General features: G+C 62.8%; 75 protein-coding genes, 2 rRNA genes and 2 pseudogenes (2 of these 79 cut by a window edge). 42 read left to right on the forward strand and 37 right to left on the reverse strand.

The window, feature by feature from the left end; all coding sequences use genetic code 11:
- The 4 genes in view from VVT58_RS17245 to VVT58_RS17260 are tightly spaced (at most 46 nt apart) and all read left to right on the forward strand, a layout consistent with a single transcriptional unit that may run on beyond the window.
- On the forward strand, positions 1–872 hold the 3' portion of the coding sequence (locus VVT58_RS17245) for an AMP-binding protein (RefSeq protein ID WP_327754880.1). 631 nt of this gene lie to the left of the window's left edge; only the last 872 of its 1,503 coding nucleotides appear in the window; the start codon falls outside the window, past its left edge; the stop codon is at positions 870–872.
- 46 nt (positions 873–918) lie between these two features.
- Positions 919–1,698 (forward strand): SDR family NAD(P)-dependent oxidoreductase, encoded by a 780-nt coding sequence (locus VVT58_RS17250; protein WP_327754879.1) that lies wholly within the window; start codon positions 919–921, stop codon positions 1,696–1,698.
- Positions 1,699–1,716: 18 nt separating this feature from the next.
- Positions 1,717–3,477 carry an enoyl-CoA hydratase-related protein gene (locus VVT58_RS17255; protein ID WP_327754878.1) on the forward strand — a complete coding sequence of 587 codons (1,761 nt, stop codon included), beginning with the start codon at positions 1,717–1,719 and terminating at the stop codon, positions 3,475–3,477.
- A 12-nt stretch (positions 3,478–3,489) separates the two neighbouring features.
- Complete coding sequence (locus VVT58_RS17260; RefSeq protein WP_327754877.1) at positions 3,490–4,743, forward strand: acetyl-CoA C-acetyltransferase; 1,254 nt, start codon at positions 3,490–3,492, stop codon at positions 4,741–4,743.
- 49 nt (positions 4,744–4,792) lie between these two features.
- On the opposite strand, the gene VVT58_RS17265 is transcribed toward VVT58_RS17260, so the two are convergent.
- The 5 genes from VVT58_RS17265 to VVT58_RS17285 form a co-directional block, all read right to left on the reverse strand.
- Complete coding sequence (locus tag VVT58_RS17265) at positions 4,793–5,194, reverse strand: cytochrome c (protein ID WP_327754876.1); 402 nt, start codon at positions 5,192–5,194, stop codon at positions 4,793–4,795.
- 1 nt (position 5,195) lies between these two features.
- Positions 5,196–6,782 carry a flavin monoamine oxidase family protein gene (locus tag VVT58_RS17270; protein ID WP_327754875.1) on the reverse strand — a complete coding sequence of 529 codons (1,587 nt, stop codon included), beginning with the start codon at positions 6,780–6,782 and terminating at the stop codon, positions 5,196–5,198.
- Between the two features lie 30 nt (positions 6,783–6,812).
- On the reverse strand, positions 6,813–7,316 hold the full coding sequence (locus VVT58_RS17275; RefSeq protein ID WP_327754874.1) for a RidA family protein: 504 nt from the start codon (positions 7,314–7,316) through the stop codon (positions 6,813–6,815).
- Between the two features lie 83 nt (positions 7,317–7,399).
- Complete coding sequence (locus VVT58_RS17280; RefSeq protein ID WP_327754873.1) at positions 7,400–10,348, reverse strand: amidohydrolase family protein; 2,949 nt, start codon at positions 10,346–10,348, stop codon at positions 7,400–7,402.
- A gap of 12 nt (positions 10,349–10,360) precedes the next feature.
- Positions 10,361–12,238 carry a gamma-glutamyltransferase gene (locus VVT58_RS17285; RefSeq protein ID WP_327754871.1) on the reverse strand — a complete coding sequence of 626 codons (1,878 nt, stop codon included), beginning with the start codon at positions 12,236–12,238 and terminating at the stop codon, positions 10,361–10,363.
- A gap of 456 nt (positions 12,239–12,694) precedes the next feature.
- Here VVT58_RS17285 and VVT58_RS17290 point away from each other — a divergent pair, with 456 nt between their 5' ends.
- Together VVT58_RS17290 and VVT58_RS17295 are read left to right on the forward strand one after the other, a co-directional pair.
- A complete protein-coding gene (locus VVT58_RS17290) occupies positions 12,695–15,820 on the forward strand; it encodes a TonB-dependent receptor domain-containing protein (RefSeq protein WP_327754870.1) in 3,126 nt (1,041 codons plus the stop codon).
- A gap of 74 nt (positions 15,821–15,894) precedes the next feature.
- Positions 15,895–17,772, forward strand: coding sequence for a gamma-glutamyltransferase (locus tag VVT58_RS17295; RefSeq protein ID WP_327754931.1), 1,878 nt, complete (start codon positions 15,895–15,897; stop codon positions 17,770–17,772).
- A 6-nt stretch (positions 17,773–17,778) separates the two neighbouring features.
- Here VVT58_RS17295 and VVT58_RS17300 read toward each other — a convergent pair whose 3' ends face one another.
- Positions 17,779–19,197: a M20/M25/M40 family metallo-hydrolase gene (locus VVT58_RS17300; RefSeq protein ID WP_327754869.1), complete on the reverse strand. Its 1,419-nt coding sequence runs from the start codon at positions 19,195–19,197 to the stop codon at positions 17,779–17,781.
- Between the two features lie 253 nt (positions 19,198–19,450).
- Here VVT58_RS17300 and VVT58_RS17305 point away from each other — a divergent pair, with 253 nt between their 5' ends.
- Genes VVT58_RS17305 through VVT58_RS17315 form a run of 3 tightly spaced genes read left to right on the forward strand, consistent with a single transcriptional unit; the run spans position 19,451 to position 24,942 of the window.
- On the forward strand, positions 19,451–22,342 hold the full coding sequence (locus VVT58_RS17305) for a TonB-dependent receptor domain-containing protein (RefSeq protein WP_327754868.1): 2,892 nt from the start codon (positions 19,451–19,453) through the stop codon (positions 22,340–22,342).
- Positions 22,343–22,402: 60 nt separating this feature from the next.
- The gene (locus VVT58_RS17310; RefSeq protein ID WP_327754867.1) at positions 22,403–23,944 is read left to right on the forward strand and encodes a carboxylesterase family protein; all 1,542 of its coding nucleotides are present in this window, start codon (positions 22,403–22,405) and stop codon (positions 23,942–23,944) included.
- A gap of 14 nt (positions 23,945–23,958) precedes the next feature.
- Positions 23,959–24,942 carry an alpha/beta hydrolase gene (locus VVT58_RS17315; protein WP_327754866.1) on the forward strand — a complete coding sequence of 328 codons (984 nt, stop codon included), beginning with the start codon at positions 23,959–23,961 and terminating at the stop codon, positions 24,940–24,942.
- 86 nt (positions 24,943–25,028) lie between these two features.
- Here VVT58_RS17315 and VVT58_RS17320 read toward each other — a convergent pair whose 3' ends face one another.
- Positions 25,029–25,508 carry a pyridoxamine 5'-phosphate oxidase family protein gene (locus tag VVT58_RS17320; protein ID WP_327754865.1) on the reverse strand — a complete coding sequence of 160 codons (480 nt, stop codon included), beginning with the start codon at positions 25,506–25,508 and terminating at the stop codon, positions 25,029–25,031.
- A gap of 136 nt (positions 25,509–25,644) precedes the next feature.
- Between VVT58_RS17320 and VVT58_RS17325 the strand changes: the two genes are divergently transcribed.
- The 14 genes from VVT58_RS17325 to VVT58_RS17390 all read left to right on the forward strand — a co-directional run bounded on the left by VVT58_RS17325 (position 25,645) and on the right by VVT58_RS17390 (position 42,186).
- Entirely contained in the window at positions 25,645–26,409 is a 765-nt protein-coding gene (locus VVT58_RS17325) for a histidine phosphatase family protein (protein ID WP_352000139.1), read from the forward strand.
- Positions 26,406–27,389, forward strand: coding sequence for an NAD(P)H-hydrate dehydratase (locus VVT58_RS17330; RefSeq protein ID WP_327754863.1), 984 nt, complete (start codon positions 26,406–26,408; stop codon positions 27,387–27,389). Before VVT58_RS17325 ends, VVT58_RS17330 begins: the two co-directional genes overlap by 4 nt.
- A gap of 37 nt (positions 27,390–27,426) precedes the next feature.
- Positions 27,427–28,137 (forward strand): Crp/Fnr family transcriptional regulator, encoded by a 711-nt coding sequence (locus VVT58_RS17335; protein ID WP_066562644.1) that lies wholly within the window; start codon positions 27,427–27,429, stop codon positions 28,135–28,137.
- A 230-nt stretch (positions 28,138–28,367) separates the two neighbouring features.
- A complete protein-coding gene (locus tag VVT58_RS17340; protein WP_066563846.1) occupies positions 28,368–29,858 on the forward strand; it encodes an ATPase domain-containing protein in 1,491 nt (496 codons plus the stop codon).
- The gene (locus VVT58_RS17345) at positions 29,855–31,867 is read left to right on the forward strand and encodes an ATP-binding protein (RefSeq protein ID WP_327754862.1); all 2,013 of its coding nucleotides are present in this window, start codon (positions 29,855–29,857) and stop codon (positions 31,865–31,867) included. The genes VVT58_RS17340 and VVT58_RS17345 overlap by 4 nt, the downstream gene beginning before the upstream one ends.
- A gap of 333 nt (positions 31,868–32,200) precedes the next feature.
- Positions 32,201–34,006, forward strand: coding sequence for a TonB-dependent receptor domain-containing protein (locus VVT58_RS17350; RefSeq protein ID WP_327754861.1), 1,806 nt, complete (start codon positions 32,201–32,203; stop codon positions 34,004–34,006).
- On the forward strand, positions 33,994–34,575 hold the full coding sequence (locus tag VVT58_RS17355; RefSeq protein ID WP_327754860.1) for a YfiR family protein: 582 nt from the start codon (positions 33,994–33,996) through the stop codon (positions 34,573–34,575). Before VVT58_RS17350 ends, VVT58_RS17355 begins: the two co-directional genes overlap by 13 nt.
- The gene (locus VVT58_RS17360; protein ID WP_327754859.1) at positions 34,572–36,299 is read left to right on the forward strand and encodes an ATP-binding protein; all 1,728 of its coding nucleotides are present in this window, start codon (positions 34,572–34,574) and stop codon (positions 36,297–36,299) included. Before VVT58_RS17355 ends, VVT58_RS17360 begins: the two co-directional genes overlap by 4 nt.
- Positions 36,300–36,818: 519 nt before the next feature.
- Positions 36,819–37,313, forward strand: coding sequence for an Hsp20/alpha crystallin family protein (locus VVT58_RS17365; RefSeq protein ID WP_327754858.1), 495 nt, complete (start codon positions 36,819–36,821; stop codon positions 37,311–37,313).
- Between the two features lie 47 nt (positions 37,314–37,360).
- Complete coding sequence (locus VVT58_RS17370) at positions 37,361–38,359, forward strand: efflux RND transporter periplasmic adaptor subunit (RefSeq protein ID WP_327754856.1); 999 nt, start codon at positions 37,361–37,363, stop codon at positions 38,357–38,359.
- Complete coding sequence (locus tag VVT58_RS17375; protein ID WP_327754855.1) at positions 38,356–39,606, forward strand: ABC transporter permease; 1,251 nt, start codon at positions 38,356–38,358, stop codon at positions 39,604–39,606. The genes VVT58_RS17370 and VVT58_RS17375 overlap by 4 nt, the downstream gene beginning before the upstream one ends.
- Positions 39,603–40,295: an ABC transporter ATP-binding protein gene (locus tag VVT58_RS17380; protein WP_327754854.1), complete on the forward strand. Its 693-nt coding sequence runs from the start codon at positions 39,603–39,605 to the stop codon at positions 40,293–40,295. Before VVT58_RS17375 ends, VVT58_RS17380 begins: the two co-directional genes overlap by 4 nt.
- Before the next feature lie 184 nt (positions 40,296–40,479).
- Positions 40,480–41,631 (forward strand): cupin domain-containing protein, encoded by a 1,152-nt coding sequence (locus tag VVT58_RS17385; RefSeq protein WP_327754853.1) that lies wholly within the window; start codon positions 40,480–40,482, stop codon positions 41,629–41,631.
- Between the two features lie 6 nt (positions 41,632–41,637).
- Complete coding sequence (locus VVT58_RS17390) at positions 41,638–42,186, forward strand: rRNA large subunit pseudouridine synthase E (RefSeq protein WP_327754852.1); 549 nt, start codon at positions 41,638–41,640, stop codon at positions 42,184–42,186.
- A gap of 7 nt (positions 42,187–42,193) precedes the next feature.
- On the opposite strand, the gene VVT58_RS17395 is transcribed toward VVT58_RS17390, so the two are convergent.
- Complete coding sequence (locus VVT58_RS17395; RefSeq protein ID WP_327754851.1) at positions 42,194–42,868, reverse strand: spermidine synthase; 675 nt, start codon at positions 42,866–42,868, stop codon at positions 42,194–42,196.
- A gap of 80 nt (positions 42,869–42,948) precedes the next feature.
- Between VVT58_RS17395 and VVT58_RS17400 the strand changes: the two genes are divergently transcribed.
- The 3 genes and pseudogenes from VVT58_RS17400 (at position 42,949) to dmpG (ending at position 44,975) form a co-directional block, all read left to right on the forward strand.
- Positions 42,949–43,401 carry a hypothetical protein gene (locus VVT58_RS17400; RefSeq protein WP_066562679.1) on the forward strand — a complete coding sequence of 151 codons (453 nt, stop codon included), beginning with the start codon at positions 42,949–42,951 and terminating at the stop codon, positions 43,399–43,401.
- Positions 43,402–43,518: 117 nt separating this feature from the next.
- Positions 43,519–43,956, forward strand: a pseudogene (locus tag VVT58_RS17405) (acetaldehyde dehydrogenase (acetylating)); the annotation flags it as partial.
- Complete coding sequence (dmpG, locus tag VVT58_RS17410) at positions 43,953–44,975, forward strand: 4-hydroxy-2-oxovalerate aldolase (protein ID WP_327754850.1); 1,023 nt, start codon at positions 43,953–43,955, stop codon at positions 44,973–44,975. The pseudogene VVT58_RS17405 and the gene dmpG, both read left to right, overlap by 4 nt.
- A gap of 107 nt (positions 44,976–45,082) precedes the next feature.
- Here the strand turns inward: dmpG and VVT58_RS17415 are convergent, their stop codons facing one another.
- The 6 genes from VVT58_RS17415 to VVT58_RS17440 form a co-directional block, all read right to left on the reverse strand.
- Entirely contained in the window at positions 45,083–46,261 is a 1,179-nt protein-coding gene (locus tag VVT58_RS17415) for an acetyl-CoA C-acyltransferase family protein (RefSeq protein WP_327754848.1), read from the reverse strand.
- Between the two features lie 14 nt (positions 46,262–46,275).
- A complete protein-coding gene (locus tag VVT58_RS17420; protein ID WP_327754847.1) occupies positions 46,276–48,351 on the reverse strand; it encodes a 3-hydroxyacyl-CoA dehydrogenase NAD-binding domain-containing protein in 2,076 nt (691 codons plus the stop codon).
- A 14-nt stretch (positions 48,352–48,365) separates the two neighbouring features.
- A complete protein-coding gene (locus tag VVT58_RS17425; RefSeq protein WP_327754846.1) occupies positions 48,366–50,099 on the reverse strand; it encodes an acyl-CoA dehydrogenase C-terminal domain-containing protein in 1,734 nt (577 codons plus the stop codon).
- Between the two features lie 102 nt (positions 50,100–50,201).
- Positions 50,202–51,275: a phosphotransferase gene (locus tag VVT58_RS17430; RefSeq protein WP_327754845.1), complete on the reverse strand. Its 1,074-nt coding sequence runs from the start codon at positions 51,273–51,275 to the stop codon at positions 50,202–50,204.
- Complete coding sequence (locus VVT58_RS17435; RefSeq protein WP_327754844.1) at positions 51,272–52,441, reverse strand: acyl-CoA dehydrogenase family protein; 1,170 nt, start codon at positions 52,439–52,441, stop codon at positions 51,272–51,274. The genes VVT58_RS17430 and VVT58_RS17435 overlap by 4 nt, the downstream gene beginning before the upstream one ends.
- Before the next feature lie 24 nt (positions 52,442–52,465).
- Positions 52,466–53,218: an SDR family NAD(P)-dependent oxidoreductase gene (locus VVT58_RS17440; protein ID WP_327754843.1), complete on the reverse strand. Its 753-nt coding sequence runs from the start codon at positions 53,216–53,218 to the stop codon at positions 52,466–52,468.
- Between the two features lie 90 nt (positions 53,219–53,308).
- On the opposite strand from VVT58_RS17440, the gene VVT58_RS17445 reads away from it, so the two are divergent.
- Both VVT58_RS17445 and VVT58_RS17450 read left to right on the forward strand, forming a co-directional pair.
- The gene (locus VVT58_RS17445; protein WP_327754842.1) at positions 53,309–53,974 is read left to right on the forward strand and encodes a GntR family transcriptional regulator; all 666 of its coding nucleotides are present in this window, start codon (positions 53,309–53,311) and stop codon (positions 53,972–53,974) included.
- 113 nt (positions 53,975–54,087) lie between these two features.
- The gene (locus VVT58_RS17450; protein ID WP_327754841.1) at positions 54,088–54,798 is read left to right on the forward strand and encodes a helix-turn-helix domain-containing protein; all 711 of its coding nucleotides are present in this window, start codon (positions 54,088–54,090) and stop codon (positions 54,796–54,798) included.
- A gap of 50 nt (positions 54,799–54,848) precedes the next feature.
- On the opposite strand, the gene VVT58_RS17455 is transcribed toward VVT58_RS17450, so the two are convergent.
- Positions 54,849–55,430: a TetR/AcrR family transcriptional regulator gene (locus tag VVT58_RS17455; protein WP_327754839.1), complete on the reverse strand. Its 582-nt coding sequence runs from the start codon at positions 55,428–55,430 to the stop codon at positions 54,849–54,851.
- A 166-nt stretch (positions 55,431–55,596) separates the two neighbouring features.
- Here VVT58_RS17455 and VVT58_RS17460 point away from each other — a divergent pair, with 166 nt between their 5' ends.
- From VVT58_RS17460 to VVT58_RS17470, 3 genes are all read left to right on the forward strand, one after another.
- Positions 55,597–56,142, forward strand: coding sequence for an RNA polymerase sigma factor (locus tag VVT58_RS17460; RefSeq protein WP_327754838.1), 546 nt, complete (start codon positions 55,597–55,599; stop codon positions 56,140–56,142).
- Positions 56,143–56,250: 108 nt separating this feature from the next.
- Entirely contained in the window at positions 56,251–57,951 is a 1,701-nt protein-coding gene (locus VVT58_RS17465; RefSeq protein ID WP_327754837.1) for a VWA domain-containing protein, read from the forward strand.
- Between the two features lie 136 nt (positions 57,952–58,087).
- A complete protein-coding gene (locus tag VVT58_RS17470) occupies positions 58,088–59,137 on the forward strand; it encodes a tetratricopeptide repeat protein (protein ID WP_327754836.1) in 1,050 nt (349 codons plus the stop codon).
- On the opposite strand, the gene fdhD is transcribed toward VVT58_RS17470, so the two are convergent.
- The 7 genes from fdhD to fabG form a co-directional block, all read right to left on the reverse strand.
- The gene (gene fdhD, locus VVT58_RS17475) at positions 59,122–59,922 is read right to left on the reverse strand and encodes a formate dehydrogenase accessory sulfurtransferase FdhD (protein ID WP_327754835.1); all 801 of its coding nucleotides are present in this window, start codon (positions 59,920–59,922) and stop codon (positions 59,122–59,124) included. The genes VVT58_RS17470 and fdhD overlap by 16 nt on opposite strands.
- Positions 59,919–60,155, reverse strand: coding sequence for a formate dehydrogenase subunit delta (locus tag VVT58_RS17480; protein ID WP_327754834.1), 237 nt, complete (start codon positions 60,153–60,155; stop codon positions 59,919–59,921). The genes fdhD and VVT58_RS17480 overlap by 4 nt, the downstream gene beginning before the upstream one ends.
- A 10-nt stretch (positions 60,156–60,165) precedes the next feature.
- On the reverse strand, positions 60,166–63,012 hold the full coding sequence (fdhF, locus tag VVT58_RS17485; protein ID WP_327754833.1) for a formate dehydrogenase subunit alpha: 2,847 nt from the start codon (positions 63,010–63,012) through the stop codon (positions 60,166–60,168).
- Positions 63,009–64,598 (reverse strand): NADH-ubiquinone oxidoreductase-F iron-sulfur binding region domain-containing protein, encoded by a 1,590-nt coding sequence (locus VVT58_RS17490; RefSeq protein WP_327754832.1) that lies wholly within the window; start codon positions 64,596–64,598, stop codon positions 63,009–63,011. Before VVT58_RS17490 ends, fdhF begins: the two co-directional genes overlap by 4 nt.
- Positions 64,595–65,074 carry a formate dehydrogenase subunit gamma gene (locus VVT58_RS17495; RefSeq protein WP_327754929.1) on the reverse strand — a complete coding sequence of 160 codons (480 nt, stop codon included), beginning with the start codon at positions 65,072–65,074 and terminating at the stop codon, positions 64,595–64,597. The genes VVT58_RS17490 and VVT58_RS17495 overlap by 4 nt, the downstream gene beginning before the upstream one ends.
- Before the next feature lie 150 nt (positions 65,075–65,224).
- Positions 65,225–66,196, reverse strand: a complete 972-nt coding sequence (locus VVT58_RS17500; protein WP_405053751.1) for a MaoC/PaaZ C-terminal domain-containing protein — start codon at positions 66,194–66,196, stop codon at positions 65,225–65,227.
- The gene (fabG, locus tag VVT58_RS17505; RefSeq protein ID WP_327754830.1) at positions 66,189–66,938 is read right to left on the reverse strand and encodes a 3-oxoacyl-ACP reductase FabG; all 750 of its coding nucleotides are present in this window, start codon (positions 66,936–66,938) and stop codon (positions 66,189–66,191) included. Before fabG ends, VVT58_RS17500 begins: the two co-directional genes overlap by 8 nt.
- A gap of 172 nt (positions 66,939–67,110) precedes the next feature.
- Between fabG and VVT58_RS17510 the strand changes: the two genes are divergently transcribed.
- The 4 genes and pseudogenes from VVT58_RS17510 (at position 67,111) to VVT58_RS17525 (ending at position 69,389) form a co-directional block, all read left to right on the forward strand.
- Entirely contained in the window at positions 67,111–67,293 is a 183-nt protein-coding gene (locus VVT58_RS17510; protein WP_350339864.1) for an aldehyde dehydrogenase family protein, read from the forward strand.
- Between the two features lie 190 nt (positions 67,294–67,483).
- Positions 67,484–68,323, forward strand: a complete 840-nt coding sequence (locus VVT58_RS17515) for an IclR family transcriptional regulator (protein ID WP_327754828.1) — start codon at positions 67,484–67,486, stop codon at positions 68,321–68,323.
- Between the two features lie 11 nt (positions 68,324–68,334).
- A pseudogene (locus VVT58_RS17520) lies at positions 68,335–68,643 on the forward strand (aldo/keto reductase); the annotation flags it as partial.
- 86 nt (positions 68,644–68,729) lie between these two features.
- On the forward strand, positions 68,730–69,389 hold the full coding sequence (locus tag VVT58_RS17525; protein WP_327754928.1) for a sigma-70 family RNA polymerase sigma factor: 660 nt from the start codon (positions 68,730–68,732) through the stop codon (positions 69,387–69,389).
- Between the two features lie 185 nt (positions 69,390–69,574).
- Here VVT58_RS17525 and VVT58_RS17530 read toward each other — a convergent pair whose 3' ends face one another.
- Positions 69,575–69,919: a hypothetical protein gene (locus tag VVT58_RS17530; protein WP_327754826.1), complete on the reverse strand. Its 345-nt coding sequence runs from the start codon at positions 69,917–69,919 to the stop codon at positions 69,575–69,577.
- A 30-nt stretch (positions 69,920–69,949) separates the two neighbouring features.
- The gene (locus VVT58_RS17535) at positions 69,950–70,123 is read right to left on the reverse strand and encodes a hypothetical protein (protein ID WP_327754825.1); all 174 of its coding nucleotides are present in this window, start codon (positions 70,121–70,123) and stop codon (positions 69,950–69,952) included.
- Positions 70,124–70,304: 181 nt separating this feature from the next.
- Between VVT58_RS17535 and VVT58_RS17540 the strand changes: the two genes are divergently transcribed.
- The 3 genes from VVT58_RS17540 to VVT58_RS17550 all read left to right on the forward strand — a co-directional run bounded on the left by VVT58_RS17540 (position 70,305) and on the right by VVT58_RS17550 (position 72,129).
- Positions 70,305–70,652: a glycine zipper 2TM domain-containing protein gene (locus VVT58_RS17540; RefSeq protein WP_066562773.1), complete on the forward strand. Its 348-nt coding sequence runs from the start codon at positions 70,305–70,307 to the stop codon at positions 70,650–70,652.
- Between the two features lie 146 nt (positions 70,653–70,798).
- Positions 70,799–71,029 carry a hypothetical protein gene (locus VVT58_RS17545; protein WP_327754824.1) on the forward strand — a complete coding sequence of 77 codons (231 nt, stop codon included), beginning with the start codon at positions 70,799–70,801 and terminating at the stop codon, positions 71,027–71,029.
- Positions 71,030–71,208: 179 nt separating this feature from the next.
- Positions 71,209–72,129, forward strand: a complete 921-nt coding sequence (locus VVT58_RS17550) for a MucR family transcriptional regulator (protein WP_327754823.1) — start codon at positions 71,209–71,211, stop codon at positions 72,127–72,129.
- Positions 72,130–72,309: 180 nt separating this feature from the next.
- On the opposite strand, the gene VVT58_RS17555 is transcribed toward VVT58_RS17550, so the two are convergent.
- From VVT58_RS17555 to VVT58_RS17565, 3 genes are all read right to left on the reverse strand, one after another.
- On the reverse strand, positions 72,310–73,119 hold the full coding sequence (locus tag VVT58_RS17555; RefSeq protein WP_327754822.1) for an arylamine N-acetyltransferase: 810 nt from the start codon (positions 73,117–73,119) through the stop codon (positions 72,310–72,312).
- A 598-nt stretch (positions 73,120–73,717) separates the two neighbouring features.
- On the reverse strand, positions 73,718–74,278 hold the full coding sequence (locus tag VVT58_RS17560) for a DnaJ domain-containing protein (RefSeq protein WP_087576345.1): 561 nt from the start codon (positions 74,276–74,278) through the stop codon (positions 73,718–73,720).
- 211 nt (positions 74,279–74,489) lie between these two features.
- The gene (locus VVT58_RS17565) at positions 74,490–74,615 is read right to left on the reverse strand and encodes a hypothetical protein (RefSeq protein ID WP_327754821.1); all 126 of its coding nucleotides are present in this window, start codon (positions 74,613–74,615) and stop codon (positions 74,490–74,492) included.
- A 256-nt stretch (positions 74,616–74,871) separates the two neighbouring features.
- Between VVT58_RS17565 and VVT58_RS17570 the strand changes: the two genes are divergently transcribed.
- From VVT58_RS17570 to VVT58_RS17580, 3 genes are all read left to right on the forward strand, one after another.
- Positions 74,872–75,279, forward strand: a complete 408-nt coding sequence (locus VVT58_RS17570) for a glycine zipper 2TM domain-containing protein (protein WP_405053752.1) — start codon at positions 74,872–74,874, stop codon at positions 75,277–75,279.
- A gap of 287 nt (positions 75,280–75,566) precedes the next feature.
- A complete protein-coding gene (locus VVT58_RS17575; RefSeq protein ID WP_327754820.1) occupies positions 75,567–75,923 on the forward strand; it encodes a hypothetical protein in 357 nt (118 codons plus the stop codon).
- Positions 75,924–76,120: 197 nt separating this feature from the next.
- Positions 76,121–77,809 carry a protein kinase domain-containing protein gene (locus tag VVT58_RS17580; RefSeq protein ID WP_327754819.1) on the forward strand — a complete coding sequence of 563 codons (1,689 nt, stop codon included), beginning with the start codon at positions 76,121–76,123 and terminating at the stop codon, positions 77,807–77,809.
- A gap of 89 nt (positions 77,810–77,898) precedes the next feature.
- On the opposite strand, the gene VVT58_RS17585 is transcribed toward VVT58_RS17580, so the two are convergent.
- From VVT58_RS17585 to tnpA, 8 genes are all read right to left on the reverse strand, one after another.
- Positions 77,899–78,393 (reverse strand): cupin domain-containing protein, encoded by a 495-nt coding sequence (locus VVT58_RS17585; RefSeq protein ID WP_327754818.1) that lies wholly within the window; start codon positions 78,391–78,393, stop codon positions 77,899–77,901.
- 396 nt (positions 78,394–78,789) lie between these two features.
- Entirely contained in the window at positions 78,790–80,085 is a 1,296-nt protein-coding gene (locus VVT58_RS17590; protein WP_327754817.1) for a DUF3422 domain-containing protein, read from the reverse strand.
- Positions 80,086–80,545: 460 nt separating this feature from the next.
- Positions 80,546–82,213: an IS66 family transposase gene (tnpC, locus tag VVT58_RS17595; protein ID WP_327754816.1), complete on the reverse strand. Its 1,668-nt coding sequence runs from the start codon at positions 82,211–82,213 to the stop codon at positions 80,546–80,548.
- A 106-nt stretch (positions 82,214–82,319) separates the two neighbouring features.
- Positions 82,320–82,601 (reverse strand): IS66 family insertion sequence element accessory protein TnpB, encoded by a 282-nt coding sequence (tnpB, locus tag VVT58_RS17600; RefSeq protein WP_327754815.1) that lies wholly within the window; start codon positions 82,599–82,601, stop codon positions 82,320–82,322.
- Positions 82,602–82,707: 106 nt separating this feature from the next.
- Entirely contained in the window at positions 82,708–83,718 is a 1,011-nt protein-coding gene (locus VVT58_RS17605) for a tyrosine-type recombinase/integrase (RefSeq protein ID WP_061940012.1), read from the reverse strand.
- Positions 83,715–84,629 carry a tyrosine-type recombinase/integrase gene (locus tag VVT58_RS17610; protein WP_061940011.1) on the reverse strand — a complete coding sequence of 305 codons (915 nt, stop codon included), beginning with the start codon at positions 84,627–84,629 and terminating at the stop codon, positions 83,715–83,717. The genes VVT58_RS17605 and VVT58_RS17610 overlap by 4 nt, the downstream gene beginning before the upstream one ends.
- Positions 84,623–85,867 carry a tyrosine-type recombinase/integrase gene (locus VVT58_RS17615; protein WP_327754307.1) on the reverse strand — a complete coding sequence of 415 codons (1,245 nt, stop codon included), beginning with the start codon at positions 85,865–85,867 and terminating at the stop codon, positions 84,623–84,625. Before VVT58_RS17615 ends, VVT58_RS17610 begins: the two co-directional genes overlap by 7 nt.
- A 204-nt stretch (positions 85,868–86,071) precedes the next feature.
- The gene (tnpA, locus tag VVT58_RS17620) at positions 86,072–86,440 is read right to left on the reverse strand and encodes an IS66-like element accessory protein TnpA (RefSeq protein ID WP_327754295.1); all 369 of its coding nucleotides are present in this window, start codon (positions 86,438–86,440) and stop codon (positions 86,072–86,074) included.
- A gap of 188 nt (positions 86,441–86,628) precedes the next feature.
- Here tnpA and VVT58_RS17625 point away from each other — a divergent pair, with 188 nt between their 5' ends.
- Positions 86,629–86,907, forward strand: a complete 279-nt coding sequence (locus VVT58_RS17625) for a hypothetical protein (RefSeq protein ID WP_327754296.1) — start codon at positions 86,629–86,631, stop codon at positions 86,905–86,907.
- A 152-nt stretch (positions 86,908–87,059) separates the two neighbouring features.
- On the opposite strand, the gene rrf is transcribed toward VVT58_RS17625, so the two are convergent.
- A 5S ribosomal RNA gene (gene rrf / locus VVT58_RS17630) occupies positions 87,060–87,174 on the reverse strand.
- A gap of 127 nt (positions 87,175–87,301) precedes the next feature.
- Positions 87,302–89,829 (reverse strand): 23S ribosomal RNA (locus VVT58_RS17635) (it continues 288 nt past the right edge of the window).

Here is an 89,829-nt window from a genome sequence, read left to right on the forward strand (position 1 = left end):
GCGGCGGCTGCATGATCGTCGTTCCCCAGTTCAAAGCGGAAGCGTTCATCGCCCTGGCCGTCGAGGAGCGAATGACCCACACGCTGATGGTGCCGGCGATGTACAATCTGCTGCTGGCGCGCACCGACTTGACCGCTCACGACCTTTCGGCCTGGCGGATCGGGGGATTTGGGGGCGCGCCCATGCCTGTACCCACCATTGAAGGCATTTCCTCGCGCCTTGGCGCGTTGAGGCTCATGAACTGCTATGGCGCCACCGAAACCTGCGGGGGCGTGACCGTCATGCCATCCGAAGAGTTGCTGGCAAATAGCGATTCCGTGGGCAGACCCGTGCGGGGGGCTAACGTCCGCATCGTCGGGCCAGACGGCGTGGATCTGCCAGTTGGCGCAGTGGGCGAATTGTGGATCAGCGGTCCGCAAGTCACGCCCGGTTACTGGCGCAATCCCGAAGCGACGAAGGCTAATTTGACTGACGGCTACTGGCGGTCAGGCGACCTTGGCAGCATCGACGAACGAGGCTTCGTAAGAGTGCTCGACCGGCTCAAGGACATGATCAACCGCGGCGGATACAAGATTTTCACTGCGGAAGTGGAGAGCATATTGATGGCCCATCCCGCCGTGCTGGAAGCAGCCGTGGTCGCCAAACCCTGCCCCATATTGGGTGAGCGGGTCCATGCCTTCATCAGCTTGCGCGAGGGCGCTGCTACCGGCGCGGAAGAATTGGGCGAATACTGCTCCACCCGCATGACGGACTATAAGCAGCCGGAAAGCTTTACCATCAGCCGCGACCCGCTGCCCCGCAACCTGAACGGCAAGATCGTCAAAACGGACCTGCGCGCACGGTTGAACCAGATGACCGGCGATACGGCGTAACCCAAGGTCTTTCTCCTCACATTCCTTTCCAAAATCGGAGCAACTCATGGATATTAGCGGCATCTCCGCAATCGTCACCGGCGGCGCATCAGGCTTGGGAGAGGCTGTCGCGCGCAGGCTAGCATCCGAAGGCGCTAAAGTCGCGCTATTCGACCTCAACGCCGACAAGGGCGAAGCGCTGGCCGCGGAGATTGGCGGGCTTTTCTGCCAGGTCGACGTCACCAGTGACGCCTCGGCCGATGCGGGTTTCGCCAAGGCCCGGGCCGCGCACGGGCAGGAGCGTGTTCTGGTCAACTGCGCCGGGACCGGCAATGCCTACAAGACCGCAAGCCGCGACAAGAATAGCGGCACACCCAAGCATTTCCCGCTCGATGCCTTCGAAAAGATCATCCAGATCAACCTGATCGGGACATTCCGTTGCACCGCAAAGAGCGCTGCAGGCATGCTGACGCTGAACCCGCTGGCCGATGGGGAGCGCGGGGCGATCGTCAATACCGCGAGCGCCGCCGCCGAAGACGGCCAGATGGGGCAGGCCGCCTATTCCGCGTCCAAGGCCGGTATTGTCGGAATGACCCTGCCCATCGCCCGCGACCTGTCGAACGAAGGCATCCGCATCAACAGCATTCTCCCCGGCATTTTCGACACGCCCTTGATGATGGGAGCCCCGGACAATGTGAAGGCCGCGCTCAGCGCCAATGTACCCTTCCCCAAACGCTTCGGCATGCCATCGGAATTTGCCAGCCTGGTTCTGGAAATGTGCCGCAACGGCTATTTCAACGGCGAAGACGTGCGGCTGGACGGTGGCATCCGCATGGGTCTGCGCTGACGACAGGGACCGATCATCATGAACCAACCCGTCAGTATCAGTGTCGAAGGCGATGTCGGGGTCGTCAGCGTCGATTCTCCCCCCGTCAATGCGCTTGGCGCAGCCGTACGCGCAGGCTTGGCCCAAGCGTTCGATGCATTGCTGACCGATGGCAATGTCAGGGCCATCGTGCTGATCTGCGACGGACGGACCTTTTTCGCTGGTGCCGACATCAGCGAATTCGGCAAACCGCCGCAGTCCCCGACATTGCATGAGGTCATGCGCCTTATCGAAAATGCGGCGAAACCCGTTGTCGCAGCGATCCACGGCAGTGCGCTGGGTGGTGGTCTGGAAACCGCGCTGGTCTGTCATTACCGGATCGCGGTGCCCTCCGCTCGGCTCGGCCTGCCCGAAGTCCATCTCGGCCTGTTGCCCGGCGGCGGAGGCACACAGCGCCTGCCTCGCGTCATTGGCGTGGAAGCCGCACTTGATCTCATGGTATCGGGACGCAGCATCGCTGCCCAGGAAGCGCGCGAACTGGGCCTTCTGGACCAGCTGGCCAGCGAAAACCGATTGCGGGAAGACGCCGTCGCATTCGCACGCGGCGTCGCGGCTGCGGGGAAGCCCTTGACCCGGATCAGGGACCGCGATGGGCCTATCACGCAGGCACGTGCCCGCCCCGGACTGTTCGACGATTTCCGTCGTCGCCATGCCGCGGTGATGCGCGGGTTCAGGGCGCCGGATCATATAGTGCGGGCCGTAGAAGCCGCGATCACCCTTCCGTTTGAAGAGGGCATGGCGCGCGAATGGGAACTGTTCCGGCAATTGGAAGACAGCAGCGAAAGCGCCGCGCAGCGATACCTCTTCTTCAGCGAGCGGGAAGCCGCGAGGCTTCCGGGCATCAGTGCTGATACACCTGTGATTCCGCTGCGTGTCGCGACGATCGTCGGCAAAGGCGAGTGCACGCCATGGGCCGACCTCCTGCATCGCGCGGGGCTGAAGGCGACATGCTTCGAAAGCTGGGCCGCCGTGTTGGCGAACGGGCAAGATAGTCTGGCGGCGAGCGATATCATTGTCGAGTGCCGCTCACTTCCCGAACCGCTGACGGACGCTATCCTGCAAAGACTCGACGCGGTCCGCTCGCCTCAATCGCTGCTGGTGCCCGCCGATATCGGTGCGCTGGACGAGATGGCGAGTGCCTATCCCGCAACATTGACACAATTGTCCCTGCCCGCCGCCCCTTTGTCGCGCCTGATGGAAATCTCGCCGGGGACGAACGCATCACCCACAACCCTTGCCTCGATCCTTGGCCTCGCCCGAAAGGCCGGGCGAGTGGCTGTCATCTGCCGCTCCGGGCATGGTCTGGTCTCGGACAGACTTATCCGGGCGCAGGAACAGGCGATAACCATGCTCCGCGTCGACGGCGCACCGGAGGCTGCACTGGTCGAGGCGTTGGACCTGTTCGGATTCGTCCGGGCCGAAGAAGCCGTTCCGACAGGTTGTTCGATGGAGGAACTGGAAACGCTGATCGCGCCAATGATGGCCATGATGGCGAACGAAGGCGCGCGGATGCTGGACGAATCCGTCGTCCTGCGAGCGTCGGATATCGACATGGTCGCGGTCCTGGCAATCGGATGGCCCGCCTATCGTGGCGGCCCGATGTTCTGGGCCGACAGGACCGGCCTTTCCGCCGTGGTGGAAAAACTGCACCAAATGGAGCAGCGCCATGGCCCCGCCTTCGCGCCTGCCACCGGACTGACGCGTCTGGCGGAAAGCGGTGGGCGCTTCGCACATAACTGAAAAGGAATAGTCATGGCTGATGCCTATATTATCGATGCCGTCCGGACCGCGCGGGGGATCGGCAAAGTCGGCAAGGGCGCTTTGGCCCATATGCATCCCCAGCATCTCGCCGCCACCGTGCTCGCCGCTCTAGCGGAACGGAACCGGATCGATACGGCCGATGTCGACGACATCATCTGGTCCACCAGTATGCAAAAGGCAGAGCAGGGAGGCGATCTTGCGCGCATGGCCGCGCTGGACGCCGGCTATGATGTGAAAGCCAGCGGCACGACGCTGGATCGTTTCTGTGGCGGCGGCATCACCGCCATCAGCTTCGCAGCGGCGCAAATCATGTCGGGGATGGAAGATCTGGTGATCGCGGGCGGCACCGAAATGATGTCCCTGACGGCGAAAATTACGCAGGCGGAAATTGCTGCGGGCATGATGCCGCTTATCATGGGATCGGGCAATCGCCGTTTGCAGGATCTGCACCCGCAGTCGCATCAGGGCGTATGCGCCGACGCGATCGCAACGCTCGAAGGCATCGGGCGGAAAGAACTGGACGCGCTAGCCCTGGAAAGCCAACGTCGCGCTGCCGCCGCGATCGAGGAAGGCCGGTTCGACCGCAGCATCGTTCCTGTCCGTGACGAGAGCGGCGCTGTCATACTCGACCGGGACGAATTTCCGCGGCCCGGCACCACCGCCGAAGGACTGGCCGAACTGCGCCCAAGCTTCGCGGCCGTCGCAGATATGCCCGCAGATCTCGACGGCAATACGGCACGCGCGCTCATAAACCGCAAATTTCCCGGCCTAACCATCGAGCACGTCCATCATGCCGGCAATTCTTCCGGCGTGGTCGACGGCGCCGCCGGGCTGCTTCTCGCCTCGCCGGCCTATGCGGAACGCCATGGACTAAAGCCACGGGCGCGGATCGTGGCGACGGCCAATATGGGCGGCGATCCTACCTTGATGCTCAATGCACCCGTTCCCGCCGCTCGAAAGGCCTTGGAAAAGGCGGGGCTTTCGGTTGAGGATATCGATCTGTGGGAAATCAATGAGGCCTTCGCAGTCGTAGCGGAAAAGTTCATCAGGGATCTCGGCCTCAACCGTGCCAAGGTCAATGTAAATGGTGGATCGATAGCATTGGGGCATCCGATCGGGGCGACAGGCGCCATACTTGTGGGGACTCTTCTGGATGAACTGGAGCGCCGGGATCTCAGATATGGACTGGCGACGATGTGCGCTGCCGGCGGGATGGCTCCAGCCATGATTATAGAACGCGTCTGAAAAACTTGCCAGGCGCCTCACTGAACGCGGGAGAGGGCGACGTCTTCCATCATTCCATGCTTCTGCCGGGCTTAGAGATGCGCTTGACGTCCGCTTCCGTAACGGGCTGGGGATAGCTGTTGCCGAAATGCGTCCGCACATAGGTGATGACTGCCGCCACCTGCGCTGTCGACAGAATCTCGCTCATCGGCGGCATTGCGCCCTTGCCCTTCATCACGATCGTGATCGGATAGGCGGGATCGGCCAGCTTCTTGTCCTTCGCCAAAGCCGGAATGGCGCCGCCGCCGCTGCCCATGGCATTGGGCATATGGCAGGCGGCGCAAATTTGCTTGTAGACCTTCTCGCCGTCGACGGCCTTGTTCTTCGCCTGCACGCCGCCGGGCGTATCGGCATGGCCCGGCGCCGCCAGAAGGGCCAGAAGCGGCGGAATCAGGATCAAGCTGCGCCGCATGTCATGCCGCCTGCGTGCGCTGGTGGATGCGCGTGATCGCATCGATGCCGGAAAGCAAAGATCCCTCCATCCAGCCACCATAATAGCTGGCATGCTCGCCCGCCAGCACCACGCGCCCGTCGATCGCGACGAGATTCTGATAATGCGCCGCCCGGTTCTCCTCGCTCCAGCGCGAGGTGCAACCCAATATCCAGGGCACGCGGCTCCACGGCACCGACACGCCGTTCATGAACTCCTTGCGATATTGCGGATGGAAAATCTCGCCCTGCGCCAGCGCCGCCTCGATCCGCTCCTGCGGGGTCATGCCGGTCAGCTCGAAGGCGCCTGCATCGCGGGCGAACGCGCCCAGCAGCACCGCCGGTCCGTTGGAGAAAAAGCGGTCATTGGGATAGGAAAGCTGCGCGATCGGCTGGTCGGTGAAGCTGTGACCGCCATAGATATTGTCATCCTCCTCCCAGAAGCGACGCTTGAACTCCAGCCCCATTTTGAGCTGGCCCGCATAGGGCACCGCCTTCATCGCCGCCGCCAGCTTCGGTCCCACCTGCATCTCGACCTGGCTGATGATCGACAGCGGGATGGTGCACACGCACCAGTCGGCGCTGACGCTGTTCATCTTGCCGCTCGGTACATCCTTGTAGCTGACGGTCACGCCCTTGCCGCTCTGGGCAACCTTTGTGACTTTTGCATTATAGGTGATGAGCTTGCCGACTTGGCCAGCGAAGGCCTTGCCGATCATGTCCATGCCGCCCACCGGCTGGAACATCGTCGTCTGCATCACATAGTTGAAATAGAAGCTCATGGCCGTCCAGACCTGCGGGTCGAGCACGTCACCAAGTTTCGCGATCTGCGATGGCGAGGGCGCGCCCTCCACGCCCCCGCCCGGCGGCCGATCGTACCCCCGCTGGGCGGAGACGGCCACGCTGCTGGTATAGGCCATATTGTCGTCCAGCACGCCCCAGTGGCGGAGCGCCTCCAGCAACTTCTCCTTGTCCTCCGCGCTCACGCTGCCATCCAGCGCCTTGGCGTTCGCCGCTTTCGCCAGCAATTCCGATGTGTGGCCCCGGAAGTCGGTTGCCACCGCCTTGTAGCGCTGCGGCTTGCCGCCGAACGCCTCGCTCGAATGGATGAAGCCATTGTGGTTGAGCTGGATGAACGGCTCCAGCGCCACGCCGAACTGCCTGCAATAATGAAGCAGGCAATTGTGGTGATGGGGGATGCGCCAGGGACCGGGATTGATATAGTTGCCCGGCGCGAACTGCACCTTCTGCACGGTGCCATCGCTTTCGGTGAAGGTATCGCCGCCGCGCAGCGTATAGTTGCGGCCGCCCGGACGATCCTGAAACTCCAGCAGTTTGACCTGATAGCCCGCCTTTTCCAGTTCATAGGCTGCAACCATCCCGGCAAGGCCAGCGCCCACCACAACGACCGATGCGCCCGGTTTCGCGCCGGACAGGACCGGCGGCCCGTCGAACTGGGTTTCGGCGGCATGGCCCAGCGCGGTCATCGCCTGATACATGGCCGCCGCGCCGCCCATCTTGCCGATCAGGCTCAGGAGCTGGCGGCGGCTCGGCTGCGTGCTATTCTCCATAAATACCCCCTGTGCACGGCGGCGGAAGGTTCAGTTGCCCTTGGCCGCGATCGCCTCGATCTCGATCAGTTGCTGCGGCCGGGCGAGGCCCGCGATCTGGAAGGCCGACCGCGTCGGCAGATTGGGCTGCTCGGCCGTGCCGAAATATTTCTTGTAGGCCCGCGTCATGCCGTCGCGGTCCATTTTCCCGCCCAATTTGGGGTCGCCGACCAAAAAGACGGTCAGCTTGACGACATCGCCCATGGTAAGGCCCATCTCCGCAAGCTGGGCCTTCATCTTGGTGAAGATCGACAAGGCCTGCGCCTCGGTATCGCCAAAGGCGTTCGGGCTTTCCATATCCTTGGGATCGATCGGCGCTCCCGTAGCCCCGGAAAGGAAATAGAGCGTGCTGCCGGGCGGGACCACAGCGGCGCTGGCGATCATCGCGCCGGGGGTCTGCTTATGTTCGACCGGTGCGGCATGGGCCGTTGACGACAAGGCAGTGGCCGCCGCAATGCCCATAAGAGAAAGCCTGAACGCTGACGGATTTGCCATGCACGCCCCCATTCCCATAGTGCTGATGCTGTATCCGGGAGAACGAGGCGCGGAGGAAAACCCGCCATGTTCATGTCGCCATCCTATTTTCCGCCGAAAACAAGGTCTCCGACATCATAATATTTCCCGTTGGCGATCACCTTCCGCACGTTGAAGGTGTTCGCGATATTCTCGCGCGGATCCCCCGCAAGAAGGGTAATGTCGGCCAGCTTGCCAGCCTCCAATGTTCCCGCATCCAGATTGAGCGACTTGGCCGAATTGACGGTCGCCGTCTGCAACGCCTGAAAGGGTGTCAGCCCCGCATCGACATAGGAGGAAATCTCCGCATGCAGATTGGTCGCGATCATCGTATCCGTGCCCGCCGTGACCAGCGCGCCGGCATCATAGATCTTCTTCAGGCTCTCCAGACTTCCCGCCATCATGGGCCGCAGCATCGCCGCCATGGGATCGCTCTCCGTCACCGTCTTGCGCGCCCAGATCGGATAGAGGTTAAGGCGCGGATCGTCGCGATAAGCCGGATTCTTCTCCAGATAGCCGGCCAGCGCGCCGAAATTGGTCGGCGTCAAGGTCCGGCCGCTGCGGCCGAAAAGCTGAATGACATCTTCATAGGCCATGCCCATCGGTCCCTGCTTGGGCGAATAGCCGCGGCGGCTGGTCGCGCCCAGATGCTCGGTCGCGTCGACGCCGGTATAGGCGGCAGGGAAGATTTCATGGCCGGTGACGGGAACGCCCATCTGATGCGCGGCCTCCACGATGCGCCGCTGGTAGATGTCGGGCATGCGGACATAGCTTTTCAATATGTCATATTTCAGGATGCGGGCGCGCTCCAGTTCCCGCTCCAGATGGGCCGGGCCGGAGACGGCCACGCCCATCTTGTAATAGACGCGCTGCCATTCGAACAGCGGGCCGTTGACATAGAGGCGGGGGGAGGGGCGGACGCCCGCTTCGGCGGCTTCCCGATCCTCAATCGCGTCATAGACCTGATTGCCCGGATCGCGAACGGTCGTGATGCCATAGGCCAGCCATGCCCGTTCCAGATTGGAGCCGAAATCCTTCTGAAGATGGGCGTGATGCTCGATCAGGCCGGGAATGGCGGTAAGGCCGGTGCCGTCGATAAAACGTTCCGCCCGATGCAAGGCCGGATCGTGATCGCGGATCGCCGCGATGCGGTTGCCCTCGATCACGATGTCCTTGTCATGCTGGGTCTCGTCGCGGACAGAGTCCACCAGATTGCTGACATGAATCACCGTCCGCCCGGTCGGATTGGCAAGACGGTAGGTGAGATCGACGGGAATCTCCCGGATCACGCCGGTTTCGGTGTCGATCGTCTTCAGCTTGTCCGACGACTGGTAGAGGATGGTGCGTGAATCGGCGGTCCAGGTGGGAAAATAGGAAATTTCGGATGTATAGCTGCGCGGCGGCCCCATAGGCTTGCCGTCCGCGCCCACCGGCCAGATTTTCAGCAGGCCTTCATAAATGGCCGCCATCTTCGTTCCGTCCGGCGACCAGGCAGGACCGCCGCCGCCCCGCGTGTCCGTTCCCGCATTGGCCTGCGGCAACTGCCAGAAGGGTTCGCCCTTGCCATCGGCGGGAATCACATAGACCTGATTGGTGCCTTCGCGGAAACTGTTCGAATATTTATAGGATAGCGCAATCGCGACATATTTGCCGTCCGCCGACCAGCTTGGGCTGCCCGGCTGGCCCAGCGACTCTGCAAGCCGCGTCACCTTCCCGCTTGCCACGTCGACGACGCAGACGCCAGCGACGCCCCAGCGGCCATCGACATCGAGGAAGGCGATGCGGTTGCCGTCATGCGACCAGGCCGCGCCAAGCGGCTGGGTATCCATGTCGGTAAGCTTGCGGTCCTTGCCCGTCTTGAGATCGCGTATCCACAGTTGCGGCAAGCCGCCGCCCTTGTCGGAGGTATAGACGATGCTCTGCCCGTCGGGTGACCAGGCGGGATCAGCATCCAGCGCGGCGTCCTTGGTCAGATTCTCCGGCACGCCGCCCTTGGAGGAGATGAGGTAGAGATCGCCCAGCGCGACGAAGGCGATGCGGCTGCCGTCGGGCGAGATGGTCGGATGCACGATGCCCAGCGCCTTGCGGGGCGCGGTGGAATCCCAGTCGCGTTTCGCCCGCGCATAGCTGGGCTTCACCGCCTCCAGCGTGGCGGCGAAATCGACGGTGGAGAGGCGTCCGCCGGTACGGTGCCTGATCTTGCCGTCCGACACGTAATAATAGCCGCCCTTCCCCCAGCTTATGCGGAAGGGAAAGACATTCTCGGTTCCGCTGACGATTTTGCCATCTACTTCCAGATGGCTGCCCTTGGTGTCCTGCACCACATAAGCGAGGTCACCGGCGGGACCGAAGGAGGGGGCATCGACCCTCCCCGCCACCTGTTTGAGTAGGCTTTCCTTGCCGTCGGCCAGGGTCGTCGCATAGAGCGCCGTCTTCGCGCCGTCGATCCCGGCATAGGCGATGCGGGCGCCGTCCGGCGACCAGCTCGGCATCCGGTCCTCGCGGGGGTTGCTGCTGAGTTGCTTCACCGCCCCGCTTGCGACGTCCAGCGTCCAGATGTCGTAATTGCCGCTGCGGTCGGAGGAAAAGGCGATGGTCTTGCCATCGGGGGACCAGGCCGGTTCGCGGTCGTCCCATGCGCCCTCGGTCAGCTTGCGCATGTCGGTGCCGTCAGGCTTGATGGTCCAGAGATCATAGCCACCCTCGCGATAGGCGAAATAGGCAAGCCGCGAACCATCGGGCGACCACACCGGCTGGCGCGCATCGTTGAAATAGTCGGTGATGCGCTTCGCCTTCCCGCCCTTGGCCGGGATGATCCAGAGGCTGCCCTGAAGGTCGACCGCCAGCCATTTGCCGTCGGGGGAGACCGATACGGCCATGGAGGTGCCCTCATGCACGTCGAAGGCAACCGGCTTTTCGCCTCCGGGCGGCGGGAGATTGGCCGGCTGGGCATAGGCTTGCACGGCGCAGGCCGACAGCAGGGCGACAGAAAGAAACTTCAGGGGAGACTTCATCAACACACCCTCTTACCAGCCGAAGACATAGCGTTCGCGGCGCACATCCGCCCCGCCGCGCAAAGTGCCGCTGCCCGGCACGACCCCGGCGGCGACGATGCCGGTGGAAACCGCGAACGGCCCCAGCACGTCGAGCTTGTGCCCGCGCGCGGTCAGATCGTCGCGCACCGCCTGGGGCACCCGGTTCTCGATTTCCAGCACACCCGGTTCATCTTTCTTGATCGCGAAGGAGGCGTGGAAATGATTGCTGTTGATGCGCGGCGCCTCGATCGCGGCCTGGAGCGGCTGGTCGAAGGCCAGCACGCGCAGCAGCACGTTCATGATCTGCTGGTCCTGATTGTCGCCGCCTGGCGTGCCGATCGCCAGATAAGGCGCCCCGTCCTTCAGCACCATGGAGGGAGAAAGCGTCGTGCGCGGCCGCTTGCCCGGCACCAGCACATTGGGGCTTTCGGGGTCGAGATCGAAGACGGTCAGCCGGTTGCTCATCGGCACGCCGGTGTCGCCCGCAATATAGGCGCCGCCCAGCAGCCAGCCCGAACTGGGCGTGGCGCTGAACAGATTGCCATCCTTGTCGACCACTTCGATGGCGGTTGTGTCCGCGGTCGGGCGCGGTGGAGCCTTCAGCATGTGGGGGGTGAAGGCAGGCGTCGTGCGGGCTTTGCCCTCGAACGCCCAAGGGTCGCCATAGCGATGCTCCAACGACGCTTTCGGCCCGATCTGCTTCGCTCGCGCGGTCGCATAGGCCTTGGACAGCAGACCCTTCATCGGCACGGTCGCGAAATCGGGATCCCCGAAATAGGCGTTGCGGTCGTCGAAGGCGAGCTTGATCGATTCCGCGACGGTGTGGAGATAAGGCGCCGAACCCGGCTCCATCGATGCGATGCCCGCCGCCTCGGCTATGTTGAGGGCCATCAACATAGCCGGACCCTGACTCCAAAATCCGGCCTTGTAGACTTCATAGCCGAAGACGCTGGTCATGGCGGGGACTTCGACCTTGCCCTTGTAGCCGGCAAGGTCTTCATAGCGCATCAGGCCGCCGTCTCGCTCCATCGCCGCGCCGATCCGCCGGGCGATGTCGCCCTTGTAGAAGGCGTCGCGCCCCGCCTGGATCGCCGCCTTGCGGTTCTTCGTCTTCTTATAGGCGGCCCGGTCCGCTTCCGCGATGGCGCGGATAGTTCTCGCCAAATTGGGCTGGCGGAAGATTTCGCCCACTTTCGGCAATGCCCCACCCGGATAATAGGTATCATAGGCATCCTTCCACTTGGACGTCGCTTTCTTCTGGCTGACGAAGACTTCGGCCAGAAAATTATACATGACGAAACCGTCGGCCAGCTCGATGGCGGGTTGCAGCACCTGATCCAGCGTCATCGTGCCATTGAGCTGCAACGCCAGCGCCATGGCGTCGACCATGGCGGGCACCGTGCCGCCATTGGGGCCATTGCCGGGAATGACGCCCGCCTTGGCGAACTTGTCCGGCGTGGCGAGCGCGGGCGCGACGCCCTGGCCGTTCACCAGCGAGACTTTCTTCGCCTTCGCGTCATAGATGATGGTCGGCGCTTCGCCGCCAAAGCCGAAATGCGAAATTTCCGTCACGGCCGCCGCGAACACCGCCGCAACGCCCGCGTCCGTCGCATTGCCGCCCGCCATCAATATGCGCGTCCCCGCCGCCACTGCATAATGACGTCCGGCGGCGACGATGCCGAAATTGCCGACGATCTCCGGCCGCAGCGTCTCTCCCGCGCTTACCAGCCGGGTGGGTTCCAGCGGCGCCTTGGCGGAGGAAGCCTCCTGCGCCAAGGCCGATGTCCCAGTCTGGGCCAGAACGGCGCCGCCAACGGCCAATGCCGCCAAGTCACGACGGCTCAATCCCTGCTTTGCGCTCTCGCTCATGAATGAAGATCCCCCGTAATCGGCATAGTCAGAGCTATCCGAGGGAAAGGACGCATCTGCCTTGCCGGTCTTCCTCCCTGTAACGAGATCGATCCCTATTTCCACTATGCTTCAGAAAATTTCATAGGATTTGAAAAATATTCATCCCGGCATGGTGGAAATTATGATCTCATCAGTTCTACTATCTTGAACGGGCGTGGATGTGGGCGCTTCGCCCGTCAATGCATGCTGACGGCGTGAGGTCGGAGGCGAAATGGCCCACACGGGGGATGGTGCCGGAACTCCAGTTATCGGGGGATCCGCGAATGCACAGTCTGGGCAAATTCCCGTTTTCAAAAAACAATAGCCTGTCGTGCACGGGATTCATCGGCGCGCAACCGCCCGATAGCTGAAACCGCGCAAAGCCCTTTCGCCGGAGGGATCGGTGGATGGGCTTCATCACAGGGGAACAGCAAGATGAGGGTGAGAAGAAACAGCATTTCGACGCTGGCGGGAGCCAGCCTTTGGGCATTGACGGCAGGTGCCCTTCACGCACAGACGGCAACCGACAGCGCTCCGCAGGCCGAAGCGGACAGGGGCGCCGAAATCGTCGTCATCGGCTCCCAGATCAGGGGCGCGAACACGACCGGCGCCTTGCCTGTCAGCGTCGTGGGCGAACAGCAGATAGAAGCGGTGGCCGCGGTTTCCGGCGCCGATCTCTTCCGTTCCATCCCGCAATTGGGCGGCGTGACTTTCAACGAACAGGTGCTGGGCGGCGGCAACGCCAATGCCGCGCGCGGCGACGTTTCCACGGTATCGCTGCGCGGTCTGGGCCAGGGCAACACGCTGCTGCTGATCAACGGCCGCCGCACCGTGCTCCACCCGACGTCGCAGGCCATTACCGGCGTGGTCGATTCCGGCGTTCCGACTTTCGGTTATAATGCCAACACCATTCCGGTCGGCAATATCGCGCGCGTGGAAGTCCTGCGTGATGGCGCGGCCGCCCTCTATGGTTCTGACGCAGTTGCAGGCGTCGTCAACAACGTCCTCAATTCCGATTTCAACGGCGCCAAGTTCGATGCTCAATATGGCGGGGCGGAAGGCACCAATCTTCGTGAATTCACCGTCAACGGCTTGATCGGCAAGGACTTTAGCGAAGGGCGCGGCAACATAACGCTGTTCGCCGGCTATGCGCAAAAGTCCAAGCTTTATCTCAGCGACCAGGACTATACCGCCAATGTCGACCGCCGCGGCTATGTCGCGGGCACGCCCTTCGCCAATGTCGCGGCATTCAACGGCACCAGCACCAGCACGCCATGGGGCACCTTCCGCGCGCTCAGCCCAGCCGCAAACGGCACCTTCCTGAACCGCACCATCACCAGCAACGGCGTCGCTTTCACCAACAGTTCCAGCCAGTTCCACATTCAACCCAACGCCAACAGCGGATGCCGGATCGCATCGGGCACCGCGGGAACCTGTTATGACGACGGCAACGGCGCCACGGAAATGGCGACCGTCGACAGCAATCTGCGCTTCAATGCGCCGGCGACGTTCGACGACCTTACCACCCAGCCTTCGGTCAAACGCATCAACCTGTTCGCCAATGGGCATTTCGACCTGACTGACGAGCTGACGCTTTATGGCGAAGCAGGCTTCTATCGCGGCAAGACGGAAGCGATCATCGGCGGCCCCGGCTCGCTCGCGAACATTCCGATCACCGTCGCGGCCAACGCCTATTGGAACCCGCTCGGTCCAGTCGGCTCGCCCAACCGCCTGCCCGGCCTGAACATAGCCGTCGTTCCGGCCACCGGCCTGCCGATCCAGATCACCTCGCTCAACTATGTCGACTTCGGATCGCGCAAGGTCGACGTGACCAATTATCAATATCGCTTCCTGGGCGGCCTGAAAGGCAATATCGGGGACTGGGACTGGGACACCGCCGGCCTCTATACCTGGGCCACCGCCGCGGATACGCAGGAAAATTTCTCCAATAGTTTGCTGCAAGCCGCGATCAACCGCACCACGCCCGATGCCTATAATCCCTTCAACGGCGGCTGCGTGGATACGCCGTCCGTCGGTGACTGCACCCCGAACAATGCGGCGACCATCGACAGTTTCCGCATCAAGGCGACGCGCAAGACGCGCACGTCGCTGGCGCTGTGGGATTTCAAGATTTCCAACGCCAATCTGCTGGGCCTGTGGGCGGACAACAGCATCGGCATCGCGGCGGGCGTCGAATATCGCCGCGAAACCTATCATGACAACCGCTCGACCTATCAGGGCGGCATTCGCGGGGTGGACACCACCTATACCGACGCCGTCACGGGCATTTTCTATGGCTCCGATCTGGGCGGCGCCAGCCCCAGCCCCGACGTGCGCGGCAAGCGCAATGTGAAGTCCGCCTATGCCGAACTCGCCATTCCGATCTTCAGCCCGGACATGGAAATTCCCTTCTTCCGCAGTCTCGATTTCCAGATCGCCGGGCGCTACGAAGATTATAGCGACGTCGGGTCGGTCGCGAAGCCGAAGATCGCGGGAAGCTGGGAACTGCTCCAGGGTCTGCGCCTGCGCGGTTCCTGGTCGCAGGGCTTCCGCGCGCCCAATCTGGAGGTCATCAACACCTCCACGCTGGACCGCGTGAACACCGGCGTCGACTATGTGCTGTGCGAAGCGGACTTGCGGGCGGGCCGTATCGCCAACTTCTCCCAGTGCAACCGCAGCATCTCGGTCCTGCGGCGCAGCGGCGGCAATCCCAACCTGAAGCCGGAGGAATCACAGAGCTGGAGCTTCGGCGCGGTCTTCTCCCCGCAACTGGGCGACGGCTGGGGCAAGGTGACGTTCACCGTCGACCGCTGGAAGATCAAGCAGAAGAATGTCGTCGGTCTGCTGGACTATCAAAACGGCCTCAACCTCGACTATCTGCGGCGCGTGCAGGGCAGCAGCAATCCCAATGTCGTGCGCCGCGATCCGACCGCGGACGATGTCGCGCTGGTCGCGGGCACCGGCCTCGCCCCGGTCGGCGAGTTGCTCTATGTCGTCGCCAATTTCGAAAATCTGTTGCCGGTGACGGTGCAGGGCATCGACTTCAACCTCGACTATCTGCTGCCGACCGCGTCGATCGGCACCTTCTCGCTCAACGTCAACGCATCACGCCTGATCAGCTATTATGTCGATGCGCCCGCCGGTGTGACGGCGGTGATCGACGGCCGCTCGGCGGGCCTGGTGAATGCTGGCGTGCCGATCCAGGGCGGCGGCGATGTGGTCGGGCGCGACGGGCAGCCGCGCTGGCGCATCGCAGCCACGCTGGACTGGACCATGGGGCCGGTGAAGATCGGCGCCTATACCCAGTTCATCGACAGCGTGTATGAAAATGCGGTGCGCAACGCCGCGACCAATCCGTGGATCGTGAAGGGCCAGACCACCGTCAATCTCTACGCCCAATATACGTTCAAAAATGGAGGGCCGCTCAACAACACCAGTTTCCAGATTGGTGCGCGCAATATTTTCGACAAGGATCCGCCGCTGGCGTCCGGCGGTTATCTGTCGAACCTCTATCAGCCGCAGGCGCGTTATTGGTACACCAGCATCAAGAAGTCCTTCTGATGCGACAGGATGCGGCGCCCCATTTCAGGCGCCGCATCCTTTTTTTCCGTTCCGCCAAGATCGAAGGTTCGTCCATGCCCGCTCCCGATCAGCCCCAGCGCCCGGAAGCGCTCGACCGTCGTGAATTGCTTGCCGCCAGCCTTGCGGGCCTGGCGCTCACCGGCCTTCCTTCCACAGCCCGCGCCCAATCCGGCGCCCGTGCACCCGATGCGCCGCGCTCAGGCGGCGCAAGCGTCGTGGCGCACCGCGTTGAGGTTCCGATGCCACATGGCGGCGTCACCGCTGGCCATCCGCTCGCGGCCATGGCGGGCACGCGCATGTTGATGCAGGGCGGGAGCGCCGCCGACGCGGTGGTCGCCGCCATGGCGGTGATGAACGTGGTCGAACCCTGGGCATCGAGCGCGGGCGGAAACGGCTTCGCCACCTGCCTCGACCGCCGGGCAGGGAAGGTCCATTCGCTCGCCTTCACCGGCGGCGCGCCGCGCCTGCTCGATCCGCAGGTCGATCCCAAGGTGCTGGACCATGGTCCCAAAGCGCTGACCGTGCCGGGCGCCTTTGGCGGCTGGATCGCGCTGGCCCGGCGCTTGGGCAGGCTGCCGCTCGCCACATTGCTCGGACCGGCGATCGGCTATGCCCGCGACGGCCATCCGCTCGATCCGTCCATCGCCCTGTTCATCGCCCGAGCGCAAAAGACGCTCGCGCTTTATCCCACCAGCGCCGCCCTGTTCCTGCCGGGCGGACAGCCGCCCGCGCCCCGCTCCATCTTCCGCAATCCCGGCCTCGCCCGCACCCTTCAGGCACTGGCCGATGCCGAGAGCATGGCGCTGAAAGGCGGCGCTGACCGCGACCGCGCCCTGCAAGCCGCCTATGACCATTTCTACACCGGCCCGATCGCACAGGAATTTGCCCGCTTTTCCACCGAGGTCGGCGGCTGGCTGCGCCTCGACGACCTTAAAGCCTATCGGCCGCGCTGGAGCGATCCGGTCAGCACCAACTATCGCGGCCTCGACGTCTATAGCAGCCCGCTGACCTCGCGCACCGGCCTTGAACTGTGCGAGCAGCTCAATCTGGTCGAGGGCTTCGACCTGGCCGCCCTGCCCGCCGACGGGCCGCAATTCACCCATTTGCTGATCGAGGCGATCAAGGTCGCCAAGGCCGATGTCTATCGCTATGCGGCGGCCCCCCGTTTCGCGCAAACGCCGGTCGAGGGGCTGCTTTCCAAACGCTTCGCGGCGGAGCGGCGCAGGCTGATCGATCCGGCCAGGGCAGGACTTTATCCGGAGGGCGGCAATGCGGCGGCTTTCGATCATGCCGCGCTGGAACAGGCCCGGCTGCGTTTCGCGGCGCGGGGCGACGACCGCACGCGCGGCGGCGACACCACCAGCCTGTCCGCCGTCGACGCTGACGGCAACGCCATTGCCGTCACGACCACGGTCGGCGGCGGCTTCGGCACTTTCCTGGTGATGGGCGATACCGGCCTCCTCTTCAACAACGGCCTGCGACTGGGATCGACCGCACCCTATGACGGCCATCCCAACAAGGTCGCTCCCGGCAAAGTCGCGCTGCTAGGCAACGGCCCCACCATTGTCCTCGACAAGGGCCGCCTGCGCATGGTGTTCGGCTCGCCCGGCGGGGAGACGATCGGCCAGACGCAGTTCCAGTTCCTGGTCAATGTGGTGGATCGCGGCATGCCGATCCAGGCGGCGATCGAAGCGCCGCGCTTTGCGCTGGATGCCGATCCGAATTTCTACAAGCCCGGTGCGGCCATCACGGTGCAGGCGGAGGGGCGCTTTGCCGATCCGGTGCTGCAAGGCCTGACCGCCATGGGCCACCGGATCGAGAAAGTCCGCCCCTATTCCATAGGCAGCGTGCAGGGCGTATTGGTCGACCCGTCGGGCGCACGCATGGGCGGGGCCGACCCCCGCCGCATGGGCTATGCTATGGGCTATTGAAGCATCTCAATCCTTCTGATCGGCATAGGCCTTGACCAGTCCATAGAGGAATTTTCGCCCCTCCATCACTGATCGCACGCGGATGCGTTCGTTCAGGCCATGGACGCCATTGCCGTCGGGATCGCGGAACAGCCCACTCACCCCATAGGTCGGGATGCCCGCGGCGTTCATCGTCACCGCGTCGGTCGCGCCCGTCGCCATATGCGGCACCACCGGCACGCCGGGCCAGACCTGTGCTGACATCTTGATCGCCGGCCCCAGCACCTTGTCCGTCACCGGCGCGGGATTGGCCGGACGATAGCCTCGCGACGCCGTCACCTTGACCTCCGGATCGTCGACGACCTTGGTGAGCGTCGCCAATATCTCATCCGTGGTGACGCCCGGAATGACGCGGCAATTGACCGTCGCCGTGGCCCGCTGCGGCAACGCATTGGCGGCGTGCCCGGCCGACAGCAAGGTCGCCACGCAAGTGGTGCGAAGCATCGAATGATAGCTGGGCGATGTGTTGAGCAGATTGCTGGCCGCCTTGTCCTGCGGATTGGCGACGATCGCGGTCATGGCCGCGCCTTCCGCGCCGCCGACCACCTTGGCCATTTTGGTGAAATAGCCGCGATTGGCATCGATGAACTGCACCGGGAAATCATAGCGGCTCAGCCGGTCCAGCGCCCGCGCCAGGCTGTAGATCGCATTGTCCGGGCGCGGCAGCGAGGAATGGCCGCCGGGATTGGTCGCCTCCAGCGTGAATTGCATCACCACCTTCTGCGCTGCCTGGAATGTCTGGTCGACCCGGTTGCCCTTCTCGTCCAGCTCGCCATAGCCGCCTTCATTAAGCGCAATGCCCGCGTCGACCAGATCCTTCTGATTGTCCACCAGCCATTTGGCGCCGTTCAGGTAAAGCCCCTCCTCCCCGCAGGTCAACGCCATCTTGACGGTGCGCAGGGGGCGGTATTTTTCCGCCTGAAACCGCAGCAGGCTGTCGATCCAGATCGCGTCCTGCGCCTTCATGTCAGCGACGCCCCGGCCGTAATAATAGCCGTCCTCCTCAATGAAGGCATAGGGATCGCGGGTCCAGTCGGCGCGGCGGGCATTGACCACGTCGATATGCCCCAGCATCAGCACGGCCTTCAGCTTCGGGTCGCGCCCAGGATAGACGGCGACCAGCGCGCCCGCCTTGGGATGCCCCTCCGGCACGAAGAGATGCAGATTCTGCTCCGGGAATCCGGCGGCCTTCATCCGCGCGGCGACCTTTTCCGTGACGGCGGTGCAGTTGCCGCTGTCGAAACTGCTGTCGGTCTCCACCATCTCCTTCAGCAAGGCGCGGAAGGACGCATCGTCCGGCGGCGCGGCATGGGACGCGGAAGCAGCCAGATTGGAGGTCATGGCCACCATCATCGCGGCAGCGCGCAACAGCACGGATCGGCTCATCTGAATTCCCCTGTCATCAAACCCAAATGGTCAAACGCAGAACGACCGCCTTTCCACGCCCGGCATGCGTTTCTTCGCGCAAAATAAGTGCCGTTCGGCCTTCTTCTGACACATCTTCGCCACACCGCCGATTTTTCGGCACGCCTATCCCGCCGAATTTCCAAATATGCATTGACATGCACTTTTTAGCGCTCTAGCGAAACATGCATCACAGTATATATTTGAATAATAATCACCATCAGGGATAGGAGATATGATGAGGCTGCCCGTCGCTTCCGCCATGTGCATCAGCGTAAGTTTGCTGGCGTTGACCGCACCGGCCATGGCCCAGGATGTTCCCCAGACGGGCGGCGCGGAGGCTCAGGGCGAAGGCCCGGCCAGCACCGGTGACATCATCGTCACCGGATCGCGCATCGTCCGGGACGGCTATACCGCGCCCACCCCCGTCACGGTCGCCACGACGGAGGATCTGGTCAAGGCGACGCCGACCAACATCCCTGACGCGCTCAACAAGCTGCCGCAGTTCCAGAACAGCTCCAGTCCCTCGCGCAGTTCGCATAATTTCGCCAACAGCGCGAGCCATGGCAATGTGCTTAACCTGCGCGGCGTGGGCGGCAACCGCACGTTGATCCTGTTCGACGGCATGCGCGTGCCGCCGACCACCTATCAGGGCACGGTCGACACCAATGTCATCCCCAACGCCCTGCTCCAGCGCGTCGACATCGTGACCGCGGGCGCGTCTGCCGCCTACGGGTCGGATGCGGTCGCGGGCGTGGTCAATTTCGTCCTCAACCGCAAATTCACCGGCCTCACCGGCAGCGTCCAGGGCGGCGTGTCGCAGCGTGGCGACAACGGCAATCAGCGGATCAGCCTGGCCGGTGGCATGGACCTGTTCGGCGGGCGCGGACACCTGTTGCTGTCGGGCGAATATTATAACAACAAGGGCATGTTGCGGTCCGACCGCAAAGGCGGCAATTCCAATTATGTCTATGTCGGCAGCGTGCCCGGCAGCACGGCGGCCCCTGGCTCAAACGCCAATCCTCGCGTTCTGCAGGACAATATCCACCTGATCTTTGCCAGCGACAATGGCAAGATATTGGATGGCCCCTTCGCCAATTATCAGATCAACGGCGACGGCACGATCCGGCCCTTCAATAATGGCACGGCGACAGGCACGGCCGCGTTCAATATTGGCGGCGACGGTTTCGTTATCCCGTCGGACGTTCATGCCGTCGCGCCGCTGCGCACTTATCAGACCTTCGGCCGTTTCAGCTATGATGTGACCGACGACATTAATTTCTTCGTGCAGGGCAATTTCACCCGCAGCGAACTCAGCTATATCAGCCAGTCCAACGCCTGGGTCGGCACGCAAAATGCTCCGGTGTTCGAGGGCAATCCCTTCATCCCGGCACAGGTCGCTGCCGCACTAACGCCCGGCCAGCAGTTCAACATCGGCAAATATTCGGGCGACAGCTCGAAGAAGCCGTTCACCAACGAACGCACCGATTTCTGGATGGCGACGGCTGGTCTTGAAGGCAATCTGGGCGACAGTTGGAAATGGTCGGTCAACTATACCCATGGCGATTCCAAGCACAGCGTCGACCAGCATGGCCTGTACGACTATCAAAAGGCCTATGCCGCGCTGGACGCGGTGCGCGACACAAACGGCAATATCGTCTGCCGCCCGACTCTGAGCGCCGATCCCGTCGTCCGGGCGCGCTTCGCCGGATGCCAGCCGCTCAACATCTTTCTGACCGGCGACGCCTATACCAACCAGCCGGGCTATGATTATGCGACCGGCACCATGTCCTATGATGCGCGGATCAAGCATGACGCCGCCGCATTGCAATTCCAGGGCTCGCCCTTCAGCCTGCCGGGCGGGCCGGTCGACATCGTGGTCGGCGGCGAATGGCGCAAGCAGTCGCTGGACCTCACCAGCAACAGCGATCCCTCGCTGCTCGACACCGCCGCCGAACGCAGCGAATATTTCGCGGGCCTGCGCGGCGTGTCGTCGACCTCGCTCTTCTACTGGCTGACCAATGTGGGCCAGGCGCAGGGCAGCGTGACGGTCAAGGAAGCCTTTGGCGAAATCAACCTGCCGATCGTCAAGGACATGCCGTTCCTCCATTCGCTGGAACTGAACGGCGCTGGCCGCATCACCGACTACAGCACGTCGGGACAGGTCGAAACATGGAAGCTCGGCCTCACCTGGAAGCCGGTGCAGGACATATTGCTGCGCGGCACCATCTCCCGCGACATTCGCGCGCCTACCTTGTTCGATCTGTTCGCGGGCGACCAGAGCGGCATCGGCCTGCTGACCGATCCGGTATCGGGCCAGACCGGCAACGTTTCCACCGTGTCGGGCGGCAACCGCCTGCTCGAACCGGAAAAGGCGAAGACCAAGACCTTCGGCTTCGTGCTGACGCCCAGCTTCCTGCCCGGCTTCAGCCTGTCGGCGGACTATTTCGACCTGGAGATCGAAGGGGCGATCGGCACGCTCAACACCGGGCAGATCGTGCAAAATTGCGTCGCCAATGCGGCGGCGCCCGAATGCGCGCTCATCACCCGGCCGACGCCGACAGCCTTCCCCAGCCTGATCCGCGTCGCGGCGGCCAATATCGCCAAGCTGGAAACGGCGGGCGTCGACATCGACGCCAGCTATACCACGCGGCTGGGCAACGGCAATTTCAGCGCCCGCGCCTATGTGAGCTGGCTCGACAAATATGTGACGCAGCAGAGCGCAGCGGTGGCCGCCTATGACTCGGCGGGTTACGGCATCAACAATGGCCCGATCGCCCGGCCGAAATGGCGCGGCACGCTGAACCTCAATTATGTGAGCGACGGCGGCCTCACCATCTTCGTGTCGGAGCAATATACCGGCCCGGTGAAGGTCGGTTCGCGCGAACCGAACAATAATTATTCCGGGGCGAAGGCGCCTTCGGTCTGGTACACCGACCTGACCATCAGCCAGAAGATCGAAGGTTGGGGCGGCAGTCTGGAGCCGTTCATCACGATCAACAATCTGTTCGATCGCGATCCGCCGCTGATCGCCGCCGATATTCCGGGCGTGAACCTGCCGACGATCATTTCCACCTATGACACGGTGGGACGGGCGTTCACCGCCGGGGTGCGGTTCAAATTCTGATACAAGGTCGGGGCGGCGAACCAACAGGTCGCCGCCCTCATTGCTTGAGGAGAGGCAGGGGTGAAGGCTCGGATGAAGGCAGCGCAATTTCTGGCGGGCATGGCCGGCCTTTCGCTGGTCGGCGGCGGCCTGATCGCGGCCCCGGCCGCACAGGGTCCGGTGGTGACGACCGCATCCGGCCCGGTGCGCGGGGTGGCGCAAGGCACAGGCAGCGTCTTCAAGGGCATCCCCTTCGCCCAGACGACCGGCGGCAATCACCGCTGGACCCCGCCACGGCCGGTCGCGCCCTGGACCGCGCCCTTCGACGCCTCGCAATTCGGACCGATCTGTCCGCAGCCCGAAACGCCCAATGAACGCGGCGCCCGGCAAAGCGAGGATTGCCTGTCGATCAACGTCGCCACCCCTTCGCTCAAGGGCAGGATGCCCGTGCTGGTGCTGATCCATGGCGGCGCTTTCTTCGTCGGCTCAGGCGCGGAACTGTTCGACGACGCGGCCAAGGCCTATAACAAGCGCGGCATATTGGTGGTGTCGCTCAATTACCGGCTGGGACGGCTCGGCTTCTTTTCCCATCCCGGCCTGCGCGCCGAACAGCCGGGCGTGCCGACCGGCAATTACTGGCTTATGGATCAGGTCGCCGGGCTGAACTGGGTCCGCGACAACATAGCGCGCTTCGGCGGCGATCCCGGCAAGGTGACGATCATGGGATGCTCGGCGGGCGGCTCCAGCATCAATGCGCTGGTCGCTTCGCCCAAGTCGCGGGGCCTTTTCGCCCGCGCCAGCGCGCACAGCGGCGGTGGCATCAACAACGCGACCCGTCCGCAGGCACAGGCGGAACAGGAAGGCATCGCCTTCGCCAGCCGTGCAGGCGTGACCGGCGAGGGCAAGGATGCCATCGCCGCGCTGCGCAAGCTCGATCCGGCGGCGGTCATGGCCGCCGATCCCGGCCCGCCCAATTTCGGCGCTGTGGTCGACGGCGCGATGATCACGGAGGAGACCGCCATCGCCTTCGCGAAAGGCCATATCGCCCGCGTCCCCTATATCGCCGGATCGACCAGCAATGAGGCGAGCATTTTCGGGCTGATGGGCTTTGACGAAAAGGTGCTGAAGGATCGCTTCGGCATCGACCTGCTGGCCGTGCGGAAAGTCTATGATCCGCAGGGCAAGCTGCCCCCGGCGGAGCTACTGCGGCAGGTGCAGACCGATTTCATCTTCACCTCGGCGGCGACCGCTACGGCGGGCCTCGCCGCGCGCCGGCAACCAAGCTGGTCCTATCATTTCGCCTATGTCCCTCCGGCCGAACGCGGTCAGGTGGCGGGCGCGCCGCATTGCGCCGATTTCGGCTATACGCTGGGCGCGGCCAAAGCGTCGCAGGGCGCTGAAAATGCGCGGCTCGCGGCGATGATGCAGGACTATTGGGCCAATTTCATCAAGAGCGGCAATCCCAATGGCCCCGGCCTGCCACGCTGGAGCGAATATAAGGGGGCCCATCGCGGGCCGCTGCTGATCGACGGCAAGACCGCCGTCGCGCCGGATTTCCGGGCCGGGCAGATCGCCTATTGGTGGAAGCTCTGGGCCGACCGCACCGGCGAGAAAATGCCCTGACCGGAAAGCAGACGATGCCGAAAAACTGGCTCCGCATCCTTCCCCTGCTCGCTCTGATCGGGGCAGGAACGCCACCGCCGATCCATTTCGAGGTCGGCCGCGTCCGGCCCGAACCCTGGCCGGAAACCATCACCCGGTTCCCCGGCGACGTCACGGCCGCAGCCGATATCATCTACAGCCAACCGCTCCACTATCGTCCCCTCCGGCTGGACCTCTATCGCCCCGAAGGCCGCCATCGCCCGCTGCCCCTGATCATCCATGTCCATGGCGGCGCATGGGTCACAGGCACCAAGCGCCATGGCGGCCCGATCAAGGACTTCCCTGCCGTGCTGGCGCAATTCGCCGCGAAGGGTTTCGTCGTGGCGTCCATCGAATATCGGCTCGACGGCGAAGCCCATTTCCCCGCCGCGATCCAGGACGTCAAAAGCGCGATCCGCTTCCTGCGCCTCCATGCGAAGGACTACGGCATCGATCCGGCGCGGGTCGGGATATTCGGCGGGTCGGCAGGCGGACAGCTCTCCGCTCTGGCCTCCACGAGCTGCGGCGTCGAACCGCTTGAACCGCCTGCCGACCGTAACGCATCCGACCTGCCGACCCCGTCCGACTGCGTGCAGGCCGGCGTGTCCTGGTATGGCGTACATGATTTCGCGACGGTGCCGACACCGCCGGGCCAGACCGGCCCCGCCCCTTATCTCGGCTGCGAGGGCCGCTGTTCGAAGGACGTCCTCGCCTTCGCGAGTCCCATCACCTATGTCGATGCCCACGACCCGCCGATGCTGCTGATCCATGGCCTGGCCGATACGCTGGTCGCCGTCTCGCAAACTCAGGAGTTCGTGGCGGCGCTGAAATCCGCTCATGTGCCCGTCGAAGCGATCTACATCCCGAACGTCGACCATGGCTTCGTCGGGAAAACGGATGCCGACACGGCGAACGCCAATGAACGGGCACTTACCGCTACATTGACGTTCTTTGAGCAAAAGCTTGCACCGGAACGGTGATTCTTTCCGATCGGCTTGAAACCACGCGGCCTATGCCAATAGTCCCGGCAGCCGCAGCCTTACCCTAAAGCTGTCTTATAAGGCTGTCATTTCGCCGTCGTTTCGACCTTCGCATGGCTGCCTTCCTCGCTCGGCCTGATCTTGCCGCCGAACAGCATTTTGAGCTTTCCGGTCAGTGACACATCCGCTTCCCACAATTCGGCCTCATCTATGTCGAAGCGCAACAAAGCGAGATTGGGGTCCGACTTTCCGCCGGGGAACCAAGCCTCCACCGCTTTCGACCACAATTTGTCGATCATCGCCGGATCATTGTCGATGCGCGCGCTGCCGGAAAAGCAGGCGAAGAAATCATGCCCCTTGGCAACAAACTGGCCCATCGCAGCGCCACCACCGGCCAGGCGATTGTTCTTGCCGACGAAAAACCAGAGCCTGTCTACCTGATCGTCGTCCAACTGGACGGTAAGCGGCTCGCTATGCTGGCCGCTGCTCGTAAGGCCAAGCATCATGAACGGGCTGTCCGACATGCGGTCCCACAAATGTTCCTTCAGCTTCTGCGCGTCGGTCATGATCATCTCCTGATTATGGAGGGGACTATACGAACGGCAGGCGCGAAGGGTCCGCTTCGTCGGATGGGATGAAGCCGATCGGCCGCTCAGGCGTTGTCCAACCTGCTTCACGGACCATGGGAGGAGAATGATCGAGATGACGATCCGCTGGCCAGCCCAATTGATCATCGCGCGCCATGGCCAAAGCGCAGGCAATATCGCGAGCGACGCCGCCCATGAGGCGGAGGCGGACCGCATCGCCCTGAGGGTGCGCGACGCCGACGTGCCATTGAGCGATCTGGGCCGCGAGCAGGCCGCGTCGCTGGGCCGCTGGTTCGCGCGCCAGTCGCAGGGGAGCCGTCCGGAGGTACTGCTCTCCTCGCCCTATTTGCGCGCCTGCCAGACGGCCCGGATATTCCGCGAGCATGGCGGCGCGGCCGGGGACGAGCCGATCTGTTGCGATGAGCGGCTTCGTGAAAAGGAGTTCGGCATATTGGACGGACTGACGACCCGCGGCGTCCGCAACATCTTCCCCGACCAGGCCGAATTCCGGCGCCTATTGGGCAAGTTCTACCATCGTCCTCCCGGCGGGGAGAGCTGGTGCGACGTGATCCTTCGGGTGCGGTCCGTGATGGATACGATCTCGCTGCATTATGCCGGGCGCCGGGTGATGATCTTCAGCCATCAGGTCGTGGTCCTCTGCATGCGCTACATATTGGAGAGCCTGACGGAAGCCGAGATACTGGCGATCGATGCGAAGGGGGACGTCGCGAACTGCGCGGTGACCGATTACCGGCTAGATGCCGGAACGGGGCGGGACGGACGCCTTGCCCTCCAGCGGTACAATGTCATTGCACCCATGGAAGAGGACCGGACGCCCGTCACCAAGGCGCCCGATGCCATTGCAGGAGCGCGGGGATGAGCTTGCGAAGCATTGATGAAAGCTGGCTGCGCGATCACCCGCTGCCCGGTCTGGAGGACGGATCGGACAAGAATGAGCGCGGCCGGGTGATGGTGATCGGCGGAGCCGAATTCGTGCCGGGCGCCCTGCGCCTGACGGGGGAAGCCGCGCTCAGGGCGGGAGCGGGAAAGGTCCAGTTGGCGACGGTCTGTTCGGTGGCGACCGCATTGGGGGTTCTCGTGCCGGAAGCATCGATGCTGGCGCTGCCGTCCGACCGCAATGGCGAGATCGCCGCAGAGGCGGTCGGGATATTGGAGGAGCATGTCGGGCGATGCGATGCCATGGTCCTGGGACCGGGGATGAGCGTCAGCGACCGGACCGACACACTCGTGGCCCGTCTGCTTGCTTCGCCCCGCAGGGAGCTTGGCGTCGTGCTGGACGCCGCGGCGCTGACGTCCGCCCGCGACCTGGCCGATGTCATCGCCGCGCATGACGGCCGCGTGATCATGACGCCCCATCGCGGCGAAATGGCGATCCTTGCCGGGATGGATGAGGCGGCTGTCGCCTCCGATCCCGAAGGCATCGCAGCCCACATCGCCACGCGTTTCCAGTGCGTCATTCTGCTGAAGGGTCAGGAAAGCATCCTTGCCCACCCTTCCGGCCCTTCGCTTCGTTTCGACGGGGGATGCGTGGGTCTTGCCACGGCGGGTTCCGGCGACGTGCTGGCGGGGGTCATCGGCGGCCTTCTCGCGCGCGGAGCCGAACCTCTGCTGGCCACTGCCTGGGGCTGCTGGCTGCACGGCATGGCGGGGCAAGCCCTGTCGAAGGAGATGGGAAGGGTCGGCTTCCTGGCAAGGGAACTCGCCCCCATCATCCCGCGCCTGCTCGACCAAAAAAATGCCCTAGGGTCCGGCCTGGACGATGCGAGAAGTCGCTGGTCGCCGGAGAGCCCTGCTGATAAGCCATTCCCGTCCGGCACCGGGGCAAGGCATCCGCGTTGAGCCCTGGTCGGATTTCGCGCTCTGGGACAAGCCGCAGATGATATTTGCCGACTTCCTCCGCAACCGCCGCCGCGATCAATTGTCGGACGAGGATCTCGCCGCGCTCGAAGCCAGCATCGGCCACGTCCGCAAGGCACAGGCCCGACAGATCATCGCCCGTGCCGGCGAGCCGATCAGGCTGAGCACCTATCTCATGGAGGGCTTCATATGTCGCTATATGGACGACCGAAACGGCCTTCGTCAGCTCGTCGCCGTGCATGTCCCCGGCGATTTCGTCGATCTCCATGGCTATCCGCTGGGTCGGCTCGACCATGATGTCGCGACCCTGGGCGTCTGCAAGATAGCGCTGATCCCCCACGAAGCGCTGGATGGACTGCTGGTCGAGCGTCCCAATCTGACGAAGCTGCTGTGGTTCAGCACGCTGCTGGACGCCGCCATGCATCGCGAGTGGATTTTCCGCCTCGGCCGCCTCGACGCAATCGCCAGAATTGCGCATTTTTTCTGCGAGATCGAAGCGAAATTGCGGGCCGTGGGGCTGAGCGACGGCCGCGAATTCACTTTTCCTCTCACCCAGGCCGATCTGGGGGAGGCCTGCGGCATGACGCCGGTGCATATCAACCGGATGTTGCGGGAGTTGAGAGAAAGGAAGCTGCTTCAGATGCGGCGCAGCAGGATCACGATCTTCGACCTGGCCGCCCTGCGCCAGCTTAGCGATTACGATCCGTCCTACCTGTTCATCGAGGGATGAGGGAACCTCTTTGGCCCGCGGTGCGTCCTTTGCACCCGAGCGACAAAGGATGATCCATGCCTCGACACGGCATATTCGACAAAAGCACAGGCCCGGCTTCATGATGCACCCTGTCCCGGCTTATCCGCACCGGGCTGGCCAGCTTGATCGAAATCAATCTGTAACGCATTCAGGCCGGACCTTTCCCATGGTAATCGCTGGCGCTTGTGCTCTGAAAGGAGAATGACGTGCTGCCGACCTATTCGACCGAACAAGCGCTTGCGGGGGTAGAAGGCCTTGACGACATTCTCTCCGGCGGACTGACCCGCGGCCGGGTCTTCCTCCTCGAAGGCAGTCCGGGCACGGGCAAGACCACCATTGCAATGCAGTTTCTGATCGAGGGAGCGAAGCGCGGCGAGCGTTGCCTCTACATCACCCTGTCCGAAACCGACGATGAAATGCGCGAAAGCGCGCAATCGCACGGCTGGACGCTCGATGGCGTGGACCTCTTCGAACTGGTTCCCCCCGAAAGCCTGCTGGATGAGCAACAGCAGCAAAGCCTGCTCTATTCGTCCGACCTGGAGCTGGGCGAAACCACGCGTCGGATCTTCGACGTCTTCGAGCAGGTGAAGCCGGACCGGGTGGTTCTGGACAGCCTGTCGGAAATTCGCCTGCTGGCGCAAAGCTCGCTGCGCTATCGGCGTCAGATACTGGCGCTCAAGCATTTCTTCTCGAAGCAAAATACGACCGTGCTGATGCTCGACGATCTGACGGCGGAGGTCGCGGACAAGACCGTCCACAGCGTCGCCCATGGCGTCATCCGGCTGGAGGAATTGTCGCCCGGCTATGGCCCGGAGCGCCGCCGGATGCGCATCATCAAATATCGCGGCCGGCGCTTTCGCGGCGGGTACCATGATTTCATCATCGAACAAGGGGGCGTTCGCGTCTTTCCACGCCTTGTATCGGCCGAACACAAGACCAGCTTCGAACGCAGCCTCCTGAAAAGCGGATCGCCGGAGCTGGACGCCCTGCTGGGCGGCGGTGTCGAGCGTGGCTCCAGCGTGCTCGTCCTTGGTCCCGCCGGCACCGGAAAGTCGCTGCTGGCCCTGACCTTCGTGACCGCGGCGGTCGCGCGGGGCGAAAAGACCGCCATGTTCGTCTTCGACGAGGAGATCGGCCTGCTCTTCAATCGCGCAAAGGGTCTGGGCATCGACATGCAGGCCATGGCGGACGAAGGAAATCTGGTCATCGAGCAGGTGGATGCAGCCGAATTGTCCCCCGGGGAGTTCTCCCAACGCGTGCGCAATTGCGTGGAAAGCCATGGGGTAAGGACCGTCGTCATCGACAGCTTGAATGGCTATCAGTCGGCCATGCCGGAAGAAAACGCCCTGGTTCTGCATATGCATGAACTGCTTCAATATCTTAACCGGCAGGGCGCCACGACCTTCCTTACGGTCGCGCAGCATGGCCTGGTGGGCGACATGAAGGCGCCGGTCGATGTCACCTATCTGGCGGACACGGTCATTCTCCTGCGCTATTTCGAGGCATTGGGGCGGGTGCGGCGCGCCATGTCGGTCATCAAGAAACGCACCGGAATGCATGAGGATACCATTCGCGAATTCCGCATCGGCCATTATGGCATCCGCCTGGGCGAACCATTGATCGGCTTTCAGGGCGTGCTGCGGGGCGTGCCCCATTTCGTCGGAAACGCGCCAACGCTCCTCGAAGACGACAAGGCGTGATCCCGCATCTTTCCGAACGAGCACTCATCCTCGCTCCGGTCGGACGCGATGCGGAGATTGCCGTCTCGATGCTGGGCGAAGCGGGGCTGCGGTCGCAGATCTGCGCGGATCTTTCCGCCCTGTTGAGCGGTATCGACCATGGCGCGGGCTTCGCGCTCGTCACGGAAGAGGCGCTGCACAATCGCGATCTGCACCCTCTGGTCGGCTGGCTGCAAAAGCAGCCGGAATGGTCGGATTTCCCCTTCATACTGCTGACGCGGCGGGGCGGCGGACTGGAGCGCAATCCGGCGGCTTCACGCTATCTGGAGATGCTGGGCAACGTCAATTTTCTTGAGCGCCCCTTTCACCCCACCACGCTGATCAGCCTCGCCCAGTCGGCGCTGCGCGGCAGGCGCAGACAATATGATGCGCGGACGCGACTGGAGGAACTGCATCGCGGCGCGGAGAAATATCGATCGCTGTTCGATTCGATCGAGGCGGGATTCTGCATCATCGAGATGATCTTCGACGAAGCGGGTAACGCCGCCGACTATCGTTTCATCGAAACCAATCCGGCCTTTGCGCGGCAGACGGGCCTGACCGATGTGGTGGGGAAGACCATGCGGTCCCAGGTGCCGGGGCATGAACAAAATTGGTTCGACATTTACGGCCGGGTCGCCCTGACCGGCGAGGGGGTGCGCTTCGAGGATCAGGCCGAAGCGCTGGGCGATTATTGGTACGATGTCTATGCCTTCCGCGTGGGCGATCCGGAGGCGCCCCAGGTTGCGGTCCTGTTCAACGACATCACCGAACGTCGCCGGATGGAAGCAGCCTTGCGCCAAAGCGAGGAGGGGTTGCGCGCGCTCAACGAAACGCTGGAAGAGCGGGTGCAGCAGCGGTCACGCGAACTGGAGCTGGCGCAGGAGGCGCTGCGCCAGTCGCAGAAGCTGGAATCCATGGGGCAGCTTACCGGCGGCGTCGCCCATGATTTCAACAATCTGCTGACGCCGATCGTCGGCAGTCTCGATCTCCTCCACCGTCGCGGCCTGGGAACGGATCGGGAGCGCCGGCTGATCGAAGGCGCCCTGCAATCGGCGGACAGGGCCAAGATGCTGGTGCAAAGACTGCTCGCATTTGCGCGGCGGCAGCCGCTGCAACCTACCGCCATCGACATTGCCAGCCTCGTGCGGGACATGCGCGACCTGATCGTCAGCACGTCCGGGCCGCGGGTGCAGGTCGAACTGGCGATCACCGACGATCTGCCGCCGGCCCATGCCGACGCCAACCAGATCGAAATGGCGCTGCTGAACCTGGCGGTGAACGCCCGCGACGCCATGCCGGAGGGCGGACGGCTCCGGATCGGCGTGACCTGCGACATCATGGCTCCGGAAAACGGCCTGCGCTTGCGGGAGGGCCGCTATATCAGGCTGTCGGTCGCTGACAACGGCATCGGCATGGATCAGGAAACCGCGGAAAAAGCGATCGAGCCCTTTTTCACGACCAAGGGCGTGGGTCAGGGGACGGGCCTTGGGCTGTCGATGGTGCATGGGCTGGTCGCGCAATTGGGCGGCAGGCTGACTATCGAAAGCGCCATCGGAGAGGGCACGACGATCAGTCTCTGGCTGCCGACGAGCGAGATCGAGGTCGGGCAGGATGCGGCCGGACCGGACCTGTCCCCGGTCAAGCTCGATCACGGCATGGCGCTGGTGGTCGATGACGAGGATCTGGTCCGCGCAAGCACGGTGCATATGTTGCGCGAACTGGGTTATGACGTGCTGGAGGCCAATTCGGCCGAACATGCGCTGGCGATCATGAAAACCGAACCGGAGATCGACGTGCTGGTCACCGACCATCTGATGCCCGGCACGACGGGCACCGACCTGATCGAACAGGCAAGGATGCTCAAGCCGGAAATCCGGGCGCTGTTGATATCGGGCTATGCCGAGAATGCCGGAATTTCGGCGGAACTGCCGCGGCTGACCAAACCCTTCAAGCAGATCGATCTGGCCAAGAGCCTTGCGGCCCTTTGAGGATCTTATGGGATGAACGAGACGATGCAAGGAAGACAAGGCGCGATGATAGATGCGGCAGGACCGGCCATGCCCTTCCGACCGGATGTTTCACGCCGACAGAAAATTGTTCATTGAATTGTAGGGCTTGACGTGGAACTTTTCCATCGTGCCTGCGTAACGACCGGGAGGTGCGCGGGAAATCCAGGCGCAGGGGCAGGCGCAGGGGGGACGATGGGGATGTCGCGGGCTTTGGCTTTTGGCAGTGCGGCTTGGGCGGCTGGGATGGCCGCATGCCTTGCCTTCTTATCCATGTCTCCCGCCCAGGCGCAGAGCATCGAAGAGCTGCGGGACATGCCAATCTCCGCGCTGTCCAAGCTGGATGTCACGTCCGTCACCCGTTCGACCGCTTCGCTGGCCGACGCCCCCGCATCCATCTATGTGATCACCCATGACGATATCGTCCGTTCGGGCACGTTGACGCTGCCGGGCATTCTTCGCCTCGCCCCCAATCTGCACGTCATGCGCGGCGGCCCCAATGACACGGTCGTCGCCGCGCGCGGACTCAGCGGCAATGAGGGCGCGCAGAATTTTTCCAACAAGCTGCTTGTCCTGATCGACGGCCGCAGCGTCTATTCGCCGCTCTACTCCGGGGTCTATTGGGACATGCAGGACATCCTGCCCGAAGATGTTGAGCGCATCGAAGTGATTTCCGGACCCGGCGCGACGCTTTGGGGATCGAACGCGGTCAACGGCGTCATCAACATCATCACCCGCGACGCTGGCGCTTCGCAGGGTCTGTATGGAACGGGCGTGGTCGGCAACAGAACCTATGATCTGGGCCTGCGCTATGGCGGCCATGCGGGCGGAAACGCCAGTTACCGCCTTTTCGTCAAGCGCCATGAAAATTTCGAAAGCGCATCGGGGCTGGACGATGGCAACCGCCGGACCCAGGGCGGTTTCCGCTTCGACTGGAATGCGACCCCCGCCGACGCGTTGATGGTCCAGGGGGATGGCTATTACGGCTCCCGTTCCCAGGCCGATGCGGCCGACGAGAATTTTCACGGCTATGACCTGCTCGCCCGCTGGCGCCATGGCACGGCATCGGGCGCAACCCTGCAACTCCAGGCCTATTATGACCACACGGCGCGCAGGATCGAAAATGACGGCGGCCGCTTCGCCCTGGATACGTTCGATGTCGAGGGGCAGCATAGCTTCACTCTGGGCGAGGCGCACAACATCGTCTGGGGCGGCGGCGCGCGCATCAGCCGTTATGTGATAGAGAATATTCCCGGTCTGGACTTCGTGCCCGGCCGGCGCGACCTGTTCGTGGGCAATTTGTTCGCGCAGGACAGCATCGCCATCACCCCGTCCCTGACGGGCACGATCGGCGCCAAGCTGGAGCAGCGCAGCTACAAGGATCTGACCTTCCTGCCCAGCGTCCGCCTGTCCTGGAAACCGGACCCCACGACGCTGATCTGGGGCGCCGTGTCCCGCGCCGTCCGGTCGCCCACCCCCTTCGACGAGGATGTGGTGGAGACCATCGGACAGACCGTCATCCTGACCGCCCTTTCCGGTTTCCGCTCCGAAAAGCTGACCGCCTATGAGCTTGGCACGCGCCTGGTAGTCTCTCCACGCGCCTCGCTGTCGGTTTCCACCTTCTACAATGTCTATGACGATCTGAGGTCGGTCGAACCCGCTCCGGGCGCATTCCTGCCGCTGCGATGGGGCAATGGAATAGAGGGGCACAGCTACGGCCTGGACGCCTGGGCCGATATTCGGGTGGCAGACTGGTGGCGGCTGAAGCCCGGCTACAGCCTGCTCATCCAGAAATTCCACTTCAAGCCGGACGCCGTGCCGCTGCTGGGCGTCTCCCAAGCCGGCAATGATCCCAAGCATCGCGCGACCCTGCGTTCCTCCATGGACATCGGGCCGGAGGTCAATGTCGATTTCGACCTGCGCTATGTCTCCGCCCTGCCCGACCCGCATGTCCCGGCCTATGTCGAGCTGGGCGCCAGGCTGGGCTGGCAGTTTGACGATCGGGCCGAATTGTCGGTCTCTGGCTTCAACCTCCTCCACAGCCGTCATCAGGAGCTTCCTGTCTCGCAGGCGACGCCACTTGGCCGCAGCGTGTTCGTGGCGCTGAAATGCACGATCTGATCCCTCCCCTTTGCAAGAGGCGCGCGCGCCGCCTGCGATGGGCGGCCTTATTATCCCTGTCGGTTTTGGCCGGGCGCGCTCCGGCGGCCGGGCCGGCCAATTCGCTCTCCACGTTGGAACGCGCGATCCAGGCAAACTTCCTGTTCAAATTCGCGCCCTTCGTGGAATGGCCGCCGGGAGCCTTTTCCGCCACGGACAGGAATTTCATCATCTGCGTCGTCGGGGAAGACCCTTTCGGCACCCTGTTGACCGATGTCGTGCGGGGCCAGAAGATGGTGGGCCGCCCTGTCGTGGTGCGACGGACCGGCAATGAAAGCGGCAATACAGGGTGCCACATATTGTTCGCGGGCGCATCGACGGACCCCGGCTACGCGCCTTTTTCGACAACCGAGGGACAGCCGATCCTCACCGTCGCGGACAAGAACGCGGGCCCGACCGGAGCGATGATAGAATTTGTCAGGCAGAGCGGCCGCGTCCGCTTCCAGATCAACGATGGCGCGGCCCGCGCCCATGGCCTCAGGATCAGTTCCAAATTGCTGGGCCTTGCAATCGCGGTGGACAGGAAATGACGCAAGCTTCCCAAAACCGCCTTAGCCTCGGCAACGTCATCGCACAGATGGCGACGCCCCTTTCCGCCGTCCTGATCGCGCTGATGCTGCTCGCCGCGGGTCTGGCCGCCACCTTCCAGCTCGAACAGCTCGCCCGCATCGAAAAGCTGCGGCAGACCACGGCGCAGGCGCAAATTCTGGCCAGCGGGATCGCCGCGCCGCTTGCCTTCGACGACGATGTGGCCCTGCAGGAATATCTGAACGCGCTGAAGGCCGATCCCCAGATCGTCGCGGTCGCCGCCTATGACGGCAAGGGCGACTTTGCGGGCGGTTTCGCCCGACCGCCCGCCCGATTGCCCCAAGGCGCGGAGGCCGCAAGGCGGGAAGCGCCGTCAAGCGCGCTGGCTGTCACCGTCCCGGTCAAGCAGGGCAGCACGCAACTGGGTTCCGTCTATCTCATGTCCACACTGGACAGCCTGTCGCGCCGTCTGACCCGCTATCTGGGCATCGCGGTCATCGTGATTGCGGCATCGGTGCTGATCGTGATGCTCACCGCCTCCTATTCCTCCCTGCGCCGGGCGCATCAGACGCTGCAGGCGGAGATTGCCGGACGCCAGCAAGCGGAAGAAGCCCTGCGCCAATCGCAGAAGATGGAAGCCATGGGCCAGTTGACCGGCGGCGTCGCGCATGATTTCAACAATCTGCTGATGGTCGCTTCGGGCGGGCTGGATCTGATGGAACGCACCAGCGACCCTGTCAGGCTGGAGAAATTGAAGGCCGGGATACGCCAGGCCGTCGACCGCGGCGCGAAACTGACGCGGCAGCTCCTCGCCTTTTCCCGCCGCACGCCGCTCAACCCGGAAGTCATCGATCTGCGCGAACGGATCAGGGGCATGGACGCGCTGCTCGAGCGCTCCCTGGGCGAAAGCATAGAGGTCGCGATGCACCTCCCTGCCGATCTCTGGCCGGTGGAGGTCGATGCGTCGGAACTGGAAGTGGCGATCCTCAACATCGCGCTCAATGCACGCGACGCCATGCCCAGGGGCGGCACCATCGTCATCGAGGGCGCGAACCTTCCCGGCAACGGCGACCGGCCCGATCTGGTGCAGATCGCCGTGACGGACAGCGGCGCAGGCATCGCGCCCGATTTGGTCAACAAGATATTCGAACCCTTTTACACGACGAAGGAAGTGGGCCAGGGCACGGGTCTGGGCCTCAGCCAAGTTTATGGGTTCGTGCGCGCATCGGACGGCAAGGTGTTGGTCGATAGCATCGTCGGCCGGGGGACGACCATCACCCTGCGGCTTCCCCGTTCCCTGCTCCCCGCCAAGGTCAGCGATCGCCTGACCGAGCCTGTAGCCGCCTTTGGCAAGCCACGCATCCTCCTGGTCGAGGATGACGACACGGTGGCCGATACGGTGGGCGGCATGCTGATGGCGCTGGGCTATGAAGCGGAGCGGGTCGACAATGGCGATGAAGCGCTCCGCCGGCTGGAAGGGAATGTCGATTTCTCGCTGATCCTCTCCGACATGATCATGCCGGGAGAAGTCAGCGGCATGGAACTGGCGCTGAAAATCAGGCAGCTTTGGCCGCATCTGGGGACGATGCTGATGACGGGTTATAGCGCAGCGGCTGCCTCTGCCGCGAAGGAGGGCATACCCCTTTTGGCAAAGCCTTTCACGATCCAGGATCTGTCGGTCCAGCTCATGACGGCGCTGGATCAGTCAGGACAGGGCAGCGCGTAATAGGCGAGGCCTGGAATGAAGCTGTCTTGGTCGGGCTGGCCGTGGACCATATGTTCAAGGCGAAAATCGGGTCCGTGAAATCGAGAATTGATGAGGCACCCGACAATGCCGATGCGTAACTCTACTTATAGCGCCAAGAAGCGCGCTGGCTGAAACTTCACCGATGGTCTGGTGAAGAGGTTCGCGTCATGCGTCGTTTCTTGAGTATCTTGAGTCTGGGGACTCTCATGATCGCCAATGTGGCGTCCGCGCAATCGGCTGCGGACCATGCCGTGCATCATCCCGCTGATGCCGCTGTGCCCGCCCCGCCCTCCGGCCCAAGGCATGACTGTCCGATGATGAAGGGCGGTGAGGACGGGCGACGATCGGATGGCATGGCCCCGTCAGGCCCGAATGGCGCCCCCGGACATATGGACGATTGCAAGGCCATGCACGCGCCGGACCATGGCGCAGAAATGCATCCGCCCGCGCCAGAAGCGGGCAGGAAGTAAATTTTGATCACGCATAAGGAGAAGGACGATGGCTGAATATCGCTCGCTGATACCCTTTGGCCGTAGCGGCCTGTTGCGCGGCGGCTTTGATCCCTTTGTCGATTTTCGCAAGGAAATGGACCGGCTGGTCGATGATTTCGGCCGAGGCTGGGCCGCCCCGCAGAGCGGCGACAGCAAGGGCTTCCTGATCCCCAAGGTCGACATCGCTGAAACGGACAAAGGGCTTGAACTGACCGCCGAACTGCCTGGCTTCGATGAAAAGGATGTATCGCTGGACATCCACGAAGGCATGCTGACGATCAAGGCCGAGCATAAGGAAGAGCGCGAGGAAAAGGACGAGAAGAAGCATTATCATCTGGTCGAACGCAGTCAGGGCAGCTTCCTGCGCCGTTTCGCCCTGCCGTTCGAGGCTGATGCCGACAAGGCGAGCGCGCAGCTTCAGAAGGGACTGCTGAAAGTCACCGTGCCCCGTCTGGCGACCGAGCAGAAGAAGCCGAAGCAAATTCCGGTCGGCACGGCATAAAAATTCGCACCGCAGGCAATCGCCGCGCATGATGGTATAGCGGGGGAATGAAACGCATCACGCTCTGGCTGTTGCTGGCGGTGTTGCTGGCTGGCACGGCGGCTTATGCGCTGCTGGGCGGGCGAGCGCGCGAGGTGACGACCGCGACCGCCCGCATTGGTGAGGCGGTGGAACTCGTCTATGCCACCGGCTTTGTCGAGGCGGAGCATCCCGTGTCCGTCGCGGCGCGCCTGACGGCGCCAGTGCGGCAGGTGATGGTGGACGAAGGGGACCGGGTGCGGCGCGGCCAGCCGCTGATCCTGCTGGACGATGAGGAACAGCGCCACGCGCTGCAACAGGCGGGCGCGCAACGCCGGGTGGCGATGCAGGACGAGCGGCGCGTGGTCGCGCTGTTCGCCAAGGGCTGGGTCACGCGAGCGGCGCGCGATCAGGCGGTCGCGGCGGCGGACAGCGCCAGGGCAGCGGAGGAGAGCGCCGCCGCCCGGCTCGATCAGATGGCGGTGCGATCGGGCATGGATGGCATAGTGCTGCGCCGGGACGTGGAGCCGGGCGACCTTGCCGTGCCCAGCCGCACGCTGATGACGCTGGGCGATCCTGCCCGCATTCGCATCACGGCCACGATCGACGAGCGCGACGTGCCGCGCATCCATGCCGGCCAGGCCGGGCTCATGTCCAGCGACGCCTGGCCGGGCCGGGTGCTGCGCGGCCATGTGCGGGAGGTGACGCCGGGCGGCGACCCCGAACAGCGCGCCTTTCGCGCCCGGATCGTCACCGACGCGCCCATGACGCTGCCGCTCGGCCTGACGCTGGAGGTCAATATCGTGACGCGCCGGGTGGCCCAGGCGCTGCTGGTCCCGGCGACGGCGGTATATGATGGCCGGGTCTGGGTGGTGCGGGACGGGCGCGTCCATAGCCGGGCGGTCCGCACCGGCATCGTCGGCTCCAGCGATACGCAGATCCTTGCCGGCCTGTCGCGGGGCGACGCCGTCATTGCCAAGCCAGACGACACGCTGCGCGAGAATGGGCGCGTGCGAGCCAGGCGATGAGCGGTCAATTCGGCCTGCTCGTCGCCATTGCGCTCCGCCATCTGGCCGGGCGCCGGCGCCAGACATTGGTGGCGGTGAGCGGTGTCGCTGTCGGCGTCGGCTTTTTCCTGGCGGTGTCCGCGATGATGATCGGCAGCCAGAATGATTTCGTGAAGACGCTGATCGACGCCGCCCCCCATATCGTCATTTCCGATGAGCTGCGCAGCCCCCCGCCCCAGCCGGGCATCCGCGCCTATCCCGGCGCTGCCATCGACCTGCGCCATTACAAGGTGCGCAATGAGGTACGGGGACTGAAAGGCTGGCCCCAAATCCTGCGCGCCGTCGACGCCGAGCCGGGCGCGATCGGATCGCCCAGCCTGACCGGCGCCATCACCCTGCGCAGCGGCGGGCGGGAGGAAGCGCTGACCATCATCGGCGTCGACCCGGCCGTCGAGGAGAAGGTCAGCACCATCGAAGACAAGCTGCGCACGGGCCGCCTGCGCGACCTGGAAAGCACGCAGGGCGGCATCATCATCGGGGAGGAAATGGCCCAACGCCTGGGTCTCGCCATGGGCGACGTGGTGGGCGCGACCCCGGCTTCGGGCCAGAGCCGGTCACTGCGCATCGTCGGCCTGTTCAAGCGCGGCCAGAGCCAATTGGCCGCGACCGCAGGCTATGTGCTGCTAAGGGAGGCGCAGTCGCTGCTGGGCCGCCCGTTCATCATCAACCGCATCGGCGTGCACTTGAACGACCCTTATGCCGCGCAGCCGATCAGCCGGCGGCTGGAAGCCCGTTTCTCCTACAAGGCGGAAAGCTGGCAGGAACGATCTGCTGACTTCCTCTCCCTGCTCGTGACCCGCAATGTCATCATGTACAGCGTCGTGTCCGCGATCCTGCTGGTGGCCAGTTTCGGCATCTACACGGTCGTGTCGAACAGCATCACCGACAAGCGGCGCGACATCGCCATCATGCGCTCCATCGGCTTTTCGGAGCGCGACCTGCAACTGATCTTCGTGATGGAAGGGCTGGTGCTGGCGCTGATCGGCATCTTGGCGGGATGGCTGCTGGGCTATGGGCTGATGGCGATCCTCGGTTCGCTGAAATTCCCGATCGCGGGCGAAGACCAGCATCTGCCGCTCGACCGTTCCGCCCGGCAATATGCAATCGCCGCTGCCGCATCGCTGCTGGCCGGGACGGTCGCGGCCTGGCTGCCGGCGCGCAAGGCGGCGCGCGTCGATCCCGTCGACATATTGCGGGGCGCGATATGAGCGCGATCATGCAGGCCGAAGGATTGTCGCGCAGCCTGCCGGGCACGCCGCCGGTGACTCTGGTGACGGATGTGACCCTCGCCATCGAACCGGCCAGCTTCGTCGCCATTGTCGGGCCTTCAGGCTGCGGCAAATCCTCGCTGCTCTATCTGCTGGGGCTGCTCGACCGGCCAAACAGCGGCCATGTGCTGTTCGACGGGAAGGATATGAACCCCCTCAGCGGGGATCAGCGCGCCCATATCCGGCTGGCGAGCTTCGGCTTCGTGTTTCAGTTCCATTTCCTGCTGCAGGAATTCACCGCTCTGGAAAATGTCATGCTGCCGATGCAGCGCTTGGGTTTGTTGAACCGGACACAGGCGCGGGACAAGGCGCAGAGCCTGCTGCAAGCCATGGGCCTTGGCGCCAAGAGCGGCAAGACGCCCGACCGGCTGTCGGGTGGCGAACGGCAGCGCGTCGCCATCGCCCGCGCCATCGCCAACGATCCGGCGCTGGTGCTGTGCGACGAGCCGACCGGCAATCTCGACAGCCAGAACAGCACCCGCGTCGTGGAGCTGTTCCGCAGTCTCGCCCATGATCAGGGCCGCGCCGTAATTTGCGTGACCCATGACGCCGATGTCGCCGCCGCCGCCGATGTGCAGATTTCGATGCTGGATGGACGGATCAGCGAAACCAGCGTCCGGACGCGGTGACGAGAGCCAAAGACGCGACGATAATGCTGACCGTATATCGTACAGGCGGCCTTGAGACTGGCTGGAAACCAGTATGCGGCGTAAGCGCGTAAAGGGCTGGCACAGGACCGTTACGTTCATCCGCAGGGCCATCGGAATGTGGCGCGGTTTTGACAGTGGCCTTCCGGGGGCGCATGGGCGAGACATGAAAATCACCCATTTCGACCTTAACCTGTTCCTGCGCGACTATTGGCAGAAACGCCCCCTGCTGATCCGCAATCCGTGGAATGAATGGCGCAACCCGCTGGACCCGGATGAGCTGGCGGGCCTGGCCTGCGAAGAAGGTGTGGAATCACGCCTCATTACCCGCGACGCGGACCATCTGGCGATGGAAAGCGGCCCTCTGGCCGAAGAGCGCTTCGGTGAACTGGGGAGCGCCCCCTGCACGCTGCTGGTACAGGCGGTCGACCAGCATGCGCCCGAGGTCGCCGGGCTGATCGAACCGTTCCGTTTCGTGCCCGACTGGCGCATCGACGATGTGATGGTCAGCTATGCCACGGATGGCGGCGGGGTCGGGGCGCATTTTGACCAATATGACGTGTTTCTGGTGCAAGGCCTGGGCAAGCGGCGTTGGCGCGTGGGGCCGCGATGCGATTCTGCGACTCCGCTATTGCCGCATGACGATCTGCGCCTGATCGCGGATTTCGAGGCGACGGACGACTGGCTGCTCGAACCGGGCGACATCCTCTATGTTCCGCCCTGCTTCGCGCATGATGGCGTGGCGGTCGGAGACGACTGCATGACCTATTCGATCGGTTTTCGCGCCCCCTCTCGCGCCGAGCTGGTCGAGAATTGGTGCGAGCATCAGGTCGACGGCATGCTGGAGGAGGATCGCTATGCCGACCCCGACCTGAGCTTGCAGGCCAATCCCGGCGAGATCACCGCGCCCGCCATCGACCGGCTGCATGCGATGGTGATGGAGGCATTGTCCGACCGCGACGCCTTTGCGCGCTGGTTCGGCCTCTTCAACAGCCTGCCCAAATATCCCGAAACGGACTGGCGGCCGGAAGAGCCGATCGGGACGCAGGACGTACAGGCGTTGCTGGCCCACAGCGTGCCGCTCAGCCGCAATCCGGCGAGCCGTTTTTCCTTCATCCGGCAACAGGACGAAACGATCCTGCTGTTCGTGGACGGCCATTGCTTTGAAGGAACGGGCGAAGCGGCGCTGCTGGCTGAACAGCTATGCGCGGAACGGGCCATGGTCGTGGACTCGCGGCTTGCCGAATCCGCCCCGGCCGTCGCGCTCATCGAAACGCTGATTGGCCAGGGCAGCCTGGCGTTCGATGGCGAGGATTGAGCCGCGATGACGCTGATCCTGTTCAACAAACCCTATGGCGTATTGTGCCAGTTCACCAACGAAAGCACTGGCCCGACGCGTCCAACCCTGGCCGATTTCATTGACCGGCCCGGCGTCTACCCCGCCGGGCGGCTCGATCTCGACAGCGAAGGGCTGTTGTTGCTGACCGACGATGGCCGGTTGCAGGCCCGAATTTCCGATCCCCGCTTCAAGACGCCGAAAACCTATCTCGTGCAGGTCGAGGGCGATCCCGACGCAGCGGCGCTGGAGGCGTTGCGGCGGGGCGTGACGCTCAAGGATGGCCCGACCTTGCCTGCGCAGGTCGAGCGCATAGACGATCCGGCGCTGTGGCCGCGCGATCCCCCGGTGCGGTTCCGCAAGAGCGTGCCGGATTGCTGGCTGCGGCTGACGATCCGCGAGGGACGCAACCGCCAGGTCCGGCGGATGACGGCGGCGGTGGGCCATCCGACGCTGCGGCTGGTGCGGTGGCGCATCGGTGACTGGTCGCTCGACGGCATTGCACAGGGGCAATGGCGCGAAGCGGAAGCCGGTTAGGCGACCGTCATCCCCGCTTCCTGGCGAACCAGATGACGTGCCGTGGCCCCTTGCCGTTGCTGCGGGCGCGCACGGCGACCTCATCGACGATCAGGCCGGCGCGGGCGAGACGACGCGTAAAGGCGGCATCCGGCGCAGCCGACCATATCGCCACTATGCCGCCGGGCTTGAGCGCCGCGATGGCCGCTGATATGCCCTGCGCCGAATAAAGGCGATCATTCGCCTGACGCACCAGCCCATCGGGCCCGTTGTCCACATCCAGAAGGATCGCGTCGTAAGTCCCGCTCCCCGCGCCGATCACATCGGCCACATCCGCCTGCACCAGGTGCACACGCGGATCGTCAAGGCAGCCCGCCGCCAGCTCCGCCATCGGCCCCCGCGCCCAGTCGATAATTTCGGGCACCAGTTCAGCGACGGTGATCTGCCCGCTATCGTCCAGCGCGGCCAGCGCGGCGCGCAGTGTGAAACCCATGCCATAGCCGCCGATCAGCAGATGCGGCCGCGCCCGGCCGTGCAGCCGTTCGCAGGTGAGATTGGCCAGCGCTTCCTCCGATCCGCTCATCCTGCTGCTCATCAGCTCGTTACGGTCGAGCACGATCATGAAGTCCCCGCCGCGGCGGTACAGGGTGAGTTCCGCGCCGCCGGGCACCTGGGCCGATCCAATAAATTCGCGAGCCTGCATATCACCTTCTCTCGGCCTGACGTCCGTTCGTCACCGGCGGGGGGTTTACGGCAAGGGAGCGCCGCGTCAAAGGAGGAAGCATGCGTTATTTCCTCGACACTGAATATAATGGCTTTGGCGGCGAACTCATCAGCCTCGCGCTCGTCCCCGAATATGGCGACCAGGACTTTTACGTCTCTCTCCCCCTGCCGGCGGAGATCCACCCGTGGGTGGAGAAAAACGTCATTCCCTATCTCCGCTTCGTGCCACCGGGCGTCGACCACCAGTTGAACCGTAACGATGCGGCGCTGCATCTGGAGGCCTATCTGGCGAGCGATCGCGATCCACAGATCGTAGCGGATTGGCCCGACGACATCGCTTATTTCTGCAGCCTTCTCGTGACCGGCCCGGGGGAGATGATCGACCTGGACGGGCTTCATCTGGAACTCATCAACGCGGCGGGATTCAGCGCGGCTGCCAATAGCAGGATGCCGCACAACGCCCTCCACGACGCCCATGCGCTCAAGAATTTCTATCTGAACCTGGCCGTCTGACCGGCTTGGCGCAATATCCGGATGGCTGACAGCTTTCCCAAAACGCCTTAATTGAAAGCGACTTGCTCGATCTCCTGTGCCGTGGCCCGCAGGAGATCGAGCACATCCGCCTGCGAAATCCCCGAGTTTACCGAAACCACCAGCCAGGCGATCGTGGACGTCGGCGGCGCGACGCGGGGCAAGGCGATCATCATCCTCAACCCCGCCGAGCCGCCGCTGATCATGCGCGATACCGTCTATTGCCTGTGCGAAGAGGCCAGTCAGGACGAAATCCGCGCCAGCATCGACCGCATGGTGGCCGAAGTGCAGACCTATGTGCCGGGATACCGGCTGAAGCAGGCGGTGCAGTTCGAACATATCGGGTCGAACCGCCCGCTGCGCATTCCCGAGATGGATGGGGAATATACCGGCCTCAAGGTCAGCGTCTTCCTGGAGGTCGAAGGGGCCGCCCATTATCTGCCCGCTTATGCCGGCAATCTCGACATCATGACCTCGGCCGCGCTGCGCACCGCCGAAAAGATCGCCGTCCGCATGCATGAAGGAGCCGCGGCATGACCTTCGATCCGACCCAGACCAAGCTCTATATCCAGGACGTGACGCTGCGCGACAGCATGCATGCGGTGCGACATCAATATGGCATCGACCATGTGAAGAAGATCGCCAAGGCGCTGGACGACGCCAAGGTGGACGCGATCGAGGTCGCCCATGGCGACGGGCTCAGCGGATCGTCCTTCAACTATGGCTTCGGCGCGCACACGGATTATGAGTGGATCGCCGCCGTGGCGGAAGTGCTGGAGCATAGCGTGCTGACGACGCTGCTGCTGCCCGGCATCGGGACGGTTCACGATCTGAAGCATGCCTATGATCTGGGCGTGCGTGCGGTACGCATCGCGACCCATTGCACCGAGGCGGACGTTTCAAAACAGCATATCGAAGCGGCGCGCAACCTGGGCATGGATGTCTCAGGCTTCCTGATGATGAGCCACATGACCGACCCCGAAGCGTTGGCGGGGCAAGCCAAGCTGATGGAAGATTATGGCGCGCATTGCGTCTATGTCACCGACAGCGGCGGCGCGCTCAATATGGAAGAATATGCGGCGCGGCTGCAGGCCTATGACCGGGTGTTGAAGCCCGAGACGCAGCGCGGCGTTCATGCCCACCACAATCTTTCGCTGGGCGTCGCCAATTCGATCGTCGCCGTGCAGAACGGCGCGATCCGCGTCGATGCCAGCCTGGCCGGCATGGGGGCAGGCGCCGGCAATGCGCCGCTGGAAGTGTTCATCGCCGCCGCCGACCGCTATGGCTGGAACCATGGCTGCGATCTCTATGCGCTGATGGACGCCACCGAAGAGCTGGTCCATCCGTTGCAGGACCGGCCCGTGCGCGTGGATCGCGAAACGCTGACGCTGGGCTATGCGGGCGTCTATTCCAGCTTCCTGCGCCATGCGGAAAAGGCGGCTCAGGACTATGGCCTCGACACCCGCGCCATCCTCGCGGAAGTCGGACGCCGCAAGATGGTCGGGGGCCAGGAGGATATGATCGTCGACGTCGCGCTCGACCTTAGCGGAAAATGATGGAGAGGCGGCCGCGGGATTTCCCCTGTGCGGCCGCCCATTTGCTCCATTTACGAGGATGGAGGGTGCGGCGGCGGCACCGTCGCGCCCCGCCGGTCAGCCGTGGTTCACACCCGTTCCCAGATGGCGGCGATGCCCTGGCCGCCGCCGATGCACATCGTCGTCAGGCCAAGACGCCCCCCGGTGCGCTGCAGTTCATAGATCAGCTTGGTCGTGATGATCGCGCCCGTCGCGCCGACCGGATGGCCGAGCGAAATGCCGCTGCCGTTGGGATTGACCTTCGCCGGATCGAAACCCAGTTCCCGCGAGACGGCGCAAGCCTGCGCCGCGAAGGCTTCGTTGGATTCGATCACATCGAGATCAGCGACGCTCAGCCCCGCCCGCTCCAACGCCTTGCGCGTCGCAGGCACCGGCCCGATGCCCATATAGGCGGGGTCGACACCTGCATGGCCATAAGCGACCAGCCGCGCCAGGGGCTTCAACCCCTGCGCCTTCACCGCTTCCTCGCTCGCCAGCACGACCGCCGCCGCCCCGTCGTTGATACCCGAAGCATTGCCCGCCGTCACCGTGCCGTCCTTCTGGAAGGCGGGCTTAAGCTTGCCGAAATCTTCCGCCGCCGCATCGGTGCGGACGAATTCGTCGGTGTCGAACGGCACCGGCTTGCGCCGCACCAACACCTCAACCGGCACGATCTGATCCTTGAAATAGCCCTGAGCGATGGCGTTGGCCGCCCGCTTCTGGCTTTCAAAGGCGAGCGCGTCCTGATCTTCCCGCGAAATGCCGTAGCGCGCGGCGACATTCTCCGCCGTCACGCCCATATGCATGCCCTGGAACGGATCGCTCAGCGCTCCGATCAGGCCATCCTGCACGACCGCATCGCCCATCTTCTGGCCCCAGCGGGCGGCAGGCAGGAAATAAGGCGCGCGGCTCATGATCTCCGCACCCGCGCCCAGCGCGATCTCGCAATCGCCCAGCATGATCGACTGCGCGGCGGCGATGATCGCCTGCAGGCCCGATCCGCAAAGCCGGTTCACGCTATGCGCCGGGCTTTCCTGCGGCACGCCCGCGCCGATGGCGGCGATGCGTGCGGCATAGGCATCCCTGGGCTCGCAATGGATCACATTGCCCAGCACGACATTGCCGATTTGGCTCCCGTCGATGCCCGCGCGCCCGATCGCGGCTTTCGCCACATGGGCGGCGAGTTCGCCCGGCTTCTGATCCTTGAGCGAGCCGCCGAAGCTGCCAATGGCGGTCCGCGCCGCCGACACCAGAAATACGTCCGTCATCTTCCTGTTTCCTATCAGCCTTGAATATTGAGATCTTCGAACCGCCCGCCCTTTGCGGCGAGTTGTTCGATCAGCGGCGCGGGCGTCCAGGCCCAGCCGTTACTACCGGCCGCCAGAGTGCGAAGCCGGTCGAGCACAGCGGGCAACCCCATCAGATCGGCCTGGAACATCGGCCCGCCCCGCTCTCGGCCAAAACCGTAGCCATGGAGGTAGATCATGTCGACATCGACCGGCCGATAGGCGATCCCATCGCCCATGATCCGCGCCCCTTCGTTGATCAGCGCCAGCAGACAGCGGCTGACGATTTCCTCATCGCTGATGGCGCGCCGCGTCAGACCGATCTCCGCCGAATAATCCTCGATCAGCTTGGTGATCTCCGGGTCGGGCTCCGCCGTCCGGCCGTCGGGATAGACATAGATGCCCTTGCCCGACTTCTGCCCGAAACGGCTGAGTTCGCAGATACGGTCGATCACGCCTGAATAGGGACGGTCGGGCTGTTCCACGGCGCGGCGCTTGCGGATCGCCCAGCCGATATCCTGTCCGGCCAGATCCATCGTCCGACACGGTCCCATCGCCATGCCCCAGCGCTCCATCGCGGCATCGATCTGCTGTGGCAGCGCGCCTTCCTCCAGCATGAAATAGACCTGCCGCAGATATTCCTCGAACATGCGATTGCCGATGAAGCCGTCGCACACGCCCGATACGACGCTGACCTTGCCGACGCGCTTGCCGAACGCCATCGCCGTCGCCAGCACGTCCGGCGCGGTTTCCCGGCCCCGCACCACTTCCAGCAGCCGCATGATATTGGCGGGCGAGAAGAAATGCAGGCCCACCACCCGCGAAGGATCGGCCACCAGCGCCGCGATCGCATCCAGGTCGAGCGTCGACGTGTTGCTCGCCAATATCGCATCCGGCCGGGTGATCGCATCGAGCGCGGAAAAGACCTGCTTCTTGACGCCCATATCCTCGAACACCGCCTCGATCACCAGATCGGCATCGCTGAGCGCATCCAGTTCCGTCGCGGGGGTGAAGGCGGCAATGCGCGCATTCGCCACGGCCTGATCGATCCGGCCCTTTTCCACGTCGCGTTGGATCGTCTTGCGGATCGTCGCTTCCGCCTTGGCCAGCGCATCGGCCCGCAGTTCGACCATCGTCACGGGCACGCCGGCATTCAGCAAAGCGAGGGTGATGCCGGTGCCCATCAGCCCGCCGCCGATCACCCCGACATGCCGCACCTCACGTGGCCGGACATCGCCCGACAGCCCCGGAATGCGCGCTACCGTCCGCTCCCCGAAAAAGGCATGGCGCAAACCACGCGATGCCTCGGAGCGCATCAGTTCCCCGAACAGCTCCGCTTCCAAGGCAAGGCCAGCGGCCAGATCATCCGACAGCGCAGCCACGCAATCGATGATCCGGGTCGGCGCCTGGCTCAAGCCGCCGCGCAGCTTCGCGCGCCGCCCCTCGATCGCCTCCCCAAGATCGGCAGGAACCGGCAAAGCACCCGTCCGGCGCAGCGGCGGGGCATTGCGCGCCACCTCCAGCGCCGCTTCCACCACATCGCCGTCAACCAGTTGATCGACCAAGCCGAGCGACAACGCCCGCTCCGCCGTCACGGGCTTGCCCGACAGCATCATGTCGAGCGCCGCTCCAGCGCCGATCAGCCGCGCCAGCCTCTGCGTGCCGCCCGCGCCCGGCAACAGGCCCAGCGTCACTTCAGGCAAGCCCAGACGGCTTCCCGCCTGCGCGATGCGGACATGGCCCGCCATCGCCAGTTCCAGACCACCACCCAGCGCCATGCCGTGGATCGCCATGATCACCGGCTTGCCGGAATCCTCGACTGCGGCGATCAGGTCGCGCAAAAGCCCGATCTGCGCGGGATCGCCGTCGAAATCGCTGATGTCCGCGCCGCCGCAGAACATCCGGCCAGCGCCGGTGACGACGATCGTCCGGCAGGCGGGATCGCTGACCGCCAGCCTGACCTTCGCCATGATATCTCCGACAAAGCCATTGCCGACGGACAGGGCGTTTACCGGCCCGTTGGACAGACGCAGCAATAGGGTCGCGCCCTCATGACTAACCTCGACAGCCATGCTATCCCTTTCGCTCAGAAGGCGTCGGCGCCAAGCGCCATGATCGTGGCTTCACCCGCCGCGATGCTGCCCGCCAAGCCCTGCGCCTGCGGCAGCATCCGTTGCGCGAAGAAGTCGGCAACAGCGCGCTTGGCCTCATGCAGCGGCGTCTCCCCATTGGCGGCGGCAGCCATGCGCGTCCACATCCAGCCCATGGAAACCAGCGCGAAGAGGCGCAGATAATCGACCGAAGCCGCACCCGCCGCTTCCACGCCCGCACCCCGCAGCGAAGCCGTCACGCCGCGCAGCAAGGTGAGCGCTTCGCCCGTCCTTTCCGCGATGGACAAGCCTTCCGCCGCCTTCAATTCTTCCGCAATAAGCGCGAAAAAGCCGTCGACCACCGCGCCGCCCGCCATGGAGAGCTTGCGCCCGACCAGGTCCATGGCCTGCACGCCATTGGTGCCCTCATAGATCTGGGCGATGCGCGCATCGCGGACATATTGCTCCATGCCCCATTCGCGGATGTAGCCATGGCCGCCGAACACCTGCTGCGCCTGCACCGCGCTTTCGAAGCCGTAATCCGTGAAGGCCGCCTTCACCACCGGGGTCAGCAGCGCGACAAGAGCATCGGCCTTGGCCCGTTCGGCCGCGTCGGCATGATGATGCGCCCGGTCGAGCTGCAACGCCGTCCACCCGGCAAGAGCGCGCCCGGCCTCCACGAAAGCGCGGATATTGAGCAGCATGCGCCGCACATCGGCATGTTCGATGATCGCCACAGGGCTCCGCGCGCCATCGGCGCTGCGCCCCTGGAGCCGCTCCTTCGCATAGCCGGCGGCCTGCTGATAGGAGGCGCCGGCAATGCCCAGCCCCTGAATGCCGACCATCAGCCGCTCGGCGTTCATCATGGTGAACATGGCGGCCACACCCTTATTCGGTTCCCCCACCAGCCAGCCGGTCGCGCCGTCATAGTTCATCACGCAGGTCGGCTGGGCATGAATGCCCATCTTCTTTTCCAGCGCGCCGACCGACATGGCATTGCGGATCGTGAAACCACCATCCGCATCGGGCAGATATTTGGGCACCAGGAACAGGCTGATCCCCTTCACGCCCGCTGGGGCATCGGGCAGCCGCGCCAGCACCAGATGAACGATATTGCCGCCGAAATCATGATCGCCCGAGGAAATGAAGATCTTCTGCCCGGTGACGGCATAGCCGCCGTCGGCATCGGGAACCGCCTTGGTCTTGAGCAGGGCAAGGTCCGTGCCCGCGCCGCTTTCCGTCAGCGCCATGGCGCCGGTCCATTCGCCGCTCACCATGCGCGGGAGGTAGGTGGCCTTCAACGGATCGCTGGCATGAGCCATGATCGCCTCGCACGCGCCACGCGTCAGGCCGGGGAACAAGCCAAAGGACAGATTCGCCGCCGACAGCATCTCGTCCAGCCAGAGCTGGAGGATGAAGGGCAAGCCCTGCCCGCCATATTCCGGGTCCGCCGAGAGCGAAGCCCAGCCCGCAGCCACAAAATCGCGCCAGGCTTCGGCAAAACCCTCCGGTGTCCGCACCTCGCCGTCGACAAGGCGGCTTCCTTCCTCATCGCCATGACGGTTGATCGGGTGCAGCCGTTCCGCGCACATGCGCCCCGCTTCTTCCAGCACGGCCGCCGCCAGGTCCGCATCGACATCCTTGCCCGTCTCCGCCATCGCCCGGTCGAAGCCGAGCACCTCGGTCAACAGGAAGCGGTAATCATCGATCGGCGGAACATAGCTGAACATCGGGACTCCTCCTCAAAGCGCGGCGCCCTCCTATACCAAACATCTGTTACAGTCAATTGCGCAGGGAAGCGCGCAGCATCCGTCTACCGCCACCGCAATCCGTCAGCTAGCGCCTGCGCGGACCGCCTGCCTCCATGCTAGGTCCATCAATTCGGGAAGAACCCGGACACGCTCCCGCGCCTGGGACGAGGACGCCGTTCCCCGGATGACGCGGCCCTTGATGCCGTGGAAAATCGCCGCCAGCCGGAAGAAGTTGAAGGCGAGGTAGAATTCATAGCCGGGCAGCGACGCCTGTGCCGTACGCGCGCAATAAAGCGCGACATAATCCTCCTCGGACGGGATGCCGAGCGCCTGGATATCCGCTCCGCCCAGACCGGCGACGATATGCGGCGGCATGCGGTACATCATCGCATTATAGGCGAAGTCGGCGCCGGGGTGGCCCAGGGTCGAAAGTTCCCAGTCGAGAACCGCCAGCACCCGCGGTTCCGTCGGATGGAAGATCATGTTGTCGATGCGGAAATCGCCGTGAATGATGGCGCTGCGATCGTCATCGGCCGGAATATGCGCGGGCAGCCATTCGATCAGCCGATCCATGTTCGGATCGCGCCCGGCGTCGCTGTCCTCCAGATATTGCTTCGACCAGCGCGCAATCTGCCGCTCGAAATAATTGCCGGGGCGGCCATAGTCGCCAAGGCCCACGCCCTCATAATCGACCATGTGAAGCTGAGCCATGGTCGCGTTCATCGCGTCGAAAATGGCGGCGCGCTCGCCATTGCTCACGCCCGGCACGGTCGCGTCCCAGAAGATGCGGCCCTCGACCATATCCATGACGTAGAACCATGTGCCGATCACGCTGTCGTCGGTGCACAGGCCATGGACGTGCGCCACGGGAAATCCCGCCTTTTCCAGGCCGACGAGAACCTTCGCCTCGCGTTCGACCGCATGGGCGCCCTTCAGAAGCTGGCCGGGCGGCTTGCGGCGCAGCACATAGCCATGCCCCGGCGTAACGAGCTTATAGGTCGGATTGGACTGGCCGCCCTTGAATTGTTCGACCGACATCGGGCCGGCAAAGCCGGGCACATTGTCCGCCATCCAGCGCGAAAGCGATGCTTCATCGAAGGCAAAGCCTTCGCGGACCGGCGTCGTGCCGACATTATCTTGCGCCTGCGCGCTCATGCCGCCGCCCCTTTAAGGAAATCGCGCTTGATGCCCTTGGCCAGGCTCCATTTATGCACTTCGGTCGGGCCGTCATAAATGCGGAAGGCGCGGATTTCGCGAAAGATCTGCTCGACCACCGTATCCCCCGATACGCCGGTTCCGCCCATGACCTGCACGCAATTGTCAGCGATCTTCATCAGATGTTCCGACACCGCGACCTTGGTCATCGAGCTTTCTTTCGTGCCGAGCGATCCGGTGTCGAGCACGCCCGCACACCAGTCGATCATCAACTCGCATTGCTGGAGCGCGATGCGGTTTTCCGCCAGCATGAATCCAACCCCTTCATGGTCTATCAACAGCTTGCCGAAGGCTTGCCGCGTGCACGCATAAGCGGTGGCGATTTCCTGCGCGCGGATGCAGGCGCCCAGCCAGCGCATGCAATGGGAAAGCCGCGCGGGACTGAGCCGCACCTGCGCATATTTGAAACCTTCGCCGGACGCGCCCAGCATCTGGTCGGCGGGCACACGCAGATCGGTGATCTCGATTATGGCATGACCGCCGGGCATCGAACTGTCCATGGTGTCCAGCACGCGCTCGATACGGATCGCCGGATCGGGCAGATCGACCAGGAACATGCACGCGCCATCGTCGGACTTCGCCATGACGATGCCGACCTTCGCCCCCTGCGCGCCGGTGATGAACGCCTTTCGCCCGTTGATGATCCAATGATTGCCGTCGAGCCGGCAGGTGGTCGTCATCATCGAAGGATCGGAACCCGCGCCGCCCTCCCCGGCCGGTTCGGTCATGAAGAAGGCGGACCGCGCCTCGCCCGCCACCAGCGGCTTGAGGAAACGGCGCTTCTGTTCGGCGCTGGCGACATGGCCGATCAGATACATATTGCCTTCATCGGGCGCCATGGTGTTGCAGGCGATCGGGCCGAATGGAGACAGGCCGGACCGGATCAGCACCATCGCCGTTTCGCGCTGCGTCAAATGCGACCCGTCGGGCAATATGTGCGGGGTGAGCACGCCGGCCTGACGCGCCTTTTCCCGCATCTCCCACACCATCTCCTCCGGCGGACCATGGCCATGGACCTCGAAACGGGGGTCTTTCTCATAGGGAATGATCGTTTCGCGGACGAAGTTTTCGACCTTCGCCGCGATCTCTTGCGCGCGTTGCGTCATGCCTCTCTCTTTCTGCCGGAGGGGTTACAGGGTGCTGACCAGATGGCCGCCGTCGACTTCGATGACGGACCCGGTCATGTAGGAGGATAGGTCGGACGCCAGCAGCAGCAGCGGCCCGTCCAGTTCCTGCAAATTGCCCAGGCGCCGCTGCGGGATGCGCCTGATCATCGCCTTGCCCGCCTCGCTTGCCCAGAAGTCGGCGTTGAGTTCAGTCTCAAGATAGCCCGGCGCCAGCGCGTTCACCCGGATGCCCAGGCGCGCCCATTCGAGCGCGAGGGTTTTCGTCATCTGGATCGCCCCGGATTTGGACACCGCATAGGAAACGACGCCGCCCGCTTGCCTGAGGCCCAGAATGGACGCGATGTTGATGATGGAACCGCCCTTTTGCCGCGCCTCCATGGCCCTGGCGGCCGCCTGCGACATCAGGAACATGCCCTTGAGGTTGGTGTCGATCACCGCGTCCCAATCCGCTTCGCCATGGCTAAGCGCCGGACCGTCGCGCACGATGCCGGCGTTGTTGACGAGGATGTCCACCCGCTCCAGCGCGGGCGTCGCTGCCGAAATACTCGCCATATCGGACACGTCGAGCGCGATGGCGGAGCATTTGCCGCCGGCAGCCACAATGGACCCGGCGACATCGGCCAGCGCCTCCTGACGGCGGGCGCCGACGATGACCTCCGCGCCCGCTTCCGCCAGCACCTTAGCGAAATGGGCGCCAAGACCACCCGAAGCGCCCGTGACCAGAGCAACCCTACCTTCCAGCTTCCATCGACTCATTCGGCACCTCTCGGTCGTTAAAATGGAACATTATTGTGGAACAATCAATTGGAACTTGAGCATCCCCCTAATTGTGCCCATAGAAGCGGAATGCTGACCAACGACGCGAACGCCGGAGAGACGAAGGCCGGTTCTTCCCAACGGGTCTATCGCGGCATCCTGCGCGATCTGGAGGAGGGACGGATGGTTCCGGGCCAGCGTTTGGCCGAAACGGAACTGGCGGCCCTTTATGGCGTGGGACGAAACGCCGTGCGGGAGGCCATTCAGCGCCTGAACGGACGAGGCGTGATCGACCTGAACCCCCACCGCTCGCCCGCCATACGCTTGCTCAGCATGGACGAAACGCTCGAAGTGCTGGAGGTGGCCGAAGCGATGACCGCATTGGCGACCCGTTCGGCGGCCATGCATTATCACGAAGACCGGCACGGCGAATTGCTGCGCTCGACGCTAGCGATGGTGATCGAGGCCGACATACATGACGAACCCGGCATGTTCAGCCGGGCACGCCGCCATTTCTACCGCGCGCTGCTCACGATCGGGGGCAATCGCGAGTTGCAGCGCCTGTTTCCGGCCATCAGCATGCACATCATCTACGCCCAATATCAGAGCCGGCAGCTCCGTAGCATCCGGCTCGCGGACTATCGCTCGATCGTCGACGCCGTCGTAAGGCGAGATCCCGTCGCGGCCGAAAAAGCCGGGCACGATCATGTGCGGCATGTTCGGCAGATCATCATGGCGACGCCCCGCCGCCCGTAAGGCGCGGAAACTTCAGCTAGGCATCGCCAATCGAAGGCCCGCCGCCGGATGCGCTCGCGTCAGTTGCCGTCGCATTAACGTTCCTGAAACCCACCCGCGCGCATAGTCGAAAAATGCCTATTCATGCGATCGTAGATCAGCCCTCGAAGTCCGACAACAGGCGCGGAGCCGCTCGCTGGCGCATTCGCCTCGAACTGCCCAACACGCTGGACGAAACAAGCGCGAATGTCGTGATCCACGACATCTCCACGGCCGGCATGCTCATCGACACCAAGTCGCAGCTCAAGATCGGGCAAAGCGTCATGGTGTCCTTGCCCGATGCCGACAAAGTCGCCGCGCATGTCGTCTGGCAAAATGAGTCGCTGTTCGGTTGCCGTTTCGATCAACCGCTGCCGCAAGGGGTGGTGAGTGCGGTGCGGCTGCGCAGCCCGAGCCGCGATGAGGTAAAACCCATTGCAGATCGACCCGAGGCGACCGTTGCGGAGGGGCTGCCCGAACGCCTGCGTCGATTGCGGCAGGAACGGGGTCTGAGCCGCGCCGCCCTGTCCGAGCAGACGGGGTTCAGCAAGCCCACCATCTGGGGATGGGAAACGGGCAGGACCATGCCGCGCAAGGACAATTTGCACATTTTGTCGGGTGTTTTCGGCCTGACCGAACAGCAATTGCTTTTCGGCAAGGAAAATTCTCCGCTTCCTGAAGAGAAGAAGGCATCCCCTGAATCTTACGCCAATCCGCTCAAAGATATTATCGATCTGTCGAAAACGAAAATTGCCGAAGCGGCGGGCGTGAATAAGTTCAAGGTTCACATCTATATCGAATATTAGCATCGGCCGATACGGCGGCGGCACTGTCGCCACCGTGCCTCCGCCAAGGATTATTCGTGCCGAAAGACGGCAACGATCTGCGCTGCCATCTCGCCCGGCGTGAGTCGGCCGGGCCGATACCAGTCCGCCATGCCGTTCAGTTGAACCAGAAGCAGATTGCGATAGACTGACCGGTCGATATGCGGCGGCAGCGAAAGCTCCTCCACCAGCGACCGGAACAGCCCCTCGAACCGGTCGCGCCGCGCGATCAGTTGTTTGCGGACATCATCGGGCACCTCCCGAAAATCGTTCATCATCGGCGTCGTCAGCGAATCGGGGGCGAGTTGAATGTCCAGCAATGTCGCGCAGGCCGCCGTCAGCTTCGCCCATGGATCGGATTGCGCCCCGACGGCTTTGGCTATCTGTTCCTCCGCCCCGTCGAGCGCGGCATTGTGCAACTCGACGAACAGCGCATCCTTCGACTTGATATGATGGTAGAGCGAACCGCCCAGTACGCCCGCCTGCTCGCCAATGTCCCGCATGGACGTTCCGCGATAGCCCTTTTTGGCGAATAGCTGGGCCGCAATCTCCAGAATCTGGCGGCGGCGCGCCGACCCCTCATCGGTCGATCCGGATAGAATAGGCTTTGTCATCACGACCGGCGCTAGCACATCCTTGAAAGCCCGCGAAGCCTCTGTTCCGGATGAGTGGAACAGGCGCTTCATCTTTGCTAGCTCTGTCGGAATGTCGGGGGCTGGCCGGAAAGATGGGAGTGCAGGGCCGCCGGCCGTCATGGGCGGCGGGATGCGACCCTGACCGATGGATGACCCGTCCTATTTCCCGGACAGCCTCTTGGTCGCCGCGGCGGTCGACGGCGACCGCAAGGCTTTCGAAACCTTGCTGCGGCGGCATTATGACCGGATTCACGGGCTCGCCTGGCAGTTGACCGGCTCGCGCAGCGATGCCGACGACGTCGCGCAGGAGGTATGCTGCACCCTGGTCGAGAAGATCGGCAGTTTTCGCGGGGAGGCAAAGTTCACCACCTGGCTCTGCGGCATCGTCTATAATGCCTGCCGCGATCTGCGCCGCCGCAAGCGCTCCTTCAGCGGCTTTGCCGAGCGGCTGGCGGTGATCGCCGGACTGACGCCCGCGCCGGACGGCCGCGATCTGCACGACGCCATCTGGCTCAAAAGCGCGATCGCCCGGCTGAAGCCCGCCTATCGGGACACGGCGGTGCTGATCGCCGGTCAACAGCTTACCCATGCGGAAGCCGCCCCGCTGCTGGGGGTAAGCGAGTCCACCGTCGCGTGGCGGATGCACGAGATCCGACGATTGCTGTCTTTCGACAAAGCGGAGGCGCGTTAGCTCACGCCCCTCCGGAAAAAATTTTCTTAACCTCCCAAGCTTTCCCCCTTGAGCCGCGTCCCAGTGATTGACGGATGATTTGCGCCGTCTCCATCATGGGAGAATGTCATGCCTCGCTTCCTTCCTTTCATCGCCACGGGCTTTATGAGCTTCGCCCTGGCTTCCTGCGCCGGTCAGGGGACGCACGAAATGGCGGCGCCGAACGCCCCCGCACCGGCTGAGGAAATCGTCGTCACCTCCCAGCGGGCCGACAGCGCCGGCGCATACCAGACCCACAAGGCCAATGGGGCGGTTCGGGCGGAACCGGCATATGCCCCTCCACCCCCGGCGCCGATGCTCGCCATGCCGGAGCGCAGGCCATGGCCGCCCGCTTATCATGACGTCGGGCGCGACACATTCGCGAACAAGGAGGAGAACCGCTTCCAGATCGTCCGGGAACAGCCGGTTTCGACCTTCTCCATCGATGTCGACACCGCATCCTATTCCTTCGTGCGCGCATCGCTCAACCAGAATGTCCTGCCGCAACCCGCCGCCGTCCGGCCGGAGGAGATGATCAACTATTTCCCCTATGATTATGCCGCGCCGCGCAGTATCGCCCAGCCCTTCACGACCAATGTCGCGGTCTTCCCCAGCCCCTGGACGGCCGGGCGCAAGCTCGTCCGCATCGGCATTCGCGGCTATGCGGTCCAGCGCGCCGTGCGGCCTCGCGCCAATCTGGTGTTCCTGATCGACACCTCCGGTTCCATGAACGAGCCCAACAAGCTGCCGCTGGTGAAGCAATCCCTGTCCATGCTGGTCGGCCAGCTCGACCCCAATGACCATGTCGCCATCGTCACCTATGCGGGCAGCGCCGGGACCGCGCTGGAGCCCACGCCGGTCAGCCAGAAGCACAGGATTTTGGAGGTCATCAACCGCCTTGGCGCGGGCGGCGGCACGGCGGGGGCGGAGGGCGTTCGCCAGGCCTATGCGCTGGCCGCCGCCAATCTGGACCCGACGGGCGTCAACCGGGTGATGCTGGCCACGGACGGCGATTTCAACATCGGCATCACCAATGTCGATGAGTTGAAGGGCTTTGTCGAACGCGAACGGAACAAGGGGATTTTCCTGTCCCTCCTCGGCTTTGGCATGGGCAATTACAATGACGCGCTGATGCAGGCGCTGGCGCAGAACGGCAATGGCGCTGCGGCCTATATCGACACCCTCAGCGAAGCGCGCAAGACGCTGGTGGAGGAGGCCGGCTCCACCCTCTTCCCGATCGCCAAGGATGTGAAGATCCAGGTCGAATTCAACCCCGCGACCGTCGCGGAATATCGGCTGATCGGCTACGAAACGCGCATGCTGAACCGGGAGGATTTCGACAATGATCGCGTGGACGCGGGCGATGTCGGATCGGGCCAGACCGTGACGGCGCTCTATGAAATCGTGCCGGTGGGCGGTCCCCGCGCCGTCCCCGACCTGCGCTACACCCCGTCAGCCAGGGCGCCAGCCGGGAGCGCAAGCGAATATGGCTTCGTCAAGATCCGCTACAAGGCGCCCAAATCGGATCGGAGCCAATTGATCGCGACCCCGATCAACCGGGCCGTGGAATTCGCCCGTTTCGAAAATGCGCCGCTCGATGCCCGCTTCGCGACCGGCGTGGCGGCCTTTGCCGAATTGCTGCGCGGCGGACGCTATGGCGGATCGATCGGCTATGACGATGTGCTGCGCATCGCCACGGCAGCGCGAGGCGCCGATCCATTCGGCTATCGCGCCGAATTCATCCAGTTGGTCCGCGCCGCGAGAACGGCTGCCTCCATGCAGCCACTCTGATCGGGATGGGGGCTGGTCAGGAAAACCGGCCCCTTTCGCAGCGCTACGCTTTGCCGCATAAGATCAACCGATGTACCCGCCCGCCTCTCCTGAACCGACGCAAGGCCCGCCCCGCAAGGATGACAGGAAGCCGTAAATGGCCGGCGAGCGAAACACACCCTTCTCCCTGCCCGATCCGCCGCCGCCTGCCCCAACGCGGCGCGAGGCGGCGGTCGAGGCGGCATTGCGCCGGTTCGATGGAACGGAGCAGGATGCGCCGTCTGTCGGGACCGGCAAAGCTGCGCGTTGGCGGCATCTGCTCGACCGTCCCTATCTGGGGAGCGCGCTTGCCCTATCCCTGCTTGCGCTTGTCGTCCTGCCCGTCGCATGGATGAATATGCCGCGACAGGACGCCCCTTCCCCTCGGATCGCCGCCCGACCGCAGGAAGAACGGGCCGCCGCCGATATGGCCGCCGCGCCCGTTCCGTCGCCCTTGCGCTCCGAACCGCCAGCTATCGTCCCGGAAAAGTCAGCCACAAAACCCCCCGCGCCTGCCCTAGAGCCGGTTCAGGAAAAGGCGGTACAACCGCCGGAGCAAGCGCCCGCCATACAGGCTTATGGAAGCATGGCGGCGGCTCCCGCTGCCTCTCCTGCTGCTCCCCCTCCTCCCCCCGCGACCCTCGCCAATGCGGAGGTTTCGGCAAGGCGCGCCAACAAGGCAGCCGATAGCGAAGCCGCCGGGGACATCGTCGTCACCAGCGCCAGGGCCGATCCGAACCTGCTGCGCGGACGGGGCGACTGGAACGCCTGCACCGTGCTGGACCCGCAGCAAGACCTCACCGCCTGCAAGCGGCAGGTCGATCCCGCCGCCAAAGGAGACAGGGCCCGTGTCGGCGCGCCTATGGCCGATGGGCTGACGCGGGCTTGGCAGGGCGACTGGCGCGATGCCGTGGCCGCCTTCGACAAGGCGATCGCCGTCGCGCCGAAATCGGCCCAGGCCTATCTCAATCGCGCAATGGCCTATCAGGCGCAGGGCGAGAGCGACCGTGCACTAGAGGATTTCGACAAGGCCGTCCGCTATGCGCCCTATGCGGCGCGGGGCTATTATCATCGCAGCCTGCTGTTGCGGCAGCGCGGAGAAACACGGAAAGCGAAAGCAGACCGAGCCCGCGCCGCCGAACTCGACAGCCGCTACGATCCCGACTGATCCCCGCTCAGCAGGATCGCGTCGGGGCGGGCCAGCACCGCCAGCGGCAGCCCCGCTCCCACCGCCCGTTCGACCGCAAGCCGCGTCGGCGCGGAAATCGTCACCAGCAAGGGGCAGTCCGCCAGCACCGCCTTTTCCACCAGTTCATAGGAACAGCGCGAAGAAAGCAGCGCAAAACCGCCATCCCATTCCCATCCGCGCCGCCGCATCGCGCCGATCAGCTTGTCGAACGCATTATGCCGCCCGACATCCTCCCGCGCCAGGCGGATCGCGCCGTCCGCCGCCACCAGCGCCGCGACATGCGCCGCGCCGGTTCGCATGTTGAGCGGCTGATGCTGTCCCAAATCGCCCAGTGCCCGAAAGATCGCTGCCTTGTCGGCCAGCGTCCGGCCGGTGACGGCCGGCAAGGGCCGGATCGCCTGTTCCAGATTCTCCACGCCGCAAATCCCGCAGGAGGATTCCGAAGCGCGATGCCGCACCCGGCTGAGCAAAACTTCCGTCCGTCCCTCCGGCAAGGTCGCACGGGCAATGATCCCCTGCTCCGTCGCATGCATGTCGACGTCGAAGGGCGCATCCTCCGGCCCGATCAGCCGTTCCGCCAGCGCGAAACCCAGCACCAGGTCCGCCACATCCGCAGGCGTCGCCATCAGCACGGCATAGCCAATGCCGTTAAATTCGATCGCGACCGGCACTTCCTCGGCCAACTCGCGGGTCACCGCCGTCACCCGGCCTTCCGGCGTCACCTGCCTGAATATGACGGATTCATCCTCCAGCACGGCGCTCAAGGGGCCGCGACCCGGCGGACGGCGGCGGCGGCAATGGAGGAAAGCGCCTCGGGACGCTCCGCCGCCAGCACGGCGATGCGCCGCTTCATCGCCGGATCCCAAAAGGCGCGCATATGATCCGCCGTCATCGCCACAGCCTCCGCCTCACCCGATGCCGCAAGATTGCGGGCGATCTGGTTCGCCATGTAGATCAGGCGGTCTTCGGTCGACATGACCTCATTTTCATCGCTCATACGCCCGATCCTATTGCGCCGCTGCCAGCGGCGCAATCCGCCTGCTGTGGCGGGCCTGATCGGCATAGTCGCGCTGCCAGTCGCTCGGTCCGTTGGAGGGCGTGACCTGCACCGCCGTCACCTTATATTCCGGGCAGTTGGTGGCCCAGTCCGAATAATCGGTGGTGATGACATTGGCCTGCGTATCGGGATGGTGGAAGGTGGTGTAGACCACGCCCGGCGCCACCCGCTCGGTAATCAGCGCCCGCAGGCTGGTTTCCCCGGCCCGGCTCTTGAGCGAGACCCAATCGCCATCCTTGATTCCCCGGTTCTCCGCGTCGGCGGGGTGGATCTCCAGCCGGTCCTCCGGATGCCAGGCCTCGTTCGCCGTCCGCCGCGTCTGCGCGCCGACATTATATTGGCTGAGGATGCGCCCGGTCGTCAGCAACAGCGGGAAGCGCGGCCCGGTCTTCTCATCGGTCGGCACATAGTCGGTGACGACGAACTTGCCCCTGCCGCGCACAAAGCCGTCGATATGCATGGTCGGCGTCCCGTCCGGCGCCGCGTCATTGGCCGGCCATTGCAGCGATCCTTCCGCGTCCAGCCGGTCATAATGCACGCCCGCGAAGGTCGGGGTCAGCGCGGCGATCTCGTCCATGATCTCGGACGGATGCGCATAGGACCAGCCAAGCCCCATGGCCTGCGCGACAAGCTGGACGATCTCCCAATCGCCATAGCCATTGAGCGGCGCCATCACCTTGCGCACGCGCTGGATGCGCCGTTCGGCATTGGTAAAGGTTCCATCCTTCTCCAGAAAGGTCGATCCCGGCAGGAAGACATGGGCGTAATTGGCCGTCTCATTGAGGAACAGGTCTTGGACCACCACACATTCCATCGCCGCCAGTCCCGCCGCGACATGATGGGTGTTGGGATCGGACTGAAGAATATCCTCGCCCTGGATGAAGATGCCCTTGAACGTCCCATCCGTCGCCGCGTCGAGCATATTGGGGATGCGCAGCCCCGGCTCGGCATCCAGCGTCACGCCCCAGGCCCGTTCGAACTGACCGCGCACCGCATCGTCCGACACATGGCGATAGCCTGAAAATTCGTGCGGAAAGCTGCCCATGTCACAGGCGCCCTGCACATTATTCTGCCCGCGCAAAGGGTTCACGCCGACGCCTTCCCGCCCGACATTGCCGGTCGCCATGGCGAGATTGGCAATCGCCATGACGGTGGACGACCCTTGACTATGCTCGGTGACGCCAAGACCATAGTAGATCGCAGCGTTACCCCCGGTGGCATAAAGCCGCGCCGCCGCGCGCACCTCTTCCGCCTTCACCCCAGTCAGCGGCTCGATCGCTTCGGGCGAGCGGCTGGGTTCAGCGACGAAGGCCGCCCAGTCCATAAATTCATCCCAGTCGCAACGATTCCGGATGAAGGCTTCGTCGAAGAGATTTTCCGTGACGATCACATGCGCCATCGCCGTCAGCATGGCGACATTGGTGCCGGGCCGCAGCGGCAGATGATGCGCCGCCTCGACATGGGGCGACTTCACCAGATCGATCCGCCGGGGATCGATGACGATTAGCTTCGCGCCCTCGCGCAGCCGCTTCTTCATTCGGCTGGCGAAGACGGGATGGCCGTCGGTCGGATTGGCGCCGATAACCAGAATGACGTCGGCCTCGGCAACGCTGTCGAAATCCTGCGTGCCCGCCGAAGTGCCGAACGTCGTCTTCAATCCATAGCCCGTCGGGGAATGGCAGACCCGCGCGCAGGTATCGACATTATTATTGCCGAAACCCTGCCGGATCAGCTTCTGGACGAGGAAGGTCTCTTCATTGGTGCAGCGGCTGGAGGTGATGCCGCCGATGCTGCGCGTGCCATATTGTGCCTGGATGCGCTTAAACTCGCTGGCGGTATGGGCGATGGCCTCCTCCCACGACACCTCGCGCCAGGGTTCGTCCACCGAAGCGCGGATCATCGGCTTCAGGATGCGGTCACGATGCTGGGCATAACCCCAGGCGAAGCGGCCCTTCACGCAGCTATGCCCGTGATTGGCCTTGCCCTCCTTCCACGGCACCATCCGCACCAGCTCCTCGCCCCGCATCTCCGCCCGGAAGGTGCAGCCGACGCCGCAATAGGCGCAGGTGGTCACGACCGCCCGATCCGGCGTGCCGATCTGCACCACCTTTTTCTCGGTCAGCGTGGCGGTCGGGCAGGCCTGGACGCAGGCGCCGCAGGACACGCATTCGGACGACAGGAAATCCTGCCCCTGGGATGGCGAAACCTTGGAATCGAAGCCCCTTCCCTCGATGGTCAGCGCAAAAGTCCCCTGCACCTCGTCACAAGCCCGCACGCAGCGCGAACAGACGATGCATTTGCTGGGGTCGAAGTCGAAATAGGGGTTCGACTGGTCCTTCGCCTGCCCCATATTGGTCGCGCCATCATAGCCATAGCGCACGTCGCGCAGGCCCACCGCGCCCGCCTGTTCCTGCAACTCGCAATCGCCATTGGCCGGGCAGGTCAGGCAGTCGAGCGGATGGTCGGAGATGTAAAGCTCCATCACCCCGCGCCGCAACTGCTTCAACCGCTCGCTCTGCGTCCGCACCACCATGCCCTCGGCAATCGGCGTGGTGCAGGAAGCGGGATAGCCATTGCGCCCCTCCACCTCGACCAGACAGAGGCGGCAGGAGCCGAAGCTTTCGACATTGTCGGTCGCGCACAGCTTCGGGATCGAGCAGCCGGTCAGCGAAGCCGCCCGCATGATCGACGTGCCCTCCGGCATGGTGACCGTATCGCCATCGATGGTGAGGGTCACGCTCTTGCACGTCGCGACAGCAGGCGGCGTCCCATGGTCGGCTTCGCGCGTGTAGGTCATTCCGCAGCTTCCTTCACCGGAGCAGAAGCCCCAAAATCCTCGGGAAAATGATCGAGCGCGCTCAGCACCGGATAGGGCGTGAAACCGCCCAACGCGCAGAGCGAGCCATATTTCATCGTATCGCACAGGTCGCGCAACAGCGCCGTCTGCGCCTCCAGCCCGCTGTCGATCCGCTCAGGCGCTCGCGAATACAGCGCCTTCGCCAATCCGCCGCCGACCTCTTCCACCGCCACCGGCCCGGCATCCCGCGCCGCGATGATCCGGTCCATCACTTCAACGCCCCGCGTCGACCCGATCCGGCAGGGCGTGCATTTCCCACAGCTCTCGACCGCGCAGAATTCCATCGCAAAGCGCGCCATATGCGCCATGTCGACGCTATCGTCGAACACCGTGATCCCGGCGTGGCCGATCAGCCCGCCAGCCTGCGCGAAAGCCTCATAGTCGAAGGGCAGATCGAACATGCTCGGCGGGAAATAGGCTCCTAAAGGCCCGCCCACCTGCACCGCACGCACCGGCCTTCCGCTGGCCGTCCCGCCGCCAATGTCGTTCACCAGCTCGCCCAGCGTGATGCCGAAGCCGATTTCGTAGAGCCCGCCATGCTTCACATTGCCTGCAAGCTGCACCGGCATGGTGCCCCGCGACCGCCCGAAACCGACCGCCGCATAGGCCTCAGCTCCTTCCGCCAGGATGAAGGGAACCGCCGCCAGACTCAGCACATTGTTGATCACCGTCGGCTGCCCGAACAGCCCCTCCAGCGCCGGAAGAGGCGGCTTCGCCCGCACCTGTCCCCGCTTGCCTTCGATACTGTCGAGCAGCGCCGTTTCCTCGCCGCAGACATAGGCGCCCGCCCCGACCCGCACCTCCAGCGTGAAGGGCGCGATCCGCTGGGCGGAAATCTCGATCGCTTGCCGCATGGCCGAGACCGCAAACGGATATTCGCTGCGAATATAGATATAGCCGTGGCCTGCCCCCACCGCATGTCCGGCGAGCGCCATCCCTTCGATCAGGCAGAAAGGATCGCCCTCCATCAGCATCCGGTCGGCAAAGGTTCCGCTGTCGCCTTCATCGGCATTGCAAACGATGAACTTGGGCTCGCCCGGCGCATCCAGCACCGTCTGCCATTTGATTCCGGTCGGAAAGCCAGCCCCGCCGCGCCCCCGCAAGCCGGAAGCCTTTACCGCATCCACCACCGCCTGCGGCGCCATCGCCCGCGCAGCGTCCAGCCCGCGCCAGCCGCCATGCGCGGCATAATCCTCCAGACTCAGCGGATCGATGATCCCACAGCGGGCAAAGGTAAAACGCTGCTGCCCCGCGAAAAAGGGCAAGGCGGCCACATCCCCCAGCCGCGCCGCATGGCTTCCGTTCAGCACGGCGGCCACATCGTCCGGTCCCACCGGCCCGTACCCAACCCGCGCCCCATCGTGTTCCACCTCAACCAAAGGCTCGATGGAAAACAAGCCCCGGCTGCCGGTGCGCACCACCTCACATCCGGCGGTCTCGAAAGCGTGCGCCACCTCGTCCGCGCCCAAGGCTACCGACGCCATGTCCCGGCTGACATAGACTTTGTTTTTCCGGCCCGGCGTCATGCCGCGATCTCCCGCGCAATCCGTTCCAGAACCGTCGCGTCAACCCGCGCAATCGGCCGCCCGTCGACCAGCGCATTCGGCCCCACGGCGCATAATCCCAGGCAATAGACGGGCTCCAGCGTCACCTGCCCGTCGCGCCGCGTCTCACCCATGGCGACACCCAGCCGTTCCGCCGCCGCTCGCTCCATCGCCGCGCCGCCGCGTGCCTGGCAGCTTTCCGCCCGGCACAGCTTCACTACATGCCGCCCAGCGGGCGCGCGCCGGAAATCATGGTAGAATGTCACGACACCATGCACGTCGGCGCGGCTCAGGTTGAGCGCCTTGGCTATGGCTGGGATCGCTGCATCATCGACAGAACCTATCTCTTCCTGCAACATGTGCAGCAACGGCAGCAGCCGATCCCGCGCCCGGCCATGCACGCTGGCCCAATCCTCGATCAACCGCGCCGTTTCATTGACGGCATCACCTTGCTGCATCTTCTTCATTCTTCCGGCGCCTTTTCCCGCGCGCTATGCTGCGCTCCGGCGGGGCCGACGTCAAATCGAAGACCATCATGTTTGATAGATAAACCCTATCAAACATGATGGTCAAACCGTCGCAATGACGATCTTCGCGCTCTGCCGTCATCAAGAACGGGCCGATACCATGGGGAAACTCTTCACAACCGGCTCGATCGCATGGGACGATGGCGTTATCCGCGCCCTTCCATTGTCGATGACGACTTTTCGACTTTCGGGAACGACAAGTTGAAATGCTAGATCTTCTGCCGTTTCCCACCAGATTCGGACATCAAGATTCTGTCCGGGGTAAACAGGCGCGGTGAACCTGCATTCCAGGGTTTTGAGGAGGGTCGGATCATTATTGCAGACCGCCGCCAGAATGGCCCTGCCCGCAAATCCGTAAGTGCATAAACCGTGCAACAGCGGCCTATCAAATCCCGCATCGCGCGCCGTTGCGGGACGGGCATGCAGCGGATTGTAATCGCCGGACAAGCGGTAGATGAGCGCCTGCTCAGGCCGGACCTCGAACGCGACGGTTCTGTCCGGTTCGCGGCCGGGAACCGCTGGCAGGGGAAGTAACGCTGCCCCGCCGCCCCCTCTCCCGCCGTCGCCGCGCAGGAAGGAAAGCTGCCGGACGGTTGCCAAAAGCCTGTTGTCAGCATCGTCATAGATCAGGCGGCAGGCGCGCAGGAGCGCGCCCTTTTCGCTGCCCTTGTCGACGATCGCGTCGATCGAGAGTTCACCCCGTACCTTACCCTCGACCGGCAGCGGGGCGTGAAATTCACAGGATTGCTCCGCGTGAAGAACCCGTCGCCAGTCGATGCCGTAATGGGGCTCCATTTGCCAAAATCCCGGATAGGCAAGCACGACGGCCATGGTTGGCAGCGCGCGCAAGCCTTCCTCAAAGACGAAGGGCAGATCAGCCTCGGCCATGGGACCATGCCCAGCGCCAACGCCCAGCGCGTAAAGCATCGTATCGCGTCTGGTATAGCTGTGGGTGATGATCCGGGGCGGAAGGCTGAGCAAAAACTGCGGATCCATGATGGATCCGCCGGTCGGCCTTATCGGGGAATCGGCAACCGGAACGCCATCAGCCATAGCGTCCTCCGGACACATGGAGCACGTCGCCCGTGATATAGCTGGCCTGCTCCGAAGCGAGGAAGACGATCGCGGCTGCTACATCCTCGGCCCGCCCGAGCCGAGGCAGGGGCAGGGACGCCTCGGCATTCGCCTTGATCTTCTCGAAATGCGGAAGATTCCGAACGGCGGCCGTATCGATGATGCCAGGCGCGACCGCGTTCACGGTGATGTTGTACCGGCCATTCTCCATGGCCATCGATCGCGTCAGGCCGAGAAGCCCCGCTTTGGCGGACGAGTAGTTGGCCTGACCTGGATTGCCCAGATAGGCGCGCGACGAGATATTGACGATACGGCCCCATTTCTTCTCAATCATCGCGGGCAGAACCGATTTAGTGCACAGAAATGAGCCCTTGAGAACGACGTCGATGACAGCATCCCAATCGCCCTCATCCATGCGGCCGATGCGTTTGTCACGGGTAAAGCCGGCATTGTTGACGAGGATGTCCACACCGCCCAGCGTCTTTGCGATGGTTGCGACGGCCTGGTCCACCGAAGCTGCGCTCGCCACATCGACCCGGACAGCAAGCGCGGCGAAGCCCCGTTCACGCAAGCGCGCGGCCTGCGCCTCGGCCGCATCGGCATCGATATCGCCGATCGCGACCGACGCTCCCTCCTGAGCGAGCATCGCCGCGACGCGGGCGCCAATGCCCCCCGCCGCCCCGGTCACGAACGCCACGCGATCTTGGATGCCCAGATCCATTTCACCCCTCATTGATTACTGCGCCTGTCGCAATCGCTAAGCCCTCCCCGATGAAACGTCAACAAACGCGAAAATGATTTTCGCGTTTTCATCGAGCGCCGGCTGTTCTAGATGCGGCGCATGAGCAATAGGGTCATAATGGGCGTCGGCATGACGCCACTGGCGTAGCATCTTGATCGCTCCGGAAGGGGCGCTGTCCGCGGCACGACGGGCCTTTCATAGCTGGAAGCGGGTAGAGCCCGCCAGCCGGGATACCATGCTTCTCGCGGCTGCAGCCCGATTACGCGACGAAATCGATAATTTGGGCCGGCTCCTAACGCAGGAGCAAGGCAAGCCGCTCGAAGAGGCTCGTTGAGAACGCCGCGGAGGGACTACTGGAATATACTAATGTGCAGGTTCTGGTTAGACATGGTTGACGTGGCCACCGCTGATCGCATCCCGGATCGGACAGCAGTGCTTCCCGCAGCCATGTCACTGTTCAAGAGGTCCAGATGAAAGCGCAAACCACTCCAGCTGAACGAGCAAAGCCACGCCAGGCAGGCCAATTGGGTAGTGCTGTTCGCGAGGAGGACGGGGACTCTCAAATCGTGGCGGCGCTGGCTCGCGGCCTTACGCTGCTCGATGCTTTCACTCGCAATGACGCGAGCCTGGGCAATGCTGAACTCGCTGAGCGTACTGGCCTGACCAAGCCGACGGTGTCGCGGCTGGCCTACACATTGGCGTTGCATAATTATTTGTCTTTCGATCCGCGTTTACGCGAATATCGGCTGGGTCCGCGCGCCATTCGGCTTGGCGCTATCGCGCTGGCCACGACAAATGTGCGCACCTTGGCCCTTCCGCTGATGCAACGACTGGCGACCGGCAGCCACTTCAACGTTGGACTTGGCACACGCGACGATCTTCAGATCGTTTATACCGACGCTGCGGAGGGCGATGCGCTGATCGCGCTGCGATTATTTCCAGGATCACGGCTTCCAATGGCGACCTCCGCTATGGGGCGGGCCTATCTTGCTGCGTGCGGTGGCGACGAACGGGAAGATGTTCTGGACCGGCTGCGACCGCATTATGGCGACGAATGGGGGCGTATCCGCAAAGGCGTGGATGACGCGATCGATGAACATCGCCGTCTTGGTTACTGCGCCAGCATCGGCGATTGGCAGAAGGATATCAGGGGCGTGGCCGTGCCGATAGCCGCTCGTCCTGGGGGCGCCATCTATGTGCTCAACCTGGGCGGCCCTGCCTACGCACTGCCCGAAAAGGAATTGCGTGAACGGCTTGCGCTGGGTCTGATCGCCATCGCCCGACAGGTTGAAGCGGTACTGCTCACAGGCGATGCGGACCGGCACGCCGACCGAGCGGATGCCGTTCCCCCCTCCCCCCGTTAAATTGCTGATCTGCTGACATCGTGGATGCACAGTGGGTTGCCGAACGGGGCGGGCTGGCGCGCTTCAGGACCGAGCAGCAGCCTTATTCCATCCTCAATCGCTCCATCGAAAAAGACGTTCTACCGACTTGCCAACGCTTTGGCATGGGCGTCATGTCCTGGAGCCCGCTGGCGAAGGGGATGCTCTCCGGCAAATATCGTCGGGGAGAGAAAACGCCGGATACGATACGCGCCAAATACTCTCCTACTGCGATGAGCGATGAGAACAGCCTCGACAAGGTCGAGCAGCTCATCCCGGTTGCCGAGGAGGCAGGCATCTCCCATGAAGTCCGGCGCACAATTTCAAAAAAGCGGAACCGATACTGATCCGAAATGTTCTTCTCCCGTTGATGAGAGAGGTGAACGACATGGAAGATTGCGGATCGACTGAAACGCGAACCACCCTCTCGGACAGGGATTTCAAGGAAAAACTGACTGGCATCATCCCCCAATTGCGTGCCTTCGCCCGTGGCCTATGCGGCGATCGCGATACCGCCGACGACCTCGTCCAGGAAACCATGCTCAAGGCATGGGCCGCACGCAGCCGTTTCTGGGCCGACACCAATTTTCGTGCCTGGACCTTCACAATCCTGCGCAACCATTATTTCAGCCAGATGCGCCGCCGCCGCTTTACCGGCGATTGGGATGAGCTTGTGGCCGACCGCTTGCTGGCGGCGCCAGCGGCCCAGCATATGTGCGTCGAGCTGCGCGATCTGACGCGCGCGCTGGCGCAACTGCCCGAATCCCAACGCGAGGCTCTGATCCTGGTGGGTGCGGGCGGCTTCTCCTATGACGAAGCGGCCGATATTATGGGAACAGCGATCGGCACGATCAAAAGCCGCGTCGCGCGCGGGCGGGATGCGCTCGAAGCGCTGATGAACGGCGGCACGCTCGACACCAAGCGGCAGGACAGCGCAACCGCCACGCCGGCCATCGTCTCCATCTTTGCCTATCTTGACCAGATACAGGGCCGCAGGGCGGGCTTGCTGGAGGCCGACAGGTCGCCGCTGCTTTCGCAAGCAGCTTGAGGCCGGACACAGGGCTGGTCAGGGGATAAAAGATGCCCCGCCGGAGCCAGGCTCCACGCGGGGAAGGTTCAGGGAGAGTCACTCGAAGGGGAAGGGTGACGCTTTTGAACTTATGCCTCTTCCAGATGATTTCCAGCCCGAAGCCATTCCATAACGGATTGATCCCGTTGCTCATTGCCCATCCTTCAGGGATGCGGCGAAGCCTCCGTTGCCGCTTCGATGCGACAGTCCCGCCAGCTCGGATCACCCTTGGGAACGAAGGCCACGAAATCGCCGTCGATGATCAAGGTCGCAGCCTCGCTCACAAATTGTTGCCCCAGCGCGGAACTGCGCCGATCGAGCCGCATCTGCACAGCGCCCGACCGGATGATGGCCTGCTTTCCTTCGATCCGAAGGAAAAAGCTTCGCCCCTGCGCACATTTTACCTGCATGAAATCCGCCGGATGCGCCGCGGCGGGGTTGGCCGACATGAGCAGCAACGACGCCACGATCGCGATGGAAATTGTCCCGGTTTCCGGCACCGCTCGCATCGTCAAAGTTCCAGAAAAGTCGATGGCGCCTTAATCCTCGGAAGTTTCGGCGGTTCCATTCGCCAGCGCGCTTGAGATCATCGCCGCAAGCGTCTCCTCTGCCTCCTTGCGAACACCGGCATCCTTCGAGGCCAAGTTGTTGCGCAGGTACAGCGGAATCCGCTCGACCACGCGGGCAATGATCGCATCTGTTTCCTCGTTCATTTCCAGAGCCTATGACCCGGCTGCGCCGGGCAGGCAAGAAAGCAATGCTATGGTGAGGGAGAGAGCAGGGATACCTCGCAAAGCGCGGTCAGCTTAACCTTTGATAACAAAGCGGTTCAGCCTGCGCCCATGCGCGGGGTGGAATAAGGCCAGGCAACGCAAAGATTTGAGGAGACACGTTATGACCATTCGCAAATCCATTCTCGGCATCGCTCTTGCCGCCGCCACCCTCTCGGCTGCCGTGCCGGCGACATCGTTCGCCCATGACGGCGATCGTGGCTGGAGCCGCTATGATCGCCATGAGCGGGTTCGCTATTCTGATCGCCGCGACTATCGCGGCTATCGCGATGATCGCGGTTATCGCTGCCGCAAGTCGGGCGGGACCACCGGCCTGCTGCTCGGCGGCGTAGCCGGCGCGCTTCTGGGCCGCGCCGTCGATACGCGTGGCGATCGCGCACCGGGCACCATCATCGGCGCTGGCGCCGGTGCGCTGGCCGGCCGCGCCATCGATCGCAATTCGCGCTGCTAAGCGTTGAGGACGAGCGGCGGCGGCCAGAGGGACGCCGCCGCTTTGCCTTTCGCGCGAGCGAAAATATGCGCCGGCCGTTATCGCCTTTATCCGCCAGCGATCAAAAGATGCTATGATCATGCGGCGAGAGTTGATGGAGGCAAGCGATGGACAACGGAACCGAGCTGGCAATTCGAGCGATAATCCGTGCGTTGTTTCAATCCGGGGCGATCAACCGGCAACAGGTGCAAGGCATCATGAGCGCGCTCAAGGAAGCGGCCGGTGGCGCTCAGGACAATCGCGATTCCGAGACGGCAAAAGAACTGGCCGCCCTATCCAAGCACATTCATCTCGACACGGCCGTACCGCCATCAAGTGATGAGCGCCGGGTTCCCTAGACCCGAACCATCGTTGCTATGCTGCGTGGGCCGCAGCTTTAGCTTTTGCAGCTGAAGCCAGTTTATTTGATTGCTTCATCGGGCAACCTGATCTTGGGATGCAGCCAAATCGCAATATTTACATTTGATGCTGAAGCGCGCAAATAGCGCCAACATTCCTCTCTCTACGGGTTCGCAAAATGGCCGAAGTCAATCAATCCGACATCACCGCTCTCACCGTCCAGCTTGTCAGTGCTTTTGTTTCCAACAACACCGTCGCAAGCGACAGCCTGGCGGACTTGATCAAGACGACGCGCGCCGCGCTGACGGAAAATCCGGCCGCCGCCGCAGAAGAACCGGCCAAACCGACTTTCACGCCCGCCGTGTCGGTGCGCAAGAGCCTGTCGTCGCCCGATCACATCTTCAGCCTGATCGACGGCAAGCCGTACAAGACCTTGAAGCGCCATCTCGCGGCGAACGACCTCACCCCCGAGCAATATCGCGAACGCTATAAATTGCCGAAGACCTATCCGCTGGTGGCTCAGAGCTATTCGGAATCCCGGCGCGCCGTTGCGGAAAAGATCGGCCTGGGCAAGAAGCCGGTAGCCGCTGCGAAGCCTGCTGAGGCAACCGCCACCCCAGCCGCTCCGCCGAAGGCACCCAGGAAAGCAGCTTCAGCTCCGGCGAAGAAGCCTGCGAAGGCTGCGGCTGTCCCTGCTGCAAAGGCTGCCCCCGCCGTGGCCGACGCTCCGAAGGCTGCTGCGACCCCTCCTGCACCTGCGCCGGTGAAGAAAGCCGCCAAAGCGAAGGATTCCACCCCCAAGGCCGCCCCGCTTATCTCGAACCGTTTAACCAGTGCCGGCGCCGCACCCGCCAAAGTAAAGGGCGAAGCGCGCAAGCGTCTGGGAATAGCCGGTCCCAAAGCGGATAAGGCCAATGCCAAGGTCGAGCCTACTCCCGCCGCAGAGGCTGCGAAGGCCAAGCCCGCAAAGAAGGTTGGCGCGGCTCCCAAGGCAAAATCGGCATCCAAGCCCAAGACGTTGAAGGCTGCGCTTGAAGCTGCGGGCTCGCACCTTGGCACCGATGCCAAGGCGGCCGAACCCGCACCGGTGAAAGCCTGATGAACCACGGGAGCGGGACCGTCAGTCTCGCTCCCGCTACAGTTTCGAGGCCGACGGTCCTCGACAATGAATGCAAGAGGCGCGTGCAATGACTGTTGCGCACGCGCCCCATCCAAATCACCTCGTCTGTCTTTTTCTACGACAACCGAAAGACACTGGCGCCCCGTCCTGCGATAGACGCTATGCGGTGATTTCCCGCACATGTTCCCAGATGGCGTCTGTCCGAGGCTCATCGATCTGGAAAATGCCAGCCAGCAGCGCCGCAAATTCCGGTGCGCTTCCGATCGGCCTTTCGACCACGCCCTGAGGCGTCGTCGTCCGCCACATGCCGTTAAGGATGCTTTCGATGCGGTCGGGAAAATGGCGCTGCAGCAGGAGATTGCCGGCAAACGGGGACTCCTCGCTTTCGAGCAGCCAGCGCTGCGCATTTTCAAGAGCGGCCTCGTCGGCATAGTCCGCCTGGAAATCGAAGGTCGGCGCCCCGCCATGAGGGTGATTATGGAAACGCAGCCAGTTTCCGTCCGCCTGCCCGATCGAAAATTCATAGCCGCGTTGCATCGACGATCCGATCGCCAGGGGAATGGGATCGACAAGCGCGTCGCCCAGTCCTGCCTCCGCAAGCCAAGGCTCATCCAGATCTACACGGAGGGTCAGATGATTGCCGATGACGTTATCGCCGAGTTCCGCGCGGCGAACCGCTCCGCAAAGCCGCGTCACGGCAAAGCCACAGGCGGACAAGGCCGCGCCAAGCAGGCCGTTCATCTCATAGCACCAGCCGCCCCGGCGGCGATCGATCATCTTGGCGAAGGCGTCCTGGGGATCGATGCTGGAGGGCCAGCCCATGAAGCAGTCGATCGTTTCCCAGGTGAAGCTATAGGCGTGGGCACGGTGGATCGAGATCAACGCTCCAAGATCGGGCCGTTCCGGCCGCCGGATGCCAATCCGCGCCAGATAGGCTTCGAACTCAGTATCCGTCAGTCTCGTCTGCATGACCTCATCCCCTCCGTCGGTAAATGACCATAGATGCTTGCCGATTGCCATAGCCGATCATTTGGAAGAGAAATTTGGGGAAGGGAGCCAACATCGAATGCGTCGTGAAGCCGCCTCTTTGGCCTCAATAGAGTCAGGAAGTGGCGCGATACCGTGCTGCACACCTCCGGGGCTTGCCAGACGGTCCATTTCCATTCCCTGCTATCGAACCGGATGTGCAGATCTCCTATATCTTGTTCTCGGACAAGACGTCACGCCTTCATCACGGCGGGCGGACCTGTGCCGTTCGTTTTCTTCGACCCTTGTCGCCCGTTCCTCGACAGCATATTCCAGCCAGGATTGGATCAGATACAGCAGGCTCGGATCGACGATCCGGCGCAATAAAGGTTTCATCAGCTCAAGTCGGGGAATGGTGCTTAAGTCGTCAGCAAGGTCGGCGTCCATAACATCCGGATGGCCACGGAACACCTGCTTCTCCTCCTCAACCACGCTCTGCTGGGCATAGCGCCATGCTCGCCTCGCAAGATGGCCGGGAGTCGTCCGTCAATTTTTGGGTGAGCGCGATGAAAAAGCTGCCGTTCGATAGGGTTGCCCAATCCTAGGTATCGATCATTCGTCCAATCAGCAATTTTTCTCGCATGATGGTCTGAGACATGGAGATCACGTGATCTACGCCTTCAATGGTGATTGCTAAAGTTCCTTGTTCGGTGATTTCAATTAAACTTTTCGACTTTAGGTACCATAGATGAAACTCAAAATGCTCATCCGAACAGTTCAACATCTTCTGGACGAAATATCGGCCCACCCCGGCATCCTGGGCATTTTCCCTTCTTCTTTTATATAGAAATAACAGGATTTTAGCATGCGCATCTGCGTCATCATTCGCAGTTTTTTCGTCATCGACTTCAACATTCGCAGAAAATATAAACCCGGTCTTGCCGGTGTAGAGAAGGTCATATTGAGCGCGCTGGTCGGGATTTCTGAGCGCCTTATATGCCTCGATCACCTCATTGAATTTCGTGACGTCAGCCGTTTCTACATGGTCGGGGTGGTATTTCTTCGCAAGAAAGCGATAGGCGGTTTCCAGCGCACGTGCGTCACAGTTCGGACTGACCTGCAAAATCTTGTAGTAATCAATAAATGGTTCGCCATTCGTCATCGCAAATCGTCCCCACTCCGTGCGAACCTTCTTTATGCCAGCCTGGATAAAATCCAACAACCATTCTGAAACCCATCGGCATTGTCAGCGGCGGGAGCGACATTGTCAAAGCAGATCACACGCCGCCAGGCGTCCGTCTGCGGCGAAGCGAGATCTGCGCCACTCTGTAGCGGCATCGCGCTGGTCGCGGATGACGGCCTCAGTCACGACCTCAACAGTTTGCGGGATGTCCTGCAAACGCGCCGACCAGTCTCGACGTGTAATCAAGGCGGTCCGCCGCACCGGCGATGGCGGAACGATTGGCTTCAATCGCACGAACCTGCATGGACAGGGTCATGACGGCAAGCCCCACGGCGGCACGCAGCCAGCCCGACGAAGCCGCGGATATGCTGACCTGTTCCGAGAAGGACGGCCCTTCAATGCAATGTTCGACCGTAATGATTTTGAGAGGCGATCATATGATTGAGCAATGACGCGCCGTAAACGCGATCTGTTGCTGAACGATTGCTGACTGCCCCGTTCAGAAATGCGCCAGAGACGGATGGTAATAACGCTGCTCGTCGAGACGTAACCGTCTGTGGAGGAGGTGAAAAATGATGCGCAAACCCCTAATGGCACTTTCCCTGGCTGCTTCGATACTGGCAGGCCTGCCATCTCTGGCCCATGCCCATGACGGCCGGGGGAGTTGGTATCGGTACGAAGAATATCATGATGACGGCGACGACGATGATGACGATGACCGTCCCCATTACCGCCGCAATTATTATGAGGAGCGGGACTATCAGCGCCCCCGCTATGCCGAGCCACGGCGCTATTATCGTGGTGAGCGCCACTATCGTTGTGGCGGCAGCGGAACGACGGGGCTGCTGCTGGGCGGTGCGGCAGGCGCGTTGCTCGGACGTTCGATCGATCGCTATGGCGATCGGGCGCCGGGGACCATTATCGGTGCGGGCGCAGGCGCCTTGCTGGGCCGGGAAGTCGACCGCAACTCCGATTGCTGACCAGGATTATCCGGGCACAATGGTCTGAATTCCCTTCGATGGCGGGAGGATGTGGGTGTGGAACCGTTATGCAGCCACGCCCCTCTTTGCTGGAGCGGGTTCAGATCGAGTTCAGCGCACCTATGCTTGAGTGACAGACTAGAGCAGAATCCGACCCGCTTGCATCGGATCGCCTGCTCTAGACCTTTGTTTTGCCGCGTTTTCCGAGTCAGCTGATTCTATCCGCTTGGAAAACGCTCTACCCCTTCCGCCGGGTGCGGACAGGGCAAAGAATAAGGAGGCAGGAGATGAAAATGCTCCGTAACGCGGCCTTTGGGCTGATGTTGGCAGCGTCCATGCCAATCAGCGTCACGCCTGCGGAGGCACGCGATCATCATCGTTATTATTCGCGTCACTATGACAATGATACGGCGCTCGCCTTGAGCGCAGGAATTGTCGGCTTGGCCATCGGCGCGGCCATCGCATCGGATCGGCCGCGCTATTATTACGACGATGATGATGATTATCGCGAACGATATTACCGACCGCATTATCGGTCATATAATTACTATTATTACGACAGCTATCCGCGCTATTATGACAGGCAATGGTATCGCCATAACGATCGGCATTGGCGTCACCATCATGATGACGATGATGATTGATAGGGGGCAGCGGATTGCCTATTACGGCGTAACCGACCGCAAATGCGTCAGCGCAATTGAGGCTGTAGCGCACTGGGAGACGGCTGACTTTTCGCTTTGACGACCAGAGAAGTTTGCATGCTTTGCGGATGGAGGGCTTGACGAACCCTTGTCTTCCCCGCTCCTTTCGTGCGCATGTGCGTGAGGGGGTGGACGGAATGAGGCCTGAAGGACGCTTGCGGGTTGCTGCGGGACATGCCTCCGAGCAGGGCGCACGGCCCGATAATCAGGACTTTGTCGGCATTTATGCCGCGACGGAAACCGAACGCATCCATCATGGCATGATCGCCGCCCTGGCCGATGGGGTCGGCGGGGCGCGGGGTGGACGGATCGCTGCTGAACTGGCCATTCGCGCGCTGATCGAAGGACTTTACGACCAACCCGACACCATCGGTACGCCCGCGGCGGTCCGGCGCGTGATGGCGCCGTTCAACCGTTGGCTGGCCGCCATGGGACGGACGGAGACGATGGCGCATGCCGCGACGACCTTCACCGCGCTCATTCTCAAGGGCCGTCGCGCCCATCTCTGCCATGTCGGCGACAGCCGCGCCTGGCACTATCGCGAGGGGCGCCTGACGCTCTTGACCGAAGATCATAGCCGGTCTCATCCCGACCAGAAGCATATCCTCTATCGCGCGCTCGGCATCGAGGAGCATCTCCGGCTGGACCATCACGAAATCGTGCTGGCCGAGCATGACCGGCTCCTGCTCACCAGCGACGGGGTCCATGGCAGCCTCTCGCCAAAGCGGCTGGAAAAACTGCTGGGAGCCCGCAATTCCGCTGAGGCCGACGCCATCGCGATCGTCGATGCCGCCCTGTCGGCGGGCAGCGCCGACAATGCAAGCGCGGTGGTGCTGGACGTTGTGAGCCTTCCTGCCATCGACCATGACAGCGTCGCCAGCGACATTGCGCGATTGCCCATTCTCGCGCCACCCCGCGAGGGGGACAGCGTGGACGGTTTCCGCCTCGACAGCCTCCTGTCGGATGGCCGTTATGCCCGCCTGTTCCGCGCCACCGACACGCTGTCGGGCGGACAGATGGTCGTCAAATTCCCCAAACCCAACCTTCTTTCCGAAGGCGGCGCCCGTCTGGCTTTCGCGCGCGAAATGCTGGTGGGCAGCCGTGTCTCCAGCCCGTTTGTGGCTGCGGCCGTCCCCGTTCCTCCCGACAGGCAGACCCGACTCTATGGCGTCCAGCCCTTCTATGACGGCGAGACGCTCGAAAAGCGCCTTGCGCGCCCTGTCTCGCTCGAAGACGGGCTGGCCATCGCGATCAAGCTCACCCGCGCCGTGGCCGCCCTGCACCGGCTCGACATTATCCATCGTGATATCAAGCCCGACAATGTCCTGTTGCTGCGCGATGGCGGGCTGAAGCTCATCGATCTTGGCGTCGCGCGTCTGCCGCGCATCGAGGAATTTGCGAGCAAGGAGGTTCCCGGCACGTTCAGCTATCTTGCCCCCGAAATGTTCGCCAAGAATGCGGGCGATGAAGGGACCGACCAATATGCGCTGGGCGTCACGCTCTGGCGCCTGTTCGCCAGGCGCTATCCCTATGGCGAAATCGAAGCCTTCAGCCGGCCCCGCTTTCGCAAGGCCGCCCCGCCCAGCACGCACAGACCCGAATTGCCCGCATGGCTGGACAATATCCTGACGCGCAGCGTGGCCATCGATGCCAGCGACAGGTTCGGGGACGTCATCGAACTTTTGCGCGCCCTGGAGGGCGGCGCGGCGGTCGCCCGCGTCAACCAGCGCGGGCTTCCCTTCATCGAACGCGACCCCGTCCGTTTCTGGCAAGTCGTCTCGCTCGTGCTGGCCATCATGGTGATCGTCGCATTGGTGACGCGCTGAGCTGGTTTGGAAAGGATCGGGGAATCGAAGCCGCCTGACCGGAGATGATCCTTCCGGTCAGGCAGATCGCCGTCACGGTCGTCGGAACATTATTGGCAGTTGGTCGGCTTATTTTCATCGATCCGGAAGCCTACCCCGGCGGGCGATATGCGGATGCCGATAAACTCTGCGACATTGCCCGTGGCGTTGCGGATCTGATGGATGCGAAATGCCTGCTCGATGAACGACTGGCCCGCATGATAGGTTTGCCAGGTGCACAGGGGATTGCCGCCATCATACCACTGAATTTCGCCTTCGGTGACGGTAACGAATACCGGCGCGGGGTGCGAGTGCCAGCCGCTATAGCCGCCCGGCTGAACCGTCAGACGATCCGCGCCCACATCAGAATCGGCCTTGGTCTTCAGGAACAAATCCCATTTCTCGACCTTGTCGGCCTTCACATCGAGTGAACCGTAATGCCCCGTCACTATAGGCGCGGGAGCAAAGCCCGAACCACTTGTCGCCAAGGCGGGCAGAGCGGTCAAAATCGCCGTGGCGGCAACTGTCATCGAAAGGATGACGCGTGATGGGTTAAGGTGATTCATCGCCAATCTCCTGTTCACCGGAAGAAGTGTAGCGACCGGATTATCGTTATCCCAAGTCAAGGACGTGCATGTGGTGGTTGCTCTTTTGCGGAACAGCACAAAAGTCCGCGTCGAGGTCCATTGACGCGGAACTGAGTCGGAGCGGATTAGCTAATCTGGATTATGCTCGCGTGCGGAAGCGAAGACTATGGCGCAGAGGGATTATGTCGATCGATGAATGAAGTAGATTCGTTTGGCCTATTTCACCTGATGAATAGCAAACTCACGCGCACAGGTGCATGGTCAGCGCTCCTCTCCCTTGGAGGAACCCAACGGCCCCGCCTCAACCCCCTTCTGAGGCGGGGCTCATTGCGGTGCGTGAAGTCGCGACTGGACGATGCGGCCGGGAGCTGACTTTCAATGCTCATCTGCCGGCAACCGCTTGACCTTCCGGATTTGGCCGATGCCCAAGAAAACCGTGACGATCGTCACCGGGAACAGCGCGATATCGACCCAACCGGGCAAATGCAGCCCCTGCAGCTCCAACGCCTCCTTCAAATGATGCCAGAGACCGAGCGCGTAATAGCTGATCGCCACGACCGACAGCCCTTCGACCGTATGCTGGAGCCGCAATTGGAGGGCAGTCCGGCGATCCATGGATGCCAGCAGGTCGCGGTTGCGGCGGGCGAGAGCAGTGTCAACCCGCGTGCGCAGCAAGGCGCTGGTCCAGGCGGTGCGCTGCGCCAGATCCTCCAGGCGGCGGGTGAAGGCGTCGCAGGTGCGCATGGCCGGGAGCAACCGCCGCTCGGTAAAATCATCGAGTGAGCGGTAGCCGCGAACCGGCACGACGGCGAGGCGACGGATACGGTCGCGACAGATTTCCGCATAGGCCTGCGTGGCGCTCATCCTGTAGCGGGTGCGCGCCACGATCTCGGCCAGTTCTGTGCTCAGTGCAGAGAGCTGTTCCAGCACCTGATCAGCGTCCGTATCATTCTGCGCGACGCGGCTGGTGATGGCCGTCAGCCTTTGCTCAAGCTCGGTGAGCAGCGGCGTCGCCTGTTGCGCTTCGGGCAGACCGAGCAGGGCTATCTTGCGGTAATTGCCCAGTTCCTGGAGCCGCTGGACGAGTTGTGAGCTTTCACCGCCTTGCAGACCCTTGTCATGGATAAGCAGCCGGCCAAAGCCGTCCTCATGCAAGCGGAAGTCGCTCCAGATGCGGGCATGGCCATCCGCGACATCGGATATGATGAGGTCATCGGTGGCGAAATGCGCGGCGATGGCGGCGGGTAGCGGTTCGTTCATGACCATCGCGATCTGAGTAGAACGGATCACGCGACCGGGAATCTCCGCCATCCAGTGCGGCACATTGCCAAAAGGAGTAAGGTCGAACAGCGTCGCGCCTTCGACTGGCGCAAGAAAACTGTATGTCATATATTCGGTGTGACGCTCCCAGGAAAAATGGAGATCGTCGATCCGGACGGAAAGAAAGCGGTCGCCGGTCTTGAGGATGGGAAAGCGTTCGGAAAGAAGGGCGATAGTTTTATGGGCCTGCTGTTCATCGACCAGCAACACGAATTGTAGAGCGAGAGCCGGTGCATCGAAGCGGGGCAGGCCGCGAATATGCATTTCCCGCGAGAGCGAAGCGCGTAGCGGGTGGTTACGCTGGCTGAGCGCCGCGAACGAATCGGCCTGGATGCGGGTCATGTCGTCCATGTGCGGTTTTCTGCCTCGGCATGGTTGCATTAAAAAGTCCGGCGATGCCGTGACTATCAACTGTTACTTCGGAGGGATCGCGATTGGCAATTGATCCTGCCCGAAAGGATGATGGCAGGTCTGGAAATGTCCGCAGCCCCTTCCACGCTCGGCCCCATTTCGAACCCTCATCGATCATTATTTCGTGATCGTGGGATCGGTTGATGATTGGGGATGCCGCGGGCGGCCGCTTTCAACTTGTGAGGGCAGAGGCAATGGGTCGCCTGTCGCGTGATCAGGAGGATGTGGAGCTTTATGCGATCGGCATAGGTTCGCATAGGAATTCCGGAAAGTTCCGCCAAATCCTATGCATTTTCGTACGCATCCGATAGCGGCCGCCTTGCGATAGGGGTGTAGTCGCGCGAGTTAGCGGCAGTGCAAGCACCGTGGTTTGCACCGTGGCTAGCGACGGTACGGTTGGTCAGGCGGCTAATTCGACCGGGTTGGTGTTCTGGAGGGTTTTCCAGTGCCAGGGTAGGAGTTCATGCAGCCGGTTGTGGGGCAAGTCGGCGATGCGGGTGAGGACATCGGTGAGCCAGGCGAGCGGATCGACGTCGTTGAGGCGGCAGGTGCCGATGAGGCTGAACATCATCGCGGCGCGGTCTCCTCCCCGATCCGATCCCACGAACAGCCAGCTCTTCCTTCCGCGGGCTACGCTGCGCAGCGGCCGCTCTGCGGCGTTGTTCGTGAGACAGATGCGGCCATCTTCCAGGAAGGTGGTGAAGCCCTCCCAGTCGTTGAGGAAGTAGGCGATAGCCTTGGCCACGGGGTCGTGGCGGGAGAGGGTCTTTCGCTGAGTGTCGAACCAGGCCTTGAGCTGATCGACTAACGGGGCGACCTTTTCCTGGCGAACGCGCAGGCGTTCATCGGCGCTCTCGCCGTTAATATCCCGCTCGACGGCAAAGATCTCGTCGATCATCACCAACCCATCCCGTGCAAGAGGTGACAGCAGCGGCACTTTCCCCTTCTTTTTGCCCTTCAACTGCTTGGCCACATCGACCAGCTCGAAGAGCTTACGTCTGCCGTGGGACCAGCAGTTTGCGCGGGTCATGGCCTTATCCGCCCACCCTTCCTCGAACATCTCATTGAAGCCGGCATAGCGGTCGACCTGGAGGATCCCGGTATAACCAGCCAGATGTGCGCGGGGATGTTCGCCCCTTCGATTCCGGGAGTAACGGCACATCAGCGCCGGCGGCGCCGCGCCGCCAAAGGGAGCGTCATCGCGCACATAATCCCAGATGCGGGCGACCTCGGTTTTATATTTGGCCAGGAGAGGAACAGTGGTGTCGTCGGCATGGAGGCGCTCGGCGGCCAGCACATGGGCTTCATTCAGCAGGGAGATCGGTTTGAGCGCGGCGCAGACGGCGCCGACCTGATCGGCAAGCGTCGAGAGGCTCAGGGGGATACCCTCCGCCTCCAGGCGGTCGCGCTGGCTGTTGAGGGGCTGATGCAGTCCGTACTTCTGGAAGACGAGATCGGCCAGGAAGTGCGGGCCGAACATGCCCCGGGGCGTCACGTGGAAGGGCGCCGGGGTCTGGCGGATCCTTTCACAGCGCCGGCATGAGACTTTCTCGCGCACCGTCTCGATAACCTTGTGGCGCGCGGGCACTTTCTCCAGGGTTTCAGTGATGTCGGGCGGCAGATGGCTCAGCTCCTGCGAGCCGCAGCAGGGGCATTGTTCGGGTGCAGGGATCACCCGCTTCTCCCGCTCGACATGGTCCGGGAAGCTGCGGCGTGACCCCCTAGTGCGGGTGAAGGCCTCTACCGTGGTTGTTTTGGCTGCGGCCTGCGCGGCGAGGCTTTCGGCTTCACTGGCATCGGCCTCGAGTTCTTCGAAGCCCAGTTCGAGCTGGCCGATGAGCCGGCTTGCCCGCTCCGATTTCGCGCCATATTTGTCGCGGCGCATGAGCGCGTTCATCAGTTCAAGGTGCGCGTTGCGAGCAAGCAGATCGGCGTTGATCGCCTCCACACGCGCGGCCTTTGCCTCCGCTTCGAGCGCCTTGGCCTGAGCTGCCTGGGCCAGTTGGCGCGTCGCCACGAGCTCGGCTTGGAGCTGCAAGAGCTCAAGAGAGGCATCGGCCGAGGGCATGGTTGCCCATAGCAAAAAACGCCCAAAACTCCTAGATAGTTCTCAGTTTTTAATGGATTTTCAACGCTCTATTCTCCCGTCGCGGGCGGCGCAATCATGTCCCGTGTCAGCCAACCTGGCTGGGCCGCCAAGTTCGCTGCGGGTTGCGCCAATCTATCCCCTCGAGCAGGCAGGCGAGCGCCGAGGGGGTTAGCGGGATCGCCCCGTCCTTGGCGGAGGGCCAAATGAACTTCCCGCGTTCGAGACGCTTTGCATATAACGAGACCCCCAGCGCGTCGCTCCACAAAATTTTCACCAGATCGCCGCGACGTCCGCGAAAAACGTAAAGATCCCCATCATGGAAGGTTCGACCCAGGTGCTGTTCCACCTGGCGGGCAAGAGAAGCCATCCCGCGCCGCTTATGTGCTGCAGCACATAAGCGGCGTTATGCGGCGCGTGGGATTATGTGGAGTCCTGGGCGGCCAGGCACGGGCCGCCCACGAACCGGGAGGATATCACTCAGCATAATTTGGATGGTGGGCCTCCTTCAGCATGGCGATGAGTTTGTCCGGCGGCGTGAACCTCCCTGGCTGGAGGGTGGGCCCGCCCGCGGCTGCCAAGGCTTCGAGCTTTTCGGTTGGATCGGCACGCAAGTAGACCTCGGTGCTTTGCAGACTGGCATGGCCCAGCCACAACGCCACCTTTCGAACATCGCGCGTGGCTTGCAGCATGTGCTGAGCACAGCTGTGCCTCAGGACATGGGGCGTCACGCGCTTTGCTGCGATAGACGGAAAAGATTGAGCGGCTGTGGCCACATGCTTCCCGAGGATATATTCGAATCCAGATCTGGTCATGGCGAGGCCGGCGGCGTTCAGAAATAACGCCCCATCTTGACGTTGTTGACGGACGGCGAGCCAAGCCTTGAGCGAGATTACGCCTTCCTTCCACAATGGAAGCACGCGCTCCCGCCGCCCTTTGCCCATGACGTGGATGGTAGCCGGACTTTGGAGATCGAGTTGATCGAGACGTAGTCCCACCAGCTCAGAGACGCGCAGGCCTGCAGAGAAGGCGAGATGGAGCATCGCACGGTCTCGAGCGCCGGAAATGGTTCTGTGATCGGGTGCATTGATGAGCGCCTGAATCTCAGCTCGCGTAAGCGAAGTGACGAGAGCTTCGTCGGTCTTCTTAATTGGAATCGCGCGGATGCGAAGTGACTGGTCGAGACACGCTGGCACACGATATTCAAGGAAACGGAAGAAAGACTTGATCGCCGCCAATCGCGCATTGCGAGATCGCGCCTTGTTACCTCGATCCTGTTCGATATGTTCGAGAAAGGAAAGGATCATCGGCACACCAATATCTTCGACTTCCAATTGCGACGGCGCCTTCTGCAGCTGCCGCGCCGCAAAGGTGACGAGCAATTGAAAGCTATAGGCGTAGGCGTCACAGGTGTGCGGGCTGGCACGCTGATCGCGAGGAAGGTGCTCCCCGAGGAACCGGGACAGAGGGGGTGCGAGCGCGGTCATGCTGCACCTGTCCGGCCGAAGGTCTCACCAACATCGGCAATCTGCGCCATCAGGCCTGGGGTGGCCTGAAGATACCAATAGGTGTCGCTGACGTGAGCGTGGCCGAGATATGTGCTGAGGGCGAGGACATGGTGCGATACGGCGTCGCCATTGCATGGGCATTGTTCCAGCGATCTCACGGCGAAGCTGTGCCTCAGATCATGGATGCGCGGCCCCGGCTGACCTGGGGCGCCCCTCAATCCAATATTGCGCGAAAGTTGCCGGAACAACGCGCTGACCGTGTCATAGCGAGGCGGAGTTCCAGTGTTGGAGACAAACAGAGCTGGGGTGCCCCCAGCGATCGTCAAACGGACTGAGAGGTAGCGATCGATGGCAGCTCGGGTCGTGCTGTGGATCGGAATAAGCCGGCTTTTCTTGAACTTGGTGTTAGCGACGATCAGCCCGTCTTCGGTGACATCGCCTAGTCGTAAAGCCAGGGCTTCGGATATCCGCATACCGGTCGCGGCGAGCAAGCCAAACAATGTGAAGTAGGTGAGCGGGCGAAGCGTGCCGCTCGGACCGAGCGAAGCGGCGGCGGCCATCAGCCTCTCGATCTCTCCGGCAGAATAGATGTAGGGCTGCGTTCGCCGAAAAAGCCCACGACCCAGCGCGTCGGCCGCGGGCACCTCGTGGTCGGGGTCTTCGGCGTGCATTGCGATCGCGAACCGGCGAACCGTAAGGAGGCGGTTGCGTCGCTGTTCGGGGGAAGGTGCCTCGACCGCCCAGGCGATCGCCCGATCGCTTTTGATCAGGGCATCGCCGTGGCGTTCCGCGTAGGCGACGAACATGCGCAGCAGACTCCGCTGCGTCCGGAATCTGAATCCCAGCGCCTCATGAAGCGCGACATAGCGCGCGAGATCGACACTTAACATGCTACTTCCCCCGGCCAAGGCTGTGCGATCCGCTCCAGCATGTTGAGATCGACCTTGGCGTATAGGTTCGTGGTCTCCAGAGACTTGTGGCGCAGGACGGCGCCAACCGACTGGAGCGTCGCACCGCTGCGGAGCATGTGCGTCGCTGCCGAATGGCGCAGCAGGTTCGCACCACGCGATGGCGGATCGTCAATACCGGCTCGCTTCACAGCAAGGGCCACGATGTGAGAAATCGACGGAGAAGCGTAGAAAGGTCGAAACGGCGCGACCGCCCTCAGGAAAATGCGGTCGTCATCGACTTCAGGGCGAGCGCCATCGAGATAATCAAACACGGCATCGCCAGCATCCTGAGGCAAGGGAAGAAGAGTCTCGCAGCGCCCCTTGCCCTTCACCCGCAAGGTTCCAGAATCCCAATCGATGTCCCCAAGGCGCATCTCCCAAATGTCGCCCGCGCGCAGTCCGAGGCGCGCCAGGAGGAGCAGAATCGCACGATCGCGAATGCCCCGTCTGGTTCGCAGGTCACAGGAAGCGACGATCCGGTCGACCTGATCAGGCGACAGATAGCGTGGCAATGATGAGAGTCGCCATTGTGGAATGCGCGGTACTGCGTGTTCAAGGCCAGGACGACACAGGTCAGCGGCGGCCAGAAAACGCAAGTATCCGCGCAGAGCGGTGATCATCGTCTTGGTGTACGCTACAGAGCAGCGCTGGGCCTCATTTAGAATAACCATTCTGATATCCGCTGGGTTGTATGCATGTGGGTCTGATCCCAGCGAAGGGAGCAGTCGCATTATCATCCTTCCGTGCCGCACGGCCGTTCGGTCGCGAATGCCTCGATGGCGCATGAGCCACTCCTGGAAATCACGAACCAAGGGATCGACGGGGCTGGCAATCGCTTCAGCCAGCGGCGCGACGACACCGCGTCCGGCGAGAAACACGACAAAACGATGAACGCGGCTCAGATAGCTGGTCGAGTGCGGCACGGCGCGTCGATAACCCCCGCAACGACAACGGTGCTTGGCGAACCGGCCAAGAGCGTCGTCTCCCACTTCACTGAGCTCGACGTTCTCGATTGCAAGCCAAGCGGCAAAATGACGAGCGCAATCGATGTAACATCGGATGGTCAGCGGCGTGTGCCTCAGCGAACCGAGCTCGTCAGCGAACGCAGCGACCCACGGCGTCAACTCACCGGCATCCATGATCCTTGGTGCCGTGGTCGGTCTCTCATTGATGTTCATGACTTCTCTCCCGTGCGCCGGATCGGCGCTTGGGAAGTCTAGATTATGCTGAGTTCCTGCCCGCACAGATCTCTCATCAGCATGTATTTATTAAGTAAAATTAGCCTGGCCGCCCAGGACTCCACATAATCCCACGCGCCGCATAACGCCGCATGTCAGTATGGCCGGCCGCTATCCAAATCTTCACATCCGTCGAAACAGGGATCATCGCAAGCTGCCCAGGATCGCGCGGACCAGTTCGGGCCGCGCCGCATCACCGAACCGGATCACCGCTCCCCGCGTCTCAATCTCCGCCGCGAACCTCAGGCCCGGCTGCCTTTCGCTTGGCGAACCATCGCAGGCATCGGCCTTCATCACCACCGGCACAAAACTCACCTCGGTTCCCGATGGGCAAACCCTTCGCGTCCGCTCCCGCCGCCATCGGTGGATCAGGCTCGGATGTACGTCCGCCGCCCGCGCAACATCCGCTACCACCGCCCCGGGCGCACAGGCCGCCAATACCAGCGCTTCCTTCTGCTCCGCTGTCCACGCCCGCCGGCGCTCCGGCCCTGAAATAACCGTTATCCGATCCATCGCACCCTCGTTAGCTCCAGTGCAAACCACCACGCTTGCACTCGCGCTAACTCCGACGCCGGTCACTTCAGAACAAGGCGGCCTCTATCGGATGCGTACGCATTTTCAACGGAAACCAACGTTTCTCGCTCTCGAGAAGCTATGTCCGCATGCGTAAATGAACATCCTCTCCAAGGGAGGATGCCGATATGAGCTGGTATGAACATCTGGCGGCGAAGATCGGGCTGAGGATCGCGGGCCTGATACTTCTCATCTCCGCCTGGCCTGAAGGCGGGCTGCTGCGCAAGTTGGTCATGGAAAACCCGACGGCAGACATGAACGCGACAGAATTGCTGCTCGCCGCGCTGCTGTTTTTGAGTGCAAGCGGCGGGGCGGCACTGACGGCGATGGGATCGCGCCTGTGGGAACCGGTGAAACTCTCGGCCCGCTGGTCTGGGCATGACCGGAATCAACGCGCGCGCTCCTGACGCCCTTGGTAGGCGCTGGCCGTTCCGACGAACCCGGAAAGACGGCTGCTAAAGAACGCAAGAAGCCCGCCTGGTAGGCGGGCATGAGGTGTGCGGAGGCCGCATATTGTATGTGAATGGGTTGTGTATGTTTTCAAAGCGCGAGCTGCAATGCCTGGCGACGCCCTACTCTTCCGGGGCTTGAGCCACAGTACCATCGGCGCAGACTGGTTTCACGGCCGAGTTCGGGATGGGATCGGGTGGGTCACAGACGCTATGGTCACCAAGCAATGAAGCTTGCGCTTTGGGTTTCAATCGATGCCGTGCACTTAAGGTAATGATGTCTGGCATGAGGGTTGATCACCACATGTCGCTGACGCTGGTTTTATCCAGTGTTGTCATTGATGGTGGGACTCTCAGGCGCGATCAGAGCAATTAGGACCGGTTAGCTCCATATGTTACCACACTTCTACATCCGGCCTATCAAGGTCGTGGTCTACGACCGCTCGAAGAAATCTTATCTTGAGGGAGGCTTCCCGCTTAGATGCTTTCAGCGGTTATCCCGTCCATACATAGCTACCCTGCTGCGCCCTTGGCAGGACGACAGGTACACCAGAGGTATGTTCAACCCGGTCCTCTCGTACTAGGGTCAACTCCTCTCAAATTTCGACGCCCACGGCAGATAGGGACCAAACTGTCTCGCGACGTTCTGAACCCAGCTCACGTACCACTTTAATTGGCGAACAGCCAAACCCTTGGGACCTGCTCCAGCCCCAGGATGTGATGAGCCGACATCGAGGTGCCAAACGATTCCGTCGATATGAGCTCTTGGGAATCATCAGCCTGTTATCCCCGGCGTACCTTTTATCCGTTGAGCGATGGCCCTTCCACGAGGGACCACCGGATCACTATGACCGACTTTCGTCTCTGCTCGACTTGTCAGTCTCGCAGTCAGGCGGGCTTATGCCATTGCACTCTAACAGACGGTTTCCAACCGTCCTGAGCCCACCATCGCGCGCCTCCGTTACTCTTTAGGAGGCGACCGCCCCAGTCAAACTACCCGCCACAGAGGGTCCCTGCACCGGATAACGGTGCGAGGTTAGACATCAGAAAACAACAGGGTGGTATTTCACCTATGGCTCCACCAGATCTGGCGACCTGGCTTCAAAGCCTCCCACCTATGCTACACAGTTCTTTCCTAATGCCACTCTGAAGCTGCAGTAAAGGTGCACGGGGTCTTTCCGTCTAACCGCGGGTACTCCGCATCTTCACGGAGAATTCAATTTCGCTGAGCATATCCTGGAGACAGTGGGGAAGTCGTTACGCCATTCGTGCAGGTCGGAACTTACCCGACAAGGAATTTCGCTACCTTAGGACCGTTATAGTTACGGCCGCCGTTTACCTGGGCTTCAATTCAGTGCTTGCACACCTCCTCTTAACCTTCAGGCACCGGGCAGGCGTCAGGCCCTATACGTCGTCTTGAAGCCGACTTAGCAGAGCCCTGTGTTTTTGCTAAACAGTCGCTACCCCCTGGCCTGTGCCCCCCACAAGTGCTTGCGCATATGTGGGGCCTCCTTCTTCCGAAGGTACGGAGGCAATTTGCCGAGTTCCTTCAGGATACTTCTCTCAAACGCCTTGGTATACTCTACCATTCCACCTGTGTCGGTTTAGGGTACGGTCTATACGGTGGGGCTATTTCCTGGGACAACTTCCCTGCCCGGACCAATCCAATAAGGCCGAACAAGTTACGCCATCCGTCACACACCACCAGGCCCACGAATATTAACGTGGTTCCCATCGACTACCCCCTTCGGGCTCGTCTTAGGGGCCGGCTTACCCTGCTCAGATTAGCTTTAAGCAGGAACCCTTGGAATTTCGGCGACAGTGCATCTCACACTGTTAATCGCTACTCATGTCTGCATTCGCACTTCCGATACCTCCACCACCCATTACCAGATGGCTTCAACGGCCTACGGAACGCTCCGCTACCGCGTGATCGTAAACGATCACACCCTAAGCTTCGGTGCACGTCTTGAGCCCCGTTACATCTTCGCCGCAGAACCTCTTATTTAGACCAGTGAGCTGTTACGCTTTCTTTAAAGGATGGCTGCTTCTAAGCCAACCTCCTGGTTGTTTTGGAAGTTCCACATGCTTTCCCACTTAGACGTGACTTGGGGACCTTAGCTGTAGGTTAGGGCTGTTTCCCTTTTGACGACGGACCTTAGCACCCGCCGTCTGTCTGCCGGACTAGACTCGTTGGTATTCGGAGTTTGGTTAGAGTTGGTAGATCTCGCGACCCCCGCATCCATCCAGTGCTCTACCCCCAACGGCAATCATCCGACGCTCTACCTCAATAGATTTCGCGGAGAACCAGCTATTTCCCGGCTTGATTGGCCTTTCACCCCTAAACACAACTCATCCGATAATTTTTCAACATTAAACGGTTCGGCCCTCCAGTGCGTGTTACCGCACCTTCAGCCTGGTCATGCCTAGATCGCCGGGTTTCGGGTCTAATGCATCATACTCATGTCGCCCTATTCAGACTCGCTTTCGCTGCGCCTACACCTAACGGCTTAAGCTTGCATGATACACTAAGTCACAGACCCATTATGCAAGAGGTACGCGGTCAGATCTCAAGGATCCTCCCACTGCTTGTAGGCATCCGGTTTCAGGTACTGTTTCACTCCCCTCATCGGGGTGCTTTTCACCTTTCCCTCACGGTACTGGTTCGCTATCGGTCATGTACGAGTATTTAGGCTTGGAGGGTGGTCCCCCCATGTTCAGACAGAGTTTCACGTGCTCCGCCCTACTCAAGTCCTGATGTTTCGCTTTCACATACGGGGCTGTCACCCGCTATGGCGCCACTTTCCAGAGGCTTCTGTTAACTAAACACCAGGCACTGGCCTGGTCCGCGTTCGCTCGCCACTACTAACGGAATCTCGG

This window comes from Sphingobium sp. SJ10-10 (assembly GCF_036038995.2).
Lineage (GTDB): Bacteria > Pseudomonadota > Alphaproteobacteria > Sphingomonadales > Sphingomonadaceae > Sphingobium.

Excerpts from the sequence above, each read along its gene's own strand:
- VVT58_RS17250 (WP_327754879.1), top strand. The coding sequence starts at position 919 with ATGGATATTAGCGGCATCTCCGCAATCGTCACCGGCGGCGCATCAGGC.
- VVT58_RS17255 (WP_327754878.1), top strand. The coding sequence starts at position 1,717 with ATGAACCAACCCGTCAGTATCAGTGTCGAAGGCGATGTCGGGGTCGTC.
- VVT58_RS17260 (WP_327754877.1), top strand. The coding sequence starts at position 3,490 with ATGGCTGATGCCTATATTATCGATGCCGTCCGGACCGCGCGGGGGATC.
- VVT58_RS17265 (WP_327754876.1), bottom strand. The coding sequence starts at position 5,194 with ATGCGGCGCAGCTTGATCCTGATTCCGCCGCTTCTGGCCCTTCTGGCG.
- VVT58_RS17270 (WP_327754875.1), bottom strand. The coding sequence starts at position 6,782 with ATGGAGAATAGCACGCAGCCGAGCCGCCGCCAGCTCCTGAGCCTGATC.
- VVT58_RS17275 (WP_327754874.1), bottom strand. The coding sequence starts at position 7,316 with ATGGCAAATCCGTCAGCGTTCAGGCTTTCTCTTATGGGCATTGCGGCG.
- VVT58_RS17280 (WP_327754873.1), bottom strand. The coding sequence starts at position 10,348 with ATGAAGTCTCCCCTGAAGTTTCTTTCTGTCGCCCTGCTGTCGGCCTGC.
- VVT58_RS17285 (WP_327754871.1), bottom strand. The coding sequence starts at position 12,238 with ATGAGCGAGAGCGCAAAGCAGGGATTGAGCCGTCGTGACTTGGCGGCA.
- VVT58_RS17290 (WP_327754870.1), top strand. The coding sequence starts at position 12,695 with ATGAGGGTGAGAAGAAACAGCATTTCGACGCTGGCGGGAGCCAGCCTT.
- VVT58_RS17295 (WP_327754931.1), top strand. The coding sequence starts at position 15,895 with ATGCCCGCTCCCGATCAGCCCCAGCGCCCGGAAGCGCTCGACCGTCGT.
- VVT58_RS17300 (WP_327754869.1), bottom strand. The coding sequence starts at position 19,197 with ATGAGCCGATCCGTGCTGTTGCGCGCTGCCGCGATGATGGTGGCCATG.
- VVT58_RS17305 (WP_327754868.1), top strand. The coding sequence starts at position 19,451 with ATGATGAGGCTGCCCGTCGCTTCCGCCATGTGCATCAGCGTAAGTTTG.
- VVT58_RS17315 (WP_327754866.1), top strand. The coding sequence starts at position 23,959 with ATGCCGAAAAACTGGCTCCGCATCCTTCCCCTGCTCGCTCTGATCGGG.
- VVT58_RS17320 (WP_327754865.1), bottom strand. The coding sequence starts at position 25,508 with ATGACCGACGCGCAGAAGCTGAAGGAACATTTGTGGGACCGCATGTCG.
- VVT58_RS17325 (WP_352000139.1), top strand. The coding sequence starts at position 25,645 with ATGACGATCCGCTGGCCAGCCCAATTGATCATCGCGCGCCATGGCCAA.
- VVT58_RS17330 (WP_327754863.1), top strand. The coding sequence starts at position 26,406 with ATGAGCTTGCGAAGCATTGATGAAAGCTGGCTGCGCGATCACCCGCTG.
- VVT58_RS17335 (WP_066562644.1), top strand. The coding sequence starts at position 27,427 with ATGATATTTGCCGACTTCCTCCGCAACCGCCGCCGCGATCAATTGTCG.
- VVT58_RS17350 (WP_327754861.1), top strand. The coding sequence starts at position 32,201 with ATGCCAATCTCCGCGCTGTCCAAGCTGGATGTCACGTCCGTCACCCGT.
- VVT58_RS17355 (WP_327754860.1), top strand. The coding sequence starts at position 33,994 with ATGCACGATCTGATCCCTCCCCTTTGCAAGAGGCGCGCGCGCCGCCTG.
- VVT58_RS17360 (WP_327754859.1), top strand. The coding sequence starts at position 34,572 with ATGACGCAAGCTTCCCAAAACCGCCTTAGCCTCGGCAACGTCATCGCA.
- VVT58_RS17365 (WP_327754858.1), top strand. The coding sequence starts at position 36,819 with ATGGCTGAATATCGCTCGCTGATACCCTTTGGCCGTAGCGGCCTGTTG.
- VVT58_RS17370 (WP_327754856.1), top strand. The coding sequence starts at position 37,361 with ATGAAACGCATCACGCTCTGGCTGTTGCTGGCGGTGTTGCTGGCTGGC.
- VVT58_RS17375 (WP_327754855.1), top strand. The coding sequence starts at position 38,356 with ATGAGCGGTCAATTCGGCCTGCTCGTCGCCATTGCGCTCCGCCATCTG.
- VVT58_RS17380 (WP_327754854.1), top strand. The coding sequence starts at position 39,603 with ATGAGCGCGATCATGCAGGCCGAAGGATTGTCGCGCAGCCTGCCGGGC.
- VVT58_RS17385 (WP_327754853.1), top strand. The coding sequence starts at position 40,480 with ATGAAAATCACCCATTTCGACCTTAACCTGTTCCTGCGCGACTATTGG.
- VVT58_RS17390 (WP_327754852.1), top strand. The coding sequence starts at position 41,638 with ATGACGCTGATCCTGTTCAACAAACCCTATGGCGTATTGTGCCAGTTC.
- VVT58_RS17395 (WP_327754851.1), bottom strand. The coding sequence starts at position 42,868 with ATGCAGGCTCGCGAATTTATTGGATCGGCCCAGGTGCCCGGCGGCGCG.
- VVT58_RS17400 (WP_066562679.1), top strand. The coding sequence starts at position 42,949 with ATGCGTTATTTCCTCGACACTGAATATAATGGCTTTGGCGGCGAACTC.
- dmpG (WP_327754850.1), top strand. The coding sequence starts at position 43,953 with ATGACCTTCGATCCGACCCAGACCAAGCTCTATATCCAGGACGTGACG.
- VVT58_RS17415 (WP_327754848.1), bottom strand. The coding sequence starts at position 46,261 with ATGACGGACGTATTTCTGGTGTCGGCGGCGCGGACCGCCATTGGCAGC.
- VVT58_RS17420 (WP_327754847.1), bottom strand. The coding sequence starts at position 48,351 with ATGGCTGTCGAGGTTAGTCATGAGGGCGCGACCCTATTGCTGCGTCTG.
- VVT58_RS17425 (WP_327754846.1), bottom strand. The coding sequence starts at position 50,099 with ATGTTCAGCTATGTTCCGCCGATCGATGATTACCGCTTCCTGTTGACC.
- VVT58_RS17430 (WP_327754845.1), bottom strand. The coding sequence starts at position 51,275 with ATGAGCGCGCAGGCGCAAGATAATGTCGGCACGACGCCGGTCCGCGAA.
- VVT58_RS17435 (WP_327754844.1), bottom strand. The coding sequence starts at position 52,441 with ATGACGCAACGCGCGCAAGAGATCGCGGCGAAGGTCGAAAACTTCGTC.
- VVT58_RS17440 (WP_327754843.1), bottom strand. The coding sequence starts at position 53,218 with ATGAGTCGATGGAAGCTGGAAGGTAGGGTTGCTCTGGTCACGGGCGCT.
- VVT58_RS17445 (WP_327754842.1), top strand. The coding sequence starts at position 53,309 with ATGCTGACCAACGACGCGAACGCCGGAGAGACGAAGGCCGGTTCTTCC.
- VVT58_RS17450 (WP_327754841.1), top strand. The coding sequence starts at position 54,088 with ATGCCTATTCATGCGATCGTAGATCAGCCCTCGAAGTCCGACAACAGG.
- VVT58_RS17455 (WP_327754839.1), bottom strand. The coding sequence starts at position 55,430 with ATGACAAAGCCTATTCTATCCGGATCGACCGATGAGGGGTCGGCGCGC.
- VVT58_RS17460 (WP_327754838.1), top strand. The coding sequence starts at position 55,597 with ATGGATGACCCGTCCTATTTCCCGGACAGCCTCTTGGTCGCCGCGGCG.
- VVT58_RS17465 (WP_327754837.1), top strand. The coding sequence starts at position 56,251 with ATGCCTCGCTTCCTTCCTTTCATCGCCACGGGCTTTATGAGCTTCGCC.
- VVT58_RS17470 (WP_327754836.1), top strand. The coding sequence starts at position 58,088 with ATGGCCGGCGAGCGAAACACACCCTTCTCCCTGCCCGATCCGCCGCCG.
- VVT58_RS17480 (WP_327754834.1), bottom strand. The coding sequence starts at position 60,155 with ATGAGCGATGAAAATGAGGTCATGTCGACCGAAGACCGCCTGATCTAC.
- fdhF (WP_327754833.1), bottom strand. The coding sequence starts at position 63,012 with ATGACCTACACGCGCGAAGCCGACCATGGGACGCCGCCTGCTGTCGCG.
- VVT58_RS17490 (WP_327754832.1), bottom strand. The coding sequence starts at position 64,598 with ATGACGCCGGGCCGGAAAAACAAAGTCTATGTCAGCCGGGACATGGCG.
- VVT58_RS17495 (WP_327754929.1), bottom strand. The coding sequence starts at position 65,074 with ATGCAGCAAGGTGATGCCGTCAATGAAACGGCGCGGTTGATCGAGGAT.
- VVT58_RS17500 (WP_405053751.1), bottom strand. The coding sequence starts at position 66,196 with ATGGCTGATGGCGTTCCGGTTGCCGATTCCCCGATAAGGCCGACCGGC.
- fabG (WP_327754830.1), bottom strand. The coding sequence starts at position 66,938 with ATGGATCTGGGCATCCAAGATCGCGTGGCGTTCGTGACCGGGGCGGCG.
- VVT58_RS17525 (WP_327754928.1), top strand. The coding sequence starts at position 68,730 with ATGGAAGATTGCGGATCGACTGAAACGCGAACCACCCTCTCGGACAGG.
- VVT58_RS17530 (WP_327754826.1), bottom strand. The coding sequence starts at position 69,919 with ATGCGAGCGGTGCCGGAAACCGGGACAATTTCCATCGCGATCGTGGCG.
- VVT58_RS17535 (WP_327754825.1), bottom strand. The coding sequence starts at position 70,123 with ATGAACGAGGAAACAGATGCGATCATTGCCCGCGTGGTCGAGCGGATT.
- VVT58_RS17540 (WP_066562773.1), top strand. The coding sequence starts at position 70,305 with ATGACCATTCGCAAATCCATTCTCGGCATCGCTCTTGCCGCCGCCACC.
- VVT58_RS17545 (WP_327754824.1), top strand. The coding sequence starts at position 70,799 with ATGGACAACGGAACCGAGCTGGCAATTCGAGCGATAATCCGTGCGTTG.
- VVT58_RS17550 (WP_327754823.1), top strand. The coding sequence starts at position 71,209 with ATGGCCGAAGTCAATCAATCCGACATCACCGCTCTCACCGTCCAGCTT.
- VVT58_RS17555 (WP_327754822.1), bottom strand. The coding sequence starts at position 73,119 with ATGCAGACGAGACTGACGGATACTGAGTTCGAAGCCTATCTGGCGCGG.
- VVT58_RS17560 (WP_087576345.1), bottom strand. The coding sequence starts at position 74,278 with ATGACGAATGGCGAACCATTTATTGATTACTACAAGATTTTGCAGGTC.
- VVT58_RS17565 (WP_327754821.1), bottom strand. The coding sequence starts at position 74,615 with ATGACCCTGTCCATGCAGGTTCGTGCGATTGAAGCCAATCGTTCCGCC.
- VVT58_RS17570 (WP_405053752.1), top strand. The coding sequence starts at position 74,872 with ATGATGCGCAAACCCCTAATGGCACTTTCCCTGGCTGCTTCGATACTG.
- VVT58_RS17575 (WP_327754820.1), top strand. The coding sequence starts at position 75,567 with ATGAAAATGCTCCGTAACGCGGCCTTTGGGCTGATGTTGGCAGCGTCC.
- VVT58_RS17580 (WP_327754819.1), top strand. The coding sequence starts at position 76,121 with ATGAGGCCTGAAGGACGCTTGCGGGTTGCTGCGGGACATGCCTCCGAG.
- VVT58_RS17585 (WP_327754818.1), bottom strand. The coding sequence starts at position 78,393 with ATGAATCACCTTAACCCATCACGCGTCATCCTTTCGATGACAGTTGCC.
- VVT58_RS17590 (WP_327754817.1), bottom strand. The coding sequence starts at position 80,085 with ATGGACGACATGACCCGCATCCAGGCCGATTCGTTCGCGGCGCTCAGC.
- tnpC (WP_327754816.1), bottom strand. The coding sequence starts at position 82,213 with ATGCCCTCGGCCGATGCCTCTCTTGAGCTCTTGCAGCTCCAAGCCGAG.
- tnpB (WP_327754815.1), bottom strand. The coding sequence starts at position 82,601 with ATGGCTTCTCTTGCCCGCCAGGTGGAACAGCACCTGGGTCGAACCTTC.
- VVT58_RS17605 (WP_061940012.1), bottom strand. The coding sequence starts at position 83,718 with ATGACCGCGCTCGCACCCCCTCTGTCCCGGTTCCTCGGGGAGCACCTT.
- VVT58_RS17610 (WP_061940011.1), bottom strand. The coding sequence starts at position 84,629 with ATGTTAAGTGTCGATCTCGCGCGCTATGTCGCGCTTCATGAGGCGCTG.
- VVT58_RS17615 (WP_327754307.1), bottom strand. The coding sequence starts at position 85,867 with ATGAACATCAATGAGAGACCGACCACGGCACCAAGGATCATGGATGCC.
- tnpA (WP_327754295.1), bottom strand. The coding sequence starts at position 86,440 with ATGGATCGGATAACGGTTATTTCAGGGCCGGAGCGCCGGCGGGCGTGG.
- VVT58_RS17625 (WP_327754296.1), top strand. The coding sequence starts at position 86,629 with ATGAGCTGGTATGAACATCTGGCGGCGAAGATCGGGCTGAGGATCGCG.